At 61.9% G+C, this 113,038-nt stretch carries 101 protein-coding genes, 1 other RNA gene and 4 pseudogenes (1 of these 106 cut by a window edge); 59 read left to right on the forward strand and 47 right to left on the reverse strand.

Annotated features, from left to right (window positions below):
• The first annotated feature begins 476 nt into the window (after nt 1–476).
• Nucleotides 477–1,133, forward strand: coding sequence for a DUF6988 family protein (locus ACN0X6_RS00005; RefSeq protein WP_417701082.1), 657 nt, complete (start codon nt 477–479; stop codon nt 1,131–1,133).
• A 204-nt stretch (nt 1,134–1,337) separates the two neighbouring features.
• On the opposite strand, the gene ACN0X6_RS00010 is transcribed toward ACN0X6_RS00005, so the two are convergent.
• The 4 genes from ACN0X6_RS00010 to ACN0X6_RS00025 form a co-directional block, all read right to left on the reverse strand.
• The gene (locus tag ACN0X6_RS00010; protein ID WP_417701083.1) at nt 1,338–2,780 is read right to left on the reverse strand and encodes a catalase; all 1,443 of its coding nucleotides are present in this window, start codon (nt 2,778–2,780) and stop codon (nt 1,338–1,340) included.
• A gap of 314 nt (nt 2,781–3,094) precedes the next feature.
• Nucleotides 3,095–4,018: an MBL fold metallo-hydrolase gene (locus ACN0X6_RS00015; protein WP_417701085.1), complete on the reverse strand. Its 924-nt coding sequence runs from the start codon at nt 4,016–4,018 to the stop codon at nt 3,095–3,097.
• 77 nt (nt 4,019–4,095) lie between these two features.
• Complete coding sequence (locus ACN0X6_RS00020; RefSeq protein ID WP_417701087.1) at nt 4,096–5,298, reverse strand: NAD(P)/FAD-dependent oxidoreductase; 1,203 nt, start codon at nt 5,296–5,298, stop codon at nt 4,096–4,098.
• Nucleotides 5,299–5,532: 234 nt separating this feature from the next.
• Nucleotides 5,533–5,922 (reverse strand): response regulator transcription factor, encoded by a 390-nt coding sequence (locus ACN0X6_RS00025; protein ID WP_033993267.1) that lies wholly within the window; start codon nt 5,920–5,922, stop codon nt 5,533–5,535.
• 331 nt (nt 5,923–6,253) lie between these two features.
• On the opposite strand from ACN0X6_RS00025, the pseudogene ACN0X6_RS00030 reads away from it, so the two are divergent.
• A pseudogene (locus ACN0X6_RS00030) lies at nt 6,254–7,124 on the forward strand (LysR substrate-binding domain-containing protein).
• A gap of 11 nt (nt 7,125–7,135) precedes the next feature.
• On the opposite strand, the gene ACN0X6_RS00035 reads toward ACN0X6_RS00030, so the two are convergent.
• The gene (locus ACN0X6_RS00035) at nt 7,136–8,149 is read right to left on the reverse strand and encodes a GlxA family transcriptional regulator (protein ID WP_075046807.1); all 1,014 of its coding nucleotides are present in this window, start codon (nt 8,147–8,149) and stop codon (nt 7,136–7,138) included.
• A gap of 282 nt (nt 8,150–8,431) precedes the next feature.
• On the opposite strand from ACN0X6_RS00035, the gene ACN0X6_RS00040 reads away from it, so the two are divergent.
• From ACN0X6_RS00040 to ACN0X6_RS00055, 4 genes are all read left to right on the forward strand, one after another.
• Nucleotides 8,432–9,094, forward strand: coding sequence for a response regulator transcription factor (locus tag ACN0X6_RS00040; RefSeq protein ID WP_075046806.1), 663 nt, complete (start codon nt 8,432–8,434; stop codon nt 9,092–9,094).
• A 77-nt stretch (nt 9,095–9,171) separates the two neighbouring features.
• Nucleotides 9,172–14,667, forward strand: coding sequence for an AAA family ATPase (locus ACN0X6_RS00045; RefSeq protein ID WP_417701089.1), 5,496 nt, complete (start codon nt 9,172–9,174; stop codon nt 14,665–14,667).
• Nucleotides 14,668–14,736: 69 nt separating this feature from the next.
• Nucleotides 14,737–15,159 carry a MerR family transcriptional regulator gene (locus tag ACN0X6_RS00050; RefSeq protein WP_075046804.1) on the forward strand — a complete coding sequence of 141 codons (423 nt, stop codon included), beginning with the start codon at nt 14,737–14,739 and terminating at the stop codon, nt 15,157–15,159.
• A complete protein-coding gene (locus ACN0X6_RS00055; protein WP_075046803.1) occupies nt 15,159–15,908 on the forward strand; it encodes an SDR family NAD(P)-dependent oxidoreductase in 750 nt (249 codons plus the stop codon). Before ACN0X6_RS00050 ends, ACN0X6_RS00055 begins: the two co-directional genes overlap by 1 nt.
• Nucleotides 15,909–15,957: 49 nt before the next feature.
• On the opposite strand, the gene ACN0X6_RS00060 is transcribed toward ACN0X6_RS00055, so the two are convergent.
• Nucleotides 15,958–16,926: an alpha/beta fold hydrolase gene (locus tag ACN0X6_RS00060; protein WP_417701090.1), complete on the reverse strand. Its 969-nt coding sequence runs from the start codon at nt 16,924–16,926 to the stop codon at nt 15,958–15,960.
• A 518-nt stretch (nt 16,927–17,444) separates the two neighbouring features.
• Between ACN0X6_RS00060 and ACN0X6_RS00065 the strand changes: the two genes are divergently transcribed.
• Nucleotides 17,445–18,989, forward strand: a complete 1,545-nt coding sequence (locus ACN0X6_RS00065) for a hypothetical protein (RefSeq protein ID WP_417701092.1) — start codon at nt 17,445–17,447, stop codon at nt 18,987–18,989.
• 152 nt (nt 18,990–19,141) lie between these two features.
• On the opposite strand, the gene ACN0X6_RS00070 is transcribed toward ACN0X6_RS00065, so the two are convergent.
• The gene (locus ACN0X6_RS00070) at nt 19,142–20,395 is read right to left on the reverse strand and encodes a phospholipase D family protein (protein ID WP_417701094.1); all 1,254 of its coding nucleotides are present in this window, start codon (nt 20,393–20,395) and stop codon (nt 19,142–19,144) included.
• A 234-nt stretch (nt 20,396–20,629) separates the two neighbouring features.
• On the opposite strand from ACN0X6_RS00070, the pseudogene ACN0X6_RS00075 reads away from it, so the two are divergent.
• Nucleotides 20,630–21,434, forward strand: a pseudogene (locus ACN0X6_RS00075) (AAA family ATPase); the annotation flags it as partial.
• A 65-nt stretch (nt 21,435–21,499) separates the two neighbouring features.
• Here the strand turns inward: ACN0X6_RS00075 and ACN0X6_RS00080 are convergent.
• Together ACN0X6_RS00080 and ACN0X6_RS00085 are read right to left on the reverse strand one after the other, a co-directional pair.
• A pseudogene (locus ACN0X6_RS00080) lies at nt 21,500–21,748 on the reverse strand (cointegrate resolution protein T); the annotation flags it as partial.
• A gap of 9 nt (nt 21,749–21,757) precedes the next feature.
• Nucleotides 21,758–22,654 carry a cation transporter gene (locus ACN0X6_RS00085; RefSeq protein WP_375136126.1) on the reverse strand — a complete coding sequence of 299 codons (897 nt, stop codon included), beginning with the start codon at nt 22,652–22,654 and terminating at the stop codon, nt 21,758–21,760.
• 97 nt (nt 22,655–22,751) lie between these two features.
• Between ACN0X6_RS00085 and cadR the strand changes: the two genes are divergently transcribed.
• The 5 genes from cadR (at nt 22,752) to ACN0X6_RS00110 (ending at nt 26,013) form a co-directional block, all read left to right on the forward strand.
• The gene (gene cadR / locus ACN0X6_RS00090) at nt 22,752–23,165 is read left to right on the forward strand and encodes a Cd(II)/Pb(II)-responsive transcriptional regulator (protein WP_107320920.1); all 414 of its coding nucleotides are present in this window, start codon (nt 22,752–22,754) and stop codon (nt 23,163–23,165) included.
• Nucleotides 23,166–23,475: 310 nt separating this feature from the next.
• Nucleotides 23,476–23,823, forward strand: a complete 348-nt coding sequence (locus ACN0X6_RS00095; protein WP_107320934.1) for a DUF3703 domain-containing protein — start codon at nt 23,476–23,478, stop codon at nt 23,821–23,823.
• On the forward strand, nt 23,820–24,332 hold the full coding sequence (gene lspA, locus ACN0X6_RS00100) for a signal peptidase II (RefSeq protein ID WP_107320919.1): 513 nt from the start codon (nt 23,820–23,822) through the stop codon (nt 24,330–24,332). Before ACN0X6_RS00095 ends, lspA begins: the two co-directional genes overlap by 4 nt.
• Nucleotides 24,329–25,075 carry a helix-turn-helix transcriptional regulator gene (locus ACN0X6_RS00105; protein ID WP_107320918.1) on the forward strand — a complete coding sequence of 249 codons (747 nt, stop codon included), beginning with the start codon at nt 24,329–24,331 and terminating at the stop codon, nt 25,073–25,075. Before lspA ends, ACN0X6_RS00105 begins: the two co-directional genes overlap by 4 nt.
• 68 nt (nt 25,076–25,143) lie before the next feature.
• Nucleotides 25,144–26,013: a sterol desaturase family protein gene (locus ACN0X6_RS00110; protein WP_107320917.1), complete on the forward strand. Its 870-nt coding sequence runs from the start codon at nt 25,144–25,146 to the stop codon at nt 26,011–26,013.
• 276 nt (nt 26,014–26,289) lie between these two features.
• Here the strand turns inward: ACN0X6_RS00110 and ACN0X6_RS00115 are convergent.
• Nucleotides 26,290–26,477, reverse strand: a pseudogene (locus ACN0X6_RS00115) (DUF4113 domain-containing protein); the annotation flags it as partial.
• 358 nt (nt 26,478–26,835) lie between these two features.
• Nucleotides 26,836–27,246 carry an Hg(II)-responsive transcriptional regulator gene (merR, locus tag ACN0X6_RS00120; RefSeq protein WP_008567182.1) on the reverse strand — a complete coding sequence of 137 codons (411 nt, stop codon included), beginning with the start codon at nt 27,244–27,246 and terminating at the stop codon, nt 26,836–26,838.
• 71 nt (nt 27,247–27,317) lie between these two features.
• Between merR and merT the strand changes: the two genes are divergently transcribed.
• From merT to ACN0X6_RS00160, 8 genes are all read left to right on the forward strand, one after another.
• Nucleotides 27,318–27,668 carry a mercuric ion transporter MerT gene (merT, locus tag ACN0X6_RS00125; RefSeq protein WP_008567181.1) on the forward strand — a complete coding sequence of 117 codons (351 nt, stop codon included), beginning with the start codon at nt 27,318–27,320 and terminating at the stop codon, nt 27,666–27,668.
• A 13-nt stretch (nt 27,669–27,681) separates the two neighbouring features.
• On the forward strand, nt 27,682–27,957 hold the full coding sequence (merP, locus tag ACN0X6_RS00130; protein ID WP_008567180.1) for a mercury resistance system periplasmic binding protein MerP: 276 nt from the start codon (nt 27,682–27,684) through the stop codon (nt 27,955–27,957).
• Between the two features lie 12 nt (nt 27,958–27,969).
• Nucleotides 27,970–28,404: an organomercurial transporter MerC gene (gene merC, locus ACN0X6_RS00135; RefSeq protein ID WP_008567179.1), complete on the forward strand. Its 435-nt coding sequence runs from the start codon at nt 27,970–27,972 to the stop codon at nt 28,402–28,404.
• A gap of 32 nt (nt 28,405–28,436) precedes the next feature.
• Nucleotides 28,437–30,119: a mercury(II) reductase gene (gene merA / locus ACN0X6_RS00140; RefSeq protein ID WP_008567178.1), complete on the forward strand. Its 1,683-nt coding sequence runs from the start codon at nt 28,437–28,439 to the stop codon at nt 30,117–30,119.
• Nucleotides 30,120–30,137: 18 nt separating this feature from the next.
• Entirely contained in the window at nt 30,138–30,554 is a 417-nt protein-coding gene (locus ACN0X6_RS00145; RefSeq protein WP_008567175.1) for a hypothetical protein, read from the forward strand.
• Between the two features lie 374 nt (nt 30,555–30,928).
• Nucleotides 30,929–32,074, forward strand: a complete 1,146-nt coding sequence (locus ACN0X6_RS00150) for a DUF4113 domain-containing protein (RefSeq protein ID WP_417701724.1) — start codon at nt 30,929–30,931, stop codon at nt 32,072–32,074.
• 318 nt (nt 32,075–32,392) lie between these two features.
• Entirely contained in the window at nt 32,393–32,683 is a 291-nt protein-coding gene (locus ACN0X6_RS00155; protein WP_417701099.1) for a hypothetical protein, read from the forward strand.
• Between the two features lie 48 nt (nt 32,684–32,731).
• Nucleotides 32,732–32,938 carry a carbon storage regulator gene (locus ACN0X6_RS00160; RefSeq protein ID WP_417701101.1) on the forward strand — a complete coding sequence of 69 codons (207 nt, stop codon included), beginning with the start codon at nt 32,732–32,734 and terminating at the stop codon, nt 32,936–32,938.
• A 227-nt stretch (nt 32,939–33,165) separates the two neighbouring features.
• On the opposite strand, the gene ACN0X6_RS00165 is transcribed toward ACN0X6_RS00160, so the two are convergent.
• The gene (locus tag ACN0X6_RS00165) at nt 33,166–33,393 is read right to left on the reverse strand and encodes a helix-turn-helix domain-containing protein (RefSeq protein WP_417701103.1); all 228 of its coding nucleotides are present in this window, start codon (nt 33,391–33,393) and stop codon (nt 33,166–33,168) included.
• Between the two features lie 196 nt (nt 33,394–33,589).
• Between ACN0X6_RS00165 and ACN0X6_RS00170 the strand changes: the two genes are divergently transcribed.
• The 3 genes from ACN0X6_RS00170 to ACN0X6_RS00180 are packed head-to-tail and all read left to right on the forward strand — an operon-like array spanning nt 33,590 to nt 35,761.
• Nucleotides 33,590–34,216: a hypothetical protein gene (locus ACN0X6_RS00170; RefSeq protein ID WP_417701105.1), complete on the forward strand. Its 627-nt coding sequence runs from the start codon at nt 33,590–33,592 to the stop codon at nt 34,214–34,216.
• A 21-nt stretch (nt 34,217–34,237) separates the two neighbouring features.
• Nucleotides 34,238–34,837, forward strand: a complete 600-nt coding sequence (locus ACN0X6_RS00175) for a hypothetical protein (RefSeq protein ID WP_417701107.1) — start codon at nt 34,238–34,240, stop codon at nt 34,835–34,837.
• Nucleotides 34,838–34,885: 48 nt separating this feature from the next.
• Nucleotides 34,886–35,761: a hypothetical protein gene (locus ACN0X6_RS00180; RefSeq protein WP_417701108.1), complete on the forward strand. Its 876-nt coding sequence runs from the start codon at nt 34,886–34,888 to the stop codon at nt 35,759–35,761.
• A gap of 136 nt (nt 35,762–35,897) precedes the next feature.
• On the opposite strand, the gene ACN0X6_RS00185 is transcribed toward ACN0X6_RS00180, so the two are convergent.
• Together ACN0X6_RS00185 and ssrA are read right to left on the reverse strand one after the other, a co-directional pair.
• Nucleotides 35,898–38,366, reverse strand: coding sequence for a site-specific integrase (locus ACN0X6_RS00185; RefSeq protein ID WP_417701110.1), 2,469 nt, complete (start codon nt 38,364–38,366; stop codon nt 35,898–35,900).
• A gap of 103 nt (nt 38,367–38,469) precedes the next feature.
• Nucleotides 38,470–38,861, reverse strand: a transfer-messenger RNA (tmRNA) gene (gene ssrA / locus ACN0X6_RS00190).
• A gap of 128 nt (nt 38,862–38,989) precedes the next feature.
• Between ssrA and ACN0X6_RS00195 the strand changes: the two genes are divergently transcribed.
• The gene (locus ACN0X6_RS00195; RefSeq protein ID WP_417701111.1) at nt 38,990–41,905 is read left to right on the forward strand and encodes an ATP-binding protein; all 2,916 of its coding nucleotides are present in this window, start codon (nt 38,990–38,992) and stop codon (nt 41,903–41,905) included.
• 16 nt (nt 41,906–41,921) lie between these two features.
• Here ACN0X6_RS00195 and ACN0X6_RS00200 read toward each other — a convergent pair whose 3' ends face one another.
• Together ACN0X6_RS00200 and ACN0X6_RS00205 are read right to left on the reverse strand one after the other, a co-directional pair.
• Nucleotides 41,922–42,167, reverse strand: coding sequence for a hypothetical protein (locus tag ACN0X6_RS00200; protein ID WP_160020751.1), 246 nt, complete (start codon nt 42,165–42,167; stop codon nt 41,922–41,924).
• A gap of 66 nt (nt 42,168–42,233) precedes the next feature.
• Nucleotides 42,234–44,087, reverse strand: a complete 1,854-nt coding sequence (locus ACN0X6_RS00205) for a DUF4105 domain-containing protein (protein WP_417701113.1) — start codon at nt 44,085–44,087, stop codon at nt 42,234–42,236.
• Between the two features lie 142 nt (nt 44,088–44,229).
• Here ACN0X6_RS00205 and ACN0X6_RS00210 point away from each other — a divergent pair, with 142 nt between their 5' ends.
• Nucleotides 44,230–44,541: a TraR/DksA family transcriptional regulator gene (locus ACN0X6_RS00210; protein WP_417701115.1), complete on the forward strand. Its 312-nt coding sequence runs from the start codon at nt 44,230–44,232 to the stop codon at nt 44,539–44,541.
• On the opposite strand, the gene ACN0X6_RS00215 is transcribed toward ACN0X6_RS00210, so the two are convergent.
• Nucleotides 44,534–46,174: a cation:proton antiporter gene (locus ACN0X6_RS00215; RefSeq protein ID WP_417701117.1), complete on the reverse strand. Its 1,641-nt coding sequence runs from the start codon at nt 46,172–46,174 to the stop codon at nt 44,534–44,536. The genes ACN0X6_RS00210 and ACN0X6_RS00215 overlap by 8 nt on opposite strands.
• A 183-nt stretch (nt 46,175–46,357) precedes the next feature.
• Between ACN0X6_RS00215 and ACN0X6_RS00220 the strand changes: the two genes are divergently transcribed.
• The 8 genes from ACN0X6_RS00220 (at nt 46,358) to ACN0X6_RS00255 (ending at nt 54,299) form a co-directional block, all read left to right on the forward strand.
• Nucleotides 46,358–48,847, forward strand: coding sequence for a Lon protease family protein (locus tag ACN0X6_RS00220; protein WP_417701119.1), 2,490 nt, complete (start codon nt 46,358–46,360; stop codon nt 48,845–48,847).
• Nucleotides 48,848–49,012: 165 nt separating this feature from the next.
• The gene (locus ACN0X6_RS00225) at nt 49,013–49,366 is read left to right on the forward strand and encodes a hypothetical protein (RefSeq protein WP_417701121.1); all 354 of its coding nucleotides are present in this window, start codon (nt 49,013–49,015) and stop codon (nt 49,364–49,366) included.
• Between the two features lie 140 nt (nt 49,367–49,506).
• Complete coding sequence (locus ACN0X6_RS00230; RefSeq protein WP_417701123.1) at nt 49,507–49,998, forward strand: TIGR00645 family protein; 492 nt, start codon at nt 49,507–49,509, stop codon at nt 49,996–49,998.
• A 132-nt stretch (nt 49,999–50,130) separates the two neighbouring features.
• Entirely contained in the window at nt 50,131–50,433 is a 303-nt protein-coding gene (locus ACN0X6_RS00235) for a DUF6482 family protein (protein ID WP_417701125.1), read from the forward strand.
• Nucleotides 50,430–51,830, forward strand: coding sequence for an exonuclease domain-containing protein (locus ACN0X6_RS00240; RefSeq protein WP_417701126.1), 1,401 nt, complete (start codon nt 50,430–50,432; stop codon nt 51,828–51,830). The genes ACN0X6_RS00235 and ACN0X6_RS00240 overlap by 4 nt, the downstream gene beginning before the upstream one ends.
• Nucleotides 51,827–53,362: a cryptochrome/photolyase family protein gene (locus ACN0X6_RS00245; protein WP_417701127.1), complete on the forward strand. Its 1,536-nt coding sequence runs from the start codon at nt 51,827–51,829 to the stop codon at nt 53,360–53,362. Before ACN0X6_RS00240 ends, ACN0X6_RS00245 begins: the two co-directional genes overlap by 4 nt.
• A complete protein-coding gene (locus ACN0X6_RS00250) occupies nt 53,359–53,505 on the forward strand; it encodes a DUF2256 domain-containing protein (RefSeq protein ID WP_417701129.1) in 147 nt (48 codons plus the stop codon). The genes ACN0X6_RS00245 and ACN0X6_RS00250 overlap by 4 nt, the downstream gene beginning before the upstream one ends.
• A 164-nt stretch (nt 53,506–53,669) precedes the next feature.
• Complete coding sequence (locus ACN0X6_RS00255) at nt 53,670–54,299, forward strand: FKBP-type peptidyl-prolyl cis-trans isomerase (protein WP_417701130.1); 630 nt, start codon at nt 53,670–53,672, stop codon at nt 54,297–54,299.
• 243 nt (nt 54,300–54,542) lie between these two features.
• Here the strand turns inward: ACN0X6_RS00255 and ACN0X6_RS00260 are convergent, their stop codons facing one another.
• Nucleotides 54,543–54,773: a hypothetical protein gene (locus ACN0X6_RS00260; RefSeq protein ID WP_004423370.1), complete on the reverse strand. Its 231-nt coding sequence runs from the start codon at nt 54,771–54,773 to the stop codon at nt 54,543–54,545.
• 256 nt (nt 54,774–55,029) lie between these two features.
• On the reverse strand, nt 55,030–56,655 hold the full coding sequence (locus ACN0X6_RS00265; RefSeq protein WP_417701132.1) for a methyl-accepting chemotaxis protein: 1,626 nt from the start codon (nt 56,653–56,655) through the stop codon (nt 55,030–55,032).
• 225 nt (nt 56,656–56,880) lie between these two features.
• On the opposite strand from ACN0X6_RS00265, the gene ACN0X6_RS00270 reads away from it, so the two are divergent.
• Nucleotides 56,881–58,035 (forward strand): L-talarate/galactarate dehydratase, encoded by a 1,155-nt coding sequence (locus tag ACN0X6_RS00270; RefSeq protein ID WP_417701134.1) that lies wholly within the window; start codon nt 56,881–56,883, stop codon nt 58,033–58,035.
• A 3-nt stretch (nt 58,036–58,038) separates the two neighbouring features.
• Here the strand turns inward: ACN0X6_RS00270 and ACN0X6_RS00275 are convergent, their stop codons facing one another.
• The 6 genes from ACN0X6_RS00275 to ACN0X6_RS00300 form a co-directional block, all read right to left on the reverse strand.
• A complete protein-coding gene (locus tag ACN0X6_RS00275; RefSeq protein ID WP_417701135.1) occupies nt 58,039–58,944 on the reverse strand; it encodes a LysR family transcriptional regulator in 906 nt (301 codons plus the stop codon).
• A gap of 173 nt (nt 58,945–59,117) precedes the next feature.
• Nucleotides 59,118–60,638 (reverse strand): tripartite tricarboxylate transporter permease, encoded by a 1,521-nt coding sequence (locus ACN0X6_RS00280; RefSeq protein ID WP_417701137.1) that lies wholly within the window; start codon nt 60,636–60,638, stop codon nt 59,118–59,120.
• A gap of 9 nt (nt 60,639–60,647) precedes the next feature.
• Nucleotides 60,648–61,154, reverse strand: a complete 507-nt coding sequence (locus ACN0X6_RS00285) for a tripartite tricarboxylate transporter TctB family protein (RefSeq protein WP_417701138.1) — start codon at nt 61,152–61,154, stop codon at nt 60,648–60,650.
• Nucleotides 61,155–61,220: 66 nt separating this feature from the next.
• The gene (locus ACN0X6_RS00290; protein ID WP_417701140.1) at nt 61,221–62,198 is read right to left on the reverse strand and encodes a tripartite tricarboxylate transporter substrate binding protein; all 978 of its coding nucleotides are present in this window, start codon (nt 62,196–62,198) and stop codon (nt 61,221–61,223) included.
• A gap of 35 nt (nt 62,199–62,233) precedes the next feature.
• Nucleotides 62,234–63,628, reverse strand: a complete 1,395-nt coding sequence (locus tag ACN0X6_RS00295; RefSeq protein ID WP_417701142.1) for an enolase C-terminal domain-like protein — start codon at nt 63,626–63,628, stop codon at nt 62,234–62,236.
• A 56-nt stretch (nt 63,629–63,684) separates the two neighbouring features.
• Nucleotides 63,685–63,849 (reverse strand): hypothetical protein, encoded by a 165-nt coding sequence (locus ACN0X6_RS00300; protein WP_417701144.1) that lies wholly within the window; start codon nt 63,847–63,849, stop codon nt 63,685–63,687.
• A gap of 327 nt (nt 63,850–64,176) precedes the next feature.
• On the opposite strand from ACN0X6_RS00300, the gene kdgD reads away from it, so the two are divergent.
• From kdgD to ACN0X6_RS00340, 8 genes are all read left to right on the forward strand, one after another.
• Nucleotides 64,177–65,088: a 5-dehydro-4-deoxyglucarate dehydratase gene (gene kdgD / locus ACN0X6_RS00305; RefSeq protein WP_192983767.1), complete on the forward strand. Its 912-nt coding sequence runs from the start codon at nt 64,177–64,179 to the stop codon at nt 65,086–65,088.
• A gap of 111 nt (nt 65,089–65,199) precedes the next feature.
• Nucleotides 65,200–66,549 (forward strand): glucarate dehydratase, encoded by a 1,350-nt coding sequence (gudD, locus tag ACN0X6_RS00310; RefSeq protein WP_417701146.1) that lies wholly within the window; start codon nt 65,200–65,202, stop codon nt 66,547–66,549.
• A 190-nt stretch (nt 66,550–66,739) separates the two neighbouring features.
• On the forward strand, nt 66,740–68,092 hold the full coding sequence (locus ACN0X6_RS00315) for an MFS transporter (protein ID WP_417701148.1): 1,353 nt from the start codon (nt 66,740–66,742) through the stop codon (nt 68,090–68,092).
• Between the two features lie 22 nt (nt 68,093–68,114).
• Entirely contained in the window at nt 68,115–69,671 is a 1,557-nt protein-coding gene (gene garD, locus ACN0X6_RS00320) for a galactarate dehydratase (protein ID WP_417701150.1), read from the forward strand.
• 1 nt (nt 69,672) lies between these two features.
• Complete coding sequence (locus tag ACN0X6_RS00325) at nt 69,673–71,091, forward strand: FAD-binding oxidoreductase (RefSeq protein WP_417701152.1); 1,419 nt, start codon at nt 69,673–69,675, stop codon at nt 71,089–71,091.
• A gap of 26 nt (nt 71,092–71,117) precedes the next feature.
• Nucleotides 71,118–72,059, forward strand: a complete 942-nt coding sequence (locus ACN0X6_RS00330; protein ID WP_417701154.1) for a 2-hydroxyacid dehydrogenase — start codon at nt 71,118–71,120, stop codon at nt 72,057–72,059.
• Between the two features lie 260 nt (nt 72,060–72,319).
• Nucleotides 72,320–73,249: an ABC transporter ATP-binding protein gene (locus ACN0X6_RS00335; RefSeq protein WP_160020726.1), complete on the forward strand. Its 930-nt coding sequence runs from the start codon at nt 72,320–72,322 to the stop codon at nt 73,247–73,249.
• Nucleotides 73,246–74,007 carry an ABC transporter permease gene (locus tag ACN0X6_RS00340; RefSeq protein ID WP_017678012.1) on the forward strand — a complete coding sequence of 254 codons (762 nt, stop codon included), beginning with the start codon at nt 73,246–73,248 and terminating at the stop codon, nt 74,005–74,007. Before ACN0X6_RS00335 ends, ACN0X6_RS00340 begins: the two co-directional genes overlap by 4 nt.
• A gap of 359 nt (nt 74,008–74,366) precedes the next feature.
• Here ACN0X6_RS00340 and ACN0X6_RS00345 read toward each other — a convergent pair whose 3' ends face one another.
• The 3 genes from ACN0X6_RS00345 to ACN0X6_RS00355 all read right to left on the reverse strand — a co-directional run bounded on the left by ACN0X6_RS00345 (nt 74,367) and on the right by ACN0X6_RS00355 (nt 78,008).
• On the reverse strand, nt 74,367–74,759 hold the full coding sequence (locus ACN0X6_RS00345; protein WP_417701157.1) for a protease inhibitor I42 family protein: 393 nt from the start codon (nt 74,757–74,759) through the stop codon (nt 74,367–74,369).
• A gap of 89 nt (nt 74,760–74,848) precedes the next feature.
• The gene (lon, locus tag ACN0X6_RS00350) at nt 74,849–77,242 is read right to left on the reverse strand and encodes an endopeptidase La (RefSeq protein ID WP_417701159.1); all 2,394 of its coding nucleotides are present in this window, start codon (nt 77,240–77,242) and stop codon (nt 74,849–74,851) included.
• Nucleotides 77,243–77,303: 61 nt separating this feature from the next.
• The gene (locus tag ACN0X6_RS00355) at nt 77,304–78,008 is read right to left on the reverse strand and encodes a hypothetical protein (RefSeq protein ID WP_417701161.1); all 705 of its coding nucleotides are present in this window, start codon (nt 78,006–78,008) and stop codon (nt 77,304–77,306) included.
• 261 nt (nt 78,009–78,269) lie between these two features.
• Here ACN0X6_RS00355 and ACN0X6_RS00360 point away from each other — a divergent pair, with 261 nt between their 5' ends.
• The gene (locus ACN0X6_RS00360; RefSeq protein ID WP_417701163.1) at nt 78,270–79,019 is read left to right on the forward strand and encodes an AraC family transcriptional regulator; all 750 of its coding nucleotides are present in this window, start codon (nt 78,270–78,272) and stop codon (nt 79,017–79,019) included.
• A 271-nt stretch (nt 79,020–79,290) separates the two neighbouring features.
• Here ACN0X6_RS00360 and lpcA read toward each other — a convergent pair whose 3' ends face one another.
• The 12 genes from lpcA to minC form a co-directional block, all read right to left on the reverse strand.
• Nucleotides 79,291–79,878, reverse strand: coding sequence for a D-sedoheptulose 7-phosphate isomerase (gene lpcA, locus ACN0X6_RS00365; protein ID WP_417701165.1), 588 nt, complete (start codon nt 79,876–79,878; stop codon nt 79,291–79,293).
• Nucleotides 79,879–79,892: 14 nt separating this feature from the next.
• Entirely contained in the window at nt 79,893–81,182 is a 1,290-nt protein-coding gene (locus ACN0X6_RS00370; protein ID WP_417701167.1) for a M18 family aminopeptidase, read from the reverse strand.
• 185 nt (nt 81,183–81,367) lie between these two features.
• Complete coding sequence (locus ACN0X6_RS00375; RefSeq protein ID WP_417701169.1) at nt 81,368–82,852, reverse strand: outer membrane protein transport protein; 1,485 nt, start codon at nt 82,850–82,852, stop codon at nt 81,368–81,370.
• A 105-nt stretch (nt 82,853–82,957) separates the two neighbouring features.
• A complete protein-coding gene (praB, locus tag ACN0X6_RS00380; protein ID WP_417701171.1) occupies nt 82,958–83,479 on the reverse strand; it encodes an alkane oxidation protein activator PraB in 522 nt (173 codons plus the stop codon).
• Nucleotides 83,480–84,058: 579 nt separating this feature from the next.
• Nucleotides 84,059–85,324: an HlyD family secretion protein gene (locus tag ACN0X6_RS00385; protein ID WP_417701173.1), complete on the reverse strand. Its 1,266-nt coding sequence runs from the start codon at nt 85,322–85,324 to the stop codon at nt 84,059–84,061.
• Complete coding sequence (locus ACN0X6_RS00390) at nt 85,314–86,801, reverse strand: TolC family protein (RefSeq protein WP_417701175.1); 1,488 nt, start codon at nt 86,799–86,801, stop codon at nt 85,314–85,316. Before ACN0X6_RS00390 ends, ACN0X6_RS00385 begins: the two co-directional genes overlap by 11 nt.
• Nucleotides 86,794–87,996, reverse strand: a complete 1,203-nt coding sequence (locus tag ACN0X6_RS00395; RefSeq protein ID WP_417701176.1) for an ABC transporter permease — start codon at nt 87,994–87,996, stop codon at nt 86,794–86,796. Before ACN0X6_RS00395 ends, ACN0X6_RS00390 begins: the two co-directional genes overlap by 8 nt.
• 8 nt (nt 87,997–88,004) lie before the next feature.
• Entirely contained in the window at nt 88,005–88,709 is a 705-nt protein-coding gene (locus ACN0X6_RS00400) for an ABC transporter ATP-binding protein (protein ID WP_417701177.1), read from the reverse strand.
• Nucleotides 88,710–89,000: 291 nt separating this feature from the next.
• The gene (locus ACN0X6_RS00405) at nt 89,001–89,636 is read right to left on the reverse strand and encodes an RluA family pseudouridine synthase (protein WP_061241862.1); all 636 of its coding nucleotides are present in this window, start codon (nt 89,634–89,636) and stop codon (nt 89,001–89,003) included.
• Nucleotides 89,637–89,778: 142 nt separating this feature from the next.
• Nucleotides 89,779–90,033 (reverse strand): cell division topological specificity factor MinE, encoded by a 255-nt coding sequence (gene minE / locus ACN0X6_RS00410; protein WP_003241592.1) that lies wholly within the window; start codon nt 90,031–90,033, stop codon nt 89,779–89,781.
• A complete protein-coding gene (gene minD, locus ACN0X6_RS00415; RefSeq protein ID WP_160020711.1) occupies nt 90,030–90,845 on the reverse strand; it encodes a septum site-determining protein MinD in 816 nt (271 codons plus the stop codon). Before minD ends, minE begins: the two co-directional genes overlap by 4 nt.
• Nucleotides 90,846–90,945: 100 nt before the next feature.
• Nucleotides 90,946–91,674: a septum site-determining protein MinC gene (gene minC / locus ACN0X6_RS00420; RefSeq protein ID WP_417701179.1), complete on the reverse strand. Its 729-nt coding sequence runs from the start codon at nt 91,672–91,674 to the stop codon at nt 90,946–90,948.
• A 215-nt stretch (nt 91,675–91,889) separates the two neighbouring features.
• Between minC and ACN0X6_RS00425 the strand changes: the two genes are divergently transcribed.
• On the forward strand, nt 91,890–92,822 hold the full coding sequence (locus tag ACN0X6_RS00425) for a lipid A biosynthesis lauroyl acyltransferase (RefSeq protein ID WP_417701180.1): 933 nt from the start codon (nt 91,890–91,892) through the stop codon (nt 92,820–92,822).
• A gap of 35 nt (nt 92,823–92,857) precedes the next feature.
• A complete protein-coding gene (locus tag ACN0X6_RS00430) occupies nt 92,858–94,039 on the forward strand; it encodes a patatin-like phospholipase family protein (protein WP_417701182.1) in 1,182 nt (393 codons plus the stop codon).
• A gap of 105 nt (nt 94,040–94,144) precedes the next feature.
• Here the strand turns inward: ACN0X6_RS00430 and ACN0X6_RS00435 are convergent, their stop codons facing one another.
• The 4 genes from ACN0X6_RS00435 to ACN0X6_RS00450 all read right to left on the reverse strand — a co-directional run bounded on the left by ACN0X6_RS00435 (nt 94,145) and on the right by ACN0X6_RS00450 (nt 97,546).
• Nucleotides 94,145–94,999, reverse strand: a complete 855-nt coding sequence (locus ACN0X6_RS00435; protein ID WP_417701184.1) for a pirin family protein — start codon at nt 94,997–94,999, stop codon at nt 94,145–94,147.
• 109 nt (nt 95,000–95,108) lie between these two features.
• Nucleotides 95,109–95,858: a VacJ family lipoprotein gene (locus ACN0X6_RS00440; protein WP_417701725.1), complete on the reverse strand. Its 750-nt coding sequence runs from the start codon at nt 95,856–95,858 to the stop codon at nt 95,109–95,111.
• A 13-nt stretch (nt 95,859–95,871) separates the two neighbouring features.
• Nucleotides 95,872–97,170 carry a serine/threonine protein kinase gene (locus ACN0X6_RS00445; RefSeq protein ID WP_417701186.1) on the reverse strand — a complete coding sequence of 433 codons (1,299 nt, stop codon included), beginning with the start codon at nt 97,168–97,170 and terminating at the stop codon, nt 95,872–95,874.
• A gap of 151 nt (nt 97,171–97,321) precedes the next feature.
• Nucleotides 97,322–97,546: a DUF2061 domain-containing protein gene (locus ACN0X6_RS00450; RefSeq protein ID WP_417701188.1), complete on the reverse strand. Its 225-nt coding sequence runs from the start codon at nt 97,544–97,546 to the stop codon at nt 97,322–97,324.
• 192 nt (nt 97,547–97,738) lie between these two features.
• Here ACN0X6_RS00450 and ACN0X6_RS00455 point away from each other — a divergent pair, with 192 nt between their 5' ends.
• The 7 genes from ACN0X6_RS00455 to ACN0X6_RS00485 all read left to right on the forward strand — a co-directional run bounded on the left by ACN0X6_RS00455 (nt 97,739) and on the right by ACN0X6_RS00485 (nt 103,064).
• Complete coding sequence (locus ACN0X6_RS00455) at nt 97,739–98,068, forward strand: DHCW motif cupin fold protein (RefSeq protein WP_417701190.1); 330 nt, start codon at nt 97,739–97,741, stop codon at nt 98,066–98,068.
• Between the two features lie 6 nt (nt 98,069–98,074).
• A complete protein-coding gene (locus ACN0X6_RS00460; RefSeq protein ID WP_417701192.1) occupies nt 98,075–98,443 on the forward strand; it encodes a DUF2784 domain-containing protein in 369 nt (122 codons plus the stop codon).
• A 105-nt stretch (nt 98,444–98,548) separates the two neighbouring features.
• The gene (locus tag ACN0X6_RS00465) at nt 98,549–99,361 is read left to right on the forward strand and encodes an SDR family oxidoreductase (protein WP_417701194.1); all 813 of its coding nucleotides are present in this window, start codon (nt 98,549–98,551) and stop codon (nt 99,359–99,361) included.
• 100 nt (nt 99,362–99,461) lie between these two features.
• A complete protein-coding gene (locus ACN0X6_RS00470; protein WP_417701195.1) occupies nt 99,462–100,625 on the forward strand; it encodes a CynX/NimT family MFS transporter in 1,164 nt (387 codons plus the stop codon).
• Between the two features lie 74 nt (nt 100,626–100,699).
• A complete protein-coding gene (locus ACN0X6_RS00475) occupies nt 100,700–101,128 on the forward strand; it encodes a hypothetical protein (RefSeq protein WP_021488323.1) in 429 nt (142 codons plus the stop codon).
• A 153-nt stretch (nt 101,129–101,281) separates the two neighbouring features.
• The gene (locus tag ACN0X6_RS00480; RefSeq protein ID WP_417701197.1) at nt 101,282–101,614 is read left to right on the forward strand and encodes a YnfA family protein; all 333 of its coding nucleotides are present in this window, start codon (nt 101,282–101,284) and stop codon (nt 101,612–101,614) included.
• A gap of 160 nt (nt 101,615–101,774) precedes the next feature.
• Nucleotides 101,775–103,064, forward strand: a complete 1,290-nt coding sequence (locus ACN0X6_RS00485) for an OprO/OprP family phosphate-selective porin (RefSeq protein WP_417701199.1) — start codon at nt 101,775–101,777, stop codon at nt 103,062–103,064.
• A 158-nt stretch (nt 103,065–103,222) separates the two neighbouring features.
• Here the strand turns inward: ACN0X6_RS00485 and ACN0X6_RS00490 are convergent, their stop codons facing one another.
• Nucleotides 103,223–103,828, reverse strand: coding sequence for an inorganic diphosphatase (locus ACN0X6_RS00490; protein WP_417701201.1), 606 nt, complete (start codon nt 103,826–103,828; stop codon nt 103,223–103,225).
• A gap of 96 nt (nt 103,829–103,924) precedes the next feature.
• Here ACN0X6_RS00490 and ACN0X6_RS00495 point away from each other — a divergent pair, with 96 nt between their 5' ends.
• The 3 genes from ACN0X6_RS00495 (at nt 103,925) to ACN0X6_RS00505 (ending at nt 107,325) form a co-directional block, all read left to right on the forward strand.
• The gene (locus tag ACN0X6_RS00495; RefSeq protein WP_417701202.1) at nt 103,925–105,058 is read left to right on the forward strand and encodes a GNAT family N-acetyltransferase; all 1,134 of its coding nucleotides are present in this window, start codon (nt 103,925–103,927) and stop codon (nt 105,056–105,058) included.
• 469 nt (nt 105,059–105,527) lie between these two features.
• Nucleotides 105,528–107,012 (forward strand): sodium/proline symporter PutP, encoded by a 1,485-nt coding sequence (gene putP / locus ACN0X6_RS00500; protein WP_417701204.1) that lies wholly within the window; start codon nt 105,528–105,530, stop codon nt 107,010–107,012.
• A gap of 100 nt (nt 107,013–107,112) precedes the next feature.
• Nucleotides 107,113–107,325 (forward strand): VF530 family DNA-binding protein, encoded by a 213-nt coding sequence (locus ACN0X6_RS00505; protein ID WP_160020695.1) that lies wholly within the window; start codon nt 107,113–107,115, stop codon nt 107,323–107,325.
• A gap of 14 nt (nt 107,326–107,339) precedes the next feature.
• Here ACN0X6_RS00505 and ACN0X6_RS00510 read toward each other — a convergent pair whose 3' ends face one another.
• Both ACN0X6_RS00510 and ACN0X6_RS00515 read right to left on the reverse strand, forming a co-directional pair.
• A complete protein-coding gene (locus ACN0X6_RS00510) occupies nt 107,340–108,224 on the reverse strand; it encodes an alpha/beta hydrolase (RefSeq protein WP_417701206.1) in 885 nt (294 codons plus the stop codon).
• Nucleotides 108,225–108,319: 95 nt separating this feature from the next.
• Nucleotides 108,320–111,418: a transglycosylase domain-containing protein gene (locus tag ACN0X6_RS00515; protein ID WP_417701208.1), complete on the reverse strand. Its 3,099-nt coding sequence runs from the start codon at nt 111,416–111,418 to the stop codon at nt 108,320–108,322.
• Between the two features lie 195 nt (nt 111,419–111,613).
• Between ACN0X6_RS00515 and ACN0X6_RS00520 the strand changes: the two genes are divergently transcribed.
• The 3 genes in view from ACN0X6_RS00520 to ACN0X6_RS00530 are tightly spaced (at most 2 nt apart) and all read left to right on the forward strand, a layout consistent with a single transcriptional unit that may run on beyond the window.
• Nucleotides 111,614–112,294: a class I SAM-dependent methyltransferase gene (locus ACN0X6_RS00520; protein WP_417701210.1), complete on the forward strand. Its 681-nt coding sequence runs from the start codon at nt 111,614–111,616 to the stop codon at nt 112,292–112,294.
• 2 nt (nt 112,295–112,296) lie between these two features.
• Entirely contained in the window at nt 112,297–112,731 is a 435-nt protein-coding gene (locus ACN0X6_RS00525) for a VOC family protein (RefSeq protein ID WP_417701212.1), read from the forward strand.
• On the forward strand, nt 112,718–113,038 hold the 5' end (the start) of the coding sequence (locus ACN0X6_RS00530) for an aldo/keto reductase (RefSeq protein ID WP_417701214.1). Its footprint extends 501 nt past the window's final position; only the first 321 of its 822 coding nucleotides appear in the window; its start codon is at nt 112,718–112,720; its stop codon lies off the right edge, out of view. Before ACN0X6_RS00525 ends, ACN0X6_RS00530 begins: the two co-directional genes overlap by 14 nt.

Consider the following 113,038-nt stretch of genomic DNA (forward strand, 5'->3'; position numbering starts at 1 on the left):
CCTGATCGAGCACCAGACCAGCGGCCTCTCGTTTGAACTCGGCGGAAAATGTACGTCGTTGCTTGCTCATCAGACACCTCTTTCACGGCGAGGATTTTCGCCTAAATCGGTGTCCGGAATCAGTAGACCACTACAAAGTTGCGCGGGATCCAGCACAGCATCTGGATGTTTGTGGTCATTTGATTGCATGGGTGTCCATTCCAGGATTCGGCAGAAAATCTTCGTAGAGGTGCTGCTATCGCTGCAAGGCTAGTGCAGCGCCCGGCCTTCAGAGATGCTTTGAACGATTGCTCTTGGCCGAAATGAGACGCCATACGGAGCCGCTCACAGTAGACTCTAACCAGCTACACGCAAAACGCAGCTTCCGGCCGCTTCGAGCCAGTCCCTTCAGGCAGGAACCGGCTAGATGCGGCCATTGCCCAGCACCGATAAAATCCTTTGCGATATGAAGCTTCTCTCTTCTCTAGGGCATCTGTATGCACTTCGATGAATTACTGGCTCGGTCGGCCATGCTTGAGGACCGGCTTTCCGGCTTTTTCGCGCTGCCCTTGGTCAATGCTTCCAGTCGCCTTCAGGCAACCCAAGCTCTGGCAAGTCTGGGATTTGAGCATGCCCGGAGCCTTAAACATCTGGTAGCAGCGGGGCTATACACCTCTGCTGCTGCGTTGCTGCGAGTACAGTACGAATCACTAGTTCGCGCACTTTGGGTGCTATATGTAGCCAAGGATGGCCAGGCGGACTTGATGCTTGCTGAGATCACACATGAGACGGCAAAGCAGGCAAGCAGGATCCCTATGCTCAGCCAAATGTTGGAAGATATTGAGGTCCAAGCACCGCACGCTCCGGTAGCTCAGCTGAAGGAGTTTAAGCATTACTCCTGGAGGCCGTTGAGCTCCTACGTGCATGGAGGCATCCATGCAGTTAATCGTCACGGAAGGGGGTTTCCGCCAGAACTGGTCTTAGCAGAGATCAAACACTCGAACGGTCTGCTCGGAATAGCAGGCAATTTGCTTCTGATCCTGAGTGGTGTACCGCCTGAGGCAGGAACGATGTCAGGCATCTACACGGAGTTCCAAGACTGCTTCCCCCCAGTTATCCCACCATACAAGCGGACGACCGAGCCGGCTCATTGACGGTCAGAATTGTCAGTTTTCAAGTCGCAACCGCCAGAGGGAAGCAGCAGACACCGGCCAGAAGCAGCTCCATCGGTGAAGGTGGCTACCGGGTTAATCCACAGTCAAAAGCAGCCCTTCAATTGGCGGTTCCTCTAAGCGCTTAGAGAGAGTAAAGAAGCATGAGGGGCTCGTAAGGGCCACCTCAAGCAAAGAAGTTGCTGATTACAGACCGAGGCGTTCGATGGCTGCTGCGACACCGGCCCCATATGCGGGATCGGCCTTGCTGCAGTTGCCGATGTGCCGCTCGATGACTTCCTGGCTGGCGCCACGGATGGCCCGCGCAGTGTTGTCGAACAAAGCCTGCTGCTGAGCCGGCGACATCAGCTGGAACAGGGCACGCGGCTGCGAGTAGTAATCGTCGTCGACGCGGTGGTTCCAGTGGTCGGCGGCGCCTCCCAGGCTCAGCGGCGGCTCGGCGTACTCCGGCTGCTCGGCCCATTCGCCGAAGCTGTTGGGCTCGTAGGCCAGGCGCGCGCCCTGGTTTCCGTCGACGCGCATCTGGCCGTCGCGGTGGTAGCTGTGGAACGGGCAGCGCGGCGTGTTGACCGGGATGTGCGTGTGGTTGACGCCGAGCCGGTAGCGCTGCGCGTCGCCGTAGGAGAACAGCCGTCCCTGGAGCATCTTGTCCGGCGAGAAGCCGATGCCGGGCACCACGTTGGCTGGGTTGAAGGCGGCCTGTTCGACCTCGGCGAAGACGTTCTCCGGGTTGCGGTTGAGCTCCAGCACACCGACCTCGATCAGCGGGTAGTCCTTGTGCGGCCACACCTTGGTCAGGTCGAAGGGATTGATGTCGTAGGTAGCGGCATCTTGTTCCGGCATCACCTGTACGTAGAAGGTCCAGCGCGGGAAGTTGCCCTGCTCGATGTTGTCGTAGAGGTCGCGCTGACTGCTCTCGCGGTCACCGGCCACCACTTGCCCGGCCTCGGCGTCGCTGAGGTTGCGGATGCCCTGCTGGGTCTTCCAGGTGAACTTGACCCAGTGCCGCTGGTTGGCCGCGTTGATGAAGCTGAAGGTGTGGCTGCCGAAGCCGTGCATATGGCGGTAGCCGTCGGGCACGCCACGGTCGCTCATGACGATGGTGACTTGGTGCAGCGCCTCCGGCAGGTTGGTCCAGAAGTCCCAGTTGTTCTGCGCGCTGCGCATGCCGGTACGCGGGTCGCGTTTCACCGCATGGTTGAGGTCGGGGAACTTCAGCGGGTCGCGCAGGAAGAACACCGGGGTGTTGTTCCCCACTAGGTCCCAGTTGCCTTGCTCGGTGTAGAACTTGATGGCGAAGCCGCGGATATCGCGCTCGGCATCCGCCGCACCGCGCTCGCCGGCCACGGTGGAGAAGCGCACGAAGATCTCGGTCTGCTTGCCGATCTGCGAGAACAGCGCGGCGCGGGTGTAGCGGCTGATGTCATGGGTAACGGTGAAGGTGCCGTAGGCGCCGGAGCCCTTGGCGTGCATGCGCCGCTCGGGGATCACCTCGCGGTCGAAGTGGGCGAGTTTCTCCAGGAGCCACACATCCTGCAGCAGAGCCGGGCCGCGCGGGCCGGCGGTCTGGGTATTGTTGTTGTCGACGACGGGCGCGCCGACGGCGTTGGTCAGTTTGTTTTTCGACATCACGGTTTCTCCTCAAACCAGTTCACCGAGCAGCTCGGTGGGGGTGACAATGGCGTGGCTAAAGGTCGCTCGTTGATTTCATGAGATGCGTGCAAGGCCTTCTCGGTGAAGGCCGCGGTGACATCGCGCAGCAGATTACGTGGTAACCGAACTCGGCCGCGAAGCGCGACATGGCTTCGATGCAGGTGTTGCCGTTAGCTGCCCCTCAGATACGACCGCTAGCCGCAGACTAGAAACGGTCGTTAGCCCATGGCGGGCCTCCGCACTAGGCCTTCGTATGAGGTGGTGCAGGACGGAGGCCTGACTTCGACCAATCAATAGTTCCAGTAAGCCGCGATCCAGCGGAACGCATTGCCATCCACAGCCACACGTCCAACCGAAGGGAATGGCAGGTGAGTGGCAACGAATATCTCGCCGCTCGCCGCCGCTTCCTGCAGCAGGCGCACTCTGACGTGAACTGACTCTTCTGGATCATGCTCGAAGCCGTTGTGCCATTCCGGATGGTCAAAAGCCACAGGGAACAGAGCGTCGCCCGCGAAAGTAAGACGTTCGCCGCCGGAGTTGACGTATACGATGCAATGTCCGGGAGTGTGGCCGCCGGTGAGTTTCGCGGTCACACCCGGAGCAACCTCGTACTCGTCTTCGAAGATGTGCAGACGATTTTGATAGTGGGCCATGAACTCGTTGGCAGTCCGACGCAGCACGTCAGGCACCGGTTGCGGCATTTCAGTCAGGGTAAAGTCGGGGATTTTCCAGAAATTGACTTCGGTGGCCGTGACATGAATGCGCACGTTGGGACTCAGGCTGTTTCGTACTGAGTCGACGAGCAGACCGCCAATATGGTCCATATGCATATGGGTGATCACAATATCGGTGATCGATGCGAGTTCAATGCCTGCATCCTTCAGGCGTTTGGGAAACTGTCCCGCACGTGGGAAACCTGGAAACTGATTGCCCAGTCCCGCATCGACCAGAATGGTCTGCTCACCGCTGCGTACCACCAGCACATTTAGCGCCCAGTCGAACATATCTGGGCCTAGGTACATTTCCTTGAACCATGCAGTGCGTTCGGCCGGGTCGGCGTTGGTAGACATCGTTTCGGTAGGCAGCGGCAATACACCATCGCTAACCACCATAACTTCGATTTCGCCCAGTTGCAGGGCATAGCGCGAGGGCACCAATTCTTGTGTCGGTACGAACCCTTCGGTTTGGGCAAAAGTGTTCAGATGCGTAGTCATGGTCGTTCTCCTGTTGCTCTTAGGGAGTTCATCAAATGAGTTGAGGCCCCGCGTCACAGGGGGCGCAGCTAGCGTATTTATGCCACTGGTATCAGCGGGTCAGCGGCGGCCAGGGCAGTAGCGCGGTCAGCGGCGGGCGGGTAGATCCAAACGGTGTTAATCTGCGTCTTAAGCTCTTTGGCTTCGGCCTTCACCAGCTTCAGCTGACGGTCCCAGCCTTCGGTATACACGGCGCCCCACGCGCCGAGGTCGAGGCAGGTGACGTACTTGGGTTGGCGGTACTGCGTCGGTGTAACGCCGATCAGGTCGGCGGCGGCGTTGTTGCCGGCATGACGTCCGAGACTGATAGCATGTTGGCAGGACATCGCTGCAAAGTTGCCGATGTCATCGGTGGCGGCATAGGCCACGTCGCCAGCAGCGAAGACGTGTTCTAGGCCACGGACCTTGAGGTTACCATCGACGTGCAGGCGTCCCTGACCGTCTCGCTCGGCGTTTAGCTGCTCGGTTAGCGGGCTGGCGCGGAAGCCCACAGTCCAAATCACCGTATTACTCTCGATGTGGCGACCGTCTGCGAGGGTTACACCATTGGCATCCACCTCAGAAACTGTGGCGCCAGTAATCCACTCGATACCCAGGCTATCGGACGCCTCAATGATCGATGGGCGGATGCCGTCGCCCATCACTGCGCCGATACGTTCGCCGCGGTCGACGATAACCACCCGCACGTCTTGGTTCTCACCCAGCACCGAACGCAAGCGAGCTGGCATCTCGGTGGCGGTCTCTATACCGGTAAAGCCGCCGCCGGCGATCACGACGGTATTACGTGCGGGGCTAGCCGGCTGATTACGTAGCGAGAACAGATGGTTTTCCAAGTGTGCCGCCGATTCGATCTCGTCAACATCGAAGGCATGCTCTTTCAAGCCTGGCACCGGTGGACGAGACAACTGGCTGCCACTGGCAAGCACCAGGCGATCGTAGCTCAGTTCTCCGGAGCGGCCTGCTTCGTCGCGGTAGCCGACCTTGCGGGTATGCTCGTTGATGCGCTCAGCGGTGCCTTTGACGAAACGTACGCCAACCGCGTCAAAAAGCTCATTCAGCGGCGCGAACATTCTGTGCACATCGGGCTCGTAGAAGCGCGGACGAATGCGCAGTTCGGCTTGCGGCGCCAACAGGGTGATCTCAACATCGTTGCGGCCGTGCATGTCCAGCAGGCGGGCGGCGCTCAGAGCGCTCCAAAGTCCACCGAATCCAGCGCCAATAACCAGAAGTTGCTGTTTCATCATGTTCTCCTTACTCGAATGGATGAATAACCTTGAAAGTACTTCTTCAAGTTCGGCGGGATGCTTAGTGGTTTGCGGAACTCAGTTTGAGTAGATGCTTTCCAGTCGGCCGTCCGCTGTGAGTCCATGCTAGGGGCGAGTTTTTGCTGGTGCACTTCTACATCGGTGTACGGAAATTACGCATCCGTTGAAGAGGGTTATACGAAAGTATCGAAGAAGAGATTGTTAAGGGGTTCAGAGGCTCTGGCGCAGAGCGCTTTCGATGCAGTCCAGTAATTGTTCTGCTTCAAATGGCTTTGGTAGACAGGCTATAACACCAGGCATATCTGCAGTGATGCGCGGCCTTTCTCCGGGGTAGGCAGTGATGAAGATCACAGGTGTATTCACCCCGCGCGCGCGAAGTTCTTTATAAAATTCGATCCCACACATGCCAGGCATCTGAATGTCAGAGATCAGGCAATCGGCCAGGGTAGGCCCGTCGGAGTCCAGGAAGACACGAGCTCCATCATAAGTGCGCGGCAGGTAGCCAGTGGCGCGAAGCAGACCTTCTAATGCGGTACGAAGGGACTCATCGTCGTCGACAACTGCAATGACAGCCTTATTTTGCATGAGTGACTGTTGCATCCTAGGAAGCACTAATGTGCGGTGTTCGCCGTACTTTCAAGATACGCCATGGAGCAGGTCAGAGAAGTATTATACCTGAGTATAGGTTAGCAAGACGTAGGTATCATTCGCTTGCCCCATAATTTGATTTTAATTGTGTTCGTGTGAGATGGATATTGGCAGTACTTAGGTATAGATTTGATCCATCCATTGAGTATTTGCGCTTTAACCATGTGCAGTATACTCATGGGGGTTCGTCTGGATAGGCCGTAAGCGTATCGCAGGCCCTGATAAGTCAAAGAGCCGCAGCGATGGGCTGTTCGAGTCCTACTTAATCAGGCGGGCGAACGAGATGAACGGAAATGACCTTCGACATACAGACATCAGCTTGCTAGTTGTCTTTGAAACCATGATGCGAAAGCGCAATGTTACTAGGGCTGGAGAGAAACCATTTCTTTGCCAGCCCACTATCAGTAGTGCGCCGGGCCGTTTACGCACAATGTTCAGCGACCCACAGTTCAGTCGCACGGGGCCCGTGATGGAACCCACCTCACGGGCATAAGAAATTCATGTACGTCTGGGGCCAGCTCTGGAAGGTATCGCCTTGGCTCTGAGTTGCGCACGGTAGTTCGATCCACGCACTAGCGAGGAGACTTTCCATGTCGGGTTTTGCGACGAAGTTGAATACGCTCTGCTGTCTCGGTTGATGCAGCAGGTGCACGCTGAGGCACCTAACATTACGCTGGTGGTCCGCCGAGTAGTGGACCCGTGGCAACTACCAAAGCTTCTCGTTGCTGGCGATATCTCCTTGGGAATCGCTCAGGCGCAGGAACTGCCGGCCAGCGCCCATGCCGTAGCCTTCGCTCGGTGCAACCCATGCTGCTGCGTGCCGATTCGGCCTCTAGCCCGGTGAGCCTCGATGAATTCTGTCGGCGACCCCATGTGACCGTGTCCGCGCTGGGCAAGGTGACCGACGAGGTCGACCGTGCGCTGGCCCGTCATGACCGGCAGCGCCGATTGGTGCTGGCGGTCCCGCAGTTCAGCGCTTTGCCAGCACTGCTAGCTGATAACGACATGCTTGCCATCGTGCCCGACTACGTAGCTAAGGCGATGCATGGCGTGGCAACAGTCATACCGACCCGCGCGAACGCTGGTTACGCTCTTGCTTCGCTCGCCACTGGGAACAACAGCCGGAGCGTTCAGGGGCGCTGACGGTTGCCTAACTGAATAAGGCTCAGCGGGTGAAGCGGTTGCGGTAGTCGCGCGGGGAGATCGACAGGTGACGCTGGAAGGTGCTGCGCAGTCGTTCCTCGTCGGCGAATCCGCAGACTCGGGCGATCTGCTCGATGTTGCGCGAGGAATTTTCTAACAGGCGCTTCGCCGCCTCCAAACGGAACAGCTCGATGGCCTTGGCCGGTGTGCGCCCGGTACGATCTTTGTACACGCGGGAGAAGTTGCGCAGGCTCATCTTCGCCTGCTCGGCGAGGCGTTCCACTGTCAGTTCCGGATCGCTCAGGTTCTCCGTCAGCCACAGATGCAGCTCGTCGAAGGCCGGGCTATCTTGGGTCTGCAACTGCAGCAATGTGCTGTACTGCGCCTGCCCGCCAGGGCGCTTGAGGTACACCACCAGTTCACGCGCCGCTTGCATGCTGATATCGCGGCCGCAGTCGGCCTCCACCAGCGCCAGTGCCAGGTCGATGCCGGCGGTGACGCCCGCCGAGGTCCATACTGCGCCCTGCTGGATGAAGATCGCGTCGGCGTCCACTTCCAAGGCGGGAAAGCGCTGCTGCAGCATGTCGCACATGGCCCAGTGGGTTGCGGCGCGGCAGCCGTCGAGCAGTCCAGCTTTGGCCAGCAGGAAGGCGCCGCTGCACACAGAAGCTATCCGGCGCACGCCGGGCGCCGAGTCCCTTAACCATGTCGCCAGCTCACCATGGTCGTCGAGGGTCTCGCAGATGTCCGGGGCGCCGGGGACGATCAGAGTGTCGACGGCGGCGAGGTCAAGTTCACCCAGGACGCTGGTATCAACCGCTAATCCCTCAACGGTACTCACCAACCCGCCGCGCAAGCTCGCCGTCGATAGCTGGTAACCGGGCAGGCCGCGCTGCGCCAGGGCCTTGCTGGCGGCCCAGAACACGGTCTGTGCACCACTGAGGTCGAGCAAGCCCATCTGCGAGTATGCGACGAAGACGACAGTTATCGGTGTGGTCGCGGGAAAGGGATAAACAGGGGCGAAGGTGCTTGCCATCTGAGGTCTGCCTGTTCGAGGTGCTGACAAAATAGCAGGAATGTAAGTGCTTCAGGGGCCGTAACGTGTGGCCGATATTCAGGGATTTCTGGCCTGGCGACGCTTCGCTTCGCCAGGCTAGCATTGCTCTTAGCATCGTCATAGCGCGTCCTATGGACAATGTTCCGAAGGAGCCGACCCGGCCCATATGACCATTGGGCTGGTGTTTTGCCGCGGGCCCCTTCATGGACTAGATATTTTGACCTGCACATCGCGTATTTCGCGGTCCCACAAGGAGGCAAGATGAGCTCGTGGTCGCATTCCAACCCACCGCAAGGTTCGAAGGAACCGGTGGTTTATGTGGTCGATGACGATGAGTCCATGCGCCTCGCCCTCGATGGTCTGTTGCGCTCTATTGGTCTCCAGGTGCAGACCTTCGATTCTACCCAGGCATTTCTTGTCTGCGCTCGTCGTGATGTCCCCGGCTGCTTGGTCCTCGATGTGCGCTTGCGAGGGGAAAGCGGCCTGGCGTTCCAGGAGCAGATGGAGAAGAGCGGTGTTCGCATGCCCATCGTGTTCATGACCGGACACGGCGATATCGCGATGACTGTCAAGGCGATGAAGGCCGGCGCCGTAGATTTCCTCGCCAAGCCTTTCCGTGACCAGGACATGCTCGATGCGGTTGCCAGCGCCCTGGCTCGCGATGGTGCGCGGTTGCAGGCCGAGCAGTCCGGCGCGGCGCTGCGCCAGGCCTTTGAAGCGCTGACTCTGCGGGAGCGTGAAGTGCTGCGCTTTGTCGTCGCGGGGTTGATGAACAAGCAGATCGCTGCCGAGCTTAATCTCAGCGAAGTAACCGTGAAGGTACACCGTGGCCAAGTGATGAAGAAGCTGGCCGCGCGCTCGGTGACCGATCTGGTGCGCATGGCCGAAGCGCTGGGCGTCGAGCCTTTGCAGCGGACGACCTAAACACCGTCGGGCCTTTTGCAGAATATTCGCTGACCACCCCTCGGGGGCAGCAGAACCCTCCTGAGGTTGCCTAGCCGATGGCCAGCAAACAGAAGATCCTGTGGGATGACGGTGAGCGGGTTTTTTGCCGTGCTAGTTATGGCAGTGGCGGTGACATCAGTGTGCTGATGGTACGACCTGCTGCCGAACATCCATTGCCCGTCACGCTCGAACGGTTGGCTCACGAGTACAGCCTGCGCGACGAGCTGCAAAGTGCCTGGGCTCTGTGCCCACAGGCGCTATACCACGAAGGCGGGAAAACCCGCCTGTTGCTCGATGATCCCGGCGGCGAGCCGTTGTCATGTTTGCTGCGCCAGCCCTTGGGAACCGAAACCTGCTTGCGTCTGGCCGTGGAGATCGCGGTGGCGCTACGCCACCTGCATCAGTGCGGCCTAGTGCATAAGGACCTCAAGCCCAACCACATCCAGGTCAACTGCGCCGATGGCCAGGCACGCCTGACAGGCTTCGGCCTGGCCTCGCGATTGCCGCGAGAGCGGCAGGCGCCAGAACCACCGGAGACAATCGCCGGCACCCTAGCCTACATGGCACCAGAACAGACCGGGCGGATGAACCGTTCCGTCGACTCGCGCAGCGATCTCTATGCCTTCGGCGTGGTCCTGTATCAGATGCTCACCGGCTCGCTACCGTTCACCGCCAGCGACCCAATGGAGTGGGTGCACTGCCATATTGCACGTAAGCCGCCGTCGCCTGGCGAGCGGGTCGCCAACATACCGCCGATGCTCTCGCAGATCGTACTCAAGTTGCTGGCTAAGACCGCCGAGGAGCGCTACCAGAGCGCCGCGGGGGTCGAACACGACCTGCGCCGGTGCCTGGATGACTGGCAGCAGAAAGGGCGCATTGTGCCATTCACCCTGGACGAACAGGGCACGCCTGACCGGCTGCTCATCGCCGAGAAACTCTATGGCCGCGAGCGTGAGGTCGAGGTACTGGTTGAGGCCTTCGCACGCATCGTCGCCAGCAGCAATCCCGAGTTGGTGCTGGTGTCGGGCTATTCCGGGATAGGCAAGTCTTCAGTGGTCAACGAACTGCACAAGGTACTGGTGCCGCCGCGCGGATTGTTCGCTTCCGGAAAGTTCGACCAGTACAAGCGCAACATTCCCTACTCAACGCTGGTACAGGCCTTCCAAGGGCTGGTGCGCACGCTGCTGGGCAAGAGCGGCGAGGTACTGGAAGGCTGGCGCAGTGCACTGCTGGAGGCACTGGAGCCCAATGCTCGGCTTATTACTGACCTGATTCCCGAGCTGCGGCTAATCATCGGCGAACAGCCACCGGTGTCCGAACTGGAGCCACAGCAAGCGCAGCACCGATTCTTGCTGGTGTTCCGTCGTTTCATCGGTGTTTTCGCCCGAGCCGATCACCCGCTCGCGCTGTTCCTCGATGACCTGCAATGGCTGGATGCAGCGACCCTCGACCTGCTGGAAGACCTGCTGACCCATTCGGAGCTGCGCCACCTGATGCTGGTGGGCGCTTACCGCGATAACGAGGTCGATGCCAGCCATCCGCTGAAACGTAAGCTGCAATCCATCCGCCAAGCTGGCGTGCGCATCAATGAGATCCGTCTTGCGCCACTGGCTCGCGCGCATATAGAGCAACTGATCGCCGAGGCTCTGCGCTGCCCACCGCCGAGTATCGTGGCACTGGCGCGGCTAGTGCAGGACAAGACCGCCGGTAACCCATTCTTCGTTATCCAGTTCCTCCAGGCGCTGGCCGAGGAGGAGCTGCTGACCTACGACCACGCAGCCCGTCGCTGGCGTTGGGAACCGGAACGCATACACGCCAAGGGCTACACCGACAACGTTGTCGACCTTATGGTCGGTAAGCTGGCCCGCTTGCCGCTGGAAACCCGCCAGGCCCTGCAGCAATTAGCCTGCCTGGGGAACATGGCGCAGATCGACACCCTGGCGACCGTGCTCGACCTGCCGCCGGCGAAGGTCCACTCGATACTCTGGTCGGCGGTGCGTCAGGAACTGGTGGAGCGCCTGGAGGGAGCGTGCGCGTTCGCCCATGACCGTATCCACGAGGCGGCGTACTCGCTGATCGCCGAGGCCGCCCGTGCGGAGGCTCACCTGCGCATCGGTCGCCTGCTGGCCGAACATACGCCGGTGGAGCGGCGCGAAGAGGCGATCTTCGAGATCGTCGGCCAACTCAATCGCGGCGCCCGACTGATCGAGGACCGCGCCGAGCGTGAACAGCTGGCCGAGTACAACTTGATGGCCGGGCAGCGTGCCAAGGCCTCCAGCGCCTACGGCTCGGCATTGGCTTACCTGGGGGTCGGTGCGGAACTGCTCGACGGCGATTGCTGGGAGCGCCGCCACGACCTGTGTTTTGCCCTGGAGCTGAACCGCGCCGAGTGCGAATTCCTCACTGGCCAGTTGGTGCAGGCCGACGAGCGCCTCACCGCGCTGACGACACGCGCCGCCACCACGGTGCAGCAGGCGGCGGTGGCCTGTTTGCAGATGGACGTGTGCCTGCTGCAGGACTGCAGCGACAGGGCCGTGGCTGTGTGCCTGGCCTACCTGCAGGCGGTCGGCATCCACTGGTCGGCGCACCCGGACGACGAGCAGGTGCGCGAGGAGTACCAGCAGATCTGGACGGCGCTGGGCGAACGCAGCATCGAACAGCTGATCGACCTGCCGCTGATGGAGGATGCCGCCTCCCTGGCGACCCTCGATGCCCTCGGCAAGCTTTTTGCCCCGGCCCTGCAGAGCGACGCTAACCTGGCCAGCCTGACCATCTGCAAGGCCGTCAGCCTGAGCCTGGAGCGAGGCAACTGCGACGCCTCCTGCATGCTCTATGCAAATGTCGGGCGCGTCGCCGGCCGCCGCTTCGGTGACTACGAAGCCGGTTACCGCTTCGGTCGCCTGGGCTGTGAGCTGGTCGACCGGCGCGGCCTGAATCGCCATGAAGCACGAACCTACCTGTGCTTCTCGATGTTCGTGGCGCGCTGGATGCGCCCCGTGCGCGAGTGCCGGGAACTGCTGCGCCGGGCTTTCGTCGCGGCCAACCGCGTCGGCGACCTGGCGTACGCCGCCTATGCCGGCAACGGCCATATCGCCGATGTGCTGTTCCTCGGCGAGCCGCTGGCGCAGGTGCATGAAGAGGCCGAGCAGGGCCTGGCCTATGCGCAGAAGGTGCGCTTCGGCCTAGTGGTGGATTTCATCAGCACGCAGCTGGCGCTGATTCGCACGCTGCGCGGGCGGACCTCGACTTTCGGCTGTTTCGACGATGAACTGTTCGACGAGGCGCGTTTCGAAGCGCACCTGGACAGCACGCCGGGCCTAACGCTGGCAGCGGCCAAGTACTGGATACGCAAGCTGCAGGCGCGCTGCATGGCGGGAGATCACGCCGCGGCCATGCACTGCGTGGCGCGGGCGAAGGCGCTGCTATGGGTGGTGGAATCCTTCACGGAGGAGGCCGAGTATCACTTCCACGCTGCGCTGACCCTGGCAGCCACTTTCGACTCCATCGATGCCGGCGAGCAGCCCGGCCTTCTGCAGGAGTTGGTCGGCCATCACGTGCAGTTGCAGGAATGGGCCCGGCAGTGCGCCGAATCCTTCGCTTGTCGGGTGGCGCTGGTGGGCGCAGAAATCGCCCGGGTCGACGGGCGGCTGGTCGACGCGGAGCTGCTTTACGAAGAGGCCATCCGCGAGGCGCAGGACCATAGCTTCGTGCAGATTGAGGCGCTGGCCAACGAGCTGGCGGGGCGCTTTTACTGCGCACGCGGCCTGGCCAAGATTGCCCGCGTCTACCTGCAGGACGCTCGCTACGGCTACCTGCGCTGGGGTGCCGACGGCAAGGTGCGTCAACTTGAGGGGCGGCATCGCTACCTGCGCAACGAGGAGCCCGTGCACAGTCCAACCGCGACCATCGCCACCCCGGTGGAGCATCTGGACCTCGCTACCGTGCTCAAGGTGTCCCAGGCCGCTTCGGGGGAGATCGTCCTGGAGAAACTGATCGACATGGTGATGCGCACGGCCATCGAACAGGCCGGCGCCGAACGCGGCGTGCTGGTCCTCGCCGAAGCAGGCGAGCCGCGTATTGCGGCGCAGGCGACTGTCGGCGATGGAGCGATGTTGTTGGGCAACGAACCGATCAGTGCAGCCGCGCTGGCCGAAACTGTGCTCTACCAAGTGCTGCGCACTGGCGAGAGCCTGTGCCTGGAAGACGCAATGGCCGATCCGGGGTTCACCACCGATTCCTATGTCCGCCAGCAAGGCGCACGTTCGATCCTCTGCATGCCACTGATGAACCAGGCCAAGCTTACCGGCGCGCTGTACCTGGAGAATAATCTCTCGGCCGACGTGTTCAGTCCGGCGCGGATCGCCGTGTTGCGGCTGCTGGCCTCACAGGCTGCAATCTCGCTGGAGAACGCGCGTCTGTACCGCGATGCCGCCGAGCGCGAGGCGAAGATTCGCCGACTGGTAGACGCCAACATCATCGGCATCATCGTCTGGAGTGCGGGTGGCGAGATAGCCGAAGCCAACGACGCCTTCCTGCGCATGGTCGGCTACGAGCGCGACGACCTGCTTTCGGGCCGCGTGCGCTGGCACGACATAACTCCACCGGAGTCACTGGCACTCAGCCGGGCGCACCTTGCCACGGCCATTCGTACCGGACGCGCGCAACCCTTCGAGAAGGAATACATCCGCAAGGACGGCAGCCGCGTTCCGGTGATCGTCGGTCTAGCCGCCTTCGAGGCCAGCCTGCAGGAGGGCGTAGCCTTTGTGCTCGACCTCACCGAGCGCAAGCAGGCAGAGGAAAGGGTACGTGAGGGTGAGCGCCGCTATCGCGAAGTCCAGACGGAGCTGGCCCATGCCAACCGCGTGGCGACCATGGGGCAACTGGCGGCGTCCATCGCCCACGAGGTGAACCAGCCGATTGCCGCTACCGTGACCAACGCCAATGCCGCCTTGCGCTGGCTAGGAGCGCAGCCGCCAGAGCTCGGCGAAGTCAGCCAGGTGCTAATGCGCATCATCAAAGACGCCAATCGAGCCGCTGAAGTGCTGGGGCGCATCCGTCAGCTGATCCGCAAGACCCCGCCGCAGAAACAGCCCGTGGACGTCAACGCGGCGCTGCGCGAGATGATCGAATTCACCCGCGGCGAGGCCGCCAAATCAGGCGCCGTAGTGCGCGTTGAACTCGCCGATGGCCTGCCGGAGGTGGAGGGCGACCGGGTCGAGCTGCAGCAAGTAATGCTCAACCTGATCATCAATGCCCTGGAGGCCATGGGCGGTGTGCCTGCAGGTGAGCGCCACCTGCTAGTTCGTACCGAGCGCGAGGCGGCGGACGTGCGGGTGAGAGTGGGCGATAGCGGGCCGGGCTTCGCCGAGGGCAATGCCGACCTGCTCTTCGCACCGTTCTATACCACCAAGGCCACCGGCATGGGCATGGGCCTGTCGATCTGCCGTTCGATCATCGACAGCCATGGCGGCCGTCTTTGGGCCAGCGCCAACCAGCCCCGGGGCGCGGTGGTGCAGTTCACCCTGCCGACGCATCCGGCGACAGGCGGCTGAAAAAAGCACAAGGGGGCTTGACCTTGACACTAGCGTCAAGCCCCCAGAGTTCTCCCATCGGAGGTCGATATGCAAATCGGAGAGCTGGCCCTGCGCGCCGGCGTCAGTACACGTGCGATTCGCCATTACGAGTCGCGGCAGCTGATCGAGTCGTCGCGGTTGGACAATGGCTATCGTGACTACGCCTTGTCCATGGTGCAGCGCGTGCTCTGGGTTCGAGAGCTGCTCGAGTGCGGCTTCAGTACCCGGCAGATTCACGGCCTGCTGCAGTACTTGGAAGAGGAAGAGGACAGCGAAGGTTTCCTCGCCTGCCTGCAGCAGCACCTAGAAAAGCTGGTTGCCCTGGATGCGCTGCAGACACAGTTGGCCGAGCGACGCGAGCGTCTGGCAGAAAAGATCGAACGCTATCTGCCGCTGCAGGAAGGCCTGCCGCGTGTTCCCGATTTGCGACCTCCCAAACGAGCTCATACACAAGCCACGTTGGAGAGATAATGGGAAAGCTGAACGACAAGGTCACCCTAGTCACGGGCGGCAATAGCGGTATCGGCCTGGCCACCGCGCAACGATTCGCTCTGGAAGGCGCTGCGGTGGTCATCACAGGGCGCCGTCGGGAAGTAGTGGAGGAAGCGGTCGGGCATATCGGTGAAAACGCCGTTGGCATCTGCGCCGATTCCAGCCGGCTGGAGGATCTGGATGCCTTGTACAGGCGGATTGACGAACGCTTCGGCCGCCTTGACGTGCTGGTCGCCAATGCCGGTGTCATCCGTCCGGCTCCGGGCGAACAGGTCGATGAGAAACAGTTTGACGAACAGTTCGATATCAACGTCAAAGGCGTCTTCTACACCATCCAGAAAGCGCTGCCGTTGCTGCGAGACGGTGGCTCCATCGTGCTGGTGTCGTCCATCGCCCACCTGAAGGCTCTGGAGGCCCACGCGGTCTACGCGGCGACCAAGGCGGCGGTGCGCTCCTTCGCTCGCAGTTGGGCGGCGGAACTCAAGGGCCGCAACATCCGCGTCAACTGCCTGAGTCCGGGCCCCGTGCTGACGCCGATTATCGGTAAGATGGGGATCGACGAGGCGCAGTTCGGTGCGTTCGAAAAACAGCTGGCGGGGCTGATTCCGCTCGGCCGCATCGGTCGTCCGGAAGAGTTGGCGAATGCTGCACTGTTCCTCGCTTCGGACGACAGCAGCTTCATCACCGGTGTCGACCTGTGCGTCGATGGTGGGCTGTCGCAGCTCTGAACGGAAGAAGGCCCGGAGCAGGTCGCTCCGGGCCTTTGGGGCAGCAATTTTAGCCCTTGATGAAGGCCAGCAAGTCCGCGTTGATGGTCTCGGCGTGAGTGGTGCACATACCGTGGGGCAGGCCGGGGTAGGTTTTCAAGGTGCCGTTCCGCAACAGCTTGATCGAGAGGCGCGCGGAGTCTTCGATGGGGACGATCTGGTCGTCCTCCCCGTGTAGCACCAGGGTCGGCACAGCGATTTGCTTCAGGTCTTCGGTGAAGTCGGTTTCCGAGAAAGCCGCAATGCAGTCGTAATGGGCCTTGGCGCCGCCCTTCATGCCCTGGCGCCACCAGTTGTCGATCACTGCTTCGGAGACGTTGGCGCCCGGTCGGTTGAATCCGTAGAAGGGGCCCGCCGCCACGTCGCGGTAGAAGTTCGAACGGCTAGCGGCAAGTGCTTCTCGGAACCCATCAAACACCTTTAGTGGCAGGCCATTGGGGTTCTTCTCGGTTTGCAGCATGATGGGCGGCACGGCGCCGATCAGAACTGCCTTGGCGACACGGCCAGCACCATGGCGTGCGACGTAACGGGCGACCTCGCCACCCCCGGTGGAGTGGCCGATGTGCACGGCATCCTTCAGGTCCAGGTGCTCCGCTAGCTCCGCCAGGTCAGCGGCGTAGGTGTCCATGTCGTTGCCTTGCGCCGTCTGCGAGGAGCGACCGTGGCCACGTCGGTCATGGGCAATCACGCGGTAGCCCTTGCTGAGGAAGAACAACATCTGGTTGTCCCAATCGTCCCCCGACAGCGGCCATCCGTGATGAAAAACGATGGGCTGACCACTGCCCCAGTCCTTGTAGAACAGCTCAGTGCCATCGCGAAGTGTGAGATAGCTCGACCCTTGCTCCCTACGCCCATTACCCTTGGCCTGGCTGCTACCCACTTGGCTTGCTAAGACTGGGGCTGCCACCGCAAGTGCTGCAGCTGCTACGCCGGCGCCCATTATGGCGCGGCGGGAGGTTCCATTTGTCTTCTCGGTCATGGTGAAAACTCTCGTCTGGTTACCGCTCCTGCGGCGAATGAGGACCGGAAGACCAGATCTCGCAATGCTCATAGGATTATCGCGAGATAGCCGGAGTACCGGTTCGCAAACCCTATTGCCACGCGAAATTCCGCACCATCGTTAATGGGTATTGGCTAACCATACTTAGGTTTTGTGAAAGTTTTGAAAGGTCGGAGCCGCCGCTACTGTCGAGGCCATATCTTCTATACCAGCAGGCACACGGACTGAACTAATTGCTTGTTGCTCGCGAATGTCCGCTTTTGGCCGATAGCTGCCTGTCGTAACCGGCTGTAATCGGCTATTTGCAGGCGTTCGCAGCTGCGATGTGGGGGAAGCGTTGCTCGCAACGTACGTCGACGGCTGATTTAAAATCCTTCGTATGCCGATCCGTTGTTATGCTGCGAGCACTACAAAATCGCGGTGCTCACCAAATGCCTCATGGCCACACGATAGGTTGACGGTAGGTTCGTTTAGCGATTTTGAGCCGATGGTGCCATATGAGTGAAGAAGGGAAAGACCAGCGGATTGAGTTCAAGCATAGCGTTAGGCACGTGATCTGGCGTCGCGCGGGGGGGCTCTGTTCTATCAAAGGTTGCTTAAAATCGGTCAACGGCAGCGACGGGAACTTGGATTTAGACGGGGCGCCCCATCGAGCGACGAGCATCGGAGAGGCAGCCCACATTTACTCCGCTAGAAAAAACTGGGCTCGGGGGCATGGAGATCAATCCCCTGAATTCATTGGTAGCGCCGCAAACGGTATCTCGACCTGTCGGAACTGCCATGGAAATGTCGACAACGTGGCGTCGAAATATTCTGCTGAAACGTTGTTCGAGATGAAGCATGTACGAGAGACCGCACAGGACCTGAATCGGCACTACCCCGCCGTCAGCTTCTATGTCTCAAAAGTTGGAACGGAACACCTCGACCACTTGGTCTGGACTGCTGCTGACCGCTCCGACGAGCAAAGCATTGCCAATAAATTCATTATTTACGCTGAGTCAGCTGTGCAGGTGCTTCGGGTTCTAAAAAGCAGTATTGGGTCTACGATGCCTTCGCCGGAGGGTCTTGAGCGGCATGCGATCGTAGACGCTATCAGTCGCATCATTGAGCCTCAGAGTTTCGTATTTGATCGAGCGGCTTTAGGTCCGATTCAAGACGTCCGATTTGCGGATCTGATGCAGGCCCAATCGGATCAGATTGCGCGAACAATTGAGCTGGCTGAGTCTTGGAGCTGTGGGCGTGACAGCGTCCTTTTAAATGATGAAGTGCGCTGCGAATTTTTCACGAGGGACCCTGTTACGGGTATCGCAGGGGAACCGGTACTTTTCAATGTGCGGGCCATCGTAGCGAAGAGTAACGATCAGGAGCACGGCCTCAAGTACCAGCTAAAGGTCACTCAATTTGAAAATTATTCGGTTGGTTTCCACTGGGATATGGCGGCGGCCCTCAACAAGAAAGGTCACTCGTTGTTGAGCACTCTGCGATTGGCCCGCTTCGCCTGTCCTGACGCCACACATGATCACTATGATTTTCAGGCTTTTGCTGGGTACGTAAGGCTGCTTAAAGAAATCAACTCCGGCAGAAACCCACGCGCTCGACTCAGTAGACACAATGCTAGCTCTAGGTACGAAGCGAAGATCCACCAAAGTGACAACCAACTGCACCCCTTAGAGTTTGTTATTGATGTACTGGATTCTCCTGAACGGATTCGTGAAGTCGTTTCGTTCAATGAAAAAGCTATGCTCGGATATAGTCTTTCAGCTGAGCTGGGCACAGCCATCATCTATCGAAGACCAACGACCTCGGCTCTTCCAGGCCCTGATTTCAAGAATCCGCGATTGTTAGGTTTCTTCGACCCTCACCTCACTGAGCAGATGATTCGCGAGGCGATCAATGAGGCCCGGGAGAATGCAGCCCTCGATAGCCGAGGACGATTCGTTTCTAGACCCTTGGTGGAGATGCAGGTGTCCGGCCGTCCTTGTGTCATTCGAGCCTACTACAACGTGTTCGGCACGAGCTTCATACTCGAAACTGCGGACTGAGATGAATGTGATTACTGCGGGACCACCTTATAACTGGTTCCACGAATGGGCTGGAAGAACAAACTTCCAGCCCTGCCCCTTCCATTAATTGAATGTCTGCTGCTGGTTCGGAAGGAGCTACTCGTAAAGGTTCCAAAATAGCTGTAGGCGCGTCAGCCCCGCCGGTGTGCGGCACGGGCTGCAGCAACACGCCTGCGCATAGCCGGGTCGTAGTAAATCGCATCGAGCAATGCCGCGCGCCCCATCCACAGCGACTGTTCATCAGCGGACTCTGGTAGCTCTTGCTGCCACCATGGCATTAGCTGCATGGGTTCAATGAAGCGGTCCCAGTAGTTGTGCAAGTTAACGGTGGAGAATGCGACACCGAAGGCGTCGGCAAGTCCACGCTTATTCGGATCGCAATAGCAGAAAAAGTAGTCCGGCCTCTTCATCGCCAGTAGCCGCGTTCCAAAGCCAATCCATGTATCCACCGCTCCTTGCACCTGCAAGAAGTTTTCGACGAAGGCGTCGTAGTGTCGGCGCTTCACTGCGCCCACCACAGGTATCTGATCCAAGGCGCGTGAGATGGCCTCAGAGTCGCTATCCAAGGCTGGGAAGAGCCGGCCAGCCGAGGTCATTTGCCCGAAGAGCCCCCAATCTAGTTCCTCAGTAGACGACTGCCTCAGCAAGCCGCCGATTCGTCGCCGGTCGATATCAGGCAGATCAGTAAAGCTAGTGTCGCTTGCGAATAGTTGCCGAGCAAATGAGAGGACCTTTAGTCGACCTTGTAGATCATTGGCCTTGTCTGACCTCACACTCCGTACGTACAAAGCCCAGTCCATATCATTAAGATCAGTGTTCTTTGTTGACCTTCTTCTTACGACAGGCTTCTTGATACGGGTGAACCTTTCAAGCTCCTGCAGCGCGTCGCTGACACGCTTCTGGTTTGCCCGGTACGACTTGATGAAGTCGGAGTCGATGGACTCCGCGCGGATCCACTGCTTATGGATGAGGTCAAAGAAGGATCGCAGAGCAGGGTCTTTGCGGTCACCCTGCAGGAATACGCCGGCTTCGATATTACGGGCCATGCCGGCACCGGTGAGGTTCGCACTGCCCACATAGACACAGAGCTCATCGCCTAGGTCGAAACCATAGACCTTCGGGTGAAACATGGGCGCCGCATTGGGGGCAAATACTCGGGCAGGAGGAAAGTTTTCGAACTCGTCGAGGCACGCTGCATCGGTGAAGTAGCGAGTGGTGCCGATAACCAACTGGCCCAGCTTGTCCTTGGCCGCCAACGCTGCGTCGTACGCCGGGTTGGATGTGCACCAGGCACTGAGCCAGGAGAACGATCGGCACTGCTCAATAAGCTCGATCAGCCTCTGACAGGTTTCTTTTGAGCCGGTAACGGGGGAGATGGATGTCATCCTTGGATATCCTTATGGGCGTATCGATGTGGCGCAGGTGCCAGAAATGCAGCTGTGCCAAGGCTTGCACATTCCAGAATCCAGGAACAATGGAGTCATCACCTAATGGAGCCCTCAACAGTATCAACGCAATAACTGCCTCCTGTATCACCATCGAGTCGCGTCATGCCTATGAGGCGGCAGGACGGCGTTCCCAATTGAAAGAGTACGTTAGGAGGTGGCAGCTATGTAAGCGTCCGCTCTCTACCGTCAGGCGATGGAAGAGGAAAAGAAGATCACGGTATCCAAGTCGCTGGCGATCGAGAAACACAGCATCAAACTGGCCACCTTCATCGCCGCGCTCTTCTACGACCTTTCCACCGAGAAGCAGGTACGCATCCCGACCCAGGGCGAAAAACGTGAGCGTGACCTGCGCGAGCTGGTGAGGAAGAATAAGCGCCCGGTGGCCCTGTTCGTTGATGAGGCACATGACCTCAACGGCCATACGCTGACTGGTCTCAAACGTTTGATGGAGCTGGTAGAGGATGGCGACGGCCGACTGTCGGTGGTACTGGCCGGGCATCCCAAGCTGCGTAACGACCTGCGCCGGCCGACGATGGAGGAAATCGGCTACCGCACCGACATCTTCTCGCTCGACGGCATCGCCGGCAGTCAGCGCGAATACATTCATTGGTTGCTGGAAACCTGCACTAAAGGGAAGGTCGAACCCGAGTCGATCCTGAGTGAAGACGCCATAGACCTGCTCGCCACCAAGCTGCGCACACCACTGCAAATCCAACTGCACATCAGTTTGGCACTGGAAGCGGGCTACCTGACCGGCGAGAAGCCCGTTTCGGCGGAGCTGGTGGAATCGGTGCTGTCGCGCCAACTGGATGACCTGGAACCGACCCTGACGCGCCACGGCTACCGCATCAAGGATCTGGTGGAGCAGTTCGACGCCAGGCCTACCGAGATCAAGGCGCTGCTCAGTAACGCGCTTGACCCCGCGCGCGCTGCCGAGCTGCGTGACAAGATGCTGGCGGCGGGGCTGCCGATCTGATCACTGGCTAATTTCACGTTTTCGGGGTTGGGCAAAAATAGCCAACTTCGACGCTGCACTGCAAGTTCGCCAGTCTGTCGCTCCAACCGATCCTGCTGAGTGGCCTGTTCCTTCAGCAGTAGTCGGGCCTCGGTGAGCAGGCGCTCATTGTCGCGGTTCAACCGGGTCAGTTCGTCTTGTTTAACGATTAGCGTCTGCTGTAGCTGGTGAGCCTCCAGCTGCAGCACCTGCGCTTCGTGCCGGCGCTGCTCCTGCTCACGCTGATCCTTGCTTGTACGTCGGTAGTGCTCAAGTGAATCACGGGCATGTCGGTGTCCGGTTGGTCAGGCTTTCAATGCCAGTATTCGGCGCGCACCGTTCAGTACGATGAGGCCCACGACAGTACCAATCACCAAATCTGGGTAGGAAGAACCTGTCCAGGCAACCAATGCACCTGCTGCAATAACACCAATGTTCGCGAGCACATCATTGGCTGAAAAAATCCAACTCGCTTTCATGTGTGCACCACCTTCGCGGTGGCCATAGATCATCAAGAGACAGCTGACGTTTGCGACTAGTGCGACTGCGCCAATCCCCATCATCAGCATCGACTCAGGTTCGCTGCCGTAGAGGACGCGTCTAGCCACTTCCACGAGCACGCCCAGAGCCAACACGATCTGAAAGACCCCCGCCAGGTGGGCAGCCCGAACTTGAAGCCGTGCACTCCGGCCGACCGCATAGAGAGCCAGCCCATAGACGGCAGCATCAGCAAACATGTCCAACGAGTCGGCAACCAGGCCAGTCGACTGGGCGATCAAACCTGCACCCATCTCGATGACAAACATCGCGGCATTGATACCGAGCAGGATCTTCAGCGTGCTTGCCTCTTTCGAAGCAGTCAGCTCTTCATTGGCACTATTGGCCGAGGCTGCTTCCTGACTGGCCGGCTCAGTACCCAGCAACGCTGCACCCAGGCCAAGTGACTCCAGCTTGGTAGCGATCTGGTCAACCGCCCCGTCATGGAAAGCGCGTACCTGTCTGCTGGTCAAATCAAAGGACAACGAATTGAGCTCAGGCAAGCCATTCAGTGCGAGCCGAATCATTCGTTCTTCTGAAGGGCAATCCATCTTGGGTACAGAAAAACTGCTGACCCATGTTCCTTCATTCGAAGGCGCGGTTGCCGCTTCTGTGGTTGCCGAAACTGGGCCACAGCCACAGGACTTCTCACAAGAACTCATGATTCGCTTCTCCTATCGGGCTTTATTTTGTCGATTAAAAACCATATAGCAGGTATAGGGTCAAGCATGGATATACTGAGTTTTCACTCAGGAGAAGGCCATGCGCATAGGCCAACTTGCAAAGCTGACGGGGGCGGACATTCAGACGATTCGTTTTTATGAACGTCAGGGACTGCTCCCACCTCCTAACCGTCAGGACAATGGCTACCGAGCCTACGAAGCGGATCATGTGGAGAAACTGCTGTTCATTCGCCGATGCCGCTCTTTTGGCATGTCACTGGAAGAAATTGGTGTTTTACAGGGCTTTCAGGAGCAGCCGCAGCAACCATGCACGGCGATCAATACGCTCCTTGATAGACATATCGCCCAGGTAAGGGCTCAGATCGCATCCTTACATGCCCTCGAAAACCAGTTGGTGACGTTGCGGGGCTGCTGCGATGACGAACGACAAAGCCTGGACTGCGGAATACTTTCGGGTCTGGTGGAGGGCGGCACTCCACTTCTTCAATCCTGAGGTCGAAGACCCTGCTTTTGATCGAGGATCAAGCGGCAGACCTCTTTCCTATTCACGGCTTAAATTCTTTTTTTGCATCGCCTCAATCCATAGCGCTTGACCCTATTGCGACTACAGGGTGTTCACTTGGCACATCTGACCAAGGAGTATTTCATGTCCAGTTGCTGTGGCGATGACCCTAAGCCCACTACTTCCTCTGGGACTTGCGCCTTGCAGCAAGCCGGCCCGTCCCCATGCGGCTGCGCGTCTATGGGCGTCAGCTTGCTGGTTGTCCTGAATGGCCTTCGACCGCTGCGCAAGTGAGATCCAGATGAATACAGCCCTCCGCATTGCCATTGATGAAGCCTTCTCACGAGCAAAGCAGGCCCTCCGAGAAAAGGATGAAGCCGGAACCTTTCCCTGGTTGGAGCGGGCCCACATATTGAGCCAGCGAATGCCAGTCCTTCACGCTCGGAGCCATTGGCTGATGCTGAGGGCTGGCTGGCAGTTGCGCGACTATCGGGAGGTGCTCGGCCAAGTGCCTCGGATCATTGCGGCACTGCTGTTCTCCTGGATCTGGGTGCCACTCGGAAACACCGGGCGGGCCAGGGTTAGTGCTTTCGCGCCGATGCCCGTCTCCCAGGAGTTGCAGCGACTTCTTCAAGGAGAGTCGCGATGAGCTCTTCTCCTGAAAGGTCACTTTTCGGCGCTCCTTGGCTTTGGTGGTCGTTATCGCTAGCAATTGCGTTAGCCGACCAGGTGTTCAAGAGCACAATTGAGGGTTCGCTCCCGGTCGGCTCCGTGACTCCTATGGCCACGTTCTTCAATCTGGTTCATTTCTGGAATACCGGCGCTGCGTTCAGCTTCCTGGCTGACGCGGGCGGTTGGCAGCGATACGTCTTCATCGCCCTGGCCGTCATCATTTCGATAGTGCTCGCGCTGATCCTGCGTAAGCCCAGGCCCAAGAGCGAAGCGCTGGGCTATAGCCTCATACTGGGCGGTGCAGTTGGGAATCTGATTGACCGCGCATTCCGTGGTCATGTGATCGACTACCTGGATTTCTACTGGCAGTCCTGGCATTGGCCGGCGTTTAACCTGGCGGATATCGGTATCGTCGGTGGCGCCGCCATGTTGATCCTGAGCAGTTTGCTGAACCCAAAAGCGGAAGTGGACCGAGCCAGAGAATGAAAAGCTCGCCTTCGACGGACACAGTGCGCTGGGTAGGCCATGCATGGGTCGGACCCGGTATCGGAGTCTTTCATGGGCGTGCCGGTCACCAAGGCTGGCACCACCATCAGGCGCATCAGATCTCAGTGGGCCTCGATTCAACCGTAGCGGTCGAAACCCCGCTGGGTATTCATTCAGGGGCAGCCATCTTCATTCCGGCAGGCTTGAAACACCGGCTGAGCGCCGGTCGAGTTCTGTCGATCTATGTGGATGCGCTGTCCGAGGAAGCTCGTGCTTTGCGGGGTACCGAAGAAGCGAGGGTGATTGAGATCACGCCGGCGGATGTAGCGGCGATTATCGGCGCGCTGCGCGAGACAGGACACAGTGCTGTACAGCTGAAGGCTGGGGTGCGCCAGGCGCTGCGGCTACCCGACCCACCGATCTCAGATCCTCGCTTGACCAAGGTGATTGAAGCGCTGCGTAGAGGCCAAATGAGACGCGAAGAAATGGCCGCACTGGTGCATTTATCACCCACACGGTTTTCCCATTGGTTCGTGGAACAGACAGGTCTGCCGCTTCGCAGCTATGCGAAATGGTTACGTCTCACGCAAGCCCTACAGCACCTGGCCAAAGGGGGGCGGCTGACCGAAGCGGCGCATGAGGCGGGCTTTTCTGACTCGGCGCATTTCTCCCGAACATTCCGGACGCTGCTGGGCATCGATCCATCATCTGCCCTGGCTGAAGTCGATCTCCAGGAATCCTAGCTCTTTCGTTCAAGTCGAAAGCTGGAATCTCCGAATAGAGTCATGGCTCCATCACAGGGAGCTGAACGATGTCGACCTTTCTTCGATTTGTCATACGGTGGGTGAGCTATCCACTCGTGTTTGGTGGCGCTGCCGCCTTCATGATCTGGGCGCTGTATGCCGGCGTACCGTATTGGCCCACCACTCCCATAGCCGCCGCGATAGGACTGTTGAGCATCGCTGGCTTGGAGCGCATCCAACCTTTTCGCGAAGCCTGGCTTGAGGATCATCAAGACACCGCGACAGATCTGCTGCACATGCTGGTGAACCTTTCCGTCATTCAATTCACCGCGGAAATCCTGGCCAAACTTGGCGATGCGGTGCCGGCTTCGGTTCGTCTCTTTCCGATCGAGAGTCCGCTGTGGCTCCAGTTGCTACTGGTCGCTGCCGTGCTCGATCTGGGCCTGTACGCCATGCATCGAATTAGTCACCGAGTGCAATGGTTGTGGCGTTTTCATATGATTCATCACAGCGCCGAGCGGTTGTATTGGGTGAACGGGGAGCGACGCCATCCCCTGCACGCGGCGCTCATGGCCGGCCCGGGGCTGGTGATTCTGCTCGCATTAGGCGCCCCGTCTGCCGTAGTCGCCACCTGGTTTGGCATTCTGACCGTGCACTTGGCTTTCCAACATTCGAACCTGGACTACCGGCTTGGATGGCTGCGTCATTTGATCGGGGTTGCTGAAATTCATCGCTGGCATCACAAGCGCGACTTTGAAGATGCCCAGGTCAACTTTGGTGAGTTTCTGATGGTCTGGGATCGACTGTTCGGCACCTTCTTCGACAGTGCGGGGAAGCTAGGGGAGGCCGAGGTCGGGTTGCATGAAAAGGACTACCCCAAAGGCTACCTTGGGCAGTTCGCCGAACCCTTTGGGCTAGATCGTAGAAGCAAAGGCTAGCGGGTTCTCTTGCAGTGGCACGATGTCTCTGGATTGCTCTGGTTAGTTGCAGAAAGCGTGAGCCCATTGAGATTGAATGCGAGCCGAAGCGGCTGAATGCAAGCTCGCTCGCAGTTAATGTGAGCCCGAGGGCTTCGTCAGTTGCAGTTAATCTGAGCCGGGAATCGCGTTAATTGCGAGCCCGGTTGTTTTCAAATGCGAGCCGTTACACGTAGCCACTGGTAAGGTGGTTCTTCTGAGCAGTAAGCCGGCTTCCTAGCAGCGCTGGGGTGTGCCTCACCTCACTGTCCAGAGCTGATCTAACCGTGTGGTATAGCTTGGGCCGAGCATTTCCCGACACATCCCCAGTCAGGAGTCACCGGCACCCCGCCCAGGCGGAGCGTGCCTCGACCCCACTTGGAATTGATCCGATCCATCACCTGCATGACCTTCTCAGAGGCGACGGGCTGTACGGCGGCGATCACGATGTCACGAGAGCGACCGAGCAGATTGTCTCCATGCGCGACAAGGCTGACGCAATCCTAGTGGCGGAAACCGTCAAGAAGATTGAACAACTGGGCGCCACGGCGGCAGGCCGTGGCGAAGCGAAGCGCAGCCCGGCTGTCCGCCTGCAAGGTAGATATGTGCTACTCGACCAGATGCAACGTGGGCCCGCCCCACTGATGCACAAGGGCAAATAGCAGTACCAACCTAGGGCCTTTGCAAGTGCTCCTTTGCCCAGTCAGCGGCGCTCAATGAGCGCCGCTCTTTCCACCTTCAGACCGACAAACAGAGAGCCCTGACAAACGGGAAATCGTGGGCTAACGCGCGAAGTGCGGGCGGTCACTTGCTCGCTTGCAGCGAAACGATCAGCGGACAGCTCACTGTCCCTTGGCTCGCGCAACAGTCATCAACCAGCTGCGCCAAGACCGACTCGATCCGCTGAAGATCCGCGAGTTTCTCACGCACATCCTCAAGCTTCTGCTCGGCGAGCACACGCGCTTCGTCGCAGTGCGCGCCGTCGTCCAGTCGCAACAGTCCGGCCACTTCATCAAGGCTAAAGCCCAGCCGTTGCGCGGACTTCACGAATCTCACCCGTGCGACATCCGCCTCGCCATAGCGGCGAATGCTGCCGTAGGGCTTGTCCGGTTCGGGTAACAGCCCCTTGCGTTGATAGAACCGAATGGTTTCCACGTTAACCCCGGCTGCCTTGGCAAAGGCGCCGATGGTCAGGCTTTCCACCGCGTTGTGCATGCCGCTTGACCCCGTACCTAACTACGGAAATAACCTTAACCCATCGATCAACCACTCGGAAGGATGAACGTATGTCTGAATCGCGAAATGGGCGCGGTGCACTCCTCACTGGAGGTCTGGCGGCAATCCTCGCGTCCACGTGCTGCCTGGGGCCGCTGGTGCTGATCGCCTTGGGCTTCAGCGGTGCCTGGATCGGCAGCCTCACCGTTCTGGAACCTTACCGCCCGTTCTTCATTGGCGCGGCACTGGTTGCGCTGTTCTTCGCTTACCGGCGCATTTTCCGCCCGGCTCAAGTCTGCATACCCGGTGAGGTCTGCGCTGATCCCCAGGTAAGCACCATCTACAAGCTCGTTTTTTGGGTCGTGACGGCCTTGGTGCTGGTCGCGCTCGCTTTCCCCTACATCCTCCCCTTGTTCTACTAATCAGGAGTTGGTCATGAAAAAGCTGCTTGCCGCTCTCGCCCTCATTGCCGTGGTTTCCCCAGTGTGGGCCGCCTCCCAAATCATCACCCTGTCGGTGCCGGGCATGACCTGCGCCGCTTGCCCAATCACGGTGAAGAAAGCGCTGACCAAGGTCGAGGGCGTGACCAAGGCCGAGGTGAGTTATGAGAAGCGCGAAGCCATCGTCACCTTCGACGATGCCAAGACCAGTGCGCAGGCGCTGACCAAGGCGACAGAGGACGCCGGCTACCCGTCCAGCGTCAAGCAATAGGCGGGCATTCCGATGGCAAATTCTTTCAATCTGTTCACACGGATCGGTGACAAAGCCGGTTCCGTCGGCGTGCTGGTTTCCGCCATAGGTTGCGCCTCGTGCTTTCCCGCCCTTGCCAGCCTGGGCGCCACGATCGGACTGGGCTTTTTGAGCCAATGGGAAGGCCTGTTCATCACCACGCTGTTGCCGTTGTTTGCCGGCGTGGCTCTGCTCGTCAATGCCCTCGGCTGGTTCAGTCACCGGCAGTGGCGACGCGCTGCGCCTGGCCTGATCGGCCCGGCCCTGGTGCTGGTAGCGGTGTTTTTGATGCTGGCTCACGGCTGGCGGAGCGGCTGGCTGCTCTATATCGGCCTGGCCGTCATGTTTGGGGTGTCCATCTGGGACTTCGTGTCGCCCGCGCACCGCCGTTGCTCCCCGGCGTCCTGTCCGACGCCGCCAAACCAGTGAACCTGACAAGAGACGATTCAATGAGTAACGTTATGACCGAACTGAAAATCATTGGCATGACCTGCGCATCCTGTGTCGTGCATGTGAAAGAGGCCTTGGAGAAGATTCCGGGCGTGCATCGGGCGGATGTTTCCTACGCCAGTGGGAGGGCCGAATTGAAGGTCGACGAGGCCGTAAGCCGTGAACAAATGCAGGCCGCCGTCGAGGCCCTGGGGTATCGAGCGGCGTTCGAAGACATCACGCTACCTACCCGTCCCGGCCTGCTCGATAAGGCACGGGGCTGGCTGAGCGGTGGCACTGACGCCGGGAAAGAGGGTGACAGGCTTCACGTGGCGGTTATCGGCAGTGGTGGCGCCGCCATGGCGGCCGCGCTCAAGGCGGTAGAAAGGGGGGCCCGCGTCACCCTGATCGAGCGCGGCATCATCGGCGGCACCTGCGTCAACGTCGGCTGCGTGCCCTCCAAGATCATGATTCGCGCCGCGCACGTGGCCCATCTGCGCCGCGAAAGTCCGTTTGATGGCGGACTGCCCGCCACGCCGCCGCTTGTCTTGCGCGAACGGTTGCTCGCCCAGCAACAGGGTCGTGTCGACGAACTGCGCCACGCCAAGTACGAAGGCATTCTGGAAAGCACCCCAGCCATCACCGTGCTGCGTGGCTCCGCCCGCTTCCAGGACAGCCACACGCTCAGTGTGGAACTGGTCGAGGGGGGCGAGCGCATCGTGACCTTCGACCGCTGCCTGATTGCCACCGGCGCCAGTGCGGCCGTGCCGCCGATTCCCGGACTGCAAGATACCCCCTTTTGGAACTCGGAAAAGGCGCTGGCAAGCAGCAGTATTCCGCAACGGCTCGCCGTGATCGGCTCATCCGTGGTGGCCTTGGAGCTGGCGCAAGCCTTTGCCCGGCTGGGTAGCCGCGTCACCATCCTGGCGCGCAACTCGCTGTTCTTCCGTGAAGATCCGGCCATCGGCGCAGCGCTGACGGCGGCCTTCCGCCTGGAGGGCATCGAAGTGCTGGAACAGACGCAAGCCAGCCAGGTGGCCCATGCCAACGGCGAGTTCGTGCTGACCACCAAGCACGGTGAAGTGCGGGTCGACCAACTGCTCGTCGCCACCGGACGCACGCCCAACACCCACGGCCTGAACCTGGAAGCGGCCGGCGTGCAGCTGGATGAACGCGGTGCCATCCAGATCGACCAGGGCATGCGCAGCAGCAAAGCGGATATTTATGCGGCCGGCGACTGCACCAACCAGCCGCAGTTCGTCTATGTCGCGGCGGCGGCCGGCAATCGCGCGGCGATCAACATGACCGGCGGCGAGGCAATGCTCAATCTCGACACCATGCCGGCCGTGGTGTTCACCGATCCGCAGGTGGCCACCGTCGGCTTCAGCGAAGCGGAAGCGCACCAAGCCGGCCTCGAAACCGACAGCCGCACCTTGACCCTGGACAACGTGCCGCGCGCTCTGGCGAACTTTGACACACGGGGGTTCATCAAGCTGGTCGCCGAAACGGGCTCGGGCCGACTGCTGGGCGTGCAGGCAGTGACCCCGGAAGCGGGCGAGCTGATTCAGACGGCCGCCCTCGCCATCCGCGCCCGGATGACGGTGCAGGAACTAGCCGACCAATTGTTCCCCTACCTGACCATGGTCGAGGGCCTGAAGCTCGCGGCGCAAACCTTCAGTAAGGACGTGAAGCAATTGTCCTGCTGCGCCGGGTAAAGAATGCGAGGTGCAAACATGAACATTAAGACTAATGAACTCGGCAGGGGTGACAGCCTGCGCCAGACATGGCAGGTGATCAGCTTCTGGGGGCTGCCTGCCGTTGTCGCGACGCTAACCATTCTTCTGGCAGATCGACACCCCACGCTATTCCTGGCCGCAAGCGCCGCGCTGGCGGTGATGGGTGGCGCCTGCCTGGTCAATGCCGCACGCTGCCGCCGACTTCACTGCTACCTCACGGCGCCGTACTTCCTGTTGCTCGCGCTCGGCGGGCTGCTGGCTTATGGCTTCGACCCGCATGGCGAGCAGTTCTCCAGACTGTGGCTATTGCTGGCACTGGGGGCGGCACCCTTGCTCATCTGGCTGCCCGAGCGCCTGGCCGGCCGAAAGTACCTTGGCGCTCCAGGGTGCGGAGAAGGCCGGGAGTGTCGGTGATGTAGGCCCTCTCAGCAGCCCTGATTGGCCGGGAACGCTTCGGTCTCCGTAATAGTGCTGCGAGCCAAGGACGTTATGCGAGGACTCCGTGTGCTTTTCGGTTTCGCCTGCTCTTCCGAACAACCGAACGACTCCAGCCGACAACAGATGTGCACGCTCATGAAGTTCATTCAAAGTTTTTTGGGGCCTCGCGGCCCCAGGGACACGACATTCGAGGCGGGCAGCTAGTTGGCCGCATGGGGGTGGGTCGGACTGAAAAGCCCTGATTTAGGCTGCGAAGGACGAAAAATTGTTAGCGTAACAATATCGTTAAATATCAATATGTTATGCACTACTAACTGTTAGCGTCATTCAGATATAACGATGGCTGCGTCATTGCTCGCAGCGCCGAAGCAAAGGCTCTGGGCATCCCCATGGGCGCTGCCTATTATCAGGTGCGCGAGCAGATGCGCCATCAAGGTGTGGTGGCGCGCTCAAGCAACTACGTGCTCTATGCGGACATCAGCAATCGTGTAATGCGTGTGCTGGCCGAGATGCTGCCCGGTCTTGAGGTGTACTCCATCGATGAGGCCTGGGGAGATATGACAGGTGTGTCGGATCTGGAGGGTCTCGGCCGAGACATTCGTCAGCGCTTGGCATGTGAAATCGGCATGCCGGTTGGTGTAGGCATCAGCACAACCAAGACATTGGCCAAGTTGGCGAATTGGGCAGCGAAGAAGTGGCAGGGAACTGGAGGCGTGTTGGACCTCACCGACCCAATCCGCCAGGAGAAGCTTTTGCGATTGGCGCCGGTGAAGGAGGTGTGGGGCGTGGGCCATCGGTCAGCAGCCAGGCTTGCGGCACTGGGCGTTTCCACCGCCTGGGATCTGGCGCAGTTCGACATCGGTACCTTGCGCAAGACATTCGGCGTGACCATGGAGCGTACAGCTCGAGAACTGCGCGGTATCAGTTGCATTGGCTTCAACGATGGGCCGCCGCCGAAAGAGGCCATCTGCTCAAGCAAGATGTTCGGGGTGCGCCAGACGGAGCTACCGCCGATCCGTGAGGCGCTGGCTGCATACGTGAGTCGTGCAGCGGAAAAGCTGCGCGGCCAAGCGTCACTGTGCAGCACCTTGCAGGTTGGCCTGCAGACACAATTGGCGGATCTTGAGGGGCCTCGCTATGCCAATGTGATAACCCTGGGCTTGCCGGCTCCGACTGATGACACCCGCGAGATATTGGCACTCGCCCAGCAGGGGCTGACTCAAATTTACCGGCCCGGATATCGCTACTCGAAGTGTTCCATCCTGCTGATGGACTTGAGCCTGCGTGGTGAGCTGACTCCGGACCTGTTCGCGCCGGCACCGCGCAGAGGCTCCGAGCAACTCATGTCGGTGATCGACCAGATTAACAAGAGGGAAGGGCGCGGGACCGTTCGCATCGGTCGCGTGCCTGCGACGCCGGCTTGGGCCATGCGCCGAGAGATGCTCAGCCAACGCTTCACGACGTGCTGGGAAGAGGTGATAGGGGTACGAGGATAGCTACCGGCATTTAGCCTCTCATAGCCAAGCATAATGCGAGTTCCCCCTATGTAACCAATGCCCCCATCCTTCGGGTTGGTAGGTGGCTGATATCGTAATACTCTGCGGTCGCGGGACTTGCCACGATGGGCGCACTCTCGCCCAGGGTTTCAGGATGGCAACCTACTGTGACGTAGTTTATTGAGAGATGGGGCAGTCAATCTTGTTGCAGGTGGTGCTGACGTCGTACTCCATCTATGGCTATTGGCTTACAGCCCTACCTTCGGACTCAACGATCCCATCGGCTACGCTGGTAATCAGTCTCTGGAGGAGTACGCCATGTCTGCCAAGGAAGAGCAGTTAATACAGTTGCTGGGCCTCATGGCTCGCAGCATGACCCACTTGACCGCATCCGTAACCGCCATGGCCTTCGAACAGCTGCGAAGCCAGGATTCAGCGCTGCAGAATTCAGCCAAGCGCATGATCGAGCGGATGCAGGCTATAAATGAAGAGTTGGATCAGCAGTGGGAGCTGGTCGGCCAGCTAACCGGCCAACGGGATCAAGAAGCGCTTGTGGAAGTGCTGGAGATATCTTCGGTTCGAATGCGTCGGGAGGCGGAGGCATCCTGAGCCCATGAGCATACTGAAATGGATTTCGCCACTAAGGAAGGTAACGCCATGTCCCATCTCATTCTAACCCGTAGTGTCGGCCAATCCATTGTGCTCACAGTTGCTCCTAGTGCTGACCCCGAACAAGCGCTGCATCAGCTGCTGCGCGATGGCATCACCGTCGAGATCAACCGCGTGGAATGCGGCAATGTACGCGTTTCGATTGACGCGCCGAGGACGATTCAGATTCTGCGAGATGAGTTGATTCATCCGTAGGGTAAGGGGGCGGCCCTAAGCGACCAGTTTGCAACTGGCAGAAACCGGCCAACAGCTGCTGTACCTCACCTCGCTTCGTCCCCGCGCTCCTGATCCAAAAATTCCTCCAGGGAGCAAGGTCAGGCTGGAGCGCTGGGCTTTCAAGGTGAACACGAGCGCTATGACCTGCATACGACCAGAGCAGGTGTCTGGAGGAACATGAATGCTTAGCACTCGAGCAGCGTAGGCTACTCAAGCGCCTGGATAATACTGTGCGGGTCAATGCCGACCTGCTTGCAAACCTGAAGCAGCTCAATCACATCTAGCCTGCGTTCTCCTCGTTCGTACTTTGATACGAACGACTGTGGCTTGCCTAGACGCTTGGCGAGCTGCTCCTGTGTGAGCTCTGCGCTTTTACGCGCTTCGAGGAGTAGCTCGAGCAAATGCTGGTATGAATCCGAGTAGGTAGAGGTCAAGGCCGAGTCGCCGTTGGGGAGGACGACAGCTTTAGTAAGCCTCTTTTGGGATTATCCCAAAATGGGTTTAACCCGTTTCGGGTTTGTGCGATGCTTGGTGGCGAACGGCCGCTATCCGTGCCGGTGATCTCTTTCCTACGGGGAGAGATGGGTAGGGGCGCACGCCTCCAAGAAATGGCATGACTGCGGTGGACACATGGGGTTAAAGACTGCGCTATATGAGGTTTTGTCTTCTGATGAAGCCAGCACTGTTTATGGAAACTATGAGGGTATTGAAACTGCTCATACAAAGCAGGGATGGATTAAGGATCTTAAAACGCAACATGTGAGCCATGTGTCGACGGTGAATCTATCGATGCCTTTGGTACCAGGGTCAAAAATTGCCATTGCGTTTTTCAATGGTGAAATCATCGCGTTTAAGCGGTCAGCAGAAATTCCCATTGAGTCGCCATTCAAAATCAATTCAATGGCTATAGAGCTGGTCAGGGCGTTGCTCAGTGCACTTATGCTCAGCATTCCCTTTGTGGGGTATGTCGGTGGGGTTGCGCTCGGGGGACTTCATTTGATCAATGGAGAGAATCTGCTAGGTAATTACAAACGGATGCGCGGCAATCGCATATATAGCGCATTTGTACTATTGGCCAGTCTCATTGCTTTTGCTCCTCCGATGTACCGAAACTGGAATCAGTTAGTTAGTAACTATGTTCTCTTGGCGCTGGCTCTGCTTTTGGTGACAGTCATTAGTCAAGTAATAAAAGTACGTGCTGAACAGCGAATATATGCTAGAGCTGTCGCAGGGCTGAATACATGTTGGCGTGAATAACGTCTGTCTGAAGGTGGATGTATGTCGTTGTTTATACCTTTGAAAGCTCGCTTAATAGCGGTTATGTTAGCAATATTGCCGACGCTGGCATCTGCGGACTTCTGTGAACTCATGTATGGAGGTGCCGCAGCTTCTTGTAGAACCAACGCCAATGGCATGGGGACTACGATTATTGGCAATTGGCTTAAGACGAAACCGGAAATTGCCCTCCAGGCAGGTACTGGAAAGAAGGGGGCGTTTTCTTCGGCCACCATTCCTGCTTCTAGGATATTCGGCATTCAGGGGCAAGGGCGATTTCGAATGACGATCGATTGCTTCGCTGGTAGCCGAGGTCTGCGGATTCAAGCTCTGCCATATATGCTTGGACTCGCTAACGGAAGAAATGATTCTTTTACCCTTACATTTAAAGTCGACGGCGGCGCTGCTTTTACTGAGCGCTGGCCTTTGAATTGGAGTCGTGCGGAACTTGAGGCCCCCGAAGGTAGCAATCTGATTGACGAGTTGAGTGGTGGGCAGCAGCTGACAGTGACTACAAGTGGTGTCCTTGGTAATAAGTCTGCTGTTGGTTATGTCTATGCGTTAGCCGGATTTGACCAGGTGAATGCGGCACTGTGCCAGTAAGCTTATAAGTATCGTAATGATGTAACAGAATTTTTGAGGTTGGTGGGTATGAATTCAAGATTGTTTAGTCTGGCAAAATTTATCGGCGTTATGGTTTTTTTTGGCGCTGTGGTCTCTGGGTGCTCCGATGAGGCCAATGTCAGCAATCAGGAAAAGCTTAATGTGGAGACGAAGTCTAAAGTTCACTTGGAGAATGAAAGGCCTGCTCCGCAAACATTGAGAGAGCAGGGCGTTACCGTGCTTTCCGAACCAAGTGGTGCCGCGAATGAATATTATAAAATAAGCACCGGAATGGATCTATTGTATCTATTTGTCAGTAAAACGGCCGACGATTTCGACGCAGAGGCGGCGATTGAGAAAATTTACCCATCGAACAGTGTGCAAAGAGATAAAAAGCTTGTAGATCTGATGGATGCATACAGGCGAGGTGATCAATTCACGAAGAGAGACCTGGTAAAGCAAATAGCTCCTCTCCTACGAGAAAACGCCTCGCGGTTCTCTGATGTATCGTATGTGATGGTGGACATGCCAAACGGTATCAATTTAGGGCAGTATGATTTTGAACGGCAGGGTTTTGTCACCAATAACTCATTTAGGGGCGAGTTGGGTGCTGATAATGAGGTTCCTTATAAGCGCGATTCGATACGGTATCCGGATGTGCTCGGATATAATCTTTCCTTTGTGAATGCTGGTGAGCTTGATCTCATCAAGATTCCAGAAGACGCTGCTCGGGGAATTAGTAAATATAATGGTGGTTATTCTTATAACGTAAACTTCCGATTCTATGGGTTTGTGCATTCTGTTGCAGAGAACAAGCTGGATGACTATCGGACCAAGTATGTGGTGATGAAAATTACCAAGGTTGAGCTTGTCAGCAATCTTCTGAATGACCCAGTAAGGGTTCTAGCTACAGTGGATCTATAAGTTGACTCGACTCATACATCCAGGCGGGGGGGCTTTTTTCGATGGCTTTAGGTTGGATACGTTAGGGGCGATCAAGGCAAGTAAAAGCAGCTGAGCTATGGCTAGCTCGGCTGCTCCTTACTCTTGGTTGGGCGGTCTACGTCAGAGATAAGCCTGGTCGCGGATCCTTGAGCCAATTCACCAATGGCCTGTTGTCGCTACCGTCGATCCTAAGGGATTTACGTGGTCTGTGCGGTTGTTCGTGACTGCGTCCAGGGCGACCAGGCTGATGTGAATGTTTCTGCAACCGCTGGTAATGCGCATAGTCGATCTGGCTGAGGTCGACCTTGAAACGCAGCATTTCGATGGTCTGTTGCTTGATCTCGATGCTGTAATCGTCGCCGTACTCCGCGGTAGTGGAGTCATTGCTATGCCCCGTAAGGGCCTGAATCCGCGCTTGATCGACTCCTGTCTGTCGGAGCTGATTGATGAAGGTGTGTCGTAGTGAATGGAAGCTAAGGCCATTGAGGCGCGGAAATCCGCACTGCTGTAAGTAGCCGGCTCGCTGGGGATCGCCACAGAACCAGCGCGAAGCGATATGGCTGTGCGCTCGACGGGTATCGGCACGCATTTCCGGAAACAGTAGCTCTTTGCTGGATTTCGCAGCGGCACGTCGCTGGGCGACGAAATCGAGAAAGCCTTTTTCCAGTAGCACGGAATGCAGCGGGATATCGCGAGCACTGCTGCTATTTTTTAGCAGCTTGTGAGGATGGTTCAGGCTGTGGCTAATCACCCAGACACCGCAAGGTGTCTGGTGGATATCCTCGATTGTCAGTTGGCATAGCTCATTCAATCGAGACCCGGTGAACAGGCCCAACAGCGGCAGCCAGAATTTGAAGTCATCCATGCGCCAGCGAGGTACTTTCGGGCAGACGTACACCGGTCCGTTGAGCAGCTGTTCAAGCTCTTGCGGAGTGTACGCACGCCGTACTCGAGCGCTACGCTTGCGGGCCTTCTCCTTGAGCCGGACGGGGCCGGCAATGTCGCGGGCGATCCATTCGTTCTCGTAGGCGAAGCGAAACATGGCTCGGGCCAGGTCGAAGTATTTCTTCGCGGTCTTGGGATGCACGACTTCGTATCCACCTTGCTCGATCAGGACATGGATAGGCGTGTCATTGAGTTCGCGAATCTGGCGCCGATTTCGGGGATACATCATCAGCGCCGTGCGGAGGTTACGAAAGTCCTCCGTCGTTACTGACTGGATCGGGCGCAAAGGGCCCAGCAGCTCGCAGGCGGTTTCGAGCCTTGCGCAGTTCAGAAAGCGCGTTCCCTGATGCGACCATTGCCCGGTCAGCTCTTGGTCACGGCGGTAGCGCTCCATCAATTGCTGAATGGTCATACGGGCATCGGGTGATTGCTCGTTTTGAGGTACCAGGCCTCCAGCGAACAGTGCGCCGAGTGGGTTTGCCGGCGCCGAGTCCAGGTGAGAACTCGGTATGGCCCAGTTGTCGTTGTGATCCGGAGTTGGTGCTGTTGGTGGCGTTTGTCCCGGTGGGATTGGCATATCGCTGTCAGGGCGCAGTCGCGCACGCATGGCCTCGACATGAATGCGCAGTTCGTTGAGTGTGGGGATGCCACTGCCAAACTGCTGGCCCTGAAGCACCAGCCCCGACAGCCAGTCGAAGCGTTCCAGTACAAAGCCCGACTTGAGCACGGCTTCATGCAGGTCGTGGGTGTGCAGGTCGAACGTTAGCCGAGCTGGAAGCTGGGGATAGTTGCTGTGCAGCAACTCCGGCATGTCGACATCAAGCAGATGAGGTGAGCCGATCGCGGGGTGCAGGCAGTGGGCCGGATTGCTGGCGCCTGCCGGGCTATCGAGTTTGCGCAGGAACTCGTGGTCGCGCTCACGCAGGTCCGTAGGGCGCAGTGCCAGCCAACGGGGGTTATGCCGGAAATGCAGGCCGTGCTCAGGCAGGAGGTAGCGACGCAGCGCTTCCAGTTGGAAGCTGGCGTGATAGAGCGGAAACCATTCGCCGCGCTGTAGGTGCTGTTCCAGTAGTTCCTTCAACTCAGCCATGCCCTGCAGAATGAATTGGGCACGTTGCTGTGCTTCTGCCGAATCCAGTGTGTGCAGCTCGAATACCTGGGTTTTCAGCATCAGGGGATAGGCAGCACCCAGGAGGTCGGGGAGCGGCACTTGCAGGGTGAATTGCCGTGCTTCGCGCAGCATGAAGGTGGGCATGTGGCGCAGTTGCTCGTAGCGCTGGCGGCCAATGGTCAGGGTGAGATCCTGCACCGGGCAAGCAATCTGCGAGCTATGTGGTGGCGCTGTTTTACGCGGAGCTGTCTGCGGGCCGAGCGGGCGGATGGACGTCCGAATGGCGGCCAATTCGTGCTGCAGGCCTTCACCCGTCTTGATTTCGCCAAGGCGAAAGCGGAGTTGGCGGATACGTTCGGCCAGATCCAGGGCCAGTTCACGGGCGTCCTCGACGGACATGCTATCGAGCGGCCAGCGAATTTCGCGAGGGACGTATGGGAAGCGCTGCTGAAGCAGCCGAGGGAGGATCAGCCGGAAAACCAGCTGGTCGTTGCTGTCGCGGTACAGGTAATGGGCTAGGTGTTGCATGGGGTTCAACCTCGTCGTCAGTGGAAATTTCTGAGAAATTTCCAGACTCGGTTTGAACCCCATTTCGATTAAGTCTTTAAAATCAAAGACTTAGCTTCATGATTGGTGGAGCCGGGGGGATTTGAACCCCCGTCCGCCAGTTCTCCACTGTCGGTACTACATGCTTAGCCGTGTCTATTGAGTTAACCCTCAGCCGCCCGACGGGCAGGGTGCATTGGGCGAGTTGTGTAAGTTTTAGCCACTTCGTCCACAACGTACTACGCGGCGATCCTGTTCTGCATGACAATCACTTCAGGTTTACAGGCATCCCCTAGTGATCGCTGGAGCCGAAGCTACCAGAAGGACTAGTCGCGCCGCTTACGCAGCGAGAGCGTAGCCCTCGTAGTTTTCGTCATTGGCAACTATAGAAAGTTGCAACAGTTGATTTACGACTTCTGTTACCAAGTCGGCATGCACCTCGAGCTTCGCTACCGGCGTCGAATCCTAATCGGCCCCAAAACTTTTCGGTTACAGATAGGACTCAAAGTGTACGGCAAAGGTTCCTCAGCGTCGACTGCGGATTCCATCGCGGGAAGCTATGATGGCGCCTCGCATCTGCCCGCGTCCTCTGCAAAGGAGCTGTAATGCCGAGTTCTAGCCGCTACCCTCTACGTCAGTGGATCTGGCGAGCGTTCGTGCAAAGCGCGCTGATCCCGCTGATTCTGGTGGAGTCGGTGCTGATCGCGGTGTATCTGCTGAGCAATCAGGCGATTCGTGACGCGCAGATCGAGCATCTGCAGGAAACGGCCGTGAAAGATCTGGCCAGTGCCGCGTTGCGCGAAGCGCAGATCATCGACGGGCGGCTGCGTTCTATCGAATCGCTGGTGCAGGTATACCGCGACGGCGCTCACAAAGCGTTGCTCGATACCCGTTTCCAGGCCGATGAGCTTGAGCGCCAACGCCACGCGGTCACTGACAGTGGCGTGTTCTATACCCGCAGCGATGACGGGCGCGCAGCATCCTTCTATGCCAACAGCACGCCACTTGCCCAGCAGGATCACGCCAAGGTCATGCGGCTATCGCAACTCGATCCGCTGATGCGTTCGATCCAGCAGGCCAGCCCGCTGGTAGCGGCGCTGTATTTCAATACCTGGGACAGCTACAACCGCATCTATCCCTGGTTCGATACGCCGGCGCAGTATCCCCACGACATGGTGATACCCGATTACAACTTCTATTACCTCGCCGACGCCAAGCACAACCCCGAGCGCAAGGTGATCTGGACCGAGGTTTACCTCGATCCGGCGGGCCTGGGCTGGATGATGTCGGCCATCGCCCCGGTGTATCGCGATGACTTCCTCGAAGGCGTGGTCGGTCTGGACGTGACCGTCAGCCAGGTGCTGGGCGAGATCGCCGAACTCGACGTGCCCTGGCAGGGCTACGCGATGCTGGTCAGCCATGAGCACAACATCATGGCGTTGCCGAAGGCCGGGGAGCTGGATTTCGGCCTGCGGGAGTTGACCCAGTACTCCTACGAGGAGGCCGTGCGCCGTGAGGTACTCAAGCCCGAGGACTTCAACCTGGCCAAGCGTGAGGGCATGGAGCCGTTGCTGCAGGCAATGAACGAGGGCAATGGCAACGTGCAGGAGGTGCTGCTCGGCGGCCGCAGGCAACTGGTGGCCTGGAGCGAGATTCCGCAAACCGGCTGGCGCTTGCTGCTGGTGGTGGACGAGGAGCAGATCTTCCAGGAAACCAACCAGCTGGCCGAACGTTACATGCAGATCGGCTATCTGCTGATTGCCGGTCTGGCAGCCTTCTATCTGCTGTTCTTCGCCCTGATGTGGCTGCGTTCGCGCAAGCTGAGCAAGCAACTGGCCGAGCCCATCGATGGCATCGTCGACATGGCGACCAGCCTGGGCCAGGGCAAGTATTTGCCAGCCGTGCCGGACAGTCATATCGCCGAGGTCAGTCGCCTGGCCGATGCCGTGCAGCAGGCCGGCAAGCAGCTCAAGGCCAGCGAGCATGAGCGGCAGGAGGCGCAAAGCATTCTGCAACTGGTGCTGGAGAGCACGACTGAAAGCCTCTGGCAGATCGATACCACGGATCTGACCATCGATCTCAGCGAGCGCTTCGTCAGGCGTTTTGGCCTGGGAGCGCATCACTTGACGCTGAGCGAGTTCAACCGGCGCGTACACCCCGATGATCTGGAGCGTCTGCGTCATCTGCGCAAGCTGTTCGCCGACAGTGGCGAGGAATACTTCGACGCCGAATACCGCTATCTCGACTGTCGTGGCGATTACCTCTGGCTGCTCAGCCGTGGCAAGGTCCTGGCGCGTGACGCGAGCGGCTGGCCGCTGCGCATTGCCGGCACGCACGTCGACATCACTCGGCTCAAGCAGGTGCAGGAAGAACTGCGCCACGCCAGCCTTGAAGCGCACGCGGCCAGCCAGGCCAAGAGTCGCTTTCTGTCGAGCATGAGCCACGAGCTACGCACACCGCTCAACGCCATCCATGGCTTCGCCCAGTTGATCGAGATGGAGGCGCAGGACAAGCAGGACGCCAGGCTGGAGACCGATTACGCGCGCGAAATCGTCACCGCCAGTCGCCATCTCACTTCGTTGGTCGACGACATTCTCGACTTGTCGAGTATCGAGAGCCGGCGCCAGCAGTTGCAGTTCCAGGCGATCGAAATCGGCGCGCTGCTCAGCGGTTGTGCGGAGCTGGTGCAGCCCGAAGTGCAGCAGAAACAGCTGCAATTGCAGGTAATGGAGGCGGCAAATCCACCCTTGTTCGTGCAGGGCGATCCGCGTCGGGTACGGCAGATTCTGCTCAACCTGCTTTCCAATGCGATCAAGTACAACAGCCCGCGCGGCTTGATCCGCATGGGCTACGAGGTGCGTGCCGACTGTGTGCGCTTGTGGGTCGACGACACTGGGCCGGGTCTTTCCCGCGAGCAGCAGGCGCAGTTGTTCCAGCCGTTTCAGCGTCTCGGCCGGGAGAGCTCGAATATTCCCGGCACCGGCATCGGGCTGGTGCTCTGCCGCGAGCTGGCCACGCTGATGGAAGGCGAAATCGGTGTGCGTAGCGAGCCCGGCGTTGGTAGCCGGTTCTGGCTCGACATACCCAGCGCGGCCAGCCCAGATGGGCAGGACGACGAGACCGCCGAGGTGCCGGCGCAGGCCGTGCAGAGTCTGGTACAGGTGTTGTGCGTGGAGGATCACCCGGCCTGCATGAAGATCCTGCAGGCATCGTTACGTGAGTTTGCCGAGGTCAGGGGCGTGAGTTCATGCCAGCGGGCACTGGCCGAGTTGCAGGAAAGTGAGCCGGCATTGGTATTGCTGGATATCGACCTGCCTGACGGCAACGGGCTGGATGTTCTCGACGCCATGCGCGCCGAGCCGCGCTTGCGTGATGTTCCGGTGATGGTGATCAGCGCGGTGGCCGACGCACGTTTGTTCGAGGATGCCAAGGCGCGCGGCGCTTCGGCCTGTCTGAGCAAACCGGTGGATCTGCAGGAGGTGCGTCAGGTCGCGCTGGGCTTGCTGTACAGCGGTTATTGAGCGAGCCCAGCGTTATTCATTCGCTGGCGGCCAGCAGGTCGAGGGCTTCGCCCAGCACCTTGACCGACTCGGCATGATCGCCGGCCTTGTGCAGGGCTTCGCCCTCGGCGCGTAGTTCCTGCACCTTGGCCAGCACCTCGGGATCGGCGGGCGGATCGCTTTGCAGCAGGGCATCGATCTTGGCCATGTCCTGCGGACAATGCATGGCCCACAGTGGCAGGCTGATCAGGGCAGCGGCGAGAAACATGAGTGTGCGGCGCATGGCGACTCTCCTGAAACGGGTGGCGGGAATCTCAGTATAGAAGCCTGTCGTCAGTGCGTTGGTGCGTCAGTAGTGATACCAGCGCAGCTCCAGCTTCACCTCGTTGACCGGGCTGGCGAGCTGGCTGAACTCGCGCTGGGCGCTCAGGCGCAGGCCGAGGTTGCGTGACACTTCCCACTGCTGGTTGAGCGACAGGCGCCTGCGTACTTCGCCGTTATGGAAATAGTCGCCAGCGGCTTCCAGGGTCAGGTTGCCCACAGGGTTGCGCCACAGCAGGCCGCTGTTGAAGCCTGCGGCGGGGGAGATGACGGCGGCGAAATCCTCGTTGTATTCCAGGCGCGCGGTGCCGAGGGCGAAGCCGAGCAGATCCTCGTGCAACTGCCAGGTGGCGCCGGCGCCGCCGCTGATATGGCCGACCAGCGGGGTGTCGCCATCTTCGCCGAGTACTCGCTCCAGGCCGCCGCCGATCTGCCAGGAAAGCGGTTGCAGCAGGGCGTTGCGCGGAGTCAGCGAACGGATGTTGGCCAGGTCCAGGCGTTGCAGCTGCCAGTGGTTGTTCTCGTACTGGCGCAGCTTGAGCTGGAGAATCTCGATCTGCGCGCCGAGGGGGAAACCGTCGAGGTTGTCGTTGAGGTCGTGGTAGGCCATGCGCAGGCCGTACTCGGCGAAGGCACGGTCATCGCGGCTGCCGCCGGCCAGTTGCCAGGTGCGCGACTGGTGGCCTTCCTCGGGCAACGGCGGGCGTTCGACTTCCAGGGGCTGTGGAGGGTTGCGATTGATCGCACCGAGCAACTGGAAGCTGCGCTGGGCGTTGCTGCTGCGCTCTTCATCGTTGGCGTGGTAGCGCACCAGGCGGAAGGCGGCGTCCTGGATCAGCGCGCGACGTTCTGCCGGCAGGGCGAGGAAGTCGCTGTCATCGAGCATCGCCGGGTCTTGGCGCAGGCGCAGTACCCAGGCCTGTTCGTCGCTATCGAGCGGTTCGGCGCGCGCCAGCAGCTCGCGCTCACGCGAGGGGCGATAGTCGATGCGCTCGATCAGCCCGGCGTCCTTGACCGCGCGCACGGTGTCGGTGGGGATGGCGGTGAGCGGGAAGTGCTCGGTCAGCTCGATGCCGGGGCGGGCGATTTCCAGCAGCTCCAGCAGGCGGTAGGAGCAGTTCTCGTCGAAGAAGAAGTAGTCGAAGCGGATCTGCTTGAGCTCCCAGACGTGCTCGACCATGCGCGCGGTTTCTTCCGGCGTCAGGTTCAGCCGGTATTCCCACAGGTCACGGTTTTCCAGGCGGTTGTACTCGCTGAGTTTCTCGCGATACGGCACCAGGGCGAACAGGCCGGGGTAGCCGCCCATCAGCCCGCGCCAAGCGTAGAGGATGCTGTTGTCGTCGCCTTCGATGAAGGCACCGAAGTTCAGCGCGTAGCTCAGCAGCGCGGTGTTGTGGCTGTCGATATCGGGCTGATCGATGCGCAGCAGGGTATGGCCGAACATCGACGACGGGCTGTTCAGGTAGGCCGCCGGGAACACCAGCACCGTGCTGTGCGGATTGACGTCGGCGAACCAGTTGCGAAATTCGCTGCAATCAGGGCTGGGCAGGTCATCGAGTTGCAATTGCGCCTTGAGCCAACGGGTACGCGCCGGGTAGATGCACTGCGGGTGGCGGTCGCCCAGTTCGGCGGGTTGGTACAGCGCCTTCAGGCTCGCCTGCAGTTCGGCGGCCGGGTTGCTGTCGCCATCTTCTGCGAGAAAGAACTCCTCGTCGTCGACATAGCTGCGCCAGCCGCCGAGCTTGTCGGTTTCGTAATGGCCGAGGGCGATCCAGTAGGGATCGTCGGCCAGTTGTTCGAGCGTGGCGGCATGCAGGGGAAGGCTGAGGCTCAGGGCAAGGACGGCGAATATCCGTTTCAAGGTCGCTGTTCTTCTGGTCATGGCGATGGCCGAGCTTTGGCCAGGCTGTCGATCGGTGTCAAGGCCGTCGAACAATACATTTCGCGCAAGTGCTGACCGGCGTCAGTCACCGGTTTCGCGCTGCGCATCACACTGAGCGCTCTTCAACGCAAGGAGATTGCTCATGGCTCACCGTGATGTGCTGGATGCTCTGCTGCATGAATACACGACCCGCGCCGAGGCGATTCGCCGCGATCTGGGGCGCAGTCACTCGGCGGATTTCGCCGAGCAGGCGCAGCAGCGGCAGAACGACGAAGTGCTCGAAGCGCTGCTGGCCGAGGCCGAGCATGGCCTGCTGCTGGTGGGTCAGGCCCGGCAGCGCCTGGCCGACGGACGTTATGGCGAGTGCCTGTGCTGTGGCGAGCCGATCGAGGCGGCGCGTCTGGCCGTTCTGCCGGTCGCCGAGTACTGCCTGGGCTGCGCGCAGTTCAACTGAGCGGCCGATTGACCTCTTGCAGCAAGCGCCGGGCGGCGGAGTCGGCGGCATCGATGTAAGGCTGCAGGACGCTGGCAGCGCCCGCACGATTGAAGGCCTCCAGATCGCCTTCGCGGAAGGCGCTGAGAGTGACGCTGCCGCGAAAGCCGGCACTGCGTGCGGCGCGCAGGAGCAGCGCATTGACCTCGCGCTGCGGGATGGTGCTGACCAGCGCCCGCGCTTGTTGCAGGGGCAGGTGGGCGATGAAGTCGGCATCTTCGGCATCGCCATAGCACACCGCCAGACCTGCCTGGCGGGCACTGGCCAGTGCCTGCGGGTCGAAGTCCACGCCCAGTACGCGCAGGCCACCGTCCTGCAGGCGATGGGCCAGTTGGCGACCATAGCGCCCCAGGCCGTAAACGATGACTTCAGGTTGCGTCTGATCCGGGGCATTGTCCTCGGCGCTTTCGCGATGGGCGACCTGCCGTTCGAAGATCCCGAGCCAAGGTGAAAGGCGCTCGAACAGCGGCTGCGAGTAGAGAATCATGTAGGTGGACAGGGTGATGGTGATGATCCCCACCAGAGTGGTCAGCCCCAGTGCCGCTCCGCCCACATGGCCAAGGCTGATGCCCATGGCGACGAAGATGATGGAGAACTCGCTGATCTGTGCCACGGTAAGCCCGGCCATGAAGCCGGTGCGCTTGCGATAGCCCATGGCGCCCATGATGACCATGACGATCAGCGGGTTGCCGATCAGCACGAACAGCGACAGCAGCACGGCGCTACCGATCTGCTGGTGCAGGTAGGAAAAGTCCAGCTGAATGCCCAGGTGCAGGAAGAAGAACAACAGCAGAAAATCGCGCAGGCTGGTCAGGCGACTGGCGATGGCTTCACGCAGTGGCGTCGACGCCAGACAGAAGCCGGCGATGAACGCGCCCAGCTCCTTGGACAGGCCCAGCGCCTCGGCGCCGCCGGCCAGCAGCGTGCCCCAGGCGACTGCCACCAGCATCAGCAACTCCGGCGAGCGGGCCATGGGCACCAGCAGGCGCGGCAGGACGAAGCGCACCAGCAGGTAGAGCAGCACAAGGCTGGCCAGCAGCGCGCCGACCAAGGCCAGTGGCGGCAAGCCAGTCTTTTCGCTGCCGGCCGGTTGATACAGGCTGATGACCAGCATGGCCAGCACCACGGCGATGTCTTGCACGATGAGAAAACCCATGGCGATGCGCCCGTGCAGCGAGTCGATCTCGCCTTTGTCCGACAGCAGCTTGACGATGATGATGGTGCTGGAAAATGTCAGCGCCACGGCCACGTAGCCGGCACTCGCCCAGTCCAGCCCCAGCAGGCGGCACAGAACCAGGCCGGCGATGATGGTGAAGGTCAGTTGGCCCAGGCCGGTGGCCAGGGCTACGGCGCCCAGCGTGCGCACCAGATGCATGTCCAGCTTGAGGCCGACGACGAACAGCAGCACCGTGATGCCGATTTCCGACAGCAGGCTGATCGAGCTGTGATTGCCAGCCAGATTCATCGCGGCGGGGCCGGCGATGATACCGACCAGGATGTAGGCGATGATCAGTGGCTGGCGCAGCCTGACGGCGAGCATGCCCAGCAGGGCGGACAGGCTGAGCAGGGCGGCGATTTCCTGAAAGGCACTCATAGGCAAGGCTCTCGGTTGTGGTGCTGCCCGCCGTGGCCGCAGGCTTCGCAGAGGAACAGATGGAAGCTTATCGCAGACCCGATTTAGCGCATTGCCATGAATCAAGCCTTGATCCTGCTCGTACCACAGGCCCAGAATCACGCCATGTTTTGCGGAAACTTCCGCCCGCTATAAGGATCGCCAATGTCCAAGCGTAGCCTCGATGCTTTGCGCCTTGCCCCCGACTCACTGACCCGCCCCTTCGCCCCCGAGCAGTTCAACTTCAGCAGCACCGATGATCTCGAACCTTTCCGCGGCGTACTGGGCCAGGCCCGCGCGGTCGAGGCCCTGCAGTTCGGCGTGGCCATGCCGCGCCCTGGCTACAACGTGTTCGTCATGGGCGAGCCGGGCACTGGGCGCTTCTCCTTCGTGCAGCGCTACCTCAAGGCCGAGGCCAAGCGCATGGAGACGCCGGCCGACCGGGTCTACGTCAACCATTTCGACGAGCCGCGCGAACCGCGCGCGCTGGAGCTACCATCCGGCACCGCGAGTGCGTTCATCGCCGATATCAACCAGTTGATCGACAACCTGCTGGCCACCTTCCCGGCAGTGTTCGAAACGCCGACCTACCAGCAGAAGAAGAGCGCCATCGATCGCAGCTTCAACAAGCGCTACGACCAGGCGCTGGACGTGATCGAGAAGCTGTCGCTGGAGAAGGGCGTGGCCCTGTACCGCGACAGCACCAACATCGCCTTTACCCCGATGGCCGACGGCAAGGCGCTGGACGAAGCCGAGTTCGCCCAGTTGCCGGAAGCCGAGCGCGAGCGCTTCCACGCGGATATCGCCGCGCTGGAGGAGCGCCTGAACGAAGAGCTGGCCAGCCTGCCGCAGTGGAAGCGCGAGTCGAGCAACCTGCTGCGTCAACTCAATGAGGAGACCATCACCGTCGCCCTGCAACCGCTCTTGGCGCCATTGTCGGAGAAGTACGCGGAAAACGCCGGTGTCTGCGCCTATCTGCAGGCGATGCAGGTCAACCTGCTGAAAACCGCCGTCGAGCAACTGGTGGATGTCGACAAGGCCGACCCGCAACTGCGCAAGCTGCTGGAGGAAATCTACTGCCCGAGCCTGGTGGTCGGTCATCACGCCAACGGGGGGGCACCGGTGGTGTTCGAGTCGCACCCGACCTACGACAACCTGTTCGGCCGCATCGAGTACAGCTCCGACCAGGGCGCGCTGTACACCAGCTACCGTCAGTTGCGCCCCGGCGCCCTGCACCGCGCCAACGGTGGCTACCTGGTGGTCGAGGCGGAAAAACTGCTCAGTGAGCCCTTCGTCTGGGAAGCGCTCAAGCGCGCCCTGCATTCGCGCCAGTTGAAGATGGAATCGCCGCTGGGCGATCTCGGCCGCATCGCCACCGTCACGCTCAACCCGCAGGTCATCCCGCTGCAGCTGAAGGTCATCATCATCGGCTCGCGTCAGCTCTATTACGCGCTGCAGGATGCCGATCCGGACTTCCAGGAGATGTTCCGTGTACTGGTCGACTTCGACGAGGACATCCCGCTCGCCGAAGAAAGCCTGGAGCAATTCGCGCAACTGATGAAAACGCGCACCTCGGAAGAAGGCATGGCGCCCTTGACCGGCGCTGCGGTGGCGCGCCTGGCGACCCACAGCGCGCGTCTGGCCGAGCACCAGGGACGCCTGTCGGCACGCATCGGTGATCTGTTCCAGCTGGTCAGCGAGGCCGATTTCATTCGCCAGCTCGCCGGGGAAAGCATCACCGACGTCGGTCACATCGAGCGTGCGCTCAAGGCCAAGGCCACGCGCACCGGACGTGTATCGGCGCGGATCATCGATGACATGCTGGCCGGCATCATCCTCATCGACACCTGCGGCGCCGCCGTCGGCAAGTGCAACGGCCTGACCGTGCTGGAAGTGGGCGACTCGGCCTTCGGTGTGCCGGCGCGGATTTCCGCCACCGTCTATCCGGGCGGCAGTGGCATCGTCGACATCGAGCGCGAAGTCAGCCTTGGCCAGCCGATCCACTCCAAGGGCGTGATGATCCTCACCGGCTTCCTCGGCAGCCGCTATGCCCAGGAGTTCCCGCTGGAAATCTCCGCCAGCATTGCCCTGGAACAGTCCTACGGCTACGTCGACGGCGATAGCGCCTCGCTCGGCGAGGTCTGCACGCTGATCTCGGCGTTGTCGCGCACCCCGCTCAAGCAGTGCTTCGCCATCACCGGTTCGATCAACCAGTTCGGCGAGGTGCAGGCGGTCGGCGGGGTCAACGAGAAGATCGAAGGCTTCTTCCGTCTGTGCGAAGCGCGCGGCCTGACCGGCGAGCAGGGGGTGATCATCCCGCACTCCAACGTCGCCAATCTGATGCTCGACGACCGCGTATTGCAGGCGGTGCGTGCGGGGCAGTTCAACGTCTATGCCGTGCGCCATGTCGACGAGGCGCTGAGCCTGCTGGTCGGCGAGGCGGCCGGCCATCCGGATGAGAAGGGTCGCTTCCCCAAAGGCAGCGTCAACGCCCGTGTGGTCGAGCGCTTGCGCGATATCGCCGAGATCGGGCTGGAGGAAGAGATCAAGCCGGCCGACGCAGACAAGGCAAAGGCAGAAGCCGAGGCGGCCGCGGCAAAACCGGCCAAGGCGCCACGGCGCAAGAAAGGCGAGGGTGAAGGCGCGCCGAGCTGATCATATCTTGCACGGTTGTCCCGGATTGCCCGGGACAGGCGCGCAGGTGTTCTTACTCACGCCTCATGCACAGAGTTATCCACAGATTGCGTGGATAACTTTGGCCTTCACAGTGCGACCGCTCGGGGTGTAGGCTGGAGCCTGGATTCCGCGAGGGTCGCCGCCATGCCGCGCAACCTCTGCCTCACCCGCCAATGCCTGGGCCTGGTCACCCGCATCGAGTGCGTGATCAAGCCGCTGGCAGGAGACAACGGACGTTGGACACTGCTTTGCGCTGCCGGTATGTCAGGCGCGCAACCCTCGGCTATCAAGGCGCAGGGCCCGTTCTATGGACCTTCTGTCGCTGAAGACGCGCTTACGGCGATTGCCGAGAGCCTGGCCCTGCAAGGCTACGTAGAATGCTGCGAACCGCCGATCTGGTGTCTGCATCTGCAGGCCGAACTACGTCGTGTCAACGGTGAACGCCACAACCCCTCCGGGCCATTCCAGCGTCACCCCGAAACCGACGGACAAAGCTGAAACGCCTGAAGCAAGGCGCTTTCGGTCACTCCTGACATTACCGCTGGGCTGGGGTTATCCACAGTACCGGGGGCACCTTCTGTTGGTGCAGTGCGATGGGTATACTCGCCGCGATTTTCCCATCCTTCAGTGAGCTCTCCATGGAACGCTTCATCGAAAACACCATGTACGCATCGCGCTGGTTGCTGGCGCCGATCTACTTCGGTCTTTCTCTCGCCGTGCTGGCATTGTCGGTCAAGTTCTTCCAGGAGCTTTATCACATCCTGCCGCAGATCTTTTCCCTCACCGAAGCCGACGTGATCCTCAAGCTCCTGTCGCTGATCGACATGGCACTGGTCGGTGGGCTGCTGGTGATGGTGATGCTGTCCGGCTACGAGAACTTCGTTTCGCGCCTGGACATTCACGAGGGCACCGAGAAGCTCAGCTGGCTCGGCAAGATGGACTCCAGTTCGCTGAAGATGAAAGTGGCGGCGTCCATCGTGGCCATTTCGTCCATCCACCTGCTCAAGGTGTTCATGGATGCGAAGAACTACGATCTTAAGTACCTGCAATGGTACGTGATCATTCACCTGACGTTCGTCGGCTCCGCCTTCGCCATGGGCTACCTGGACAAGGTCACCAAGCACGACTGACCCGAGACCGCTTCACAACCGCCCGTCCGAACGTGACGGGCGTTTTGCTTTCTGGGCTTGAGCTTTTTCTTTGTTGTACAAGAATCAATTTTGTATAGGTTCTTGTATAGTTAAAAGCAGGAGGCAAGCCCGATGAATCTGCATGATCTGTCCGCTCACGCCCAAGCCGGGCGTGTCGAAGAACTCAATCTTATCTCTCTGGAAGGCGGCATCTATCTGCTCGAAGCGCGGATGGACGGACGCGCCCACCCGATTCTGACCGACCGGGGCAGTACGCTGAATCTGCGTTCGGTCGAGCACGCGCGTGACGTGCTGCAGGAAATGCCGGCCTTGCCTTTCTTCCTGGTGCACAGCTCGGTACATGACGAGATGTGCGGCATGCCATCGGCTGACAACAGCCTGCGGGTGCCCATCGCTTTCCGTTCCGGCTGGTGACGGCTGCCTGCGCACCGGCCGCGACGTTGCAGGGCAAAGCCCTGGCCGTCGTGGAGGTGAAGACCACTGGAGCCCATCCGGCGCGTGATGCCATCTGGGAGCTGGCGATCATTCAGGTCGATGCCGAGGGCTGTGTCGCAGAGCGCCTGCACTGGCTGTTCGAGCCTGGTGTCGCGCTGCCCTCGCAGGTGCTCGGCCTGAGTGGTCTGCACCCTCTGGAATTACGCGGCCAGCCACGCATCGAAAGCCAGGCGCAAGCGATATCCGATGCCATTCGCGGCCGCGTGCTGGTGGGCCATAACCTGCGATTGAGCCTGGCATTCTTGCGTCGCGTGCTGCCTGACTGGAACGCGCAGCGTCCGCAGCAGCTCTGTACCCTGCGCCTGGCCCGAGCGGTCTTGCCGGAGCTGGCAGGTGCCGGCTTCGACGCGCTTTGCGCGCATTTTGGCATCACGCGTTTCTTCCGCGATCGCGCCGTGCCGGATGCGGAGGCCTTGCTGGCGCTGGTCCGGCCGTTGCTGCAGCAGGTCGCGCCGGCGGCTCTGGGCCATCAGTTGCGAAGCGCGGCGCGGCCCCCGTTGCTGGCCGCTGAGCGTTTCGCCGAGTTGCCGGAACGTCCAGGGGTCTATTACTTCCTGGGCGACGGCGGTGCACAGCTGTACGTGGGCAAGAGCCGCAATCTGCGCCGCCGGGTGATGTCGCACTTCCAGAACGATCACCGCGACCGCCGCAGTCTGCAGATGGTGCAGCAGATCCGCGATGTGCAGGTGGCTATCACGGCAGGTGAGCTGGGCGCTCTGTTGTTCGAGTCTGCCGAGATCAAGCGTTTGCAACCCTTGTACAACCGTCGTCTGCGCAAGCAGCGCGAGCTGTTGACCTGGGTGCTGGCAGGCGAGCCGGGTGAGCTGCACATCGAGTTGCTCCAGCACCGGGCTTTGACGCCAGGACTCAGGCATGCCGGGTTGTTCCGCTCGCGACATCACGCGCGTCAGTGGCTGCTGGAGCAGGCGCGGCAGCGACGCTTGTGCCTGCGTGTGCTCGGTCTGGAGGAAGGCAACGGCGCCTGCTTCGCCTATCAGCTTGGGCGCTGTGCCGGCGCCTGTTGTGGCGCGGAGTCGCGCCAGGCGCACGATACGCGGTTGATCGCAGGTGTCGAACACCTGCGAACCCAGGCCTGGCCATGGGCCGGGCCGGTTGCCCTGGTCGAGCGCGATGACCGGCACGGCCTTGCCCAGTGGCACGTGCTCGATCAATGGCGCCATCTGGGTACGGTCGATGGCCTCGAGCATGTCCGGCCACTACTGACCCAGCGCCATGGCGGCTTCAACCTCGACACCTATCACATCCTGCTCAGCCACCTGCGCCGCCACCCGAACATGGAGATCGTGCTGCTGTGAGTGTTCGTCGTCTGCTGCTCATTCTGGGTGACCAGCTCACCCACGGCCTTGGTGCGCTGAAGGACGTCGACCCGGACCGTGATCACGTGCTGCTGGCCGAGGTGATGGAAGAGGCCAGCCATGTGCCGCATCACCCGAAGAAGATCGCCCTGATCTTCAGCGCCATGCGTCATTTTGCCGAAGCGCTGCGCGAGCGGGGCATCCAGGTGCACTACGTGGCCCTGGATGATCCGGACAACAGTGGCTCGCTGCCCGGCGAGCTGCTGCGCTGGACGCAGCGGCTCGATCCTGCCGAGGTGCATCTGACCGAGTGCGGCGACTGGCGCCTGGAGCAGGCACTGCGTCACTGTGGCGTGCCGATTCACTGGCATCAGGACAGCCGCTTTCTCTGCAGCCGCGCTGCGTTCGCCGCCTGGGCCAAGGGGCGCAAGCAACTGCGCATGGAGTTCTTCTACCGCGAGATGCGCCGTGACAGTGGTCTGTTGCTCAATCCCGACGGCACGCCGGAGGGCGGTGCCTGGAACTTCGACGCCGACAACCGCAAGTCGTTGCCCAAAGGCATGCTTGCGCCTGCACCGTTGCGCATCGAGCCGGACGCCATCACGCGTGACGTACTGGCGTTGGTCGGGCAGCGTTTCGCCAGCCATTACGGCAGCCTGGAAGGCTTCGATTACCCGGTCACGGCCGAGCAGGCCGAGCGCCTCTGGCAGCATTTTCTCGACAACGGCCTGGCCGACTTCGGCGACTATCAGGACGCCATGGCCGATGGCGAACCCTTTCTCTTTCACTCGCGCATCAGTGCCGCGCTGAATATCGGCCTGCTCGATTTGCGGCGGCTCTGCGCCGAGGTCGAAGCGGCCTATCGCGCTGGCGACGTGCCGCTGAACGCCGCCGAAGGTTTCATCCGTCAGCTGATCGGCTGGCGCGAGTACGTGCGCGGCATCTACTGGCTGCGCATGCCGGAGTACGCCGAGGGCAACCGCTTCGGCAATTCACGCGCGCTGCCGGCGTTCTACTGGACCGGCAAGACGCGGATGAACTGCATGCGCCAGGCCATCGGTCAGACCCTGGAGCATGCCTACGCGCACCATATCCAGCGCTTGATGGTCACCGGTAACTTCGCCTTGCTCGCGGGCATCGCACCCAAGGCCATCTGCGACTGGTACCTGGCCGTATACATGGATGCCTTCGACTGGGTCGAGCTGCCCAACACCCTGGGCATGGTGATGCATGCCGACGGTGGCTACCTCGGATCCAAGCCGTATTGCGCCAGCGGCCAGTACATCAAGCGCATGTCCAACCATTGCCAGGGCTGCAGCTACAAGGTGAGCGAGAGCACCGGTGAGTCGGCCTGCCCCTTCAATGCGCTGTATTGGCATTTTCTGATGCGCCACCGCGAGCCCCTGGAGCGCAACCCGCGTATCGGCATGGTCTATCGCAACCTGGCGCGCATGACCGAGGCCAAGCAGCAGGCGCTATGGGACTGGGGCGAGCGCCTGTTGGCGAAACTCGATGCCGGGGAGATGCTGTGAAGAAGAGCGAGCTGCCGGTCAAGACCTGTGGGGTCTGCGGGCTACCGTTCACCTGGCGCAAGAAATGGGCGCGCTGCTGGGACGAGGTGCGCTACTGCTCCGAGCGCTGCCGGCGTTCGCGCAGCTCCATTTGTCGCCGCTGAAGCGCCTCCCACGACATGTTCGTGTCGGCTCTGGCATCCTGCTTCGCTCTACCTCCTGCATCCATGCAGTCGCAGCTGCGACGGGCGATGCATGGGTTCGTGACGTCGCGCCAGGCTTCTGTGCTAGTCTGGCCGGCCTTTTTCAGCCCCAAGCGGAGCCTTTCATGTCCGAACTCAACTTCAGCCCCGATCTGTCCTCCGATGAAGGTCGTGTCAGCTACGGCATCGGTCGTCAACTCGGTGGTCAGTTGCGTGACAACCCGCCGCCCGGCGTTGACCTGACGGCCATCCTCGCCGGCCTGACCGACGCGTTCGGTGGCCAGGCCAGTCGTGTTTCCGAGGCCGAGCTGGGCGCCAGCTTCAAGGTCATCCGCGAAATCATGCAGGCCGAAGCTGCCGCCAAGGCCGAAGCCGCTGCTGGCGAAGGTCGTGCTTACCTGGCCGAGAATGCCAAACGTGAAGGCGTGACCGTACTGGCCTCCGGCCTGCAGTACGAAGTGCTGGTCGCTGGCGATGGCGCCAAGCCGTCTGCCGAGGATCAGGTGCGTACCCACTACCACGGCACCCTGATCGACGGCACCGTGTTCGACAGCTCCTACGAGCGTGGTCAGCCGGCTGAATTTCCGGTCGGTGGCGTGATTCCGGGTTGGGTCGAGGCGTTGCAGTTGATGGGTACCGGCAGCAAGTGGCGTCTGTACGTGCCGAGCGAGCTGGCCTACGGCGCCCAGGGCGTCGGCAGCATCCCGCCGCACAGTGTGCTGGTATTCGATGTCGAGCTGCTCGACATCCTGTAAGCGAAATCATCAGGTGGGCCGTAGGGTGGACAAGGCTGTTTTTGTCCACCATTCGCAGTGGCGGTGGACGGGTGAAGCGTCGTCCACCCTACATGGCTGTAAGCGAAATCGTCAGGTGGGCCGTAGGGTGGACAAGGCTGTTTTTGTCCACCATTCGCGACGGCGGTGGACGGGTGAAGCGTCGTCCACCCTACGCTACGTACGAAACGGCCCTCCTGCAGCGCAGAAGGGCCGTTTTGTCTTTCAGGACGGGCGCAAGGCCCGTGCATAGCAGTAGAGAAACAGGCTGCGCACCAGTTCCTTGAGCACGATGGGCTCGCTGGAGCTGAGCTCGTGCAGGTCCAGGTCGCCCTGGTCGCGCAGTTCGTCGAGGGCTTCTTCTTCCAGCATGGCGCAGACTTCCCCGGTTTCGCGGTTGAGGATGCGCAGATAGGGATGCGGGCGGTCCAGCCAGGCATCGATCAGGTAGGTCATGGCAGGTCTCCTTGGCCGTCATTACGTAACTGAGAATAATTCCTATTACATAAATAGCAAGGGTTAATTGCGACCTTCTGTCGTTTGCCTGTTTTCAGTGGGTGAGGCGGACATGCCGGTGGCTTGTCCGCCCTGCGTACCGGTCCCTGCAAGCGAGCTGGAGGGCCGGCGCCTGCGCCACGGCGTCCAGGCTTCAGACGATTCAGGAGCGAGCCGCGCGCTGCGTTCCTGTGCCTGTGCCGGTCCGCAGGTCGGTTCAGGAGCCCAGGCGGCGAGTCACTTCGCCCAGTTGCCCGGACATGTCGTGCAGGTTGCGGCTGGCCATCTGCGTGCGCTCGACGTTGTCCTGGTTGGCGCTGGCGATGGCGGTCAGCTCGGTGAGGTTGCGCGAGATATCCTCGGCTACCGAGGTTTGCTCTTCGGCTGCAGTGGCGATCTGCTGGTTCATGTCGCGGATGGCTTCCACCGCCTCGGTGATGCGCTGCAGCATGGCGCCGGCCTCGGTGACTTGGGTCACGCCCTGTTCGCTGCGCTGCTGGCCGCTCTCGATGGCGCGTACGGCGTTCAGTGCACCGCTCTGCACGGTATCGATGATCTGGTTGATCTCGGCGGTGGACTCGGCGGTGCGCTGGGCCAGGGTGCGCACCTCGTCGGCGACCACGGCGAAGCCTCGGCCCTGTTCGCCGGCGCGCGCGGCCTCGATGGCGGCGTTGAGGGCCAGCAGGTTGGTTTGTTCGGCGATGCCACGGATCACCTCCAGCACCTTGCCGATGCGCCCGCTGTCGCTTTCCAGGCGACGGATCACCTCGGCGGTGTTGGCGATCTCGCCGCGAATGTCGGTGATGGTGGCGATGGTCGATTGCATCACCGTGCTGCCCTGGCGGGCTGAATCGTCGGCATCGTTGGCCGCGTGCGCGGCGTCGGCGGCATGGCGCGCGACTTCCTGGGCGGTGGCGGACATCTCGTGCATGGCCGTGGCGACCTGATCGGTCCGCTCGAACTGCTCGCTGACGCCCTCGGTCATGCGTGAGGCGATGGCGTTCAACTCGCTGCTGGCGCTGTCGAGGTTCTGCGTACTCTGGTGCAGGCGCTCGCTGGTGCTGGCGAGAAAGTCGCGCAGGGTGTTCGCGGCGCGCGCCAGCAGGCCAAGCTCGTCCTTGCGGGTGCTTTCCACGCGTTGGCCGAAGCGGCCTTGGCTGAGCTGATCGACATGGCCGATCAGGTGGCGGATGGGGATGATCAGATTACGATTGACCAGCCACAGGCTGAATACGGCGATGACCATGGCCGCGGCCAGCATCACGAGGGTGCCGCTGAGAATGGTGCGCGCGGCGCTGGCATTGATCTGCTCGGCCTGGCTCAGGCTGTTCTGGCGCAGCTGCTCGACCAGCGCGGTCATCTGCTCGCTGGCGGCGCGGTCGATGCCTTTTACCGCCGCATCGCCAGCCTGGGCATCGGCACCGGCGGCGACGAAGGCGTCGCGGCCCTTGCGGTAATTGCCGCCGAGCGCCTGATGTTCGCTGCGCAGGCGCTCGACCTGCGTCTTCAGCGCCGGATCGGCAGCGGCGACCTGGGTCAACTGGCCGAGGATGTCCTGCACCTTGCGCTCCTGCGCTTCGAACTGGCTCCAGTAGCGTTGCAGGTTGGCGCTGTCCTGGCCGCGCAGCAGGACGTTCTTCCATTCCTGCACCTGGATCTTGAATTCGACGTTGGCCGCGTCGATCAGGCGCGATGATTCCAGCGGTCCGTCGAGCAGGCCACGGTAGGACTGAATGCCGCTGGAGAGGAAGCTGAAGCAGGCCAGTGCGGTGATCAGGATCAGCGCCAGACTGCCGCCGAGCAGGGCGAGAATCTGCGCGCGCAGGGATTTTTGCAGGAACATGATGGGATGCCTCGGAGGTCAGGCGGAGCGGGACATATTCAGCGTAGACGCTGAATGTTGCAGATTTGTGAAACGTCTAGACGTGTCCGGCAAATGGCCATGAGCAGGCCAGGCCTTGGCGGGGGATCTGATGCTTGAATGATTGCGCAATCATCTTAATCTGACTCGGGTTGTCCATTTTCGGCGGCCCATCGGGGCGTCGAGTTTCATCACGAGGAAGATGTCATGACCGATAACGCCGCCCCACGCGCCGACGACGACCGTATCACCTGGCTCAGCCTGCGCTCGGTAGCGCTGCCGCTGGCCAACCCGATCAGCGATGCCAAGGTGCTGACCGGACGGCAGAAGCCGATGAGCGAGATCGCCATCCTGATTGCCGAGATCGAAACCCGCGACGGTCACCGTGGCCTGGGCTTCAGCTATTCCAAGCGCGCCGGTGGCCCCGGCCAGTTCGCCCACGCACTGGAGGTGGCGCCCAATCTGATTGGCGAGAACCCCAGCGATATCGCCAAACTCTGGGACAAGCTGTGCTGGGCTGGCGCTTCGGTCGGTCGCAGCGGCCTGGCCACCCAGGCCATCGGTGCCTTCGACGTTGCCTTGTGGGATCTCAAGGCGCGCCGCAGTGGCCTGTCGCTGGCCCGCCTGCTCGGCAGCCATCGCGATTCGGTACGTTGCTACAACACCTCCGGCGGCTTTCTGCATACGCCGCTCGATCAGTTGCTGAAGAACACCGACATTTCCCGCGAGAAGGGCATTGGCGGTATCAAACTCAAGGTCGGCCAGCCCGACTGGGCGCTGGATATTCACCGCGTCAGCACGGTGCGCGAGCACCTGGGTGAAAGCTTTCCGCTGATGGTCGACGCCAACCAGCAATGGGACCGCCCGACCGCGCGGCGCATGTGCCGACGCCTGGAGCCCTTCGACCTGATCTGGATCGAGGAGCCGCTGGACTGCTACGACGCCGAAGGCCATGCCGAGCTGGTGCGCCTTTTCGATACGCCGATCGCCACCGGTGAGATGCTCACCAGCCCGGCCGAGCACTGGGAGTTCATTCGCCAGCGCGGCGCCGACTTCCTCATGCCCGATGCGCCGCGTGTCGGCGGTATCACGCCCTACCTGCGGGTGCAGACGCTCGCCGAGCAGGCCGGCATGACCCTGGCACCGCACTTTGCCATGGAGCTGCACGTGCACCTGGCCGCGAGCCATACCCGCGAGCCCTGGGTCGAGCATTTCGAGTGGTTGGAGCCGCTGTTCAACGAGCGTCTGGACATTCGCGACGGGCGCATGTTGGTGCCGACTCGTCCAGGCCTTGGCCTGAGCCTGAGCGAGCAGGTTGCCGGCTGGACGGTGCAACAGGCGCAAGTCGGCAAACGCGCTTGAACCTCAGTGCGGCGGATAGATGTCGCGAGCGGCCTGGCGCACGGCGGCGATCATCGACGGCAAGGCAGGGTTGTCGTTGTCGTCGCGCCATACCAGATGCAACTCCCCGCATACGCCTGGCGGTAGCGGCAGGTCGCGGAAACGCACCTGCTCGAAGCGGATGGCACTGGCGCTGCGTGGCACCAGTGCCAGCCCCATGCCGGCATTGACCAGCGACAGGATGGTCAGGGTCGAGCCCAGCGCCTGAACGAATTCAGGCTGGATGCCGCTTGCGCGAAACAGGCCGGTGTGCAGTTCGTTGAAGGGCTGCCAGGCGGTATGCGCGTAAAGAATGAAGGGCTGACCATGGAGCATATCCAGAGTCGGCCTTGCGTGTTGCGCCAGCGGATGTCCGGTGGGCGCGGCCAGCACGAAGGGTTCGCGCAGCAGGCATTCGCTGATCAGCCCGGGTTGCTGCAAGGGCGCACGCACGATGGCCAGGTCCACGCGCCTGGCGCGCAGCGCCTGCACCTGCTCGAAGGTGCTCATTTCCAGCAAGGCGATATCCACACCAGGGCGCTCACGTTTGGCTGCGGTTATCGCGCGTGGCAACACGTCATACACCGCGCTGGCGACGAAGCTGATATTGAGCGCACCACTTTCGCCGATGGCCGCCAGCCGGGCGCTCTGCGCGGCGCGGTGGGCCTGATCGAGCAGCGCCTGGGCTTCGCCGAAGAAGGCACGGCCAGCCGCCGTCAAGGCAACCGAGCGGGTGCTGCGGGTGAACAGGCTCACGCCCAACTGATGTTCGAGCAACTGGATCTGCCGGCTCAGCGGCGGCTGGGTCATGTTCAGACGTTCGGCGGCGCGACGGAAATTCAGCTCGGCGGCCAGGGTGGTGAAACAGCGCAGTTGAGCCAGGTCGAACATTGATTCATTCCGGGTATCAATCTAGTGGCTGATTAGATTAGACCTGGATCAATGGGCGCGTCCATTATCTTGCTCGAACCGCTGCAGCGGCGTTGCAGAGGGCTGGAGGCGAAAGAGGCGGGAGTCAGAAATGCACCGCCCCCTGAGCAGAGGGGGCGGCAAGGTGCTGGGTATCAGGTGCGCAGGATCTCGTTGATCGCGCTGGGTTTGGGACGCAGCGCGCTGAACACCTGCCAGAGTACGAACGCCAGGGCCAGGCCGAGGAAGGTACCGGCGATCGGATTGGTGAAGAACTCGGCGAAGCTGCCATCCGACAGCATCAGACCACGGCGCAGGTTGGTTTCTGCCATCGGCCCGAGGATAAAGCCGATGATGAACGGCGCTGCTGGCATCCCGGCCTTGACGAAGGCATAGCCGAGCAGACCGAACAGCAGGATCGACCAGACGTCGAACAGGCGGCTGGACAGACCGAAGGCACCGACCACGCAGAGCACCAGAATGATCGGCAGCAGAATGTGCTTGGGCACGTCGAGCAGCTTGATGAACAGGCGCAGGCCGTAGAACTCCATGAACAGCATCATGCAGGTGGCGACGATCAGCGCGGCGAAGATGGTGTACACCAGCGGGCCCTGGCTGATGAACAGTAGCGGGCCCGGTTGGATGCCGTGGATCAGGAAGCCGCCGAGCATGATCGCGGTGACGGTGTCGCCTGGAATGCCCAGGGTCATCAGCGGCATCATGGCACCACCGATACCGGCGTTGTTGGCCGTTTCACTGGCGACCACGCCGCCGATATTGCCCTTGCCGTAGGTGTGACCGTCTTTCGCGCGCTTTTTGGCGATGATGTAGGACACCAGGTTCGAGGTGCCCGCGCCGATGCCCGGCAGAATGCCGATGCCCAGGCCGATCAGGCCGGAGCGACCGGCATTGGGTAGTTGCTCGCGGAATTCCTTGAGCGAGAAGCCGAAGCCCTTGATGTTCTTCATGCTCACCGACCTGGCCTTGCCCTGCACGGCATGGCGGCCGCTTTCGGCGAGCTTGATGATCTCGGCCACGGCGAACATGCCGATCATTACTGTCAGCATCGAGAAGCCGCCGTTGAGCTCGCTGACACCGAAGGTGAAGCGTCGCACGGCCTCTACTGGTGCAATGCCGACGGTGGACACGGCGATACCCAGGGCACCGGCGAACAGCCCCTTGATCATGGAGCCGGCGGATAGAGTGGCGATCAGGGTCAGGGAGAACACCGCAATGGCGAAGTATTCATGTGGGCCGAAGCTCAGGGCCACCTTGGCCAGCTGCGGGGCGATGAACATCAGCGCGACGATGCTGAAGATGGTGCCGAGGAAGGAAAACACGATGCCGACGCCCAGCGCCTTGACGCCGTGGCCCTGTTCCATCAGCGGGCCGCCGTCGAACACGGTCGCGATCGATGACGGCGTTCCTGGAATCTTCAGCAGAATCGCCGAAATCAGCCCGCCCGAGGTGGCACCGATGAACAGCGCGACCAGCAGGGAAAGACCAGCCTGCGGGCCCATGGTGAAGGTCAGCGGCAGGCACAGCGCTACCGCCATGGTCGCGGACAGGCCGGGTACCGCGCCGAAGACGATGCCCATGGCCACGCCGACGGCCATCAGCATCATGATGTTGAGTGAAAAAACGGCACCGAAGCCTTGCTGCAGTAATTCGAGCATGGTCGATCCTCAGATGAAGTTGTTCAGCAGGCCAGCGGGCAGCAACAGATCGAAGGCCTCGCGGAACAGCAGGAAGATGATCGCAGAGCAGGCAACGGCAATCAGCAGATAGGTCAGGTGTCTGGCTTTCTGGTTTACCGGCGTCAGCACGAGGAACTGCAGATAGAGGTAAACCACGGTCATGATCGGGAAGCCCACAGGGCCGAGCAGGGCCATGTAGCCGAGGATCAGGCCGAGGGTCTTGAAGACGGTCTTGGGTTCTATGACTTCAGCCGGTTGCTCGTCAGCTTCTACCGGCGCCGGGCTTGCGGGTTCGGTGGCAACCTTGGGTTTGGCAAAGGCGCTGATCAGTTGCATCACGCCAAGCAGAGACAGGAATCCGGCCAGCAGTTTCGGCACAGTGGCCGCATCGACACCGTCATGTCCAGGCAACTGTTGCGCCATGACCAGGTAGGCAAGGCTGGCGCCGAGCATGGCAATGCCGATGATCAGTTCTTTTTTGTTGAGGGTGTTCATCATGTACCTCGATGTTCTGAGGCGCAGCCCCGGCCCGAATCGATCGGGTCGGGGCTGCGTTATGGCTTACTTGGCCTTGCGCAGTTCATCCTTGAACTGCATGAAGTCTTCGCGGGTCTTGGCCAGAATCTGCTTGGCCTCTTCGGTGCCGTAGAACGCGACCGGTTGCTTGAACTTCTTCAGGTCTTCGGCGTACCCAGGTTGCTCGGTGATCTGCTTCATGATGTCAGACATCTTCTTCACGATCGCCGGGTCGGTGCCTTTCGGGAAGGCTACGACGTAGGGCTTGTCCATGGTGATGTCGAGGCCTTGCTCCTTGAGGGTCGGAACCTCGCCGAGCATGGCGTTGCGCTGCTCGTTGGGCTGGCCCAGTGCGACCATCTGCCCGCCCTGTACATAGTCCTGTACGGAGCCATAGGTGATGGCGCCCATGTCCAGGCGACCGCCGAGCATGCCGACCACACGGTCGGACACGGTGCCGCCGTCGACCATCTTCAGTTTGGCGCCGGTGAGTTTCTCCAGCATCAGGCCCTGCAGGTGGGAGAAGCTGCCCATCTCGGTGCCATAGGTGATGCTGCCCGGATTGGCTTTGGATTTTTCGATCAGCTCTTTCATGCTGTTCACGCCGGCCTGCTTGGAGGCGACGAACACGGTGCTCTTGTCGACGCCGGCGATGCAGGCTACGTCGAAGACTTCGTAGCTGTCTTCGGTCAGGCCGGCGACTTCGTTGACGATCAGCTGACCCGGGTGGGTGAAGAGGATGGTGTTGCCATCCGCCGCTGCGCCCTTGACCTGTTCAGCTGCCAGGGTGCCACCACCGCCCGCGACGTTGGTCACCACCATGGTCTTGCCGGTGATCTCGTTGAAGTACTTGGCCATCATGCGGGCGTTGAAGTCGGTGTCGCCGCCGGGGTTGGCGATCACCACCACCTGGATTGGGCGAGTCGGCCACTTGACCTCATCGGCGAAGGTGGCGGCGTGGGTGACCAGGGCGCCGACACCGACCAGGGCAGAAAGGAGAGAAGCGCGGAATGTTTTTTTCATTGGAATACTCCGGTTTGGGATGAAAGCCGCGCGAGTCAGTCGCGGCCGAGGCTGGGACGTTTCGGGTCGTACTGCCAACCCGGAACCAGGTACTGCATGGCCATGGCGTCGTCACGCGCGCCGTTGGCCACCTTCTTGTAAAGCTCGTGAGCGGCCATGATCCGCTCCATGTCGGGCTCGATGCCGAGGCCGGGCTTGCTGGGAACCTCTACCTGACCACCGATGATCTGCAGCGGTTCGCGGGTCAGGCGCTCTTCGCCTTCCTGCCAGATCCAGTGCGTGTCGATGGCGGTGACGCGGCCCGGCACGGCTGCGGCGGCATGAGTGAACATGGCCAGGGAAATGTCGAAATGGTTGTTGGAGTGCGAGCCCCAGGTCAGGCCGAATTCCTCACACACCTGACCGAGGCGCACGGCGCCCTGCATGGTCCAGAAGTGCGGGTCGGCCAGCGGAATGTCCACTGCCTCGAGGCGCAGCGAGTGGCCCATTTGCCGCCAGTCGGTGGCGACCATGTTGGTGGCGGTAGGAATGCCGGTGGCACGCTTGAACTCGGCCATCACCTCGCGGCCGGAATAGCCGTTCTCCGGGCCGCAAGGGTCTTCGGCGTAAGCCAGCACATGGTTCTGGCCCTGGCACAGGGCGATGGCTTCATCCAGCGACCAGGCGCCGTTGGGGTCGAGGGTGACGCGCGCATCAGGGAAGCGCGCCTTGATCGCGCGGATGGCGTCCATCTCCTCGGCGCCACGCATCACGCCGCCCTTGAGCTTGAAATCGTTGAAGCCGTAGCGCGCATGGGCGGCTTCGGCCAGGCGGGCGATGGCTTGCGGTGTCATCGCAGCCTGATGGCGCAGGTGATACCAGTCGTCGTGCGCACCTTGCCCGGCGAGGTAGGGCAGGTCGCTGCGCTGACGTTCACCGATATAGAAGAGGTAGGCGAGCATCGGCACATGGTCGCGTTGCTGGCCGCTGCCAAGCAGTTCGCAGGCCGGCACGTCCAGATGCTGGCCGAGCAGGTCGAGCAGGGCGGCTTCCACTGCGGTGATCACGTTGTCCAGGCGCAGGTTGATCTCGTGCGGCTGCTTGAGCACGCGCGCCTCGGATTCGGATGTGACCTGATGCTGGGTGGTCTGTGGCCCTTTGGCCGGCCCGGCGATGGCCTGGCGCAGACGGTTGAGAATACGATTGTAACGACCGACCGGTTGCCCGATCACCAGTTCGCGGCAGCGTTCCAGTGCCTGACGGATGCCTTCGCCACCGGGGACCTCGCCGCAGCCGATGTGCCCGGCAGTGTCCGTGAGCAGCACCAGATTGCGGGTGAAGTAGGGGGCGTGAGCGCCGCACAGGTTGAGCAGCATGCTGTCATGGCCGGCCACCGGGATGACCTGCATCTCGACGATCTGAGGTGTGCTGTTGCGGGGGGCTTCGTACATCTTGGCAGGGGCTCCGGACTTGGTGCGGCCCTCGGCCGCAATGGCGAAGGGACGGTTCAGTCGTGCACCGGGATCAGCAGGCGATCCGCGCTGCAGCAAGCTTGAGCATGGGCAAAGATGGCAACGAAGCCAGCGTGGGTTGCGCTGTCCTGGCGGGCACTGGCAACGGTGCGACGATGCGCGCGTTGGCAGCAGGTAACGGCAGTGAAGGTCGGTGACATGACCTGGCCTCGTTTGTTTTTATTGGAATGTCATAGGTTGTCGTATGACTTGGTGAAATTAGTACCAGCCTGTTCCTGACCTGTCAACGCTGCTCATGACCAATGATGATTGCGCTGCCATGTCTTCTGGCTTGATCATGGACCCTGCTCTAGTCTGAGCTTTGCGCTTGTGCAGCGGTTTTTCGGCGAGGCGGGCGAGGGTAGGGAAATCTTCGACGAACGGACGATATAAAAACTGGTGTTTTTTTTGTTGTTGTACGATAACGTATCTCTACAGCTGCGGCTGACGCTATTCCTCACAACTCGCTTTACTAGGGTGTTCGCATAATGAATCCACAAGAACTTAAGTCCATCCTCTCCTCTGGTCTGCTGTCTTTCCCGGTGACCGACTTCGATGCCGCCGGTGATTTCAACCAGGCCGGCTACGTGCGCCGCCTCGAGTGGCTGGCGCCTTACGGTGCTTCCGCCCTGTTCGCTGCCGGTGGTACTGGCGAGTTCTTCTCCCTGGCGCCGGACGAATACAGCGCCGTGATCAAGACAGCCGTCGATACCTGCGAGAAGTCCGTGCCCATCCTGGCTGGCGTAGGCGGCCCGACCCGCGTAGCCATCCAGATGGCGCAGGAAGCCGAGCGCCTGGGTGCCAAGGGCCTGCTGCTGCTGCCGCATTACCTGACCGAAGCCTCTCAGGACGGCGTTGCCGCTCACGTCGAGCAGGTGTGCAAGTCGGTGAAGATCGGCGTGGTGATCTACAACCGTAACGTCTGCCGCCTCAATGCCAATCTGCTGGAGCAATTGGCCGAGCGCTGCCCGAACCTGATCGGCTACAAGGACGGCCTGGGCGACATCGAGCTGATGGTGTCGATCCGTCGCCGCCTGGGTGAGCGCCTGACCTACCTCGGCGGCCTGCCGACCGCTGAAGTCTACGCTGCGGCCTACAGGGCGCTGGGTGTACCGGTCTATTCCTCGGCCGTGTTCAACTTCATCCCGAAAACCGCCATGGACTTCTACCGCGCCATCGCCGCGGAAGATCACGCCACCGTTGGCAAGCTGATTGACGATTTCTTCCTGCCGTATCTGGACATCCGCAACCGCAAGGCCGGCTATGCCGTGAGCATCGTCAAGGCCGGTGCCAAGATCGTCGGTTATGACGCCGGTCCGGTCCGTGCGCCGCTGACCGATCTGCTGCCGGACGAGTACGAAGCCCTGGCCAAGCTGATCGAAGCGCAAGGCGCGCAGTAACACTGCAGGTGGCCGCTCGCCCCGGCGAGCGGCCCAGTTGCGCGCCGGCAGGCCGGGCGTGACCACGCTGAACCATTGTCGAACCCGCATAAGAACAACAGGGTAACGCTCATGACTTCACAGATTCCTGCCGCTGTCGGCACTCCGCTGATCACCGAGCTGCAAGTCGTACCGGTAGCCGGTCAAGACAGCATGCTGCTCAACCTGAGCGGAGCCCACGGCCCGTATTTCACTCGCAACATCCTCATTCTCAAGGACAGTGCCGGCCATGTCGGTGTCGGCGAAGTCCCCGGCGGCGAGGGCATTCGCAAGACCCTCGAAGACGCCCGCTCGATCCTCGTCGGCCAACCGGTCGGCAACTACAACGCACTGCTCAATCAGGTGCGCCGCGCCTTCGCTGATCGCGATTCCGGCGGTCGCGGCCTGCAGACCTTCGACCTGCGCATCACCATCCACGCCGTCACTGCGCTGGAGTCGGCGCTGCTCGACCTGCTCGGCCAGCACCTCGGCGTGCCAGTCGCCGCTCTGCTTGGCGAAGGCCAGCAGCGTGATGCGGTGGAGATGCTCGGTTATCTGTTCTTCGTCGGTGACAAGGACAAGACCGACCTCGCTTACCGCGACGAGCGCGATGCCGACGATGCCTGGGAGCGCGTGCGCAATCAGACTGCGCTGACCCCCGAAACCATCGTCCGCCAGGCCGAGGCTGCGCATGCGCGCTACGGCTTCAATGACTTCAAACTCAAGGGCGGCGTGCTGCATGGCGAAGCCGAAGTCGAGGCGATTCGCGCCCTGGCCGCGCGTTTCCCCGAGGCTCGTGTGACCCTCGACCCCAACGGCGGCTGGTCGCTGGATCAGGCCATCGCCCTGTGCCGCGACCTGCACGGCGTGCTGGCCTATGCCGAAGACCCTTGCGGCGCTGAGAACGGCTACTCCGGCCGTGAAGTGATGGCCGAGTTCCGCCGCGCCACCGGTCTGCCGACCGCGACCAACATGATCGCGACTGACTGGCGGCAGATGGGCCACACCATCTCCCTGCAATCGGTGGACATTCCACTGGCCGACCCGCACTTCTGGACCATGGCCGGTTCCGTGCGCGTGGCGCAGATGTGCAACGACTGGGGCCTGACCTGGGGCTCGCACTCGAACAACCACTTCGACATCTCGCTGGCCATGTTCACCCACGTCGCCGCTGCTGCACCGGGCCGCGTGACCGCCATCGACACCCACTGGATCTGGCAGGATGGCCAGTACCTGACGCGCAACCCGCTGCGTATCGAAGGTGGTCTGGTGCAGGTGCCGAAAACGCCGGGTCTGGGCGTCGAGCTGGACTGGGACGCACTGGCCAAGGCGCACGAGCTTTACCAGGCCAAGGGTCTGGGCGCACGTGACGACGCGGTGGCCATGCAGTACCTGATTCCGGGCTGGACCTTCAACAACAAGAAGCCCTGCCTGGTACGTTGAGCTGAGTCTGGTGCCGCTCCGTGGCTTTGTAGGGTGGGCTTCAGCCCACCGTGACTACAATCGGTGGGCTAAAGCCCACCCTACGGGTTGATGACCGTGGCTGGCGCGGAGCGCCGCCCAGCCCACTCTACGGTCTGACGTGGCCCACCTTACCGGCTCAGCCTTTCCTCCTGTCTCACGAGCCTTGCCGATGCCAGATGCCAAACCGGGTCGTGTGCGCTACAGCATCTTGCTGATGCTGTTTCTGGTCACCACCATCACCTTCGCCGATCGCTCCAGCCTCTCCGTCGCCGGTTCGGCGATGCAGGCCGGCCTGGGCATCGACGCGGTGACGCTCGGCTACATCTTCTCGGCCTTCGGCTGGGCCTACGTGATCGGGCAGATTCCCGGCGGTTGGTTGTTCGACCGCTTTGGCACCAAACCCGTCTATACCCTGGCGTTGTTCATCTGGTCGGCGCTGACTCTGCTGCAGGGGTTCGTCGGCTGGCTGCCGACCACCTGGGCGGTGACCTCGATGTTTTTGCTGCGGCTGCTGGTGGGTTTCGCCAGCGCGCCATGCTTTCCCGGCAACGCGCGGATCATCGCCTCCTGGTTTCCCACTGCCGAGCGCGCCACCGCCACGGCCATCTCCAGCTCGGCGCAGTATGCTGCCACCGCGCTGTTCGCCCCATTGATGGGCTGGGTGGTGCAAACCATGGGTTGGCAAGCGGTATTCATCGTGCTCGGTTGCCTCGGCCTGGCGTTGTCAGTGCTGTGGTTGAAGCAGCTGTACGGGCCACGCCAGCATCCGCGTATCGAGGCGGCCGAGTTGACGTACCTGGAGCGAGGCGGCGCGCTGATCGATCTCGAAGGGCAGCGCGCCAGTGCCGGCGGCTCGCAGTGGCGATACCTGGGCCTGCTGCTGCGCCAGCGCACGATGATTGGCATCTATCTCGGCCAGTACTGCAACAACGCCATTACCTACTTCTTTCTGACCTGGTTTCCGGTCTACCTGGTGCAGGCGCGCGGCATGAGCATTCTCGGTGCCGGTTTTGCCGCTGCATTGCCGGCTATCAGTGGCTGTGTCGGCGGCGTGCTGGGTGGGTTGCTGTCCGACGGCATGCTGCGTCGCGGTCATTCGCTGACCCTGGCGCGCAAGCTGCCGATGGTGCTCGGCCTGCTGCTGTCGAGCAGCCTGATGCTGTGCATCTTCGCAGACAGCGACACTGCGGTGGTGGCGCTGATGGCCCTGGCGTTCTTCGGCAAGGGCCTCGGCTCGCTGGGCTGGACCTTGGTGGCCGACACCTCGCCACGGCAAATCCTTGGCCTGTCCGGCGGGCTGTTCAACACTTTCGGCAACCTGGCAGCGATCACCACACCCATCGTCATCGGCTATCTGGTCAGCCATACCGGTTCTTTCGATGGGGCATTGGCCTATGTCGGCCTCAATGCCCTGCTGGCGGTCGTCAGCTTCGGCCTGATCGTCGGCCAAATTCACAGGGTCGAGCTGGACGCAGGAGGGGGCGATGATGCCACTCCCTCCAAGCCTGGCTCGGTATCCTGAACGCACAACAGGAGCACGCAGCATGCAGTTGATTCCCCATCAGGATTCGCCCCGTTACATCCGCCTGCACCCGACCGACAACGTCGGCGTGGTGGTCAATGACCAGGGTGTCGCCGCTGGCGGCCAGTTCGACGATGGCCTCAAGGCCGCGTGCGGCATCCCGCAGAGCCACAAGGTGGCGCTGCTGGACATCGCCGAGGGTGGCGAGGTGGTGCGTTATGGCGAGGTCATCGGCTATGCGCTGAAACCCATCGCCGCCGGTAGCTGGGTCACCGAGCAGGTGCTGCGCATGCCCGAGCCGCCAGCGCTGGACAACCTGCCCAAGGCGACCATCAAGACCTCGCCCGGCGAGCCGCTGCAGGGCTACAGCTTCGAGGGCTTCCGCAACCCGGATGGCACGGTCGGCACGCGCAATATCCTCGGTGTGACCACCACCGTGCAGTGCGTGGTCGGCGTGCTCGATCACGTGGTCGAGCGCGTACGCAAGGAACTCCTGCCCAAATACCCCAACGTCGACGACGTGGTAGCGCTGTCGCACAGCTACGGCTGCGGTGTGGCGATCAACGCGCCGGACGCCGTGGTGCCGATCCGCACCCTGTACAACATCAGCCGCAACCCCAACTTCGGCGGCCAGGCGCTGGTGATCAGCCTCGGCTGCGAGAAGCTGCAGGCCAGCCAGTTGATGGATGGCGATCAGCTCACCAACGGCATGGACGAGGAGGACTGGCTGTTCCGCCTGCAGGATTCCGGCACCGGCTTTACCGGCATGGTCGAGCAGATCATGGGCATGATCGAGGAGCGCCTGAAGGTGCTCGATCAGCGTCGCCGCGAGACGGTGCCGGCTTGCGAACTGGTGGTCGGCATGCAGTGCGGCGGCAGCGATGCCTTCTCCGGCATCACCGCCAACCCGGCTCTGGGCGTGGCAGCGGATTTGCTGGTGCGTGCCGGCGCCACGGTGATGTTCTCCGAGAACACCGAAGTGCGTGACGGCATCCACCTGCTCACGCCGCGCGCCGCCAGCGTCGAGGTGGCCGATGCGCTGATCCGCGAGATGGACTGGTACGACCGCTATCTTTCGCGCGGCATGGCCGACCGCAGCGCCAACACCACGCCGGGCAACAAGAAGGGTGGGCTGAACAACATCGTCGAGAAGGCCATGGGTTCGATTGCCAAGTCCGGCAACAGCCCGATTGCCGGCGTCGTGGCGCCCGGTGAGCGCATTCGTGGCAAGGGCCTGTGGTTCTGCGCCACGCCGGCCAGCGACTTCATCTGCGGCACCCTGCAACTGGCGGCGGGCATGAACCTGCACATCTTCACCACCGGTCGCGGCACGCCCTATGGCCTGTCCATGGTGCCGGTGATCAAGGTGGCCACGCGCACCCAGCTGGCCGAGCGTTGGCCGGACCTGATCGACGTCGACGCCGGGCAGATCGTCTCCGGGCATATGACCCTGGAGGAAATGGGCTGGCATATCTTCCAGCTCTATCTGGACGTGGCCAGCGGTCGCAAGCAGACCTGCGCCGAACGCCTGCGTCTGCACAACGACCTGGTGCTGTTCAACCCGGCGCCGGTGACCTGAAATGAGTGGCCTGTCCGATGATCTGATCCAGGCGCTGCGCGACGTGGTCGGCGAGGCCGGCCTGCTTACCGATGCCGAGCGCATGCAGAGTTACCAGAGCGACTGGCGCGGTGCCTATCGCGGCCAGGCCGCTGCAGTGCTGCGCCCGGCCTCGACCGAGGAGGTCGCCGCCGTTGTGCGTCTGTGCGCGCGGGCCGGCGTCGCGCTGGTACCGCAGGGCGGCAATACCGGCCTGTGCGGCGGCTCGATTCCGGACGACTCCGGGGCGCAGATCGTGCTGTCGCTGACGCGCATGAAGCGCATCCGCGACGTGGACGTGGCCAACGAAACCATCACCGTCGAAGCCGGGGTGATCCTGCAGCAGCTGCAGGAGGCCGCCGCCGAAGTCGGCCGGCTGTTCCCGCTGTCGCTGGGCGCCGAAGGCAGCTGCACGGTCGGTGGCAACCTGGCGACCAATGCCGGCGGTACCGCCGTGCTGCGCTACGGCAACATGCGCGACCTGGCGCTGGGGCTGGAAGTGGTGCTGCCCGACGGGCGCATCTGGGATGGCTTGCGCGGCCTGCGCAAGGACAACACCGGCTATGACCTCAAGCACCTGTTCATCGGCAGCGAGGGTACGCTGGGCATCATCACCGCCGCCGTGCTCAAGCTGTTCCCGGCGGTGCGCAGCCTGACTACCGCCTGGGTGGCGCTGCCCAGCCCGCAAGCGGCCGTGGAGCTGATCGGGCAGATGCGCGGTCTGTGCGGCGACCGCCTGACCGGCTTCGAGCTGATGTCGCGGCAGAGCGTCGAGTTCGTCCTGCGCCATGTCACCGGCGTCAGCGATCCCTTCGCCGAAGCGCATCCCTGGTACGTGCTGATCGAACTGAGCGATACCCAGCCCAATGCGCCCTTGAACGAGATGCTCGAGCAGGGCCTCGGCGAGGCGTTCGAAAAGGGCATGGCGTTGGATGCCGTGCTGGCTGGTAGCGATGCGCAGGTGCGCGCCTTGTGGGCGCTGCGCGAGGGCATATCGGAGGCGCAGAACCACGAGGGGCCGAGCCTCAAGCACGACATCAGCGTGCCGGTCAGCCGTATTCCCGATTTCATCGCGCGTACCGACCAGGCGCTGCAGCAGGCGTTTCCTGGCGTGCGTATCGTGGCCTACGGGCACGTCGGCGACGGCAACCTGCATTACAACGTCAGCAAGCCCGTCGGCGCCGAGGATGGCCCGTTCAAGGCGCAGGCCGAGGCGATCATGCGGGTGATCTACGACTCGACTCTGGAAGATGCCGGCAGCATCAGCGCCGAACATGGCCTGGGCCAGTCCAAGCGCCTGGCTGCGCAGCACTACAAGGCACCGCTGGAGCTGGAGCTGATGGCCCGCATCAAGCAGGCGCTGGATCCATCCGGGCTGATGAATCCGGGCAAACTGCTGTAGAACGCATGATCGAAACAGGAGGATCCATGAGCAAACTCAAGGTGCTGCAGATCGGCCCGCTGAGCGAACGCTTCAATCGCGAGCTGGCCGACGAATACGAGGTCAGTGCGCTCTGGCAGCAGGCCGAGCCATTGGCCTTCCTGCGCGAGCAGGGCGAGCAGTTCATCCATATGGTGTCTTCGGCGCGTTTTGGCTGCACGGCTGATCAGCTGGCGCTGCTGCCGAATCTGCGCGCCATCTGCAGCTTCGGTGTCGGCTACGATCCTTATCCGCTGGATCTGCTGCGTGACCGTGGCATCGCCCTCAGCACCACGCCGGACGTGCTCAACGACTGCGTGGCCGATCTGGCCATGGGCCTGATGATCGACAGCGCGCGGCGCCTGTCCGAAGCGGATCGCTTCGTACGCAGTGGCGCCTGGAGCAGCACCACGGGCTTCCCGCTGGCGCGTCGGGTCAGCGGCAAGCGCCTGGGCATCGTCGGTCTCGGCCGTATCGGCGAGGCGGTAGCCATGCGCGCCTCGGGGTTCTCCATGCCGGTGCGTTACCACAATCGCCGTGCGGTCGAGGGCAGCGCTTATCAGCACGAGCCCGATCTGCTGGCACTGGCGCGCTGGGCGGACTTCCTGGTGCTGACCTGCCCGGGCGGCAAGGCCACCCATCACCTGATCAACGCCGAGGTGCTCGAAGCGCTGGGGCCTGATGGCTTCCTGATCAACGTGGCGCGCGGTTCGGTGGTCGATGAAGACGCATTGATCAAGGCGTTGCAGCAGAAGGTGATCGGTGGCGCCGGGCTGGACGTCTTCGAGCGCGAGCCTCAGGTACCGACCGAATTGCGCGAACTGGACAACGTGGTGCTGCTGCCGCATGTCGGCAGCGCCAGCGTCGAGACCCGCCAGCAGATGGCCGATCTGGTGCTGGACAACCTGCGCGCCTTCATCGCCACCGGCAGGTTATTGACTCCGTTGTAGGGCGCGTGCAACCCGCCAATCAAGGCGGCGGGTTTCACCCGCCCTACGGCTTCGCGTGCATTCATGAAAGGCCGCTGAATACGCCGGGCGGCATCTGCAGCCTGGCCTATCGTTACATCGCCACAAGCGCTGTAATCGTTTTCTAACTCACTGCCGCATCCCCGGCGCACCACAAGTGCGCCGTTTTTTCACCTGTGCGCTGATGTCGCTGCCTCTTGCCCTGTAAACTGTGACGTTTTCCGCAGGCAAGGACTCTCACCGTGCAGTCGGTCATCTCCATTTCGCAACTGAACAAGATCTATGCGTCCGGGCACCCGGCCCTGCAGGGCATCGACCTGGACATTCGCCAGGGCGAGATCTTCGCCTTGCTCGGCCCCAACGGCGCGGGCAAGACCACCCTGATCAGCATCATCTGCGGCATCGTCAATCCGGGCGAAGGCCGGGTGCTGGTGGCTGGCCACGACATCGTCCGTGACTACCGCGCGGCCCGCTCGCAGATCGGCCTGGTGCCGCAGGAGCTGGTCAGCGACGTGTTCGAAACCGTCTGGGCGACGGTCAAGTTCAGCCGTGGGCTGTTCGGCAAGAAACCCGATCCGGCCTATCTGGAGCAACTGCTCAAGGACCTGTCGCTGTGGGACAAGCGGGACGCCAAGATCATGGAACTGTCCGGCGGCATGAAGCGCCGGGTGATGATCGCCAAGGCTCTCTCGCACGAGCCGCAGATTCTCTTCCTCGACGAGCCCACCGCCGGTGTCGACGTCGAGCTGCGCCGCGACATGTGGAACATGGTGCGGCGCCTGCGCGAGCGCGGTGTGACCATCATCCTGACCACCCACTACATCGAGGAGGCCGAGGAAATGGCCGACCGCATCGGGGTGATCAGCAAGGGCCGGATCATCCTGGTGGAAGACAAGCAGGTGCTGATGCACAAGCTGGGCAAGAAGCAGCTGACCCTGCACCTGCAGCAGCCGTTGTCCTGCGTACCGGCCGAGCTGGCGCGCTATGGTCTGGAGCTGGTGGATCAGGGGCATGCGCTGGTGTTCACCTTCGATGCCCAGCACGAGAACACCGGCATCGCCGAACTGCTGCGTGAACTCGCCCAGCACGGCATCGACTTCAAGGACCTGCAGTCGAGCCAGAGTTCGCTGGAGGAAATTTTCGTTTCATTGCTGGAGGAGTCGCGCGCATGAACCTGTATGCCATCAAGGCCATCTACCTGTTCGAGCTGGCGCGCACCTGGCGCACCCTGCTGCAGAGCATTGCCACGCCGGTGATCAGCACCTCGCTGTACTTCGTGGTATTCGGTTCGGCCATCGGTTCGAGCATGACCCAGGTGCAGGGCGTGAGTTACGGCGCCTTCATCATTCCGGGTCTGATCATGCTGGCGCTGCTGACCGAGAGCATTTCCAACGCTTCGTTCGGCATCTACATGCCCAAGTACTCCGGGAGCATCTACGAGCTGCTGTCGGCACCGGTGTCCTACCTGGAGATATTGATCGGCTATGTCGGCGCGGCGGCGACCAAGTCGGTGATCCTTGGTCTCATCATCCTGCTCACGGCGCGACTTTTCGTCGATTTCGAGATTCAGCATCCCATCTGGATGGCGGCGTTTCTGGTGCTGACGGCGCTGACCTTCAGCCTGTTCGGCTTCATCATCGGCGTGTGGGCCGATGGCTGGGAGAAGCTGCAGATCGTCCCGGCGCTGATCGTCACGCCGCTGACCTTCCTGGGCGGCGCCTTCTATTCGATCAGCATGCTGCCGCCGGCCTGGCAGACGGTGACCCTGTTCAACCCGGTGGTGTACCTGATCAGCGCATTCCGCTGGAGCTTCTACGGCGTGTCCGACGTCAACGTCGGGGTCAGCCTGGCGATGGTGCTGGGCTTTCTGGCGCTGTGCATCTTGCTGGTGGGCTGGATCTTCAAGACCGGTTACCGGCTCAAGAGCTGAGGTACGCGGGGATATCGTAGGGCATACCGGGCGGCGATCCGTTCGCGAAGCAGTACGCCGTTGGATTTGTGGGGCGACGAAGGCCGGCGGACTGTTCGCTGCGCTCCTGAGTCCGCCCTGCGAGCTGAACGAGAGGGCGGCATTCGCGGCTGAAGCCGCTCCTACGCTCGACTAAGGTCGTGCACGCCTCAAACTGTAGGAGCGGCTTCAGCCGCGAAACGAGGGAGCGGGGGCATCATGCCCCCTTGTTCATTCTCAGCCTGTAGGGCGGGTGAAACCCGCCATGAGCCGGTGGCGGGTTGCACCCGCCCTACGGATCTAAAACCCCTCCCGCAGGAGCTGGGTCTTGCGCGGCTTCCTCACTTCACCCGCAATTCACACTCGAAGGTTTCCGCCGGCGGCACGTTCGGCTCCCAGGGTTGCTGGTAGGTCAGCAGCAGCCGGCCTTCGCCCGCTTCGCGAGCGCTGAAGCGCCAGGTGGAAATGCCGCCAGCACCCACCAGCCCGGCGTCTTCCGGATTGCTGTACACCTCCGGGCCAAGACTTTGCAGCACGTTCGCCGCGCCATCACGGACTTCCCAGCGAAAGCCGGTGGTGGGGTTGCTGGGCAGGCTGAGGATCAGTTGCTGGCCCTTGTTCAGCGTCAGCGGGCACTGCCGGTCCTTCTTCAATTCCAGCGTGCCGGATTGATGGGCGCAGGCCGTGAGCAGGGCCAGGGCGGGCAGGGTAAGCAGGCGCAAGGTGGCGGGCATGACGAACTCCAGTCGAACAGAAAACGGGCCCAGCATAGCCGCACCGGGGTGCGGCACGCGAGCCGTAGGGTGCGCCGTGCGCACCTCGGTCAGTCGAACAACACCTTGGCCACGTCGCCATAGCGCTTGGCGAAGTGCACGATCAGGCCTTCCTTGAGGTAGTCCGGCAGTTCCTCGTAGCTGCCACGGTTGGCCTCCGGCAGGATCAGTTCAAAAATCTTCTGCCGGCGCGCCGCGATCACCTTCTCGCGCACACCGCCGATGGGCAACACCTGACCAGTCAGGGTCAGTTCGCCAGTCATGGCCACGCCCTTCTTCGGCGCCTGGTTGCGCGCCAGGGAGAGCAGGGCGCTGGCCATGGTGATGCCGGCGCTGGGGCCGTCCTTGGGTGTGGCACCTTCCGGCACGTGCAGGTGAACGAAGGCCTGGTCGAAGAAGGTCGGGTCGCCACCGAACTGCTTGAGGTGCGAACTGACGTAGCTGTAGGCGATCTCCGCCGACTCCTTCATCACCTCGCCGAGCTGGCCGGTAAGCTTGAAGCCGCGATTGAGCGTATGAATGCGCGTCGCCTCGATCGGCAGGGTGGCGCCGCCCATGCTGGTCCAGGCCAGCCCGGTGATCACCCCGGTGCCGGCCAATACCCGCTCGTTGCGGAACACCGGCATGCCCAGCGCTTGCTCCAGGTCCTTGGCGCCGATGCGAATCTTCGCCTCGGGATCGTCCAGCAACTTCACCACCGACTTGCGCACCAGCTTGCCCAGCTGTTTCTCCAGCTGACGCACGCCGGCTTCGCGGGCGTAGCCCTCGATCACCGCACGCAGCGCCGCGTCGCTGATGGCCAGGCGCGCTTTCGGCACGCCGGCCTTTTCCAGTTGCTTGGGCCACAGATGGCGCTTGGCGATGGCGAGTTTTTCCTCGGTGATGTAGCCGGACAGGCGGATCACTTCCATGCGGTCGAGCAACGGCCCGGGGATGGAGTCGAGGGTGTTGGCGGTGCAGACGAACAGCACTTTGGACAGGTCCAGGCGCAGGTCCAGGTAGTGGTCGAGGAATTCGACGTTCTGCTCCGGGTCCAGCGTTTCCAGCAGCGCCGAGGCGGGGTCGCCCTGGTAGCTGGTGCCCATCTTGTCGATCTCGTCGAGCATGATCACCGGGTTCATCACCTCAGCTTCCTTCAGCGCCTGCACCAGCTTGCCGGGCATGGCGCCGATGTAGGTGCGGCGATGGCCCTTGATCTCCGCCTCGTCGCGCATGCCGCCTACCGAGAAACGGTAGAACGGCCGGCCGAGGGATTCGGCGATGGACTTGCCGATGCTGGTCTTGCCCACACCGGGCGGGCCGACCAGCAGCACGATGGAACCGGCGATCTCGCCCTTGAAGGCACCGACGGCGAGGAACTCGGTGATGCGCTGCTTGATGTCGTCCATGCCGGCGTGGTGCTTGTCCAGCACCTTGCGCGCGCGGCCCAGGTCGAGCTTGTCCTGGCCCTGTACACCCCAGGGCAGGGCGGTGGCCCAATCCAGGTAGTTGCGCGTGACGGCGTACTCGGGCGAGCCGGTCTCGAGGATCGACAGCTTGTTCAGCTCCTCGTCGATGCGTTTCTGCGCCGGTGCGGGCAGGGTCTTGCCTTCGAGGCGGGCAAGAAATTCCTCGCGATCCGCACTCTTGTCGTCCTTGCTGATGCCCAGCTCCTGCTGGATCAGCTTGAGCTGTTCCTTGAGGAAGAATTCGCGCTGGCGTTCGCCGATCTGCTTGTTAACCTCGGCCGACAGCTCTTTCTGCAGGCGGCCGACCTCGACCTCCTTGCGCAGCAGCGGCAGCACCTTCTCCATGCGCTTGAGCATGGGCACGGTGTCCAGCACTTCCTGCAGCTCATGGCCGGAGGCGGTGGTCAGGGCAGCGGCGAAATCAGTGAGCGGCGAGGGCTCGTTGGGACTGAAGCGATTGAGGTAGTTCTTCAGCTCCTCGCTGTACAGCGGGTTGAGCGGCAGCAGTTCCTTGATCGCGTTGATCAGCGCCATGCCGTAGGCCTTGACCTCGTCACGCGGGTCGGCCGGCGGCTGGGGATATTCGACTTCGGCCAGGTACGGACCGCGACGGCTCAGCCAGCCGCGAATGCGCACGCGGGTCAGGCCCTGGGCGACGAACTGCAGTTTGCCGCCTTCCTCGCTGACGTGGTGTACACGCACCAGGGTGCCGTGCTCGGGCAGGCTGTCCAGGTCGAACTCGCCGTTCTCATCCGGTGGATTGTCGACGAAGAACACCGCCAGGCACTTGTGCTCGGTGTTGTCCACGCGCTTGAGCGTGCGCCCCCAGGGGTGCTCGTTGACGATCACCGGCAACACCTGCGCGGGGAAGAACGGGCGGTTGTTGATGGGGATGATGTAGAGCTTGTCCGGCAGCCTTTGTGCGGGCAGCACCAGGCCGGTGGTGGATTGCACGTCGTCGTCGACAGCGTCGGAGTGGATGTCCTGATCGTTCATGGAGCACCTTTGCTTGCACGTTGGTTGCTACATGGGGCGACCTCGGGATTTTTTCAACGTTTCAGTCGAGGCTCAGGCGAATGCCCTGCAGGCGCTGTTCGATCAGTGGCGTGAGCAGGGCGAAGCACTCGCCGGGCGTCAGGCGAATCTGCGCCGACTCGATCAGATCAGTCTGCAGGCGTTCGATCAGCGCGAGCAGATGCGCGTCCTGCTCCTGATCGAGCATGCGCTTGCAGAGAAAGCGCAGTTGCATCTGCAGGCCGGGCGGGCAGCGCTCGTGATTGGCCGCGCGTACCGCCAGGCCACGCAGCCTGGCAAGGTCTTCGAGCGCGCGGCAGGCCTCGCCGATCCCGCGAATTCTGGGGTGATGCTGACGGTAAAGACGATCCTCGAGCTGTTCGATCACCGCCAGCAGTGTCTCGATCAATCGGCAGTGGGCATCGAAGTCGGCGGGTTTGCGGCGCAACTGTGGCCAGTGCTGCTGCAGAGGGGGGAGTTGCATGCTGGCACCGGGCCAATTCAGCCAGAGCTGATCCAGCTGCTGCGCCTGCGCATTGCGCAGCGCGACGCTCGCGGCATCCTGCTGCGCACCCAGCCCGCGATGTTTCTGCAGGGCCTGCAGCAGGTCGAGGCAGCGCTGTACGATCTCGGTGTCCGCCTGTTTGCTGGCTTTCAGCTGGCGATTTTCCGCACGGTGGGTGAGCCAGTAGCCCAGTGTGAGCAGCACGACCAGCAGGGTCAGAAGAATGAGGGCGGCATCGCTCATTGGGGTTCGCTTGTTGTGGTCGGTCGAGAGGGGCGAAGCAACTCTCCTGCCATTTGCCCGAGGCTGCGTGATTCGGCTCGGCGAAGGTTTCCGGGTGCACGGTAATGGAGCCTGGGAATGTTCGGAGCTGCGACTTGGTGCATGGGTTGTCAGGCGCGTTGGTTGCTATAGGTGCAACCATTTCGCTGATGGGTGGTTGCGGCGTTTTTGCGTGGAAAGGAGTAAAGTGCAACCCTTGTTTCGTGCCGCCAGTCTTTTGCGATGCTGCAAGCCCGTGTGATCCGCCTGGATGAACAGGCCCATGAACATGCCCATGACCATCATCAGTTGGTGATGTCTCTGGTCGGCCGCGCCGAATTCGAAGTCGGCGGCCGTGGTGGCGAGGTGTGCCGCATGCGCGCCTGCCTGGTGCCGGGCGATGCCGCCCACCAGTTCGCGGGCATGGGCGACAACCGCATGCTGATCCTCGATCTGGACGAGCAGGACACTCCCAGCGAAGACCTGGAACTGCTCCACCGTCTGTTCGAAACACCGCGTTATCCCGCCCTCGATGTCGATTTCCAGCACCTGCTGAGCTATGCCGGCGCAGAGCTGGAGCGCTATGGCAGTGACTCGATCCTGGCGCGCTCTCTTGGCGGCGTTCTGTTGCGTGCCCTGCACCTGCGCCTGTTCGGCGAACAGCGCCGGCAGCCGCAAGGGGCGCTGGATCTGCAGCGCCTGGATGATTACATCGGCGAGCACCTGGCGCGGCGTATCAGCGTCGCCGAGCTGGCGCAGGAAATGTGCCTGAGCCCCAGCCACTTCCACGCCCAGTTCAAGGACAGCGTCGGCCTGACGCCGCACCAGTACCTGCTCCAGACCCGCCTCGACCGCGCCGCGCGCATGCTGCGCGAGAGCAACCTGCCGTTGGTGAGAATCGCCGAGGAATGTGGTTTCTCCAGCCAGAGCGCGCTGACCACGGCCATGCGCCGCTACATGGGCCTGACGCCGAAGCGACTGCGCGCTGCGTAGGGCGTTTAGCCCATCACCGCAGATTTGGCGGGTTGCACCCGCCCTACAACCCTAAACCGATGCCGCTTTTGTAAGGCTGGCAGTTTAGGGGGGGGCGCCTGCCACCTTGTTGATCACGCCACCGCATCTGCAGCGGCGTAACCCGGCATTGGCGCACCGCCGAAGATCGCCCGGTCGAGTAGGGTGGGCTTCAGCCCACCAGTCAGCCCACATGCCATGTAAGTCGACGATGGGCCGAAGCGGATCGCCGCCCGGCCCACCCTACCCATTCTCAGGCGTAGTTCTGCGGGCTCAGCTTGCGTTCGATCAGCTCGATGAGAATGTGCAGGGTCTTGATGTGCAGCTCCTGCACGCGGTCGGCGAAGTCGCCGCCCGGGGCGCAGATGCACACGTCGGCCAGGCTTTCCAGCAGCGAGCCGGGTTTACCGGTCAGGGCGATCACCTTCACGCCCAGCGTCTTGGCGGCTTCGGCGGCCTTGACCACGTTGGGGCTCTTGCCGCTGGTGCTGATGGCGATCAGCACGTCACCTTCGCGGCCATGGGACTCGATATAGCGCGAGAAGATGAAGTCGTAGCCGAAGTCGTTGGCCACGCAGCTGATATGGCTGGGATCGCTGATCGACACGGCGGCGATGCCCGGACGGTTCTTGCGGTAGCGCCCGGTCAGCTCCTCGGCGAAGTGCATGGCGTCGCACATCGAGCCGCCGTTGCCGCAGGAAAAGGCCCTGCCCTTGTGCTCGAAACTCTCGACCAGCAGCTCGGCGGCCTTCTGGATGTTGCCCAGAGTCTGTTCGTTGGCGAGGAAGGCCTCCAGCGCGCGCTGGGCTTCCTGCAGGCTGTTGCGGATATGTTCGATCATCGCGTCTCAGAACCTCAAGGCAGTTCAGGGCTGGAATAGAAGGCGGTCAGCACTTTCACCAGATGCTCCAGGTCATGGCTGCCGGCCAACTCACGGATCGAGTGCATGGCAAAGGTGGGCAGGCCGATGTCGACCGTGCGCACGCCGAGCTGGCTGGCGGTGATCGGGCCGATGGTGGAGCCGCAACCCATGTCGCTGCGCACCACGAAGCTCTGCACCGGCACTTCGTTCTCCAGGCACAGGTGGCGGAAGAAGCCGGCGGTTTCGCTGTTGGTGGCGTAGCGCTGGTTGCTGTTGATCTTGATCACCGGGCCAGCGTTGAGTTTGGGCCCGTGGTTGCCGTCGTGCTTGTCGGCGTAGTTCGGGTGTACGCCGTGAGCGTTGTCGGCCGATACCAGCAGCGAGCGCTGGATGGTGCGGACGAAGGCGTCGCCGTCCGGTAGCACGCGGCGCAGCACCTGCTCGAGGAAGGGACCGTCGGCGCCACAGGCCGAGCAGGAACCCACTTCTTCGTGGTCGGTACAGACCAGTACGCAGGTTTCCTCGTCGTCCGCGTCGATCAGCGCCTGCAGGCCGGCGTAGCAGGACAGCAGGTTGTCCAGGCGCGCGCTGGCGATGAAGTCCTGGTTGAGGCCGACGATGGCAGCGCTCTGGGTGTCGTAGAAACTCAGCTCGTAATCCAGCACCGCATCCGGGTTGAAGTCGTGCTCCATGGCCAGCTGTTCGGCGAGCAGGGCGCGGAAGTCGGCGGTTTCGCTGCTGGCGAGCTGGGCGAGGATCGGTGGCAACTCGTTCTGCGGGTTGATCGCCCAGCCCTGGTTGGCCTCACGGTTGAGGTGGATGGCCAGACTGGGGATCACGGCAATGGGCTGGTAGAAGTCGATCAGCTGGCTCTCGACCTTGCCGTCGCGGCGGTAGGTCACGCGGCCGGCCAGCGACAGGTCGCGGTCGAACCAGGGGGCGAGCAGGGCGCCGCCGTAGACTTCCACGCCGAGCTGGAAGAAGCCCTGACGCTGCAGCTCCGGGTTTGGCTTGACGCGCAGGCAGGGGCTGTCGGTATGCGCGCCGACCAGGCGAATACCGCCATCGACTGCCGGGCGCTTGCCCAGCTTGAAGGCGATGATCGAGGAGTCGTTGCGGGTCACGTAATAGCGGCCGCCGGCTTCTGTATGCCAGGGCGCGCGTTCGTCGAGGTGCCGATAACCGGCAGCTTCCAGGCGCATGGCCAGGCTGGTGGTGGCATGGAAAGGGGTCGGCGAGGCGTTGAGGAAATCGAGCAGGCCTTGGATCAGTTCTTCGCGCATGTATCACTCCGGACAGCGATGGCGCAGTGTAACCGTTTTGCCCGTTCTTGGCAGAGCGGCGCGTGCATGGCCCGGATAGAGAACGGCAATATAGCGTGCGGCACGGCCGCATCGGGTGATGGGGGACGGAGCAAAAAAACGGATACCGACAGAGCCTCGACCTGCCGGTATCCGTGCGCTGCAAATCAGAACTTGTAGGTGGCCGAGAGGCTGAACACGTCACCCTTGGCTGTCACTTCACCGTCCATGCGGGCGCCGCCCAGGCGGTCCTGATTGACGGTGCGCAGGCGCGCCTTTTCCACGAACTGGTGGGAGTAGGCCGCGTCGATGCTCAGGTTCGGCTCGGACGCGAAGCGGTAGCTGCCGCCGAAGGAGACGAAGGTGCGGTCGCCATCGGGAATCCGCGCGTCACGGGTGGAGTTGCGGGTTGGCGTCTGGTCCAGCGCGACACCGGCGCGCAGGGTGAGCTCGTTGGTAACGCGATAATCGCCGCCGATCGAGTACATCCAGGTGTCCTTGTAGTCGTAGGGAATGACCACCAGGCTATTGCCGTTGGATTCGAGCTTGAGCTCCTTGAACGAGGACCATTGTGTCCAGGTAACGCTGGCCCCCAAGGAGAAGCGCTCGTTGAACTCATGGACCCAGTCCAGCGTGGCGCTGGCAGGTACATCCAGGCGGGACTTGGCGTCGGCGCCGTCCGGGTTCAGGCTCAGGCCGGGGAAGGCCAGTTCGATGGCGGTGGCATCGCCGAATACCGGAGGAAACAGCGGGTTGGTCATCAGATCATAGGAATACTGATCGGCATGGATGTTGTAGTCCCCTTCGAGCTTGTTGCGAATGCGGGCGTGATAGTTGAGGCCCAGGGTGTCGCGCGAGGTGGGTTTCCACGCGACACCGGCAAACCAGCCGAAGGAGGTATTGTCCACCTTCACCCGGATCAGTGCGTCGCTGATACCGGGTGGCAGGCCCAGCGGCAGTTGCGACGATGGGGTGCCGGCAGCGGCCAGCAGATCGAGGTTCTGGCTGATAAAGCCCTTGGTGTGCTGGACGATCACGCCACCGCCGACGGCGAAGGCATCGTTGACCTTGAAGGACAGGGAGCCGGTGAGGCCGACGGTCTCGATCTTGGTGTCGACCGCGAAGTCCTGACCTTTCCAGTCGCCATCCCAGGTGGTTTGCGCGCCCATGGGCACCACCTGGCTCAGGCCGAAGCTCAGCCGATCGTTGATCGGCATCACCAGAAAGCTGGTGGGCAGCGCCTTGCCGAAACCACCCTGGCCGCCATCGTTGGTGATGGGACCGTTATCGATGATGTTGCCGGTCGGGTTACCGGCCGGGTCAAATTCCAGGTCGCGATCCGAGCGCGGGTTGCCCTGATGGTCATAGACGCTGCCTTTGTACTTCAGGCTGATCCGTGCATGGTGCACGGACACCTGAGCGACGTTATGGTCGATGAACGCCATGGCGGCAGGGTTGTTGAAGGCGGCGCTGGGGTCGTTCTTCCACATCGACCCGCCAGCGAATGCCCGGCCCCAGCCTGGCGTGCCGTAGGTTGGAACACCGAATGCGCCCGCCTGAACCTGGGAGGCGGCCAACATGGAACCGGCGATGGCGGCAATCCAGAGAGTTCGGTGTGTGTTGGCAGAGAGAATATTATTTTTATTGCGCATGGCTGATCTCTTTTGTCTGAGAACTTCATTACTTCCAATAACCCGCGCCGTTATTGATCGATTCAATGCGGACGCGGGTTATTACTACGTGCCGGCCTGCACCTGTCAGTTGACCGAAATGGCCGGTGCCTGAACGTTCAGAGAGCGGATATTGCAGTTGCCCGCCAATGCCTGGGCGGAGGTGACGCGCAGGGTGTGGTTGGAGTTGGTCCATTGCACGTTGATGGTGGTCGGGCCTGCGCAGTTGGAGGCCGGGATCAGGGGCGGAGCACCGGCGATGGTGAAGCCGACGCCGGATACGGTGCCGAGCCAGGTCTCGCCGCCGTCGGTGGTGGTGCTCGGCGTCAGTGTCCATGGCAGGCCGGTGATGCTCGGCAGGGCGCACAGGCCACTGCCGCTGACGGTCACGGTATTGATGTTGGCGCTTGCCCCGCCGGCATTGATGGTGCCGTTGAAGACGACGTTGCAGTTCACCGTTGCGCCAAAGGACGAGGGGCCCGAAACCCCGATGGTGCCCGTTGCGCTGAACGGGGAGCCGCCAGTGATGGTGGCCGCCGAGGCCATGCCGGAAATACCCAGGCCGATTGCCAGGGCGCCGATGACACTAACCAGTTTGTTGTTTTTCATTGTTTCCTCACTAACAGATTGTTGTTGTATGTATGGCTGTTACGAGACGCACAACAAAACACAGACCTCTCTCTTCCAGCCCGAACTTCCCGAACAGCCCCGAGTGCTTTACAGGCAGGCGCTCGGGATACAGCTAACTGAATGCAGGTGTCGCCATGTGCATGCAGTTGGCTGTTTTGCAGGCGAAGCAAACGTTCGCCGAATCGCGGTGAAACGTCCTTGTTTCTTGCCGGGTGCAATGGCTGAAGAAATGGACTGGGTGACAGCAGCCTGCCGAGGCGTGACGGGATTTCGCCCGGGCAGGAAACGGGCGCGGATGAAGAGTTGCCTAGCGAGCAGTTCCATCTGGTTCAAGCTCCCCGTCATGTTGGTGGCCGGGCCGTACGCGTCGAGCGATAGGCAGACCGTGCGGTGCAGTCGGCGAGCTCGTTGTCTGCCTCTAAGGTAATCTTCCGGGGCGAAAGAAAACCCCAGCCAAGGATGGGTTGGGCTGCTGACCGATCGATCAACTCTGAGTAGCCGGGAAGAAGGTACACACCGCCTGTCGCCGATCCATACCAATGGATGGGGGCGGTGCGATCAGTTGGGGACGCGCACGTAACCGGGCTCGAGCCCGAAGACTTCCAGCCCATCAGGCATCGAGCGTCCGGCCTCGACTTCGATCACGCTGACGGGATGCTGGGGGGCGCTGCGGTAGTCGAGCAGCCACTTGTCCCCGGCTCGACGCATTGCGGCGGCGGGCACCACCAGCGCTGCGGGGTTGTGATAGGTGAGGATGCTCAGCTTGGCGCTCATGCCTAGCCTGACCCGGCGCATCTGCACTTGATCCAGTTCCGGGATGCTCACCACGACTTCGAACTGGGAGCTGCCGCCGGGCACGCTACCGCCGAGGGCCTGGCCGCCCACTGCCATGACCTCGCCTTGCAGGTGCTGGTCATCGAAACCGTCGCCGGTAACCTCGACCGGCTGGCCTTCGTTCAGCTGGTTGACGTCCAGTTCGGCGACTCGGGCAATGACGCGCAGTCCCTCGATGCTGGCGAGGCCGAACAGGGGCTGGCCCTGGCTGACGCGGCTGCCGGTCTGCAGCGGGCCCTTGGCTGCCTCTTCGGCGCTTATGCCGGGGGCCTGCACGACGATGCCGGAGAACGGCGCGAGAATCTCCCCCGAGGCCAGCTGCCGGCTCAGGGCCGCGTGCTTGGCCTCGGCATTGGCCAGCTCCATCTCGGCGATCTGCCGGTACTCGCCGCGGCCGCGTTCGAGCACGGCTTGCAGCTCCGCTTCTGCGGCCTGCAGGTCCATGCGCTGCAGTTGTGTCTGTCGTTCCAGCTCTTGCAGCTCGTTGCGGGCCACGATGCCTCGTTCATGCAGCGAGCGCGTGTCCTTGAGTTTCTGTTCGTTGCCGTCCAGGCCCATCTGCACGCTGCGCAAGGCGCGCCGCGCCCGGCTGACATCCTGTCCCGCCTCCCAGTCCTCGAGTTCGCGCACCGTGCGACGGGCCTTGAGCAGCGTGGCAAGGGCATCACGCACCTGCACCTTCAGCTCGCTGGCATCCATGCTGAGCAAACGCTCGCCCTTGACGACCCGTTGCCCGGGGGCAACGCGGTTGTTGGCGATGTTGCCGCCAAACGGAGCATTGATGCTGATGGTGCGCGCTGGCTCGATGCGGCCGACCAGACCGATGCGGTGCTCCAGATCGCTCGGTTGCACGGCCAGCCACTGCCCGGAGGCTGGTTCGGCAGTGGCGCGTGGCTGTACCTGCAACGACAGCGCTGCGATGCCCGCCAGCAGTGCGAGTCCGGTGATCATCAGGCGCGACAGGCGCCAGTGTTTGCGCTCAGTGGTCATTGAGAATGATGTCCCAGCTTTCCAGTGTCATGCCCAGGGTCAGGTCCAGCTGCGTCTGCGCGTTGAGGTAGGCGATCAGGGTGCTGAGACGAGCGTTCTCGGCGTTCTGCAGATCGCTTTCGAAGCTCAGCACCTGGAAGTTGCTGGAGCGCCCGACGGCCAGCTTGTCGCGTTCGATCGCCAGTTTGCGCTTGGACAGTTCCACGCCACGCTGGGCGATTTCGTACTGGCGCCAGCGGGTGCTTACATCCCGTATGACGTCCTTGACGTTGCGGATCAGTGCCTGCCTGGCGTCGGCCAACTGCAGTTGCTGATCTTCGACGTTGATCCGGGCATGTACTTCCCCCTGGCGTCTGCTCAGATCGCCGATGGGGATGTCGAGCCGTATGCCGGCATAGCTGTCCCAGCTGCGATCTGCGCCATTGCCATAGGTCGAGCCGTAGCGATCTCTGGCCTGATTGGCGCCGACTTCGAGCGACAGATCCCAGAGGCTCTGGTTCTTGGCGACCAGCAGGTTGATGTCCGCCTGCTGGCGCATGATCAACTGGCGCAGAAAGTCGGGCTGCTGTCGCTCGGCCAGGCTGATGGCCTGGCCGGGGTCGATCTCGATCGCTTCTGCATGCAGGGTGTCGGTTGCCCGCACGGGCGAAGAGAGGTCCAGCGCGAGCAGGCGCAGCAGCTCCAGGCGGCTGCTGTCGACCAGATTGGCCGCTTCCTCGACGCCCAGCTCCTGGCTGGCCAGGCTGGCTTCGGTCTGCACCACCTCGAACTGCGCCATCCGCCCGGCCTCGATCATCGCCTGGTTGACGCTCAGCAGCTCCTGCGAGCGCTGCAGGGCAGCCCTGGCGATACCCAGTTGCTCCTGGGCTCGCAGCAGCTCGCGGTACGCGAAGATGATCGCCGCGACGGTCTGCGAGATGCCGGCCTTGAGGCCGAGCCTGTTGGCCTCTTCGGTCAGTTGCGCGAGTCGCAGTGGCGCGGTGGTGACGTCGCGCCCTGCGCCACGCAGCAGCGGCTGGATGATGCTGAAGTCGACGCCGTCGTTGCGGCGCCAGCCTGCCTGGTCGGCTTGCGAGTGGAACTTGCTCCAGCCGAGGCTGACCACGGTGCCATATTCTCCCAGCACGGTCGCTGTGGCGCCGAACTGACCCGCACGCTGGCGATCGGCATGCCCCCGCGAGGCTCGGTAGCTGTTGGAGAGGTACAGTTTGGGATTGAACGCATCCTCCGCTACCCGCAGGTCGAACTTGTCGGCAATGCGCCAGAGATAGGCGCTCTTGATCGAGCGGTTGTTGCGCAGCCCGAGAAACACCGCGTCGACCAGCGACAGGTCGGCCATCTGTTCACTGAGCAGTTCGGCGGGCGCGGGGGTGGGCATGCTGGGTGCCGAAGGGCGCAAGGGCTCTTCCCGCCATGCCTGTGCGGGAGCGCTGAGGGTGACGATGAGGAGCGCGCCGAGTGCCAGTCGCCTATTCATCGCGCAGCGCCTCTACCGGTTGCAGGCGTGAAGCGGCGATGGCCGGATGCAGACCGAAGAACAGGCCGACCAGTAGCGTACTGCCGATGCCCAGGGGCAGCGCGCCGGGGGCCAGAAAGAATGCCCAGCCAGACAGCTGCGCATAGCCCCAGCCGCCCGCCATGCCGAGGACCGCGCCCAGCAGCGCGCCCACACTGGTCAAGGCCACGGCCTCGACCAGGAACAGGTTGCGGATGTCTCTGCGTCGTGCGCCCAGAGCCAGGCGCACGCCGATCTCGCGGCGGCGTTCGCTGACGTTCATCAGCATCACGTTCATCACCCCCACACCGCCACCGATCAGCGAGACGACGCCGAGCGCTGCCAGCAGGTAGCTGAAGGTTCGGATCTGCTGTTGCATGCCCTCGAGGATCTGCTGCGCGAAGATCAGGGTAACCGGAGCATCCCCAGCGATGCGCTGGGCGAGAGCCTGGCGCAGTTGCTCGCCGGCCTGGATGACTGCTTCGGCGCTGTTGGCGCGGGCCACGACGTGGCTGATCTGTGGCACGGGATTGATGCGCGTCATGCCCTCCATGGGGATGAACAGCGTTTCGTTGGCATTGAACGGCAGGAGCATGCCGGGGGCCCCTTCCTGGAGAATGCCGATGACCCTGAATTGATAGGACTGCAGGCGTAGCTGGTCACCCGGTTGCAGCGGATCATCCGGCAGGCTCAGGGCCTGTGCCAGTGAGGCGCCGATGACCGCATAGGCTTCCTTGCGGTCGAACTCCGACAGCGACCGACCGCTGGCGATCTCCAGGCGCGCGGCCTCGAACAGTGCCGGGTCGGCGCCGATGATGTTGGCGTTGCCGACCCGCCCGTGGAAGATCGCCGCTGCGCCATAGGTCATGACCGGGGACAGGCTGGCGACGGCCGGGGTTTGCCGGCCCAGCGCTTTCACGCTCAGACGCAGGGGCAGGCCGTCGCGCCCGGTGGGTTGTGGTGGCAGCTGCAGCACCAGGGTATCGCTGCCCAGGTTGCGGAAGATGGCAATCGATTGCGCTGCGGCATTGCCGCCGATGTTGAGCAGGGCCACCACCGAGCAACTGCCCATGACGATGCCCAGCAGGGCCAGCAAGGAACGCCGACCGAGCATGCGCAGGCTGTTCAGCGCCTCGAGCAGTATCTGTGCGGCGCTCGGTCCGCTGCTGAATGGCATGCTCAGGCTCATGCTGCGCCGGCCTCGCGCAGCAGCCCCTGATGCACCTCGACCCGGCGCGCCAGGCGGTTGGCGATCAGAGGGTCATGGGTGACCACGATCAGCGTGACGCCTTGCTCGCGGTTGAGCTCGATCAGCAGCGCCATGATCTCCTGAGCCGTGCTGGCATCGAGGTTGCCGGTCGGTTCGTCGGCGAGAATCAGCGCAGGTTTGCCGACCAGCGCGCGGGCGATGGCCACGCGCTGGCGCTGCCCACCGGACAGGCTGGCAGGGCGATGCTCGCTGCGTTCGCCCAGGCCGACCCTGACGAGCATGGCGTGCGCCTGCTCGCGCGCCTGGCGGGGCGCGATACCGCGATAGGTCAGGGGCAAGGCGACGTTGTCCAGTGCGCTGAGGCGGGGAAGCAGGTTGAAGCTCTGGAAGACGAAGCCGATCAGTTGGTTACGCAGGGCGGCCAACTGGTCCGGACTGGCCTGGGCGACGTCGATGCCATTGAGGCGGTAGTTGCCGCTATCGGGCAGGTCGAGCAGGCCGAGCACGTTGAGCAGGGTGCTCTTGCCCGAGCCGGAGCTGCCGAGGATGGCGCAGCTTTCCCCGTGCGCGATCCGCAGGCAGACGTCGTTGAGGACAGGCAGCGTCTTGTCGGCAAGCCGGTAGTGCTTGCCAATGTGCTGCAACTGGATGAGCTGTTCTTCGTTATTGTTTTCGAGCATCCCGATGCCACTGCCTGCGTCCATGTCGATGAACCACTGAGCATCGCCTTGTCAGGCATTTCCTGGCGCCGAAGCCTCCGGGAAATCAAAGGGCAGTCGTCCCTCTGAAAGCGGCCGCAACAGGGCCATGCCCGATAGCAGGATTGGCAGCGCTGGCTTGTCTGTAAAGCCAACTTTCTTCTGGTTCGCGCGGGCAGTGTTACCGATGCTCACACTGCCTGTGCAGCGGGTGAGCATGCCAAGACAGGGGCTGGATGAGGGCAGCGGGCTGCCCTCGACGCCGGCGGCGGATCAGAACGGCGCGGGGCACTCGAAGCGCATGCGTTCGCCCGTTTGCGGGTGGGTGAGGGCGAGCATGCTGGCGTGCAGACACAGGCGCTCATGGGCGGCCAGGGCCTGCTCATGGGCGTAGAGGCGGTCGCCCAGCAGCGGGTGACCGATGGACAGCATGTGCACGCGCAGTTGGTGCGAGCGGCCGGTGATGGGCGTGAGTTCGACCCGGCACCAGTCGCCGCAACGCTCGACGATGCGCCAGTGGGTCAGTGCATGCTTGCCCAGTTCATGATCGACGACATGGCGTGGTTTGGTCGGCGGGTCGTAGCGCAACGGCAGGTCGATGCTGCCACTGTCGGCCTGCGGCTGGCCCCAGCACAGGGCGGTGTAGGCCTTCTCGGTTTCGCGGTCGTGAAACTGGCGCGACAGCTCGCGGTGGCTGTCGGCGTCACGGGCCAGGACGATGATGCCGGAGGTTTCCCAGTCCAGCCGATGCACGATGCGCGCTTCCGGGTAGCCGTTTTCCTGCAGGCGGGTGACCAGGCAATCCTTGTTGTCATCGGCGCGGCCGGGCACCGACAGCAGCAGGGTGGGCTTGTTGATCACCAGCAGGGCGGCGTCCTGGTGGAGAATTTCGATCTGGCTTAGCGGCATGGTGTATGGGCTGGTGTAGGAGCGGATTTATCCGCGATGCTGTTGGCCTGTAGAAGCTTCGCGGATGAATCCGCTCCTACAGGTGTGTGTTGCTACAAACGAACACGGCGGCCGAAGCCGCCGTGAGCCTAGCCAGGATCGATCAACGATCCGGCAGGGTGATGTTCAACTCCAGGATCGAGCAGCTGCCCTGGTTTTCCAGTGCGACCTGGACCTGATCCGATTCGATGTTGACGTACTTGCGGATCACTTCCACCAGCTCCTGCTGCAGGGCAGGCAGGTAGTCCGGCTGGCTGCGCTGACCACGCTCGTGGGCAACGATGATCTGCAGGCGCTCTTTGGCGATGGATGCGGTGGTTTCCTTCTTGCGCGAACGCAAGAAGTCAAAAATATTCATTCTCGACCTCCAAACAGGCGCTGCAGGAAGCCCTGCTTCTTCACATCCAGGAAGCGGTGCGCGACTTCCTTGCCAAGCAGGCGATCGACTGCGTCGCTGTAGGCCTGGCCGGCATCGCTCTGGTCATCGAGGATGACCGGGATACCCTGGTTGGATGCCTTGAGCACGGCCTGGGACTCGGGGATCACGCCGAGCAGGCGGATGGCGAGGATTTCCTCGACGTCTTCGACGCCGAGCATCTCGCCCTTGGTGACGCGCTCGGGGTTGTAACGGGTGAGCAGCAGGTGTTCCTTGATCGGCTCTTCGCCTTTCTCGGCGCGGCGCGACTTGCTGGCCAGCAGGCCGAGCATGCGGTCGGAGTCACGCACCGAGGACACTTCCGGGTTGGTCACGACGATGGCTTCGTCGGCGAAATACATCGCCAGGTGTGCGCCTTTCTCGATACCGGCTGGCGAGTCGCAGACCACGTACTCGAAATTCTGCGACAGCTCGGTGATGACCTTCTCGACGCCTTCGAGGGTCAACGCGTCCTTGTCACGGGTCTGGCTGGCGGCCAGCACGTACAGGTTCTCGAGGCGCTTGTCCTTGATCAGGGCCTGGGTCAGGGTGGCTTCGCCGTTGACGACGTTGACGAAGTCGTACACCACGCGGCGTTCGCAGCCCATGATCAGGTCGAGGTTACGCAAGCCGACGTCGAAGTCGACGATGACGGTCTTGTGGCCGCGCAGGGCGAGACCGGTGCCGATGGCAGCGCTGGTGGTGGTTTTACCGACGCCACCTTTGCCGGAAGTGACTACGAGGATCTTGGCCAAGGTGATTCACCCCAAAAAATGAAGATAACGCGGGAATCTGAGGCCAATCGAGGCTTCCAGATGCCCTTTTTGTGTCCGTAAAAAGTGGCCGCAGTATCCGTTAAAGACGGGTGATGTTCAACACGTCACCCGACAGGCTGACGTGCACTGCATCGCCCCACAGCGGGTCGCGGCGCAGGTCTTCGGCAACCTTGTAATGGCCTGCGATCGACAACATTTCGGCGCCCATTTGCTGACAGAAAATCCGTGCCTTGTTGTTGCCCTTGATGCCGGCCAGGGCACGACCACGCATGGGTGCGTAAACATGGATGTTGCCATCGGCGAGAAGTTCCGCCCCGGCGCTGACCGGCGCCAGCACGATCAGATCGCCACCCTGGGCATAGATCTGCTGGCCGCCGCGCACCGGGCTGGTGATGATGCGGCTGGGTTTGTGCTCGGGTTCGGCCGGTTTCTCTTCGATTTTCCTTGGCGCTGGATCGAGAAGGCGTTCGCGTGCACCGGACGGCGGCAGCACCGGCAGATCCATGGCTTCGGCAGCGGCGACGTCGCTTTCGCGCGAGGCGCGGATGGCCAGGGTGCGCAGGCCATGGCGGCGGCAGACGGCCATCAGCTCGGCCAGATCCAGTTCGCCTTCGCCTTCCGGCAGTTTGTCCAGCGCCAGCACCAGTGGCGTGTTGCTGAAGAAGGCCGGGGCCTGGGCGACTTTTTCCGTCAGTTGCGCGTCGAGGCGCTCGAGATCGTTGTGCGCCAGTTCCATCACGGTGATGGCGAGCATGCTGCCCTTGAGCTGGAATACGGGGTCTTGGGCGAGGAGGTCGGCTTGGCTCATGGTGGTGCGATGGGCCTTCTGGCGAGTCGAAAGATGCCCGGACTTATAACGACATCGCCCGCATGCCGCAAGCTGCGTGCGTCAGCGAGGCCGCGGCGGGTCAAGACCTGGCTGTCGATTCGCTGTCGCGATCTGCGCTGCGGCAGCGCTGTCAGCGAGCCGGCCGGGAAAACTGCGTTAGAATGCGCGGCTTTGCAAGTGATCGGAAACGTCTCATGGATCGCCCCCGCTTTCGCGCCTGTTTTCTTCATCCGCGCTTCTGGCCGCTGTGGCTGGGCCTTGGCTTGTTGTGGCTGGTGGTGCAGTTGCCATATGGCGTACAGCTGAAACTGGGGCGGGCGCTGGGCTGGCTGATGTACCGCACGGCAAGCTCGCGCCGGCAGATCGCCGCGCGCAATCTGGAACTCTGCTTCCCCGGCAAGAGTGCTGCCGAGCGCGAGCGCCTGCTCAAGGACAACTTCGCCTCCACCGGCATCGCCTTCTTCGAGATGGCCATGAGCTGGTGGTGGCCCAAGGCGCGTCTGGCGCGACTGGCACAGATCGAGGGCCTCGAGCATCTGCAGCAGGCGCAAGCCGAGGGGCAGGGCGTGATCCTGATGGCGGTGCACTTCACCACCCTGGAGATCGGCGCGGCGCTGCTCGGTCAACGGCACACCATCGATGGCATGTACCGCGAGCACGACAACCCATTGTTCGACTTCATCCAGCGTCGTGGTCGTGAGCGCCACAACCTCGATGCCAGTGCCATCGAGCGCGAGGACATTCGCGCCATGCTCAAGGTGCTGCGTGCCGGCCGCGCCATCTGGTACGCGCCGGATCAGGACTACGGCCGCAAGCAGAGCATCTTCGTGCCGCTGTTCGGCATTCAGGCGGCGACGGTGACTGCCACCAGCAAGTTCGCCCGCCTGGGCAAGGCGCGCGTGGTGCCTTTCACCCAGCAGCGTCTGGCTGACGGCAGCGGTTATCGTCTGGTGATCCATCCGCCGCTCGAAGGCTTTCCCGGTGAAAGCGAAGAGGCCGATTGCCTGCGCATCAACCAGTGGATCGAGCAGGTGGTCAGTGCCTGTCCCGAGCAATACCTGTGGGCGCACCGGCGTTTCAAGACGCGCCCCGAGGGCGAAGCGAAGCTGTACGGAAAGCGCAAGTAGCGCACCTATACTCAACAGAAAATCAGGATTGGCCGATGACAGCAGTTGCCCGCCCCCATGAGCCCGTCACCGGGCTGATTCTCTCCGGTGGTGGAGCGCGGGCGGCCTATCAGGTCGGGGTGTTGGCAGCCATCGCCGATCTGCTGCCGGACGCCTCGCGCAATCCCTTTCCGGTGATAGTCGGCACCTCGGCCGGGGCGATCAATGCCGTTGGCCTGGCCTGTGGCGCGCTGCAGTTCGGCGAGGCGGTGCGGCGCTTGACCTCGGTCTGGCAAGGCTTTCACACCCATATGGTGTACCGCAGCGACTGGCCGGGCGTGCTGCGTCAGGCGGCGCGCTTCGTTGGCCATAGCCTGCTCGGCCTGGGCCGCGATGTTCCGGTGGCCTTGCTCGACAGTTCGCCGTTGCACGAGTTGCTGGCGCGCGAACTCGACTTCTCCGGCATCGCCGCCGCAGTGCGTCAGCGCCAGCTGCGAGCGGTCGCGGTGACGGCCTTCGGCTACGAAAGTGGTCAGGCGGTGACCTTCTACCAGGGCCGCGCCACGATCGACCCCTGGTTCCGCCATCGTCGCGTCGGTGTACCGACACGTCTGCAGCTCGACCATTTGCTGGCCAGCGCATCGATCCCGCTGATTTTTCCGCCAGTGAAGATCAACCGCGAATATTTCGGCGACGGTGCGGTGCGCCAGGCGGCGCCGATCAGCCCGGCGCTGCATCTGGGCGCCAGCCGCGTGCTGGTGATCGGTGTCAGCGGCAATGCCCAGCTCGAAACCGATGCCGAACTGCCGCGTGTGATGAGCACCCGGCCGCCGAGCCTGGCGCAGATCGGCGGACACATGCTCAACAGTACCTTCATCGACAATCTGGAAACCGATATCGAGCTGCTCGAACGGCTCAACCAGATGAGCGCATTGGTGCCGCCGGAGCAGCGTCCCCGTGGGTTGGGGTTGAACCCGGTGGACGTGCTGGTGATCGCGCCGAGCCAGCCGCTGGATCAGATCGCCGCCCGCCATCAGCGTGAGCTGCCCAAGGCGCTGCGCCTGTTTCTGCGCGGCCCGGGGGCGACCAAGGCCGGCGGGGCGGGCGTGCTCAGTTACCTGCTGTTCGAGCCCGGCTATTGCAGTGAGCTGATCGAGTTGGGCTATCAGGATGCGATGGCGCGCAAGGCCGACCTCTGCCGTTTTCTTGGGTTGGCCGAAGTGGCGCAGTCTGCCTGAGTCGCATTGTTTGAGATGCGCTGGGGTGCGCGGCGCGCACCGGGTGGTTTCCCTGGTGGCAGGCGGTACGCGCGGCGCACCCTGCGGCTGGTCGGCTCTGGTGTTTCAGGCCAGCGCGCCGTCACGAAAATCGCGCAGTGCCTGCTCGATTTCCTCGCGGCTGTTCATCACGAACGGTCCGTACTGCACGATGGGCTCGTTCAGCGGTGTGCCGGCGATCAGCAATACCCGCGCGCCATGGGGGCTGGCCAGGTGCAGCTCACCCTCGTCGGATAGCCGCACCAGACGCCCGGCGCTGACCGGTTGGGCGCTGGCCCCCGGCAGCTCCAGCAAACCCTGGTAGACGTAGAGCATGACCCGCTGACCATCGGCCAGGCGCGGTGAAACCTGGCTGCCGGCCGGCAGGTTCAGGTCGAACAGCTGAGGCTGGGTGTGCGGACGCTGCACGGCGCCGGCCTGACGAATCTCGCCGTCATCGAATTCACCGGCGATCACCACCACCTCGGCGCCGGACGCCGTGCTGATGCGTGGGATGTCGCTGGCGGGAATGTCGCGATAGCCCGCTTCACCCAGCTTGTCCTTGGCCGGCAGGTTGAGCCAGAGCTGGAAACCACGCATGGCGCCGGACTCCTGCTCGGGCATCTCGCTGTGGATGATGCCGCGTGCAGCCGTCATCCATTGCACGCCGCCGCTGCCGAGCAGGCCGACGTTGCCCAGGTGATCTTCGTGGCGCATGCGCCCTTCGAGCATGTAGGTGATGGTTTCGAAGCCGCGATGCGGATGCGGCGGGAAGCCGGCGATGTAGTCGTCGGGGTTGTCGGTGGAAAACTCGTCGAGCATCAGGAACGGATCGAAACGTTCCAGGCCTGGCCCGCCGATCACGCGGTTGAGGCGTACACCGGCGCCGTCTGAGGCGGGTTGGCCAGGCTGGATGCTGATGACGCGGCGTTGCGAGGTCATGGCGGGGTCCTTGAAGGGTAGGAATGACGCCATGCTATTCGCATAGAATCGATCTTTGGGTGGAAAATTTACGGCCCATGCATCGATAAAATCGATGCATGGGCGAGGGTCAGTCGGCAATCTTCAGCTTGCGCGACTCGTGATAGAAGTAGCGGATCTTCTCGTACTCGAATGGCGAGTTGAGTTGACCATAGCGGAAGCCGGTATTGGCACGGGTGTCGACGATGCGCAGGGCGCTGATGCCGGGATTGCTGCGACTGGCGTCGGCCACATCGAGGTAATTGACCGCATTCTCCAGGCCGTAGTCCGCCACCAGCCCACCGGTGTCGCGCAGGTTCGACGGCCCGAGCAGCGGCAGCATCAGGTAAGGCCCAGCGGGTACGCCGTAGTAGCCCAGGGTCTGGCCGAAGTCTTCGCTCGATCGGGGCAGGCCCATTTTCGTCGCCGGGTCCCAGATACCGCCGACACCCAGGATGGTGTTGAACAGCAGTCGCGCGGTGCTGTTCATCGCCCGCTGGCCCTTGAGCTGCAGCAGGCTGTTGGCCAGCGTGGGGATCTCGCCGAGATTGTTGAAGAAATTGTGGACGCCGCTCTGTACCAGGTTCGGCGTGACGTAGCGGTAGCCGTCGACCACTGGCAGGAACACCCACTGATCGAAGCGGTAGTTGAAGTGGTAGACGCGGCGGTTCCACGACTCCAGCGGGTCATAGACCTGCAGGGCGTCGCTGGAGGCGCGTTCGAATTCCTGTTGATCCAGCCCAGGGTTGAACTGCAGATTCTGCAGCGGATTGGTGAAACCGTCGGCGTCGACCTGGCCCTCGGCCAGTGTCTGCCCGCTGGCCAGCAGCAGGGCGATGATAAGCGTGCTGTGTTTAACCACGGAAGAACTCCAGCATGGCGTCGGCGTTGACGCGATAGTTGAGGTTGCCGCAGTGCCCGCCGCGCGGGTAAAGGGTCAGGCGGTCGCCAAAGGTGCGGCGCAGGAAGCCGATGTCGCCCTGGCCGAGGATCAGGTCGTCTGCGTTGTGCATCACCGAGACCTTGTCGCTGCCTCTGAGGTAGTCCTCCAGTGCATACAGGCTGCTCTTGTCGACCAACTGGTTGAGGCTGCCGCCATCGTGACGAGCGCGCCACATGGGCATCAGTTGCTCGGCGATATAGCAATCGAAGTCGCAGCGCAGAGCCATCTGGAAGAACGGCGTGAGGCTGGTGCTCTCGGTGATGCGGTAGTCGCGCGGGGTAATCAGGCCGCGGCGGTTGAGCAGGTCCGAGGTGAACACGATGTCGGCAGACGAGAAGCGGAACGAGGTGCCGATCAGCATGGCCATCTGTTCGTCCGAGAGCCGTTCTTTTGACTGCTGGAAGTCATAGAGCATGGCGTCGTTGATATCCAGATAGCCCTTGTCATTGAAGTAGCGGGTCAGCTTTTCCAGCACCAGGTCATAGAAGTTGGTGCTGTTGTCGATGCCCTGGACCCTGGTCTGCACCAGCTTGTCCAGGTTGGTGATGGAGGTGTAGAGGTTGACCGGCGGGTTGAGCAGCAGCACGCGTTTGAAATCGAAGGCGCGGCGGGTTTCATCGAGCTGGCTGACGAAGGCGGCATGCAACGCGCCGAGGCTGTAACCGGTCAGCAGGAACTCGCTGACGTCGAGCTTCGGGTGCTGGGCACGTACGGCCTGCATCACGCGGTACAGGTCGTCGGCGTCGTCCGGGCTGTAGCCCGGCGTGGCAGAACGCGAGGCTGCGGCCATGAAGTCGTAGCTGGTCGGCGATGACAGCTGCACGACGTGGAAACCGGCGCCGTAGAACAGCTTCTTCAGGTACTCGGTGGTGCCGCTGGCGTAGTGTGCGCCGGTGCCGGCGATGATGAAGATCAGCGGTGCCCGGCCGTTCTGCTGGGCCAGGCGGTAACGCAGTTTGGTTACCGGCCAGAAATTGTCCAGCAACTCGAACTCGCGGTCCGGGCGCAGGCGCACCGAGTAGTCGCGTTGTCTGATGTCGCCATCGGCCGGCAGTTCGGGGCGCAGCTCGGGCGGCGTGGTGGCAATGGTGGCTTCGAACGGGTTGGCCAGTGGATAGCCGTAGCTTTGCGCATCCACATCGGCGGCCATCGCTGAGACACAGAAGGCCAGGCCACCGAGCAAGGCGGCGAGTCGGGCAAGGCTGGGCATGTGCTAAGTCCCTTTTGACGTCTGGATTGAATAGCTGGCTTATGACAGCAACAAGCTGGGCAAAGTGCCAGACTATCCTGACTTATCGCAGGGAAACTTGAGTAATTTGAGCAGGCGCTCCTCACGCTCGGCCGTTTACCGGCTTTTTCAGTCAGGCGTGATGGTGCAGCCAGGCATGTTTGGGACGCTCTGCCGACGGCTGGGCACGGCGCTCGAGTCGTTGCCAGACCTTCTCGTGGAAGTAGAAGCCCACCGAGTTGCACAGCGGTTCGATCGCTGCCACCAGGCTACTGGCCGCGACGCTGCCGGTCAGCGCGTAAGTGACGGCGAAGGCGATGCAGAAGTGCATGATGGTAAAGGTCAGTGTCTTGAGCATGATGCACCTCGTTGAGAATCATTTCGTCATGAGGGAGAGGCTAGTCCTGTTCTTCAGTGTCGGGAAATGTGGCCTTTGCATGGTTTTGATAGTCTTGCTCAATTGATTATTTTTCATTGAGAGTTTCTTTCTATTTTTTTCGCCCCAGGGTGACTGCGTTAAGGTGGCGCTCTATTTCGATGGAGTCGGGCGATGCAGATCAGTGATATTCCCTTTGGCGTGACGGACTGGACGGCGATACCGGCGACCGAACATCCGGGTGAACGTGGCGTGGCACGTTGGCGCACCTGTCAGTTCGGTGCGCTGCGTGTGCGTATGGTCGAGTATTCACCGGGCTATCTCGCCGACCACTGGTGTCAGAAAGGGCATGTGCTGTTGTGCCTGGAAGGGGAGCTGAGCACCGAACTCGAGGATGGTCGGGTATTCGTGCTAAAGCCCGGTATGAGTTATCAGGTGGCTGATGGCGCCGAGGCCCATCGTTCATCGACAACGCCCGGCGCGCGCCTGTTCGTCGTGGACTGAGCCGCGATGCTCTGGCGCATGGCTGCCGACGCTCTGGTGCTGGTGCATCTGGGCTTCATCCTGTTCGTGCTGCTGGGTGGCTTGCTGGCGCTGCGTTGGCCGCGTTTGATCTGGCTGCACCTGCCTGCTGTGGCCTGGGGCATCGTCGTGGAGTGTCTGCATCTGGGTTGCCCGCTGACGCCCTGGGAGAATCAGCTGCGCCGAATGGCCGGGCAGGCGGGCTATGAGGGCGGCTTCATCGAGCACTACCTGATCCCGCTGATCTATCCGGCCGAACTCACGCCGCGGATTCAACTCTGGCTGGGCGCGATCGTGGTGCTGGTCAACCTGATCGTTTACGCCTGGCTGATCTGGCGCTGGCGCAACAAGGCTTGATCGCGATTTGCCCAGCCTATTCATAAGTCTGATGAAGGCGCGGGAGCTTTATTGCCTTCGCTACACTGGCAGCCATTGCAACCAGACACTTAAGGCAGGGCCGCTATGCAAAACCGCATGATGATCACTGGCGCGGGCTCCGGCCTGGGACGCGAAATTGCCCTGCGTTGGGCGCGCGAGGGTTGGCGACTGGCGCTGGCCGACGTCAACGAGAGCGGTCTGAGCGAAACCTTGAAATTGGTACGCGAGGCCGGTGGCGACGGCTTCACCCGGCGCTGCGACGTGCGTGACTACAGCCAGCTGACCGCTCTGGCGCAAGCCTGCGAAGAGCAGTTCGCTGGCATCGACGTCATCGTCAACAACGCCGGTGTCGCGTCCGGCGGCTTCTTCAGCGAGCTGTCGCTGGAGGACTGGGACTGGCAGATCTCGATCAACCTGATGGGCGTGGTCAAAGGCTGCAAGGCATTTTTGCCGCTGCTGGAAAAGAGCAAGGGCAAGATCGTCAACATCGCCTCCATGGCCGCGCTGATGCAGGGGCCGGGCATGAGCAACTACAACGTCGCCAAGGCCGGCGTGGTGGCGCTGTCGGAAAGTCTGCTGGTAGAGCTGCGTCAACTGGAGGTTGGCGTGCATGTGGTCTGCCCGTCGTTCTTCCAGACCAATCTGCTGGATTCCTTCCGTGGCCCGACCCCGGCGATGAAGGCGCAGGTTGGCAAGTTGCTGGAAAGCTCACCGATCAGCGCGGCTGATATCGCCAGTTACATCCACGATGAGATGGCCAAGGGCAGTTTCATGATCCTGCCGCACGAAATGGGTCGTATGGCCTGGGCGCTGAAGCAGAAGAATCCGCAGGCGCTGTACGACGAGATGGCCAGCATGGCCGAGAAAATGCGTGGCAAGGCCAAAACCGCCAGCTGACCACAAGGTCAGCTATTTGCACCTGCAGGCTTGCCTGGCATGGCCTGCAGGGGTAGGGTGGCCGCCCCGGCCTGCCTGCCGTAATGACCTCGGATAATTCGTGAAACCAGTCCCTCGGGCCCTGTTGCTGGTGGCCCTGGTGCTGGCGGCGATCAATTTGCGCCCCGGCATCACTTCCCTCGCGCCGCTGATCGAGCGCATCGCCGCAGAGCTGTCGCTGAGCCGCAGCTTCATCAGCCTGACCACCGCCCTGCCGGTGCTGTGCATGGGCCTGCTCGCGCCCTTGGCGCCGCGTCTGGCCATGCGCTGGGGCCTGGAGCGCACCATCGTGCTTTGCCTTGGGCTCATTGGCCTGGCGCTGCTGGCGCGTCTGGCTGCGCACCAGAGCGTGGTGCTGATCGGCAGCGCCATCGCGTTGGGCGCTGCCATCGCGGTTGCCGGGCCTTTGTTGTCGGGCTTCATCAAACGCCACTTCGCCAGCCAGATGGGCCGTGTGGTGGGCTGGTATTCACTGGGCATGGCCATCGGCGGTGCTGGCGGTGCGGTGCTCACGGCTCCGGCTACGGCGCTGTTTGGCGATGCCTGGCACCTGGGCCTGGCGGTGTGGGCCACGCCGGCGTTGTTCGGGGTGATGCTTTGGCTGTGGCTGCCCAATCAGGCCAGCGCCGCTGACGAGCAGGAGGGCGGTGGTTTGCCCTGGCGGCAGCCGCGCGCCTGGCTGATCAGCTGCTTCTTCGCCATTCAGGCGGGCTTGTTCTATGCCATCGCGACCTGGGCGGTAGCGCGCTATCACGAGGCCGGGCTGAGCATGCTGCGCAGCAACTCGCTGCTCAGTCTGGCCATGCTCATGGGGCTGCCCAGCTCGTTCCTGCTGCCCTGGCTGGCGCAGCGCTACAATGCGCGCTATCCACTGTTGCTGGCGTGCGGGGCCGTCACCTGTGGTTGCCTGGCGATGGTCACCTTCATGCCGCGTCTGCTGCCGGAATTATGGGCGCTGATCCTGGGCTTCTCGCTGGGCGGCTCCTTTGCCCTGTCGCTGGTGCTGCCGCTGTACGAAGCCGGCTCGCCACTGGCGGTCAGCCGCTGGACGGCGATGATGCTGTTCACCGGTTACAGCCTGGGTTGCCTGACGCCCATTCTCACCGGGCTGGCACGGGATCTGTCCGGCAGCTATCGTCTGCCGTTCGCGGTGCTCACCGCGCTGGCACTGGTGATGACGCTGGTGGCCTGGCGGTTGGGCCGGAGCCGACGCCAGGCTCGCTGAAGAATTGGCAGCAGTTCCTTTCTTGCCCAGGCGTGCTGTGTTAGAAGGCGTTCTGCTTTTTCAGGAGTGCCGGTGTGGAGTCCGAATCCATCGTCTATGGCTGCATCCGCGACTGGCCCTCGGATGATCCCGAGTTGCGTCGCCTGCGCCGTGAAACCAACCATGGCGTGCTGGCCGAGTTGCCGGCCGGCGAGCTCTGGCCGTTTCTCGGCCGCGAGATGTTCTCCTTCTGCGACCTGCCCGGTGCCGGGCTCTACCAGACCCAGGTGATCCACTTCGGTGCCAGTTATGGCGCGATCGAGTACGAGTGGAACCTGTGGATCGAAGCCTTCGAGGCGCTGCTCAAGCGCCTATATTGGGCCAGCGCGGTTGTGCACCTGGAAACCGAACTCAATGGCATGCACACCTTCCGCTGGGAGTCCGATAGCGGCTTTCACAGCCCGCAGGAGGGGGGGTTACGCGTGCGCTGCGCCTGGGAGCGCGAGGGTGCCTTGCGCGGTTAGCAGACTGTTGAAAAACGTAGGCGAGGCAGGCAAGACAAGGCAAAAATGGCCGAAAAAGCGCAGTTTAGGTGTTCTAAATGAGCATTTTGAGGCCGTTTTTAACGCAGTATTGTCAACGCAGGTAGTTTTTCAACGGCCTGTTAGGAGGCGAGAATGATCAACTATCTGTGGTTTGTGCTGGCGGCCTTGTTCGAGATCGCCGGTTGCTACGCCTTCTGGATGTGGCTGCGGCTCGATCGCAGTGCCTGGTGGATCGCAGCGGGGCTGCTCAGCCTGACGTTGTTCGCCCTGATTCTGACCCGCGTCGAAGCCGCCTTCGCCGGTCGTGCCTATGCCGCCTATGGCGGTGTGTATATCGTCGCTTCGCTGGTGTGGCTGGCGCTGATCGAAAAGACCCGGCCCATGCTCAGCGACTGGCTGGGCGCAGCGCTGTGTCTGGCAGGCGCCACCCTCATCCTGTTGGGGCCGCGGCTGCATGCCTCCTGATCTGCTTATAAGCATAGGAAGTAAAAAAGTTCCGCTGTCATCAAATCTTTATATATCAGCAACTGAGCTGAAATAACCCCTCGCCAAGATTCTCCCCAGCACGAACGAGCCAACAGCTCGGGTGTTTTCAACACTAAAAGTCCAACAGGGGAATTTCTCGATGATCCGTAAGCACTTCGCCGGTTTCGCAGCCAGCGCCCTGGCCCTGGCCGTTTCCGCCCAGGCTTTCGCCGGTACTGTCACCACTGACGGCGCCGATATCGTGATCAAGACCAAGAGCGGCCTAGAGGTCGGAACCACCGACAAGCAGTTTTCCTTCAAAATTAACGGCCGCATCCAGGCGGATGCCGATAGCTTCGATGGTTTCTACACCCGTAACGGTGAACGAGCAGACGAAACGTATTTCCGCCGTGCTCGCCTGGAAGTTTCCGGTGTTGCCTTCACCGACTGGGCTTACACCTTCAACCGCAACTTCACCAACGACTCGAGCAACTGGGACGAACTGGCTATCCATTACAACGGCTGGAAGCCGGTGCAGGTGTCGATTGGTCGCATCAAACCGACCTTCGGCTTGGAAGAGGCCGTCAGCTCCAAGTGGATCACTGCCATTGAGCGTTCTTCGATTTACGATCTGGCACCTTGGCTGAACGGCCACGAAGAAGGTGAAGGCATCCGCCTGCGTGCCACCGTCGGCATGTTCCATGGCGAGGCTGGTGCCTATCGTCAGGATGGCGGTGAAGGTGTTGACCTGCTGGAAGACGAAGATGGCGCCAACAACACCACCTTCGTCCTGCGTGGCGTGGTGGCACCGATTGCCGATAAAGACCAGGTACTCCACCTCGGCGTCAACTTCGGTACGCGTGATCTTGAAGAAGGCTACCTCGAGCGCATTCGCCCGCGTCTGTCCGTACGTGGCACCACCGAAGATACCGCCAACGGTAACCGCGCTACCTTCGGCGGCACCAGGACCGATGGTAGTGATCAGGCATGGGGCCTGGAAGCGGCTTACATGATTGGCCCATTCTCGATTCAGGGCGAGTACCTGACTCGTACCGTTGACGCTCAGGAAGGTTTCGAAGATCTGGAAGCCTCTGGTTACAACGTGCAACTGGCCTACACCCTCACCGGCGAGTCGCGTTCCTACAAGGTCGATGGCGGCAAGTTCGACAAGATCACGCCGAACAACAAGCAGGTCGGCGCTTGGGAAGTCTTCTATCGCTTTGACGACATCACTGTCGATGAAACTGGCGTAGCTCCGAGTGGTTATGTTGGTGCGCTCGATAGCGCTGAAGCCGGCGCCAAGACCCACACTGTTGGTGTGAACTGGTACGCCAACGAAGCAGTAAAGATTTCTGCTAACTATCTCAAGACAAGTGTAGATGACGTGGTAAACGCAAATGGCGACGACGATGGCGATGCCATCAGTCTGCGCGCACAGTACGTTTTCTGATCAATCTCCACTGCTCCTTTGAACCCCGCCTTGTGCGGGGTTTTTTATTGCTTCCAGCCTGGCGCGCCAGGACGCAAGACATCGCCATTTCATTCGCCATGCATTTCACCTGAACAAAAAAAAGCCCCAGACCTGCTGGGGCTCTCTGAGCGCTGCGATCAGTTCTGCTTCTGGAAACGCTCCAGTGCTTCTTCGACAAGCTGTCGCGCCTCGGCTGCATCGCCGTAGCCATTGAGTTCGACTTTCTTGCGACCTTCCGGCAATTGCTTGTAGACGCGAAAGAACGCTTCGATGCGCTGGCGTTCGATCAGCGGCAGGTCATCGACATCGAGGATCTTGTCGTAAGTCGGATCGACATCACTGCCAGGGACACCGATGATCTTTTCGTCCGCCTCACCACCATCGATCATGCGCAGCACCGCGATCGGGCGGAACTTGATCAGCACACCCGGGTGCAGCGCTTCGCGAGTGAGCACCAGCGCATCGAGTGGATCATTGTCGCCACCCAGAGTACGTGGCAGCGAGCCATAGTTGGCTGGATAGGCAACCGGCATCGACTGGAAACGGTCGACGAAAACCAGGCCTTCTTCGTTGATCTCGTATTTGATGATACTGCCGGCTGGAATCTCGACAGCCATGTGCACTTCATTGGGGGCGTCTTTTGCCTGCGCGGCATGGAAGGGATGAACGATACCAGGCGCTGCGAGGGCGCTGGGAGCACCGAAGCTGATGGCAACGCCGAGGGCAAGCAGTGATTTGCGCATGATGACTCCCGAGTAGATTGAGGTTGATAAGCCGGCAGTCATCTTGCCGGCGCCCTGTTAGAGATATATTGCAGTCTGGCTTCCGGGATTCAGTTCATGCCCCTCACCATCATCGACTCGCTTCAAATGCTACCCGCTGACGTCTGGGATGGGCTGCTGCTACAGCCACAACCCTTTCTGCGTCATGCCTTTCTCAGTGCGCTGGAGGACAGCGGCAGCGTCGGTGGCCGCAGTGGCTGGCAGCCATCGCACCGGCTCTGGTGCGATGAGCACGGCAAGGTGCAGGCAGCGTTGCCGGCTTATCTGAAGCAGCACTCCTACGGCGAATACGTGTTCGATCACGGCTGGGCCGACGCTTGCCGGCGCGCCGGTATCGACTATTACCCCAAGCTGCTGGGCGCCGTGCCGTTCTCCCCGGTGAGCGGGGCGCGCTTGCTCGGTGATGCCCATGCGGCGGGGGAGTTGCTCGACACGCTGACAGCCGGCTTGAGCAAGGAAGCGTTGTCGAGCCTGCACATCAACTTCACCAGCTCGGCCTGTGATGCGGTGATGGCGCAACGACCGGATTGGCTGGAACGCCTCGGTTGTCAGTTCCATTGGCACAATCGGGGTTACCGTGATTTTCAGGACTTTCTCGATGCGCTCAGTTCGCGCAAACGCAAGCAGATACGCAAGGAGCGTGAGCAGGTGGCGGGGCAGGGCATCGAATTCGACAGGCGTCTGGGCCGTGAACTGAGCGAGGCAGACTGGGATTTCGTCTATCACTGCTACGCCAATACCTACCACGTGCGTGGCCAGGCGCCTTATCTGACGCGGGACTTTTTCAGCCTGTTGGCCGAACGCATGCCCGAGCTGATTCGGGTGGTGTTCGCCACCCAGCATGGCCGCGCGCTGGCCATGGCCTTCAGTCTGGTCGATGGTGATACCTTCTATGGGCGCTACTGGGGGTGTCTGGCCGAATTCGACCGGCTGCATTTCGAAACCTGCTTCTATCAGGGCATGGAGCTGGCCATCGCCGAAGGTCTGCAGCGCTTCGATGCCGGGGCGCAGGGCGAGCACAAACTGATCCGCGGTTTCGAGCCGGTCATTACCCGCTCGTGGCACTATCTCTGCCACCCGGGGCTGCAGGCTGCTGTGGCCGACTTTCTCGAGCAGGAGCGCTCTGGCGTGCGGGTTTACGCGCAAGAGGCGCGCAGCTATCTGCCTTTTCGCCAGCCTGATAACGGCTGATCGAGCGATCAGGTTATCGGTGCAGGGCCGAAACAGCTGTTTGCCGGAAGTTCCCCGAGTCGGAGATTTCTGCAAAAACTCCAGAGCTTTCAGCAAGAAGCCCGCTCGCGTCTGCCACTAAATTCCGCCCTTCACTTTCGTTACGACCGTTTTTGTCTGCGTCTATTGGTCAGACCAGCATTGCTGGGCTAGACCGAGTAAGAGAGGTTCATGCAGTCGAACGCTGGTGGTAACGCGATTCGGTGGCCGCAGGCGCAAGCCAGGGAGGTCAGGGAAAGTGTCCAGGCACTTGCCGATGCAGTGACGAGGTGGTGGACTTTCACTGCACCGGTATCTGCCTTGATCGTGCCCACTCGATATCGGTGTGACGAGGAAGAGAGACCGGAGCCCCGCATCCGCCAAAGCGGGTGCACTTTGCCAATCAGGGCACGGTGCCCGAGAACAACAAACGAGAGGGGAGCCCCCCAAAATGACAGCTAATACTCCAATGCTCGTCACCTTCGTGGTGTACATCGCAGCCATGGTGCTGATCGGCCTGATCGCCTATCTGCGTACCAAGAACCTTTCCGACTACATCCTGGGTGGCCGCAGCCTCGGTAGCTTCGTTACCGCGCTGTCCGCCGGCGCCTCCGACATGAGTGGCTGGCTGCTCATGGGCTTGCCGGGCGCGATCTTCGTCGCCGGCATCTCCGAAAGCTGGATCGCCATTGGCCTGGTCATCGGTGCTTATCTCAACTGGTTGTTCGTCGCCGGCCGTCTGCGCGTGCAGACCGAGCACAACGGCAACGCCCTGACCCTGCCTGACTACTTCACCAATCGCTTCGAAGACAACAGCCGTATCCTGCGCATCTTCTCGGCGCTGGTGATCCTGGTGTTCTTCACCATCTACTGCGCCTCCGGCGTGGTGGCCGGTGCTCGCCTGTTCGAAAGCACCTTCGGCATGTCCTACGAGACTGCGCTGTGGGCCGGCGCCGCAGCGACCATCGCCTACACCTTCATCGGTGGCTTCCTGGCGGTGAGCTGGACCGACACCGTGCAGGCCACGCTGATGATCTTCGCACTGATCCTCACCCCGATCGTGGTGATGATCGCCACCGGTGGCTTCGATCCGGCCATGGTGGCCATCGAGGCGGTCGACGCCACCAACTTCGACATGCTCAAGGGCGCCACCTTCGTGGGTGTGATCTCGCTGATGGCCTGGGGCCTGGGCTACTTCGGCCAGCCGCACATCCTGGCGCGCTTCATGGCCGCCGATTCGGTCAAGTCGATCCCGGCTGCCCGCCGTATCTCCATGACCTGGATGATCCTGACCCTGGCGGGTGCCGTGGCCGTAGGTTTCTTCGGTATCGCCTACTTCGCGGCAAACCCGGAAGTGGCGGGCCCGGTCGCCGAGAACCCGGAGCGCGTGTTCATCGAGCTGGCCAAGCTGCTGTTCAACCCCTGGATCGCCGGTATCCTGCTGTCCGCCATCCTGGCTGCGGTGATGAGCACCCTGAGCTGCCAACTGCTGGTGTGCTCCAGTGCGCTGACCGAAGACTTCTACAAGGCCTTCCTGCGTAAAGACGCTTCGCAGACCGAGCTGGTCTGGGTCGGCCGCGCCATGGTGCTGCTGGTCGCGTTGATCGCCATCGCCCTGGCGGCCAACCCGGACAACCGCGTCCTGGGCCTGGTGTCCTACGCCTGGGCCGGCTTCGGCGCTGCGTTCGGTCCGGTGGTCATTCTGTCCCTGCTGTGGAAGGGCATGACCCGCAATGGCGCCCTGGCTGGCATGCTGGTCGGTGCCGCCACCGTGATCGTATGGAAGAACTGGATTGGTCTGGGTCTGTACGAGATCATTCCGGGCTTCATCCTCGCTACCCTGGCCATCGTCATCTTCAGCCGTATCGGCCAGGCGCCGAGCCAGTCGATGCTGAACCGCTTCGACAAGGCCGAAAGCGAATACAAGTCGGTGTAACCTTGCCGGCCTGACCAAAGGCGATGACTGCTCGGCAGTCATCGCCTTTTTCGTTACTGGGGTTCTAAGATATGCCCACTCTTTTCCGACGGATGCTTTCATGACCAGCAACGACCCGCTCCATGGCCTGACCCTGCAGGCGATTCTCACCGCTCTGGTGGAGCGCATCGGCTGGGAGGGGTTGGCCCGTCAGGTCGATGTGCGCTGTTTCAAGCACGAGCCAAGCATCAAGTCGAGCCTGACCTTTCTGCGCAAGACGCCCTGGGCGCGGACCAAGGTCGAGGAACTCTATCTGCAGCAATTCAAGTCCTGAGGTCGCTCAGGCCATCAGTTGAATTCGAGTCCCAGCGTCCGCAACGCCTGCCGATAGCTGTTGCCGGCCATGCGCAGGCCGTTGTTGTGGTTGGCGCCGTCGATCAGCAGCAGCTGCTTGGGTTCGTTGGCGGCGGCGAACAGCGCCTCGCTGAAACGCGAGGGCACGTAGCGGTCGTCGCGCCCGTGGGCGATCAGTACCGGGATGCCTACTTCACCGATCTTGCCCAGCGAATCGAACTCCTGCGACAGCAGCCAGCGCACCGGCAGCGAGGTATTGGTTACCGCTGCCGCCACATCACCCAGGTTGGTGAAGCTGGACTCGACGATCAGGCCGGCGGCCTGAGCAGCCTCATCTTCGCCAGCCAGTTCGTGTGCCAGGTTGACCGCCACGGCGCCACCCAGTGAATGACCGTAGATGAAGCGCTTGTCCGCCTCTGGCTGCAGGCGAGCCAGGTGCTGCCAGGCGATCAGGGCGTCCTGGTAGACGCTGCGCTCGGAGGGCAGGGCGCCACGGCTCTGGCCGAAGCCGCGGTAGTCCACTGCCAGTACCGAGAAGCCCATGGCATGCAGCTGTTCGATGCGAAACAGCTGGCCGGTCAGGTTCCAGCGTGAACCATGCAGGTAGAGCAGTGCCGGGGCATCCTTGCGCGCTGCTGGCCACCACCAGGCGTGCAGGCTTTCATCGGCCGTCAGGTTCGCGGACTGCAGTTGCACCTCCTCGAGGCCGCTCGGCAGACCACTGAACCAGCGGGCGGTGCCGGGTTCGATGCGAAACACCAGCTCGCGCTCGGTCTGCTCCAGTTTGGCGCAGCCAATCGGCAGCAATACCAGCAGGCAGGCCAGGATGATCAAGCTCAGGCGACGGCGGCGCAGCAGGGCGAACCAGGATGAGGACATCGGCGATACTCATGAACGGCAACGGATGGTGCTGCCATGGACTGCATATCCGCTGCCGGGTTTCGCCAGCCGCTGGTCGCCGTGGTTACCAGGTATTACCGCCGGCTGATCTGCGCTGCACTCAGCGGGGTGTTGCAGAGCGTGGCGCTGCCAGGTTCGAGATAGGGAGCGAGGAGCGGCGCCATGCCCTTGAGTACCTGTACCGGCAGGGCGGAGGTGAAGGTGAAGCGCTCCGCCTCGCGTCCCGGCACGAACGCGGTCAGGGTGCCGTAGTGACGCGGGCCGAGGAAGAACACGAAGGTGGCCGTGCGGTTCATCGCTCGCGAACTGATCACTCGGCCGCCGGCGCCGACGCTTTCAATGCGGTTGTCGCCGGTGCCGGTCTTGCCGCCCAGGGTCAGGTCACGGCCGTCCTGCAACTGGAAGGTGCCCTGCAGACGCCTTGCGGTGCCGCCTTCGACCACCTGGGAAAGTGCATTGCGCAGCGCGGCGGCAACTTCCGAGGGCATTACCCGTCTGGCTTCGTGGGGGTTGCGCTCGACCCGCGTCTCGTAAGGCGTGTCGGCAGCAAAGTGCAGTTCGTCGATGCGCAGCACGGGTTGGCGAATGCCGTCGTTCTGGATGATGCCCATCAGTTCGGCCAGCGCCGCCGGGCGATCACCGGAACTGCCCAGGGCGGTGGCCAGGGAGGGCACCAGGTGCTGGAAGGGATAGCCGAGGTTCTTCCAGCGTCGGTGAATGTCGGAGAAGGCCTCCACCTCCAGCATGATGCGGATGCGGCTGTCGCGGGCACTCTTGTGCCGGGTGCGCAGCAGCCAGCCATAAACCTCCTGGCGCTCGTCGACGCTGGCAGCCACGGCGTCGCTGAAGGTGGCCTGCGGGTTGTCGATCAGATAGCTCAGCAGCCAAAGCTCCAGCGGATGCACGCGAGCGATATAACCCTGATCCGGCAGGCTGTAGGCGCCAGGGCCGTAGTCCTTGTACAGGCGCGCGATGCGCTGATCGGTGAGTTTTTCCTGTGGCAGTTGCGCCCGCAGGAACGCGGCGAAGCTGGCCTCATCGGCCTGCGGCAGCAGGTAACGGTGTACGGCCCCCAGGCGCACCGAAGTCTGGAGCAGGCCGCTGATGAAGGTCTCCAGACGCTGCTGCGGCGGCTGGCCCTGATATTTGCGCCAGAAACGCAGCAGGAAGGTACGCCCTTCCTGGTCGGCGAAGCGTTGCAGGTATTCCTGGCGGCGTGGGTCCTTGTCGTCCTTGAGCAGTTCGGCGCTGTTCTGATAGGTGCTGTAGCGCACCAGATCGCGCATCAGCCGTACGAACGGCAGATTGATCGACTCGCGCAGGGATTCCCGCAGGGTCGGGTTGCGCCCGTTGTCCTCGCGGCGGAAGTTGCCGAAGGTGTGCAAGCCGCCACCGGTGAAGAAGCGCTCATGCGGGCTGGCCGAATAGCGTCGTTCCAGTGCGGCCTCCAGCATGCTGGCCAGATCGCTGCCGGGGTTGGCCTGCAGATAGGCGACTGCCCAGTGGCTCAGGTAGTCCTGCGCGGCGATCTCGACCTTGCGCAGCTCGGCCGGGCTCTTGTCGGCATGGCGCTGATGCAGCTCGGCGATGATTTCGAGATAGGTCGCCAGTACCCGCAGCTTGGCGGTGGAGCCCAGCTCCAGCTTGCTGCCTTCGTTGATGTCGAACGGCTGATCGGTGCTGTCGGTCTGCACGCGCACTCGACTGCCAGTTGCCGTGCGCTCGAACAGGGTGAAGCTGTAGCGCACCTCGGCGGTCTTTTCCGGGGACAGCAGGCGCTCGCCGAACAGGCCGATCTTGCCGGCGAACTCGGGGTCGGCCAGGCGTTGCAGGTAGGTGCTGGCCTCCTGCTGAAGGTCGCGTTGCAGGGTGCTGCGTGCGGCCAGATCGAGGCGGTCCAGGTCGTACAGGGGCATGCCCAGCAGGTTGGACAGGCGTGAGCGGGCCACGCTGATGCCCTTGTCGCTTTCCACCGGCCGTAGAGTGGGCTCCAGTTGCCAGTCGCGGTATTGCAGCTTCTGCGCAAGCGCCGCGTCACGCAGTGCGGGGTCGATCAGGCCGCCGGCAGCCAGCAGGCGGATATGACTTTCCGTCAGCGCCTCCATCTCCTTGCGTCCTTGCGCCAGGTAGTAGGAGGGACGCCGCTGGGCAATCATCAGCGACAGCACCTGGCGCAGGGCCAGGCCACGTTCAGCCATGCTGGCGTCGGGCGTGCGGGCAGGGTCGAGCAGCGCATTGCTGCGCTCGAAATCCGCGCCATACCAGATACGCAGGCCATCGGCCAGGCCATGAACCTCGCCATGCCCCGGCGCAGCGGACAGCGGTACGCTATTGAGGTAATCGCGCACGATGGTCTGACGTGCTTCGAGGGTCTCTGGTCCCTGTTGGTAGGCACGCACGCTGGCGGAGATCATCTGCCGCAGTTTTTCTTTCGCCGACAGCGTCAGGCCGTCGGGAGAGTGCCGATACTTCTCCAACTGGGTCGCCAGGGTGCTGCCGCCGGCAGACTGGTCCTGCACATCGAGCACCTTGCCGATCTGCGACAGCGCGGCCATGGCGAACCGTGGCCAGTCCACCGCCGGGTTGGCCAGTGGCTGATCGCTATCGAGCAGATGACGGTTCTCGATGAACAGCAGGCTGCTCACCACCAGCGGCGCAATGCCGGCGAAATCGGCATAACCCTGTTGCGGATAGCGGAACTCGTAGAAGGGCGTGCCACGACAATCGCTGATGCTGAGGCCGGTTTGGCTTTTCTCGGCGAAGGGCGGGAACAGGCCGCGACGGCTGTAGGCCATCAGTGCCGGGGAGAAGCGCGCCTGTTCGCTGATCAGGAAGTCGCGTTGCTGTAGGCGCTCCAGCATCAGTGGCAGGTAGGCGTAACCCTGACGTTTGTCGAAGGGGCCATCAGCCGGGTAGAGAATCTCCGGGCTGGGCCCTGGCTCGACACGGTAAGTGAGCGTGGCGGCATAGCGGCTCAATTCACGGGCCTGGAAGTGTGCGCTGCGCAGCTCGAAAAACAGCACAGCGGCTGCAGTGGCCAACACCGATGCCAGTAGCAGGTAAAGCACCAGACGCCAGCGGCGTGGCCGCGGGGCCGGCTTGTCATCGACCGCCGGCAAGACGTTCGACGCAAGGTCACGGTGTTGAGGATCCGATTGCCATAACGCGCCCATATTCCACCGGCTTGGCCTATCTGCTCCACGGAAACACGAGACTGTCACTCGCCGGGATTTACCCCAGGCGCCTCGTCTACTTAGTTATCAGCTTAGCCGCTGTGACCGCGGTTGACCGGCGGCTTTGACGCAAAGCGTGTCGGGGCGGCCCGTTGGCGCTAGACTCGCGTCAACGCACAAATGCAGGGAATCAGCATGCAGCGCGACCACCGAGAACAGCTTCAGCAAAGCTGGCAGGCCAATGCCGATGCCTGGGCCGCTGCGGTGCGTGAGCAACGCATCGAAAGCCGGCGCCTGGTTACCGATGCCGCGATCATCCAGGCTGTCCTGGCGCTGCAACCCCGGCGGGTGCTGGATATCGGCTGTGGCGAGGGCTGGCTGTGCCGGGGCCTGGCCGAGCATGGTATCGAGCCGGTGGGTGTGGATGCCTCGGCGCCGCTGATCGAAGCGGCTCGCGCGGCGTGCGACGGGCGTAGCCAGTATCGCGTCTGTGGTTATGCCGAGCTGCAGGAGCATGCCGAGCAGCTCGGGCGTTTCGAGGTGCTGGTCTGCAACTTCGCCCTGCTCGAAGAGCCGCTGCAGCCTATCCTGCGCAGCCTGCACGATTTGCTGGCGCCGGGGGGTAGTTTGCTGATCCAGACGTTGCATCCCTGGCGGGCCAGCCATGGCGAGCCTTATCAGGACGGTTGGCGGGTCGAGGATTTCGTCGGTTTCGGCGAGGGTTTCCAGGCGCCGATGCCCTGGTTCTTCCGTACCCTGCAATCCTGGCTGACGCTGATCGGCGAAACCGGCTGGCGCCTGGAGTGGCTGCAGGAGCCGTTGCATCCCGAGAGCGTTCAGCCGGTGTCCCTGCTGCTGTTGCTCAAGCCGCTGTGACCATGCAGGTGCTGCTCAATCTCGACGTTCCCGATCTGCCTGCGGCGGTTGCCTTCTACCAGCAGGCGTTCGGTTTCAGTGTCGGGCGTCTGTTGTTCGACGGTACGGTCGTCGAGCTGCTTGGCGCAGCTGTACCGCTCTATCTGCTGCACAAGGCCGCGGCCACTCGACCCTGCCCCGAGGCAGGCGTACAACGTGATTACCGCCGTCACTGGATGCCGCTGCACCTGGATGTCGTGGTCGATGACCTCGATGCAGCGCTCGCTCGGGCACTTGCCGCAGGTGCCCGAGCCGAAGGCGAAATCAACGAACATGACTGGGGGCGGCTGGTCACGCTGAGTGACCCTTTCGGTCACGGGCTGTGCTTGCTGCAATGGCGTGGCGAAGGGTACGACCTGGTCAGAACCCACTTGGGAGAAATCGATGCGCAGAATTGAATTGGCCGGCGTGCAGGTACCGGTGATAGGCCAGGGAACCTGGCGCATGGGCGAAGATGAACGCCAGCGCGCGCGTGAGGTTGCGGCGCTGCGTGAAGGGCTGGATCTGGGCATGAGCCTGATCGATACCGCCGAGATGTACGGCGAAGGCGGCGCGGAACGGGTGGTGGGCGAGGCTATCGCCGGACGCCGAGACGAGGTGTTTCTGGTCAGCAAGGTGTACCCGCACAACGCCAGTCGGGATGGCGTTCAGGCGGCCTGTGAACGCAGCCTGACGCGGCTGGCTTGCGAGCGTCTCGATCTCTAT

Origin of the sequence: Pseudomonas sp. (assembly GCF_048269965.1) — a bacterium.
Lineage (GTDB): Bacteria > Pseudomonadota > Gammaproteobacteria > Pseudomonadales > Pseudomonadaceae > Aquipseudomonas.

Excerpts from the sequence above, each read along its gene's own strand:
- ACN0X6_RS00340 (WP_017678012.1), top strand. The coding sequence starts at position 73,246 with ATGAACCTGTATGCCATCAAGGCCATCTACCTGTTCGAGCTGGCGCGC.
- ACN0X6_RS00110 (WP_107320917.1), top strand. The coding sequence starts at position 25,144 with ATGTCGACCTTTCTTCGATTTGTCATACGGTGGGTGAGCTATCCACTC.
- ACN0X6_RS00485 (WP_417701199.1), top strand. The coding sequence starts at position 101,775 with ATGATCCGTAAGCACTTCGCCGGTTTCGCAGCCAGCGCCCTGGCCCTG.
- ACN0X6_RS00405 (WP_061241862.1), bottom strand. The coding sequence starts at position 89,636 with ATGCCGCTAAGCCAGATCGAAATTCTCCACCAGGACGCCGCCCTGCTG.
- ACN0X6_RS00445 (WP_417701186.1), bottom strand. The coding sequence starts at position 97,170 with ATGCCCAGCCTTGCCCGACTCGCCGCCTTGCTCGGTGGCCTGGCCTTC.
- minC (WP_417701179.1), bottom strand. The coding sequence starts at position 91,674 with ATGAGCCAAGCCGACCTCCTCGCCCAAGACCCCGTATTCCAGCTCAAG.
- ACN0X6_RS00290 (WP_417701140.1), bottom strand. The coding sequence starts at position 62,198 with ATGAAAAAAACATTCCGCGCTTCTCTCCTTTCTGCCCTGGTCGGTGTC.
- lspA (WP_107320919.1), top strand. The coding sequence starts at position 23,820 with ATGAGCTCTTCTCCTGAAAGGTCACTTTTCGGCGCTCCTTGGCTTTGG.
- ACN0X6_RS00520 (WP_417701210.1), top strand. The coding sequence starts at position 111,614 with ATGCAGCGCGACCACCGAGAACAGCTTCAGCAAAGCTGGCAGGCCAAT.
- minE (WP_003241592.1), bottom strand. The coding sequence starts at position 90,033 with ATGAATATTTTTGACTTCTTGCGTTCGCGCAAGAAGGAAACCACCGCA.
- ACN0X6_RS00145 (WP_008567175.1), top strand. The coding sequence starts at position 30,138 with ATGAACATTAAGACTAATGAACTCGGCAGGGGTGACAGCCTGCGCCAG.
- ACN0X6_RS00435 (WP_417701184.1), bottom strand. The coding sequence starts at position 94,999 with ATGACCTCGCAACGCCGCGTCATCAGCATCCAGCCTGGCCAACCCGCC.
- merA (WP_008567178.1), top strand. The coding sequence starts at position 28,437 with ATGACCGAACTGAAAATCATTGGCATGACCTGCGCATCCTGTGTCGTG.
- ACN0X6_RS00525 (WP_417701212.1), top strand. The coding sequence starts at position 112,297 with ATGCAGGTGCTGCTCAATCTCGACGTTCCCGATCTGCCTGCGGCGGTT.
- ACN0X6_RS00160 (WP_417701101.1), top strand. The coding sequence starts at position 32,732 with ATGTCCCATCTCATTCTAACCCGTAGTGTCGGCCAATCCATTGTGCTC.
- ACN0X6_RS00025 (WP_033993267.1), bottom strand. The coding sequence starts at position 5,922 with ATGCAACAGTCACTCATGCAAAATAAGGCTGTCATTGCAGTTGTCGAC.
- merP (WP_008567180.1), top strand. The coding sequence starts at position 27,682 with ATGAAAAAGCTGCTTGCCGCTCTCGCCCTCATTGCCGTGGTTTCCCCA.
- ACN0X6_RS00480 (WP_417701197.1), top strand. The coding sequence starts at position 101,282 with ATGATCAACTATCTGTGGTTTGTGCTGGCGGCCTTGTTCGAGATCGCC.
- merT (WP_008567181.1), top strand. The coding sequence starts at position 27,318 with ATGTCTGAATCGCGAAATGGGCGCGGTGCACTCCTCACTGGAGGTCTG.
- garD (WP_417701150.1), top strand. The coding sequence starts at position 68,115 with ATGCAGTTGATTCCCCATCAGGATTCGCCCCGTTACATCCGCCTGCAC.
- ACN0X6_RS00375 (WP_417701169.1), bottom strand. The coding sequence starts at position 82,852 with ATGCGCAATAAAAATAATATTCTCTCTGCCAACACACACCGAACTCTC.
- ACN0X6_RS00175 (WP_417701107.1), top strand. The coding sequence starts at position 34,238 with ATGTCGTTGTTTATACCTTTGAAAGCTCGCTTAATAGCGGTTATGTTA.
- ACN0X6_RS00505 (WP_160020695.1), top strand. The coding sequence starts at position 107,113 with ATGACCAGCAACGACCCGCTCCATGGCCTGACCCTGCAGGCGATTCTC.
- ACN0X6_RS00095 (WP_107320934.1), top strand. The coding sequence starts at position 23,476 with ATGAATACAGCCCTCCGCATTGCCATTGATGAAGCCTTCTCACGAGCA.
- ACN0X6_RS00255 (WP_417701130.1), top strand. The coding sequence starts at position 53,670 with ATGTCCGAACTCAACTTCAGCCCCGATCTGTCCTCCGATGAAGGTCGT.
- ACN0X6_RS00020 (WP_417701087.1), bottom strand. The coding sequence starts at position 5,298 with ATGAAACAGCAACTTCTGGTTATTGGCGCTGGATTCGGTGGACTTTGG.
- kdgD (WP_192983767.1), top strand. The coding sequence starts at position 64,177 with ATGAATCCACAAGAACTTAAGTCCATCCTCTCCTCTGGTCTGCTGTCT.
- ACN0X6_RS00235 (WP_417701125.1), top strand. The coding sequence starts at position 50,131 with ATGAATCTGCATGATCTGTCCGCTCACGCCCAAGCCGGGCGTGTCGAA.
- lon (WP_417701159.1), bottom strand. The coding sequence starts at position 77,242 with ATGAACGATCAGGACATCCACTCCGACGCTGTCGACGACGACGTGCAA.
- ACN0X6_RS00465 (WP_417701194.1), top strand. The coding sequence starts at position 98,549 with ATGCAAAACCGCATGATGATCACTGGCGCGGGCTCCGGCCTGGGACGC.
- ACN0X6_RS00385 (WP_417701173.1), bottom strand. The coding sequence starts at position 85,324 with ATGACCACTGAGCGCAAACACTGGCGCCTGTCGCGCCTGATGATCACC.
- merR (WP_008567182.1), bottom strand. The coding sequence starts at position 27,246 with ATGCACAACGCGGTGGAAAGCCTGACCATCGGCGCCTTTGCCAAGGCA.
- ACN0X6_RS00315 (WP_417701148.1), top strand. The coding sequence starts at position 66,740 with ATGCCAGATGCCAAACCGGGTCGTGTGCGCTACAGCATCTTGCTGATG.
- ACN0X6_RS00330 (WP_417701154.1), top strand. The coding sequence starts at position 71,118 with ATGAGCAAACTCAAGGTGCTGCAGATCGGCCCGCTGAGCGAACGCTTC.
- ACN0X6_RS00155 (WP_417701099.1), top strand. The coding sequence starts at position 32,393 with ATGTCTGCCAAGGAAGAGCAGTTAATACAGTTGCTGGGCCTCATGGCT.
- praB (WP_417701171.1), bottom strand. The coding sequence starts at position 83,479 with ATGAAAAACAACAAACTGGTTAGTGTCATCGGCGCCCTGGCAATCGGC.
- ACN0X6_RS00400 (WP_417701177.1), bottom strand. The coding sequence starts at position 88,709 with ATGCTCGAAAACAATAACGAAGAACAGCTCATCCAGTTGCAGCACATT.
- ACN0X6_RS00005 (WP_417701082.1), top strand. The coding sequence starts at position 477 with ATGCACTTCGATGAATTACTGGCTCGGTCGGCCATGCTTGAGGACCGG.
- ACN0X6_RS00070 (WP_417701094.1), bottom strand. The coding sequence starts at position 20,395 with ATGACATCCATCTCCCCCGTTACCGGCTCAAAAGAAACCTGTCAGAGG.
- ACN0X6_RS00425 (WP_417701180.1), top strand. The coding sequence starts at position 91,890 with ATGGATCGCCCCCGCTTTCGCGCCTGTTTTCTTCATCCGCGCTTCTGG.
- ACN0X6_RS00355 (WP_417701161.1), bottom strand. The coding sequence starts at position 78,008 with ATGAGCGATGCCGCCCTCATTCTTCTGACCCTGCTGGTCGTGCTGCTC.
- lpcA (WP_417701165.1), bottom strand. The coding sequence starts at position 79,878 with ATGATCGAACATATCCGCAACAGCCTGCAGGAAGCCCAGCGCGCGCTG.
- ACN0X6_RS00210 (WP_417701115.1), top strand. The coding sequence starts at position 44,230 with ATGGCTCACCGTGATGTGCTGGATGCTCTGCTGCATGAATACACGACC.
- ACN0X6_RS00270 (WP_417701134.1), top strand. The coding sequence starts at position 56,881 with ATGACCGATAACGCCGCCCCACGCGCCGACGACGACCGTATCACCTGG.
- ACN0X6_RS00045 (WP_417701089.1), top strand. The coding sequence starts at position 9,172 with ATGGCCAGCAAACAGAAGATCCTGTGGGATGACGGTGAGCGGGTTTTT.
- ACN0X6_RS00455 (WP_417701190.1), top strand. The coding sequence starts at position 97,739 with ATGCAGATCAGTGATATTCCCTTTGGCGTGACGGACTGGACGGCGATA.
- ACN0X6_RS00430 (WP_417701182.1), top strand. The coding sequence starts at position 92,858 with ATGACAGCAGTTGCCCGCCCCCATGAGCCCGTCACCGGGCTGATTCTC.
- ACN0X6_RS00015 (WP_417701085.1), bottom strand. The coding sequence starts at position 4,018 with ATGACTACGCATCTGAACACTTTTGCCCAAACCGAAGGGTTCGTACCG.
- ACN0X6_RS00230 (WP_417701123.1), top strand. The coding sequence starts at position 49,507 with ATGGAACGCTTCATCGAAAACACCATGTACGCATCGCGCTGGTTGCTG.
- ACN0X6_RS00050 (WP_075046804.1), top strand. The coding sequence starts at position 14,737 with ATGCAAATCGGAGAGCTGGCCCTGCGCGCCGGCGTCAGTACACGTGCG.
- ACN0X6_RS00035 (WP_075046807.1), bottom strand. The coding sequence starts at position 8,149 with ATGGCAAGCACCTTCGCCCCTGTTTATCCCTTTCCCGCGACCACACCG.
- cadR (WP_107320920.1), top strand. The coding sequence starts at position 22,752 with ATGCGCATAGGCCAACTTGCAAAGCTGACGGGGGCGGACATTCAGACG.
- ACN0X6_RS00260 (WP_004423370.1), bottom strand. The coding sequence starts at position 54,773 with ATGACCTACCTGATCGATGCCTGGCTGGACCGCCCGCATCCCTATCTG.
- ACN0X6_RS00185 (WP_417701110.1), bottom strand. The coding sequence starts at position 38,366 with ATGCAACACCTAGCCCATTACCTGTACCGCGACAGCAACGACCAGCTG.
- ACN0X6_RS00055 (WP_075046803.1), top strand. The coding sequence starts at position 15,159 with ATGGGAAAGCTGAACGACAAGGTCACCCTAGTCACGGGCGGCAATAGC.
- putP (WP_417701204.1), top strand. The coding sequence starts at position 105,528 with ATGACAGCTAATACTCCAATGCTCGTCACCTTCGTGGTGTACATCGCA.
- ACN0X6_RS00010 (WP_417701083.1), bottom strand. The coding sequence starts at position 2,780 with ATGTCGAAAAACAAACTGACCAACGCCGTCGGCGCGCCCGTCGTCGAC.
- ACN0X6_RS00495 (WP_417701202.1), top strand. The coding sequence starts at position 103,925 with ATGCCCCTCACCATCATCGACTCGCTTCAAATGCTACCCGCTGACGTC.
- merC (WP_008567179.1), top strand. The coding sequence starts at position 27,970 with ATGGCAAATTCTTTCAATCTGTTCACACGGATCGGTGACAAAGCCGGT.
- ACN0X6_RS00225 (WP_417701121.1), top strand. The coding sequence starts at position 49,013 with ATGCCGCGCAACCTCTGCCTCACCCGCCAATGCCTGGGCCTGGTCACC.
- ACN0X6_RS00490 (WP_417701201.1), bottom strand. The coding sequence starts at position 103,828 with ATGCGCAAATCACTGCTTGCCCTCGGCGTTGCCATCAGCTTCGGTGCT.
- ACN0X6_RS00170 (WP_417701105.1), top strand. The coding sequence starts at position 33,590 with ATGGGGTTAAAGACTGCGCTATATGAGGTTTTGTCTTCTGATGAAGCC.
- ACN0X6_RS00105 (WP_107320918.1), top strand. The coding sequence starts at position 24,329 with ATGAAAAGCTCGCCTTCGACGGACACAGTGCGCTGGGTAGGCCATGCA.
- ACN0X6_RS00060 (WP_417701090.1), bottom strand. The coding sequence starts at position 16,926 with ATGACCGAGAAGACAAATGGAACCTCCCGCCGCGCCATAATGGGCGCC.
- ACN0X6_RS00515 (WP_417701208.1), bottom strand. The coding sequence starts at position 111,418 with ATGGGCGCGTTATGGCAATCGGATCCTCAACACCGTGACCTTGCGTCG.
- ACN0X6_RS00205 (WP_417701113.1), bottom strand. The coding sequence starts at position 44,087 with ATGACCAGAAGAACAGCGACCTTGAAACGGATATTCGCCGTCCTTGCC.
- ACN0X6_RS00370 (WP_417701167.1), bottom strand. The coding sequence starts at position 81,182 with ATGCGCGAAGAACTGATCCAAGGCCTGCTCGATTTCCTCAACGCCTCG.
- ACN0X6_RS00325 (WP_417701152.1), top strand. The coding sequence starts at position 69,673 with ATGAGTGGCCTGTCCGATGATCTGATCCAGGCGCTGCGCGACGTGGTC.
- gudD (WP_417701146.1), top strand. The coding sequence starts at position 65,200 with ATGACTTCACAGATTCCTGCCGCTGTCGGCACTCCGCTGATCACCGAG.
- ACN0X6_RS00300 (WP_417701144.1), bottom strand. The coding sequence starts at position 63,849 with ATGTCACCGACCTTCACTGCCGTTACCTGCTGCCAACGCGCGCATCGT.
- ACN0X6_RS00195 (WP_417701111.1), top strand. The coding sequence starts at position 38,990 with ATGCCGAGTTCTAGCCGCTACCCTCTACGTCAGTGGATCTGGCGAGCG.
- ACN0X6_RS00510 (WP_417701206.1), bottom strand. The coding sequence starts at position 108,224 with ATGTCCTCATCCTGGTTCGCCCTGCTGCGCCGCCGTCGCCTGAGCTTG.
- ACN0X6_RS00180 (WP_417701108.1), top strand. The coding sequence starts at position 34,886 with ATGAATTCAAGATTGTTTAGTCTGGCAAAATTTATCGGCGTTATGGTT.
- ACN0X6_RS00395 (WP_417701176.1), bottom strand. The coding sequence starts at position 87,996 with ATGCCATTCAGCAGCGGACCGAGCGCCGCACAGATACTGCTCGAGGCG.
- ACN0X6_RS00390 (WP_417701175.1), bottom strand. The coding sequence starts at position 86,801 with ATGAATAGGCGACTGGCACTCGGCGCGCTCCTCATCGTCACCCTCAGC.
- ACN0X6_RS00285 (WP_417701138.1), bottom strand. The coding sequence starts at position 61,154 with ATGAACACCCTCAACAAAAAAGAACTGATCATCGGCATTGCCATGCTC.
- ACN0X6_RS00345 (WP_417701157.1), bottom strand. The coding sequence starts at position 74,759 with ATGCCCGCCACCTTGCGCCTGCTTACCCTGCCCGCCCTGGCCCTGCTC.
- ACN0X6_RS00200 (WP_160020751.1), bottom strand. The coding sequence starts at position 42,167 with ATGCGCCGCACACTCATGTTTCTCGCCGCTGCCCTGATCAGCCTGCCA.
- ACN0X6_RS00275 (WP_417701135.1), bottom strand. The coding sequence starts at position 58,944 with ATGTTCGACCTGGCTCAACTGCGCTGTTTCACCACCCTGGCCGCCGAG.
- ACN0X6_RS00215 (WP_417701117.1), bottom strand. The coding sequence starts at position 46,174 with ATGAGTGCCTTTCAGGAAATCGCCGCCCTGCTCAGCCTGTCCGCCCTG.
- ACN0X6_RS00360 (WP_417701163.1), top strand. The coding sequence starts at position 78,270 with ATGCTGCAAGCCCGTGTGATCCGCCTGGATGAACAGGCCCATGAACAT.
- ACN0X6_RS00065 (WP_417701092.1), top strand. The coding sequence starts at position 17,445 with ATGAGTGAAGAAGGGAAAGACCAGCGGATTGAGTTCAAGCATAGCGTT.
- ACN0X6_RS00265 (WP_417701132.1), bottom strand. The coding sequence starts at position 56,655 with ATGTTCCTGCAAAAATCCCTGCGCGCGCAGATTCTCGCCCTGCTCGGC.
- ACN0X6_RS00460 (WP_417701192.1), top strand. The coding sequence starts at position 98,075 with ATGCTCTGGCGCATGGCTGCCGACGCTCTGGTGCTGGTGCATCTGGGC.
- ACN0X6_RS00220 (WP_417701119.1), top strand. The coding sequence starts at position 46,358 with ATGTCCAAGCGTAGCCTCGATGCTTTGCGCCTTGCCCCCGACTCACTG.
- ACN0X6_RS00280 (WP_417701137.1), bottom strand. The coding sequence starts at position 60,638 with ATGCTCGAATTACTGCAGCAAGGCTTCGGTGCCGTTTTTTCACTCAAC.
- ACN0X6_RS00040 (WP_075046806.1), top strand. The coding sequence starts at position 8,432 with ATGAGCTCGTGGTCGCATTCCAACCCACCGCAAGGTTCGAAGGAACCG.
- ACN0X6_RS00295 (WP_417701142.1), bottom strand. The coding sequence starts at position 63,628 with ATGTACGAAGCCCCCCGCAACAGCACACCTCAGATCGTCGAGATGCAG.
- ACN0X6_RS00450 (WP_417701188.1), bottom strand. The coding sequence starts at position 97,546 with ATGCTCAAGACACTGACCTTTACCATCATGCACTTCTGCATCGCCTTC.